The organism is Comamonas sp. DB36, assembly GCF_057914905.1.
Window position 1 is genome coordinate 112,017 of sequence record NZ_CP196631.1, and the last position, 111,419, is coordinate 223,435.

102 protein-coding genes and 1 riboswitch (2 of these 103 cut by a window edge) are annotated in these 111,419 nt (G+C 67.7%); of the genes, 57 read left to right on the plus strand and 45 right to left on the minus strand.

Annotated elements, in window-relative coordinates:
• Window positions 1–166 carry the 5' end (the start) of an acyl-CoA dehydrogenase family protein gene (locus ACSVDO_RS00515; RefSeq protein WP_489594562.1) on the minus strand. The gene continues 1,409 nt to the left of window position 1, outside the view, so the window shows 166 of its 1,575 coding nt (coding positions 1–166); it begins with the start codon at window positions 164–166; its stop codon lies off the left edge, out of view.
• Window positions 167–463: 297 nt separating this feature from the next.
• Entirely contained in the window at window positions 464–2,323 is a 1,860-nt protein-coding gene (recQ, locus tag ACSVDO_RS00520) for a DNA helicase RecQ (protein ID WP_332537893.1), read from the minus strand.
• A gap of 210 nt (window positions 2,324–2,533) precedes the next feature.
• On the opposite strand from recQ, the gene alkB reads away from it, so the two are divergent.
• From alkB to ACSVDO_RS00540, 4 genes are all read left to right on the plus strand, one after another.
• On the plus strand, window positions 2,534–3,256 hold the full coding sequence (alkB, locus tag ACSVDO_RS00525; RefSeq protein WP_489594563.1) for a DNA oxidative demethylase AlkB: 723 nt from the start codon (window positions 2,534–2,536) through the stop codon (window positions 3,254–3,256).
• 88 nt (window positions 3,257–3,344) lie between these two features.
• Entirely contained in the window at window positions 3,345–4,409 is a 1,065-nt protein-coding gene (locus ACSVDO_RS00530) for a homocysteine S-methyltransferase family protein (RefSeq protein WP_332537892.1), read from the plus strand.
• A 21-nt stretch (window positions 4,410–4,430) separates the two neighbouring features.
• Window positions 4,431–5,789: a Fe-S oxidoreductase gene (locus ACSVDO_RS00535; protein WP_489594564.1), complete on the plus strand. Its 1,359-nt coding sequence runs from the start codon at window positions 4,431–4,433 to the stop codon at window positions 5,787–5,789.
• Between the two features lie 186 nt (window positions 5,790–5,975).
• Window positions 5,976–7,370, plus strand: coding sequence for a ShlB/FhaC/HecB family hemolysin secretion/activation protein (locus ACSVDO_RS00540; protein WP_489594565.1), 1,395 nt, complete (start codon window positions 5,976–5,978; stop codon window positions 7,368–7,370).
• 22 nt (window positions 7,371–7,392) lie between these two features.
• Here the strand turns inward: ACSVDO_RS00540 and ACSVDO_RS00545 are convergent, their stop codons facing one another.
• The gene (locus ACSVDO_RS00545) at window positions 7,393–8,709 is read right to left on the minus strand and encodes a Glu/Leu/Phe/Val family dehydrogenase (RefSeq protein ID WP_332537889.1); all 1,317 of its coding nucleotides are present in this window, start codon (window positions 8,707–8,709) and stop codon (window positions 7,393–7,395) included.
• A gap of 238 nt (window positions 8,710–8,947) precedes the next feature.
• Between ACSVDO_RS00545 and ACSVDO_RS00550 the strand changes: the two genes are divergently transcribed.
• The gene (locus ACSVDO_RS00550) at window positions 8,948–9,721 is read left to right on the plus strand and encodes a fumarylacetoacetate hydrolase family protein (RefSeq protein WP_489594566.1); all 774 of its coding nucleotides are present in this window, start codon (window positions 8,948–8,950) and stop codon (window positions 9,719–9,721) included.
• Between the two features lie 19 nt (window positions 9,722–9,740).
• Here the strand turns inward: ACSVDO_RS00550 and ACSVDO_RS00555 are convergent, their stop codons facing one another.
• Window positions 9,741–10,667 carry a LysR family transcriptional regulator gene (locus tag ACSVDO_RS00555; RefSeq protein ID WP_332537887.1) on the minus strand — a complete coding sequence of 309 codons (927 nt, stop codon included), beginning with the start codon at window positions 10,665–10,667 and terminating at the stop codon, window positions 9,741–9,743.
• A 104-nt stretch (window positions 10,668–10,771) separates the two neighbouring features.
• Between ACSVDO_RS00555 and ACSVDO_RS00560 the strand changes: the two genes are divergently transcribed.
• Window positions 10,772–11,230 carry a PACE efflux transporter gene (locus ACSVDO_RS00560; protein ID WP_489596462.1) on the plus strand — a complete coding sequence of 153 codons (459 nt, stop codon included), beginning with the start codon at window positions 10,772–10,774 and terminating at the stop codon, window positions 11,228–11,230.
• Here ACSVDO_RS00560 and ACSVDO_RS00565 read toward each other — a convergent pair.
• On the minus strand, window positions 11,203–12,105 hold the full coding sequence (locus ACSVDO_RS00565) for a MurR/RpiR family transcriptional regulator (RefSeq protein ID WP_332537886.1): 903 nt from the start codon (window positions 12,103–12,105) through the stop codon (window positions 11,203–11,205). The genes ACSVDO_RS00560 and ACSVDO_RS00565 overlap by 28 nt on opposite strands.
• 95 nt (window positions 12,106–12,200) lie before the next feature.
• Between ACSVDO_RS00565 and ACSVDO_RS00570 the strand changes: the two genes are divergently transcribed.
• Genes ACSVDO_RS00570 through ACSVDO_RS00585 form a run of 4 tightly spaced genes read left to right on the plus strand, consistent with a single transcriptional unit; the run spans window position 12,201 to window position 17,020 of the window.
• Window positions 12,201–14,180 (plus strand): bifunctional 5-dehydro-2-deoxygluconokinase/5-dehydro-2-deoxyphosphogluconate aldolase, encoded by a 1,980-nt coding sequence (locus tag ACSVDO_RS00570; RefSeq protein ID WP_489594567.1) that lies wholly within the window; start codon window positions 12,201–12,203, stop codon window positions 14,178–14,180.
• Entirely contained in the window at window positions 14,177–14,980 is an 804-nt protein-coding gene (gene iolB / locus ACSVDO_RS00575; RefSeq protein ID WP_489594568.1) for a 5-deoxy-glucuronate isomerase, read from the plus strand. Before ACSVDO_RS00570 ends, iolB begins: the two co-directional genes overlap by 4 nt.
• Window positions 14,981–15,039: 59 nt before the next feature.
• Complete coding sequence (locus ACSVDO_RS00580; RefSeq protein ID WP_489594569.1) at window positions 15,040–16,011, plus strand: Bug family tripartite tricarboxylate transporter substrate binding protein; 972 nt, start codon at window positions 15,040–15,042, stop codon at window positions 16,009–16,011.
• Window positions 16,012–16,045: 34 nt separating this feature from the next.
• Entirely contained in the window at window positions 16,046–17,020 is a 975-nt protein-coding gene (locus ACSVDO_RS00585; RefSeq protein WP_489594570.1) for a tripartite tricarboxylate transporter substrate binding protein, read from the plus strand.
• 162 nt (window positions 17,021–17,182) lie between these two features.
• Here ACSVDO_RS00585 and ACSVDO_RS00590 read toward each other — a convergent pair whose 3' ends face one another.
• Window positions 17,183–18,133 (minus strand): LysR family transcriptional regulator, encoded by a 951-nt coding sequence (locus ACSVDO_RS00590; protein ID WP_489594571.1) that lies wholly within the window; start codon window positions 18,131–18,133, stop codon window positions 17,183–17,185.
• A gap of 111 nt (window positions 18,134–18,244) precedes the next feature.
• Here ACSVDO_RS00590 and ACSVDO_RS00595 point away from each other — a divergent pair, with 111 nt between their 5' ends.
• The 4 genes from ACSVDO_RS00595 to ACSVDO_RS00610 all read left to right on the plus strand — a co-directional run bounded on the left by ACSVDO_RS00595 (window position 18,245) and on the right by ACSVDO_RS00610 (window position 24,246).
• Window positions 18,245–19,768, plus strand: a complete 1,524-nt coding sequence (locus ACSVDO_RS00595; RefSeq protein ID WP_489594572.1) for a CoA-acylating methylmalonate-semialdehyde dehydrogenase — start codon at window positions 18,245–18,247, stop codon at window positions 19,766–19,768.
• 150 nt (window positions 19,769–19,918) lie between these two features.
• Window positions 19,919–20,012, plus strand: a riboswitch (S-adenosyl-L-homocysteine riboswitch).
• 27 nt (window positions 20,013–20,039) lie between these two features.
• Entirely contained in the window at window positions 20,040–22,778 is a 2,739-nt protein-coding gene (metH, locus tag ACSVDO_RS00600; protein ID WP_489594573.1) for a methionine synthase, read from the plus strand.
• Window positions 22,779–22,877: 99 nt separating this feature from the next.
• Window positions 22,878–23,873, plus strand: coding sequence for a 2-hydroxyacid dehydrogenase (locus ACSVDO_RS00605; protein WP_489594574.1), 996 nt, complete (start codon window positions 22,878–22,880; stop codon window positions 23,871–23,873).
• A 46-nt stretch (window positions 23,874–23,919) separates the two neighbouring features.
• Window positions 23,920–24,246 carry a hypothetical protein gene (locus ACSVDO_RS00610; RefSeq protein WP_489594575.1) on the plus strand — a complete coding sequence of 109 codons (327 nt, stop codon included), beginning with the start codon at window positions 23,920–23,922 and terminating at the stop codon, window positions 24,244–24,246.
• Between the two features lie 16 nt (window positions 24,247–24,262).
• Here ACSVDO_RS00610 and ACSVDO_RS00615 read toward each other — a convergent pair whose 3' ends face one another.
• Window positions 24,263–25,237 carry a 2-hydroxyacid dehydrogenase gene (locus ACSVDO_RS00615; RefSeq protein ID WP_489594576.1) on the minus strand — a complete coding sequence of 325 codons (975 nt, stop codon included), beginning with the start codon at window positions 25,235–25,237 and terminating at the stop codon, window positions 24,263–24,265.
• Between the two features lie 667 nt (window positions 25,238–25,904).
• On the opposite strand from ACSVDO_RS00615, the gene ACSVDO_RS00620 reads away from it, so the two are divergent.
• Window positions 25,905–26,870, plus strand: a complete 966-nt coding sequence (locus ACSVDO_RS00620) for a YihY/virulence factor BrkB family protein (RefSeq protein ID WP_332549896.1) — start codon at window positions 25,905–25,907, stop codon at window positions 26,868–26,870.
• A gap of 25 nt (window positions 26,871–26,895) precedes the next feature.
• Here the strand turns inward: ACSVDO_RS00620 and ACSVDO_RS00625 are convergent, their stop codons facing one another.
• Window positions 26,896–27,669, minus strand: a complete 774-nt coding sequence (locus tag ACSVDO_RS00625; protein ID WP_332549897.1) for a ferredoxin--NADP reductase — start codon at window positions 27,667–27,669, stop codon at window positions 26,896–26,898.
• Between the two features lie 193 nt (window positions 27,670–27,862).
• Here ACSVDO_RS00625 and ACSVDO_RS00630 point away from each other — a divergent pair, with 193 nt between their 5' ends.
• Genes ACSVDO_RS00630 through ACSVDO_RS00645 form a run of 4 tightly spaced genes read left to right on the plus strand, consistent with a single transcriptional unit; the run spans window position 27,863 to window position 32,471 of the window.
• A complete protein-coding gene (locus tag ACSVDO_RS00630) occupies window positions 27,863–29,071 on the plus strand; it encodes an ABC transporter substrate-binding protein (protein WP_489594577.1) in 1,209 nt (402 codons plus the stop codon).
• An 18-nt stretch (window positions 29,072–29,089) separates the two neighbouring features.
• Window positions 29,090–30,985 carry an ABC transporter permease gene (locus ACSVDO_RS00635; protein WP_489594578.1) on the plus strand — a complete coding sequence of 632 codons (1,896 nt, stop codon included), beginning with the start codon at window positions 29,090–29,092 and terminating at the stop codon, window positions 30,983–30,985.
• Complete coding sequence (locus tag ACSVDO_RS00640; protein ID WP_489594579.1) at window positions 30,982–31,746, plus strand: ABC transporter ATP-binding protein; 765 nt, start codon at window positions 30,982–30,984, stop codon at window positions 31,744–31,746. Before ACSVDO_RS00635 ends, ACSVDO_RS00640 begins: the two co-directional genes overlap by 4 nt.
• Window positions 31,743–32,471, plus strand: coding sequence for an ABC transporter ATP-binding protein (locus ACSVDO_RS00645; protein WP_332537781.1), 729 nt, complete (start codon window positions 31,743–31,745; stop codon window positions 32,469–32,471). The genes ACSVDO_RS00640 and ACSVDO_RS00645 overlap by 4 nt, the downstream gene beginning before the upstream one ends.
• Here the strand turns inward: ACSVDO_RS00645 and ACSVDO_RS00650 are convergent.
• The 7 genes from ACSVDO_RS00650 to ACSVDO_RS00680 all read right to left on the minus strand — a co-directional run bounded on the left by ACSVDO_RS00650 (window position 32,468) and on the right by ACSVDO_RS00680 (window position 40,695).
• Window positions 32,468–33,688: a YbfB/YjiJ family MFS transporter gene (locus ACSVDO_RS00650; protein ID WP_489594580.1), complete on the minus strand. Its 1,221-nt coding sequence runs from the start codon at window positions 33,686–33,688 to the stop codon at window positions 32,468–32,470. The genes ACSVDO_RS00645 and ACSVDO_RS00650 overlap by 4 nt on opposite strands.
• Window positions 33,689–33,793: 105 nt before the next feature.
• Window positions 33,794–35,521 (minus strand): acyl-CoA dehydrogenase family protein, encoded by a 1,728-nt coding sequence (locus ACSVDO_RS00655; protein WP_489594581.1) that lies wholly within the window; start codon window positions 35,519–35,521, stop codon window positions 33,794–33,796.
• A gap of 67 nt (window positions 35,522–35,588) precedes the next feature.
• Complete coding sequence (locus tag ACSVDO_RS00660; protein ID WP_332537784.1) at window positions 35,589–36,590, minus strand: Bug family tripartite tricarboxylate transporter substrate binding protein; 1,002 nt, start codon at window positions 36,588–36,590, stop codon at window positions 35,589–35,591.
• Between the two features lie 53 nt (window positions 36,591–36,643).
• Window positions 36,644–37,429, minus strand: a complete 786-nt coding sequence (locus ACSVDO_RS00665; protein WP_332537785.1) for an SDR family NAD(P)-dependent oxidoreductase — start codon at window positions 37,427–37,429, stop codon at window positions 36,644–36,646.
• Between the two features lie 10 nt (window positions 37,430–37,439).
• Window positions 37,440–39,335 (minus strand): feruloyl-CoA synthase, encoded by a 1,896-nt coding sequence (locus ACSVDO_RS00670; RefSeq protein ID WP_489594582.1) that lies wholly within the window; start codon window positions 39,333–39,335, stop codon window positions 37,440–37,442.
• Window positions 39,336–39,347: 12 nt separating this feature from the next.
• Complete coding sequence (locus ACSVDO_RS00675; RefSeq protein ID WP_489594583.1) at window positions 39,348–40,130, minus strand: crotonase/enoyl-CoA hydratase family protein; 783 nt, start codon at window positions 40,128–40,130, stop codon at window positions 39,348–39,350.
• A 91-nt stretch (window positions 40,131–40,221) separates the two neighbouring features.
• Window positions 40,222–40,695, minus strand: coding sequence for a MarR family winged helix-turn-helix transcriptional regulator (locus tag ACSVDO_RS00680; RefSeq protein WP_332537788.1), 474 nt, complete (start codon window positions 40,693–40,695; stop codon window positions 40,222–40,224).
• Between the two features lie 141 nt (window positions 40,696–40,836).
• Here ACSVDO_RS00680 and ACSVDO_RS00685 point away from each other — a divergent pair, with 141 nt between their 5' ends.
• Window positions 40,837–42,021 (plus strand): ATP-binding protein, encoded by a 1,185-nt coding sequence (locus tag ACSVDO_RS00685; protein WP_332537789.1) that lies wholly within the window; start codon window positions 40,837–40,839, stop codon window positions 42,019–42,021.
• Between the two features lie 16 nt (window positions 42,022–42,037).
• Here ACSVDO_RS00685 and ACSVDO_RS00690 read toward each other — a convergent pair whose 3' ends face one another.
• Both ACSVDO_RS00690 and ACSVDO_RS00695 read right to left on the minus strand, forming a co-directional pair.
• Window positions 42,038–43,576, minus strand: coding sequence for a YifB family Mg chelatase-like AAA ATPase (locus ACSVDO_RS00690; RefSeq protein ID WP_489594584.1), 1,539 nt, complete (start codon window positions 43,574–43,576; stop codon window positions 42,038–42,040).
• Window positions 43,577–43,676: 100 nt separating this feature from the next.
• Window positions 43,677–44,729 carry a LacI family DNA-binding transcriptional regulator gene (locus ACSVDO_RS00695; protein WP_489594585.1) on the minus strand — a complete coding sequence of 351 codons (1,053 nt, stop codon included), beginning with the start codon at window positions 44,727–44,729 and terminating at the stop codon, window positions 43,677–43,679.
• Window positions 44,730–44,876: 147 nt separating this feature from the next.
• On the opposite strand from ACSVDO_RS00695, the gene ACSVDO_RS00700 reads away from it, so the two are divergent.
• From ACSVDO_RS00700 to ACSVDO_RS00715, 4 genes are all read left to right on the plus strand, one after another.
• Complete coding sequence (locus ACSVDO_RS00700) at window positions 44,877–45,776, plus strand: dihydrodipicolinate synthase family protein (protein ID WP_489594586.1); 900 nt, start codon at window positions 44,877–44,879, stop codon at window positions 45,774–45,776.
• A 228-nt stretch (window positions 45,777–46,004) separates the two neighbouring features.
• Window positions 46,005–46,661 carry an RNA polymerase sigma factor gene (locus ACSVDO_RS00705; protein WP_489594587.1) on the plus strand — a complete coding sequence of 219 codons (657 nt, stop codon included), beginning with the start codon at window positions 46,005–46,007 and terminating at the stop codon, window positions 46,659–46,661.
• Complete coding sequence (locus ACSVDO_RS00710; protein ID WP_489594588.1) at window positions 46,658–47,668, plus strand: FecR family protein; 1,011 nt, start codon at window positions 46,658–46,660, stop codon at window positions 47,666–47,668. Before ACSVDO_RS00705 ends, ACSVDO_RS00710 begins: the two co-directional genes overlap by 4 nt.
• 170 nt (window positions 47,669–47,838) lie before the next feature.
• A complete protein-coding gene (locus tag ACSVDO_RS00715) occupies window positions 47,839–50,256 on the plus strand; it encodes a TonB-dependent siderophore receptor (RefSeq protein ID WP_489594589.1) in 2,418 nt (805 codons plus the stop codon).
• 13 nt (window positions 50,257–50,269) lie between these two features.
• Here the strand turns inward: ACSVDO_RS00715 and ACSVDO_RS00720 are convergent, their stop codons facing one another.
• Window positions 50,270–51,196, minus strand: a complete 927-nt coding sequence (locus ACSVDO_RS00720; RefSeq protein ID WP_489594590.1) for a LysR family transcriptional regulator — start codon at window positions 51,194–51,196, stop codon at window positions 50,270–50,272.
• Window positions 51,197–51,317: 121 nt separating this feature from the next.
• Between ACSVDO_RS00720 and ACSVDO_RS00725 the strand changes: the two genes are divergently transcribed.
• Window positions 51,318–51,722, plus strand: coding sequence for a Rid family hydrolase (locus ACSVDO_RS00725; protein ID WP_489594591.1), 405 nt, complete (start codon window positions 51,318–51,320; stop codon window positions 51,720–51,722).
• On the opposite strand, the gene ACSVDO_RS00730 is transcribed toward ACSVDO_RS00725, so the two are convergent.
• The 7 genes from ACSVDO_RS00730 to ACSVDO_RS00760 all read right to left on the minus strand — a co-directional run bounded on the left by ACSVDO_RS00730 (window position 51,719) and on the right by ACSVDO_RS00760 (window position 58,413).
• Window positions 51,719–52,642, minus strand: a complete 924-nt coding sequence (locus ACSVDO_RS00730; RefSeq protein WP_489594592.1) for an SMP-30/gluconolactonase/LRE family protein — start codon at window positions 52,640–52,642, stop codon at window positions 51,719–51,721. The two genes, ACSVDO_RS00725 and ACSVDO_RS00730, sit on opposite strands and share 4 nt — an antisense overlap.
• Window positions 52,643–52,665: 23 nt before the next feature.
• Window positions 52,666–53,553, minus strand: a complete 888-nt coding sequence (locus tag ACSVDO_RS00735) for an amidohydrolase family protein (protein ID WP_489594593.1) — start codon at window positions 53,551–53,553, stop codon at window positions 52,666–52,668.
• Between the two features lie 2 nt (window positions 53,554–53,555).
• Window positions 53,556–54,512 (minus strand): tripartite tricarboxylate transporter substrate binding protein, encoded by a 957-nt coding sequence (locus ACSVDO_RS00740; protein ID WP_489594594.1) that lies wholly within the window; start codon window positions 54,510–54,512, stop codon window positions 53,556–53,558.
• Window positions 54,513–54,557: 45 nt separating this feature from the next.
• Window positions 54,558–55,547 (minus strand): Bug family tripartite tricarboxylate transporter substrate binding protein, encoded by a 990-nt coding sequence (locus tag ACSVDO_RS00745; protein WP_489594595.1) that lies wholly within the window; start codon window positions 55,545–55,547, stop codon window positions 54,558–54,560.
• Window positions 55,548–55,615: 68 nt separating this feature from the next.
• Window positions 55,616–56,545 (minus strand): NAD(P)-dependent oxidoreductase, encoded by a 930-nt coding sequence (locus ACSVDO_RS00750; protein ID WP_489594596.1) that lies wholly within the window; start codon window positions 56,543–56,545, stop codon window positions 55,616–55,618.
• A complete protein-coding gene (locus ACSVDO_RS00755; protein ID WP_489594597.1) occupies window positions 56,542–57,228 on the minus strand; it encodes an RraA family protein in 687 nt (228 codons plus the stop codon). The genes ACSVDO_RS00750 and ACSVDO_RS00755 overlap by 4 nt, the downstream gene beginning before the upstream one ends.
• A 180-nt stretch (window positions 57,229–57,408) precedes the next feature.
• Entirely contained in the window at window positions 57,409–58,413 is a 1,005-nt protein-coding gene (locus tag ACSVDO_RS00760) for a tripartite tricarboxylate transporter substrate binding protein (RefSeq protein WP_332537804.1), read from the minus strand.
• A gap of 204 nt (window positions 58,414–58,617) precedes the next feature.
• Here ACSVDO_RS00760 and ACSVDO_RS00765 point away from each other — a divergent pair, with 204 nt between their 5' ends.
• From ACSVDO_RS00765 to ACSVDO_RS00795, 7 genes are all read left to right on the plus strand, one after another.
• On the plus strand, window positions 58,618–59,367 hold the full coding sequence (locus ACSVDO_RS00765; protein ID WP_332537808.1) for an IclR family transcriptional regulator: 750 nt from the start codon (window positions 58,618–58,620) through the stop codon (window positions 59,365–59,367).
• A gap of 226 nt (window positions 59,368–59,593) precedes the next feature.
• Window positions 59,594–60,295, plus strand: coding sequence for a TorF family putative porin (locus tag ACSVDO_RS00770; protein WP_332537805.1), 702 nt, complete (start codon window positions 59,594–59,596; stop codon window positions 60,293–60,295).
• 43 nt (window positions 60,296–60,338) lie between these two features.
• Window positions 60,339–60,677 (plus strand): P-II family nitrogen regulator, encoded by a 339-nt coding sequence (glnK, locus tag ACSVDO_RS00775; RefSeq protein WP_175505503.1) that lies wholly within the window; start codon window positions 60,339–60,341, stop codon window positions 60,675–60,677.
• A 32-nt stretch (window positions 60,678–60,709) separates the two neighbouring features.
• Window positions 60,710–62,158 carry an ammonium transporter gene (locus ACSVDO_RS00780; RefSeq protein WP_332537806.1) on the plus strand — a complete coding sequence of 483 codons (1,449 nt, stop codon included), beginning with the start codon at window positions 60,710–60,712 and terminating at the stop codon, window positions 62,156–62,158.
• Window positions 62,159–62,384: 226 nt separating this feature from the next.
• Window positions 62,385–63,500: a glycolate oxidase subunit GlcE gene (glcE, locus tag ACSVDO_RS00785; protein WP_489594598.1), complete on the plus strand. Its 1,116-nt coding sequence runs from the start codon at window positions 62,385–62,387 to the stop codon at window positions 63,498–63,500.
• Between the two features lie 25 nt (window positions 63,501–63,525).
• On the plus strand, window positions 63,526–64,779 hold the full coding sequence (gene glcF / locus ACSVDO_RS00790) for a glycolate oxidase subunit GlcF (RefSeq protein ID WP_332548172.1): 1,254 nt from the start codon (window positions 63,526–63,528) through the stop codon (window positions 64,777–64,779).
• A gap of 115 nt (window positions 64,780–64,894) precedes the next feature.
• Window positions 64,895–65,866: a ProQ/FINO family protein gene (locus ACSVDO_RS00795; RefSeq protein ID WP_489594599.1), complete on the plus strand. Its 972-nt coding sequence runs from the start codon at window positions 64,895–64,897 to the stop codon at window positions 65,864–65,866.
• Between the two features lie 64 nt (window positions 65,867–65,930).
• Here ACSVDO_RS00795 and ACSVDO_RS00800 read toward each other — a convergent pair whose 3' ends face one another.
• From ACSVDO_RS00800 to lplT, 3 genes are all read right to left on the minus strand, one after another.
• Window positions 65,931–66,434 carry a glutathione peroxidase gene (locus ACSVDO_RS00800; RefSeq protein WP_332681363.1) on the minus strand — a complete coding sequence of 168 codons (504 nt, stop codon included), beginning with the start codon at window positions 66,432–66,434 and terminating at the stop codon, window positions 65,931–65,933.
• Window positions 66,435–66,469: 35 nt separating this feature from the next.
• Complete coding sequence (locus tag ACSVDO_RS00805) at window positions 66,470–67,396, minus strand: DMT family transporter (RefSeq protein ID WP_489594600.1); 927 nt, start codon at window positions 67,394–67,396, stop codon at window positions 66,470–66,472.
• A gap of 65 nt (window positions 67,397–67,461) precedes the next feature.
• On the minus strand, window positions 67,462–68,754 hold the full coding sequence (gene lplT / locus ACSVDO_RS00810) for a lysophospholipid transporter LplT (protein WP_332548175.1): 1,293 nt from the start codon (window positions 68,752–68,754) through the stop codon (window positions 67,462–67,464).
• 133 nt (window positions 68,755–68,887) lie between these two features.
• Here lplT and alr point away from each other — a divergent pair, with 133 nt between their 5' ends.
• Window positions 68,888–69,982 carry an alanine racemase gene (gene alr / locus ACSVDO_RS00815; RefSeq protein WP_489594601.1) on the plus strand — a complete coding sequence of 365 codons (1,095 nt, stop codon included), beginning with the start codon at window positions 68,888–68,890 and terminating at the stop codon, window positions 69,980–69,982.
• A 187-nt stretch (window positions 69,983–70,169) separates the two neighbouring features.
• Here the strand turns inward: alr and ACSVDO_RS00820 are convergent, their stop codons facing one another.
• Window positions 70,170–70,601, minus strand: coding sequence for a MarR family winged helix-turn-helix transcriptional regulator (locus ACSVDO_RS00820; protein ID WP_489594602.1), 432 nt, complete (start codon window positions 70,599–70,601; stop codon window positions 70,170–70,172).
• Between the two features lie 79 nt (window positions 70,602–70,680).
• Between ACSVDO_RS00820 and ACSVDO_RS00825 the strand changes: the two genes are divergently transcribed.
• From ACSVDO_RS00825 to ACSVDO_RS00850, 6 genes are all read left to right on the plus strand, one after another.
• Entirely contained in the window at window positions 70,681–71,475 is a 795-nt protein-coding gene (locus ACSVDO_RS00825; RefSeq protein ID WP_489594603.1) for a siderophore-interacting protein, read from the plus strand.
• Between the two features lie 30 nt (window positions 71,476–71,505).
• Entirely contained in the window at window positions 71,506–72,891 is a 1,386-nt protein-coding gene (gene radA, locus ACSVDO_RS00830; protein WP_489594604.1) for a DNA repair protein RadA, read from the plus strand.
• A gap of 70 nt (window positions 72,892–72,961) precedes the next feature.
• On the plus strand, window positions 72,962–73,396 hold the full coding sequence (locus ACSVDO_RS00835; protein ID WP_332536954.1) for a glycerate kinase: 435 nt from the start codon (window positions 72,962–72,964) through the stop codon (window positions 73,394–73,396).
• 35 nt (window positions 73,397–73,431) lie between these two features.
• On the plus strand, window positions 73,432–74,370 hold the full coding sequence (locus ACSVDO_RS00840; protein WP_332536956.1) for a branched-chain amino acid transaminase: 939 nt from the start codon (window positions 73,432–73,434) through the stop codon (window positions 74,368–74,370).
• A gap of 40 nt (window positions 74,371–74,410) precedes the next feature.
• Window positions 74,411–74,617, plus strand: coding sequence for a zinc-finger domain-containing protein (locus ACSVDO_RS00845; protein WP_332536957.1), 207 nt, complete (start codon window positions 74,411–74,413; stop codon window positions 74,615–74,617).
• A 76-nt stretch (window positions 74,618–74,693) separates the two neighbouring features.
• Window positions 74,694–75,824 carry a glycosyltransferase gene (locus tag ACSVDO_RS00850; RefSeq protein WP_489594605.1) on the plus strand — a complete coding sequence of 377 codons (1,131 nt, stop codon included), beginning with the start codon at window positions 74,694–74,696 and terminating at the stop codon, window positions 75,822–75,824.
• Between the two features lie 28 nt (window positions 75,825–75,852).
• Here ACSVDO_RS00850 and ACSVDO_RS00855 read toward each other — a convergent pair whose 3' ends face one another.
• Both ACSVDO_RS00855 and ACSVDO_RS00860 read right to left on the minus strand, forming a co-directional pair.
• The gene (locus tag ACSVDO_RS00855; protein WP_489594606.1) at window positions 75,853–76,605 is read right to left on the minus strand and encodes a glycosyltransferase family 25 protein; all 753 of its coding nucleotides are present in this window, start codon (window positions 76,603–76,605) and stop codon (window positions 75,853–75,855) included.
• A 5-nt stretch (window positions 76,606–76,610) separates the two neighbouring features.
• On the minus strand, window positions 76,611–77,330 hold the full coding sequence (locus tag ACSVDO_RS00860; RefSeq protein WP_332536961.1) for a hypothetical protein: 720 nt from the start codon (window positions 77,328–77,330) through the stop codon (window positions 76,611–76,613).
• A gap of 137 nt (window positions 77,331–77,467) precedes the next feature.
• Between ACSVDO_RS00860 and ACSVDO_RS00865 the strand changes: the two genes are divergently transcribed.
• Window positions 77,468–78,721 (plus strand): O-antigen ligase family protein, encoded by a 1,254-nt coding sequence (locus ACSVDO_RS00865; RefSeq protein ID WP_489594607.1) that lies wholly within the window; start codon window positions 77,468–77,470, stop codon window positions 78,719–78,721.
• Window positions 78,722–78,723: 2 nt separating this feature from the next.
• Here ACSVDO_RS00865 and ACSVDO_RS00870 read toward each other — a convergent pair whose 3' ends face one another.
• The 3 genes from ACSVDO_RS00870 to ACSVDO_RS00880 form a co-directional block, all read right to left on the minus strand.
• Window positions 78,724–79,938, minus strand: a complete 1,215-nt coding sequence (locus ACSVDO_RS00870; protein ID WP_489594608.1) for an ATP-binding protein — start codon at window positions 79,936–79,938, stop codon at window positions 78,724–78,726.
• Window positions 79,939–79,942: 4 nt separating this feature from the next.
• Window positions 79,943–80,665: a response regulator transcription factor gene (locus ACSVDO_RS00875; protein WP_332536967.1), complete on the minus strand. Its 723-nt coding sequence runs from the start codon at window positions 80,663–80,665 to the stop codon at window positions 79,943–79,945.
• 123 nt (window positions 80,666–80,788) lie between these two features.
• Window positions 80,789–82,132 (minus strand): AmpG family muropeptide MFS transporter, encoded by a 1,344-nt coding sequence (locus tag ACSVDO_RS00880; protein ID WP_332548561.1) that lies wholly within the window; start codon window positions 82,130–82,132, stop codon window positions 80,789–80,791.
• 119 nt (window positions 82,133–82,251) lie between these two features.
• On the opposite strand from ACSVDO_RS00880, the gene ACSVDO_RS00885 reads away from it, so the two are divergent.
• Window positions 82,252–83,145, plus strand: coding sequence for a M48 family metallopeptidase (locus ACSVDO_RS00885; RefSeq protein ID WP_332548562.1), 894 nt, complete (start codon window positions 82,252–82,254; stop codon window positions 83,143–83,145).
• A 165-nt stretch (window positions 83,146–83,310) separates the two neighbouring features.
• Here ACSVDO_RS00885 and ACSVDO_RS00890 read toward each other — a convergent pair whose 3' ends face one another.
• The 5 genes from ACSVDO_RS00890 to ACSVDO_RS00910 all read right to left on the minus strand — a co-directional run bounded on the left by ACSVDO_RS00890 (window position 83,311) and on the right by ACSVDO_RS00910 (window position 85,552).
• Complete coding sequence (locus tag ACSVDO_RS00890; RefSeq protein WP_489594609.1) at window positions 83,311–83,571, minus strand: hypothetical protein; 261 nt, start codon at window positions 83,569–83,571, stop codon at window positions 83,311–83,313.
• A gap of 58 nt (window positions 83,572–83,629) precedes the next feature.
• Window positions 83,630–84,025 carry a hypothetical protein gene (locus ACSVDO_RS00895; protein WP_489594610.1) on the minus strand — a complete coding sequence of 132 codons (396 nt, stop codon included), beginning with the start codon at window positions 84,023–84,025 and terminating at the stop codon, window positions 83,630–83,632.
• Window positions 84,025–84,249 (minus strand): hypothetical protein, encoded by a 225-nt coding sequence (locus ACSVDO_RS00900; RefSeq protein ID WP_489594611.1) that lies wholly within the window; start codon window positions 84,247–84,249, stop codon window positions 84,025–84,027. Before ACSVDO_RS00900 ends, ACSVDO_RS00895 begins: the two co-directional genes overlap by 1 nt.
• A 115-nt stretch (window positions 84,250–84,364) precedes the next feature.
• Window positions 84,365–84,496: a hypothetical protein gene (locus ACSVDO_RS00905; RefSeq protein WP_489594612.1), complete on the minus strand. Its 132-nt coding sequence runs from the start codon at window positions 84,494–84,496 to the stop codon at window positions 84,365–84,367.
• Between the two features lie 417 nt (window positions 84,497–84,913).
• Window positions 84,914–85,552, minus strand: a complete 639-nt coding sequence (locus ACSVDO_RS00910) for an MBL fold metallo-hydrolase (RefSeq protein ID WP_332536973.1) — start codon at window positions 85,550–85,552, stop codon at window positions 84,914–84,916.
• Window positions 85,553–85,788: 236 nt separating this feature from the next.
• Here ACSVDO_RS00910 and ACSVDO_RS00915 point away from each other — a divergent pair, with 236 nt between their 5' ends.
• Complete coding sequence (locus ACSVDO_RS00915; RefSeq protein WP_489594613.1) at window positions 85,789–87,450, plus strand: EAL domain-containing protein; 1,662 nt, start codon at window positions 85,789–85,791, stop codon at window positions 87,448–87,450.
• On the opposite strand, the gene ACSVDO_RS00920 is transcribed toward ACSVDO_RS00915, so the two are convergent.
• On the minus strand, window positions 87,447–88,355 hold the full coding sequence (locus tag ACSVDO_RS00920) for a LysR family transcriptional regulator (RefSeq protein ID WP_332536976.1): 909 nt from the start codon (window positions 88,353–88,355) through the stop codon (window positions 87,447–87,449). The genes ACSVDO_RS00915 and ACSVDO_RS00920 overlap by 4 nt on opposite strands.
• Before the next feature lie 197 nt (window positions 88,356–88,552).
• On the opposite strand from ACSVDO_RS00920, the gene ACSVDO_RS00925 reads away from it, so the two are divergent.
• From ACSVDO_RS00925 to ACSVDO_RS00935, 3 genes are read left to right on the plus strand one after another with little or no spacing between them, the layout of a single operon-like run.
• Window positions 88,553–89,551: a Bug family tripartite tricarboxylate transporter substrate binding protein gene (locus ACSVDO_RS00925; RefSeq protein ID WP_332548567.1), complete on the plus strand. Its 999-nt coding sequence runs from the start codon at window positions 88,553–88,555 to the stop codon at window positions 89,549–89,551.
• Between the two features lie 13 nt (window positions 89,552–89,564).
• Entirely contained in the window at window positions 89,565–90,374 is an 810-nt protein-coding gene (locus ACSVDO_RS00930; protein WP_489594614.1) for a cyclase family protein, read from the plus strand.
• A complete protein-coding gene (locus ACSVDO_RS00935) occupies window positions 90,371–90,940 on the plus strand; it encodes a cupin domain-containing protein (protein WP_489594615.1) in 570 nt (189 codons plus the stop codon). Before ACSVDO_RS00930 ends, ACSVDO_RS00935 begins: the two co-directional genes overlap by 4 nt.
• A 26-nt stretch (window positions 90,941–90,966) precedes the next feature.
• Here ACSVDO_RS00935 and ACSVDO_RS00940 read toward each other — a convergent pair whose 3' ends face one another.
• Window positions 90,967–91,179, minus strand: a complete 213-nt coding sequence (locus tag ACSVDO_RS00940) for a hypothetical protein (protein ID WP_489594616.1) — start codon at window positions 91,177–91,179, stop codon at window positions 90,967–90,969.
• A 319-nt stretch (window positions 91,180–91,498) separates the two neighbouring features.
• Here ACSVDO_RS00940 and ACSVDO_RS00945 point away from each other — a divergent pair, with 319 nt between their 5' ends.
• On the plus strand, window positions 91,499–93,865 hold the full coding sequence (locus tag ACSVDO_RS00945; protein WP_489594617.1) for a membrane-bound PQQ-dependent dehydrogenase, glucose/quinate/shikimate family: 2,367 nt from the start codon (window positions 91,499–91,501) through the stop codon (window positions 93,863–93,865).
• Window positions 93,866–93,929: 64 nt separating this feature from the next.
• On the opposite strand, the gene ACSVDO_RS00950 is transcribed toward ACSVDO_RS00945, so the two are convergent.
• Together ACSVDO_RS00950 and ACSVDO_RS00955 are read right to left on the minus strand one after the other, a co-directional pair.
• Entirely contained in the window at window positions 93,930–95,135 is a 1,206-nt protein-coding gene (locus ACSVDO_RS00950) for an MFS transporter (protein ID WP_489594618.1), read from the minus strand.
• Window positions 95,136–95,186: 51 nt separating this feature from the next.
• Window positions 95,187–96,116 carry a LysR family transcriptional regulator gene (locus ACSVDO_RS00955; protein WP_332548572.1) on the minus strand — a complete coding sequence of 310 codons (930 nt, stop codon included), beginning with the start codon at window positions 96,114–96,116 and terminating at the stop codon, window positions 95,187–95,189.
• A gap of 160 nt (window positions 96,117–96,276) precedes the next feature.
• On the opposite strand from ACSVDO_RS00955, the gene ACSVDO_RS00960 reads away from it, so the two are divergent.
• The 6 genes from ACSVDO_RS00960 (at window position 96,277) to ACSVDO_RS00985 (ending at window position 103,503) form a co-directional block, all read left to right on the plus strand.
• Window positions 96,277–96,780 carry a TRAP transporter small permease gene (locus ACSVDO_RS00960; RefSeq protein ID WP_489594619.1) on the plus strand — a complete coding sequence of 168 codons (504 nt, stop codon included), beginning with the start codon at window positions 96,277–96,279 and terminating at the stop codon, window positions 96,778–96,780.
• Window positions 96,777–98,099 carry a TRAP transporter large permease gene (locus ACSVDO_RS00965; RefSeq protein WP_332536990.1) on the plus strand — a complete coding sequence of 441 codons (1,323 nt, stop codon included), beginning with the start codon at window positions 96,777–96,779 and terminating at the stop codon, window positions 98,097–98,099. Before ACSVDO_RS00960 ends, ACSVDO_RS00965 begins: the two co-directional genes overlap by 4 nt.
• Before the next feature lie 111 nt (window positions 98,100–98,210).
• On the plus strand, window positions 98,211–99,242 hold the full coding sequence (locus ACSVDO_RS00970) for a TRAP transporter substrate-binding protein (RefSeq protein ID WP_489594620.1): 1,032 nt from the start codon (window positions 98,211–98,213) through the stop codon (window positions 99,240–99,242).
• A gap of 49 nt (window positions 99,243–99,291) precedes the next feature.
• Complete coding sequence (locus ACSVDO_RS00975; RefSeq protein ID WP_489594621.1) at window positions 99,292–100,980, plus strand: subtype B tannase; 1,689 nt, start codon at window positions 99,292–99,294, stop codon at window positions 100,978–100,980.
• A 72-nt stretch (window positions 100,981–101,052) separates the two neighbouring features.
• A complete protein-coding gene (locus tag ACSVDO_RS00980) occupies window positions 101,053–102,354 on the plus strand; it encodes a gallate dioxygenase (RefSeq protein ID WP_489594622.1) in 1,302 nt (433 codons plus the stop codon).
• A gap of 51 nt (window positions 102,355–102,405) precedes the next feature.
• Entirely contained in the window at window positions 102,406–103,503 is a 1,098-nt protein-coding gene (locus ACSVDO_RS00985; RefSeq protein WP_332536998.1) for a porin, read from the plus strand.
• Between the two features lie 139 nt (window positions 103,504–103,642).
• Here ACSVDO_RS00985 and azu read toward each other — a convergent pair whose 3' ends face one another.
• Complete coding sequence (gene azu / locus ACSVDO_RS00990) at window positions 103,643–104,092, minus strand: azurin (RefSeq protein WP_489594623.1); 450 nt, start codon at window positions 104,090–104,092, stop codon at window positions 103,643–103,645.
• Window positions 104,093–104,366: 274 nt separating this feature from the next.
• On the opposite strand from azu, the gene acuI reads away from it, so the two are divergent.
• Window positions 104,367–105,353, plus strand: a complete 987-nt coding sequence (acuI, locus tag ACSVDO_RS00995) for an acrylyl-CoA reductase (NADPH) (RefSeq protein ID WP_489594624.1) — start codon at window positions 104,367–104,369, stop codon at window positions 105,351–105,353.
• Here the strand turns inward: acuI and ACSVDO_RS01000 are convergent.
• Complete coding sequence (locus ACSVDO_RS01000) at window positions 105,343–106,194, minus strand: PepSY domain-containing protein (RefSeq protein WP_489594625.1); 852 nt, start codon at window positions 106,192–106,194, stop codon at window positions 105,343–105,345. The two genes, acuI and ACSVDO_RS01000, sit on opposite strands and share 11 nt — an antisense overlap.
• 128 nt (window positions 106,195–106,322) lie before the next feature.
• Between ACSVDO_RS01000 and ACSVDO_RS01005 the strand changes: the two genes are divergently transcribed.
• The 4 genes in view from ACSVDO_RS01005 to ACSVDO_RS01020 are tightly spaced (at most 18 nt apart) and all read left to right on the plus strand, a layout consistent with a single transcriptional unit that may run on beyond the window.
• A complete protein-coding gene (locus tag ACSVDO_RS01005) occupies window positions 106,323–106,808 on the plus strand; it encodes a DUF2165 family protein (protein ID WP_489594626.1) in 486 nt (161 codons plus the stop codon).
• 18 nt (window positions 106,809–106,826) lie between these two features.
• Entirely contained in the window at window positions 106,827–107,909 is a 1,083-nt protein-coding gene (locus tag ACSVDO_RS01010; protein WP_489594627.1) for an efflux RND transporter periplasmic adaptor subunit, read from the plus strand.
• Window positions 107,906–110,998 carry a MexW/MexI family multidrug efflux RND transporter permease subunit gene (locus tag ACSVDO_RS01015; protein ID WP_489594628.1) on the plus strand — a complete coding sequence of 1,031 codons (3,093 nt, stop codon included), beginning with the start codon at window positions 107,906–107,908 and terminating at the stop codon, window positions 110,996–110,998. The genes ACSVDO_RS01010 and ACSVDO_RS01015 overlap by 4 nt, the downstream gene beginning before the upstream one ends.
• A 10-nt stretch (window positions 110,999–111,008) precedes the next feature.
• Window positions 111,009–111,419, plus strand: partial view of an efflux transporter outer membrane subunit gene (locus ACSVDO_RS01020; protein ID WP_489594629.1) — the beginning only. It continues 1,005 nt past the right edge of the window; 411 of the gene's 1,416 nt are visible here — the first part of the coding sequence; the start codon lies at window positions 111,009–111,011; its stop codon lies off the right edge, out of view.

Below are 111,419 nucleotides of genomic sequence, written 5' to 3' on the forward strand. Positions count from 1 at the left end.
CGGGGTTGTTCTGCAGCGCGTCCGAGGCCTGCTCCGACTCGGTCAGCTGCTGCACATAGGCGTCGAGTCCGGCCCGCGCCGGCCCTGCGTCGGCGCGTTGCAGCGCTTCATCCAGGGGCGCGTCGTGGGCGATCAACGGCGGCGCTGGTGGCGGGACGGTGGACATGGCGGTCTCCTGTGCGCTTGTAGGACGCGAGCAGCGTAGAACGCTTGCCCGCAGACCCGCAGTATCGGCAACTCGCGCGTCGCGCGCTGTCGGAGAGGTTCGCCTGTCGTCGGGGTCTTGCGCCCGGAAAATCCCTTAGAGCACCGAACAAAACCCTTGAGACGTCGTTGCCTTGCCGTGCTACTCGCACTGTCTGCGGCACCGCGCCTTGCCGGCCGCGCCTGGCCGGCCGCACCTAGCCGGCCGCGCCTAGTCCCCACCGCAAATCTTCGACTTGCGGGGTTCTGTCAGGCGCTCTTATTGCGCCATCTGGCACACGCGCAGCACTTCGGCGCCATAGGCGTCGAACTTCTTGGCGCCCATGCCGGGAATGCCGTTGAGGTCGTCGAGGCTCGCGGGGTCGCGCTCGGCAATGGCCGCCAGCGTGGCGTCGTGGAAGATCACATAGGCCGGCAGGTTGTGCTCGCGCGCGACCTCGGCGCGCCAGGCCTTGAGGTTGATGAAGCGCACCTGGGCATCGGGGCCGAGGTTGAGCGCCGCGACGTTGGCCTGCGGCGTCTTGCGCGTGCGCTTGGCGGCGCTGGCCGTGGCCTCGCGCAGCATCACCTGGGCGTCGCCGCGCAGCACGGCGCGCGAGCCCGGCGTCAGCGCCAGGGTGTCGAAGCTGTGGCCGCTGTCGCTCGTGACCTTGTGCAGGCCTAAAGCGCCCGTGGCCAGCAGCTGGCGCAGCACGCCGCGCAGCTGGGCTTCGGAGTATTGCGCGCCCAGGCCGAAGGTCGACAGGCTCTGGTGGCCGTACTGGCGCACCTTCTCGGTGTCCTTGCCGCGCAGCACGTCCATGATGTGGCCGGTGCCGAAGGTCAGCTGGCAGGCCTCGTGCACGCGGTAGATGGTCGACAGCAGCTTGCGCGCGGCGTCGGTGCCGTCCCAGACCGCGGGCGGGTTCAGGCAGTTGTCGCAGTTGCCGCAGGGCGTGGAGTCCTCGCCGAAATAGCCCAGCAGGCGCTGGCGCCGGCAGTCGGTGGCCTCGGCCAGCGCGAGCAGCGCATCGAGCTTGCCGCGCATCACCTGCTTGAAGGTTTCCTCGGCCGGGCTTTCGTCGATCATGCGCCGCTGGTTGACGACGTCGTTGAGCCCGTAGGCCATCCAGGCGTGGGCCGGCAGGCCGTCGCGGCCCGCGCGCCCGGTCTCCTGGTAGTAGCCTTCGATGTTCTTGGGCATGTCGACATGGGCGACAAAGCGCACGTCGGGCTTGTCTATGCCCATGCCGAAAGCGATGGTGGCGCACATCACGATGCCTTCTTCGCGCAGGAAGCGGTCCTGGTGGCGCTGGCGCATGTCAGCCGGCAGGCCCGCGTGGTAGGGCAGGGCCGAGAGGCCGGCGTTCTGCAGCGTCTGCGCCAACTCTTCCACGCGCTTGCGCGACTGGCAATAGACCACGCCCGCGTCGCCCTGGTGCTCGGTCTGGATGAAGCGCTGCAGCTGGGCCGTCGCGTCCTTCTTCTCGACGATGGTGTAGCGGATGTTGGGGCGGTCGAAGCTGCTGACGAACTGGCCCGCCTGTTCGAGCTGCAGGCGCTCGACGATGTCGGCGCGCGTGAGCGAATCGGCGGTGGCCGTGAGAGCGATGCGCGGCACGCCCGCATAGCGTTCGTGCAGCACCGTGAGCGCGCGGTATTCGGGGCGGAAATCGTGGCCCCACTGGCTCACGCAATGCGCTTCGTCGATCGCGAACAGCGACAGCTGGCCGGCTTCATAGAGGCTGTCGAGCAGGCCCAGGAAGCGCGGCGTGTTGAGCCGCTCGGGCGCGGCGTAAAGCAGCGTGATGTCGCCGGTCTGCAGCCGCAGCTCGACTTCCTGCGTCTGCTCGTACGACAGCGTGGAGTTGAGGAATGCGGCGTCCACCCCGGCTTCGTGCAGCGCACCCACCTGATCGTGCATCAGCGCGATCAGCGGCGAGACCACGATGGTCACGCCATGGCCCTGCTGCTGGCGCACGATGGCCGGCACCTGGTAGCACAGGCTCTTGCCCCCGCCCGTGGGCATCAGCACCAGCGCGTCGCCGCCGGCAATCACATGGCTGACGATCGCCGCCTGCGGGCCACGGAACTGGTCGTAGCCAAAAACTTCTTGCAATACGGACTGCGCGGTGGACAAGCGGATTCTCTCGAAAAAAAGCGGGAAGCGACGAGCCCTGCAAAGCTCCGCAGGCATGCGCGCTGCGGGCCCTTGCAGGGGCCGGACAAACGCATATTGTGCGCCCGGGGCGCATTTCCGTGGTCCTGGGGCGGCACAGCCCCCCGCAGCGCAAGGGCCAGCCCGGCCTTCCTACAATGCAGCCAACGCCTTGTTTCTGCTGCAACTTTCATGCTCCGCTCTTCCCATTCCGGCTCCATGGCCCTGGCCGACAGCGACCGGCTGTTCGGGCCGGCCGACGACGCGCCGATCGCGCTGGACCCCGGTGCCTGGCTGCTGCCCGGCTGGGCCGCGGGCCAGGCGCAGCGCTGGGTGGACAGCGTGCGGCAGGTGCTGGAGCAGGCGCCGTGGCGCACCATGCGCACGCCCGGCGGCCTGCCTATGTCGGTGTCCATGAGCCATTGCGGCAGCTGGGGCTGGATCTCGGACGCCAGCGGCTATGCCTACAGCGCCACCGATCCGCGCAGCGGACTGCCCTGGCCCGCCATGCCCGAGTGGCTATGGCAGCAGGCGCGCGCGGCAGCGGCCGCAGCCGGCTACCCGCATTTCGCGCCCGACTCCTGCCTGATCAACCGCTATGTCGCGGGCGCGAAGATGTCGCTGCACCGCGACGCCGACGAGAGCGATACGCGCGCGCCGATTGTCTCGATCTCGCTGGGCCTGCCCGCGACCTTCCTCTGGGGCGGCCTGGCGCGCGCCGACCGCGTGCGCCGCATGCAGCTCGAGCATGGCGACGTGCTGGTCTGGGGCGGGGCGACGCGCCTGGCGTACCACGGCATCAGCCCGCTCAAGGATGGAGTGCACCCGCTGCTGGGAAGCGAGCGCTGGAACCTGACGTTCCGCATGGCCAAAGCGGGGTATCTCGCCCCCACGCTTGCTCGGCTGACGCCGTAGCCGCGCTGGGGGGGCGCTGCCCCCCCAAGCCGGCGGGCAAGATGGCTGACCCGCGACGGGGCCACGCCCAACTTCCTACAATCGGGGGATGAGCCTGCCCCAATACACCCGCGCCAAAGAACTGCCCGCCACCCTTGCCCGCCGCATCGCCATCCTCGATGGCGCGATGGGCACCATGATCCAGCGCTTCAAGCTGGGTGAAGAGCAGTACCGCGGCGCAGGCTATACCGGCGCCGATGCCGTCGGCGAGCGCTTCCAGGACCTGCCGCGCGACGTCAAGGGCAACAACGAGCTGCTGAGCCTCACGCGCCCCGACGTGATCCGCGACATCCACGAACGCTACCTGGCCGCGGGCGCCGACCTGATAGAGACCAACACCTTCGGCGCGACCACGGTCGCCCAGGACGATTACCTGCTGGGCCATCTGGCGCGGGAAATGAACCTGCGCTCGGCCCAGCTGGCGCGCGCCGCCTGCGACAAGTACAGCACGCCCGACCATCCGCGCTATGTGGCCGGCGCCCTGGGCCCCACGCCCAAGACCGCGAGCATCAGCCCCGACGTCAACGATCCGGGCGCGCGCAACGTCGATTTCGAGACATTGCGCCAGGCCTATCTCGAGCAGACGCTGGCGCTGATCGAAGGCGGCGCCGACGTGATCCTGGTCGAGACCATCTTCGACACGCTCAACGCCAAGGCCGCGCTGTTTGCCGTCGACGAAGCCTTCGAGCAGAGCGGTGAATGCCTGCCCATCCTGATCAGCGGCACCGTGACCGACGCTTCGGGCCGCATTCTCAGCGGCCAGACCGTGACCGCCTTCTGGCACAGCGTGCGCCATGCGAATCCGCTGGCCATAGGCCTGAACTGCGCGCTAGGCGCGGCGCTGATGCGCCCCTATGTGCAGGAGCTGCACAAGGCCGCGCCCGATACCTTCATCAGCTGCTACCCGAATGCCGGCCTGCCCAACCCGATGAGCGACACCGGCTTCGACGAGACGCCCGAAGTCACGAGCCGGCTGGTGCACGAGTTCGCTGCCGAAGGCCTGGTCAACATCGTGGGCGGCTGCTGCGGCACGACGCCCGAACACATAGGCGCGATTGCCCAGGCGGTGCGCGCCACCGCCACGCGGCCGCTGTTCTACCCGGCCCAGGCCTGAGCGCCGCGCACGGTTCCCGCGATGAACCTGCCGCTGCCGCCCGCCACCAGTCCGACAACCCCGGCGTCCGTGTCGCCCGTGACGTCGGTGCCTGCGACCACGGCCGTGGCGGGGGCGGCGCCCGTGGCCCCCACCGCGCCCGTGGCCCCCGCGGCGCCCGTCGCTCCCGCGCTAAGCCTTTCGGCCCAGGCGCAGCAGGCGCTGCGCCTGCAGGTGTTCCAGACGCTGATCGCCCAGCTTGTGACCCAGGTGCAGTCGGGCGCGCAGGCCGGTGCGCCGCAATGGCCCGCGGCGGGCACATCGCCCGAACTGCGTGAACTGCTCTCGGCCTTGGTGGCCCAGGCCACGGCGGGACTGGCCCAGCCGCAGCAGCTGGTCGCGGCCCAGCCCTGGCCCCAGGCCTGGCTCAATACGGTGCTCGCTCCCGCAGCGCCTGCAGCGACGCCGCCACCCGCGAGCGCGGGCAGCCCGGCCGCGCCAGGCAATGCGGCCGCAACCGGCAATGCGCCTGCAAGCGGCAATGTCGCTATCCCTGGCCCGGTGACGGACCTGCCTGGCGGCAAGTCCATGGTTGCCTTGGCCACTGCGTTCCCCTCCACCACTGCCACGCCGGCGCTCGCGACGTCGGCCCCCTCAACCAATACTGCTGCGGTCGCTACCCCGGCGATGGCAAACGCTGCCCCCCCGGCAGCGGCAATGCCTGCCATGGCTCTGGCGGCACCAGCGCTTGCCGGCACGGCCGTGGCTGATGCTGCCCCGCGCCTGCCGCCCATGCTGACCTGGCTGGTGCAGCAAGGCGTGGTGCAGACGCCCGAAGGCGAGCGCGGCTTTGCGCTGACGCTGCAGGTGCCGCAGGCTTGGGCGCAGATGCAGGCCGCGGCCGCATTGCCCGCAGGCGCGGCAGCACCGGCCATGGCGTCCCTGCCCGCGGCGGGAACGGCGCAACTGACGCTGCCGTTTGCCGCGCCCGCGCAGCAGCTCGAGTCGGGTGCGTTGGCCTTGGTGCTGCAGGGTGCGGCCCCCGGAGCGGACAAGCTGCGCACCAGCGCGCTGCTGTGGCTGGATTTCCAGCCGCTGGCGCCCACGGCGCAAGGCGCGCAGTCGGCGGCGAGCGCGCTTGCCGGCCTGCTGCCGTCCACGCAGGCCGCGCAGCAGGCCATGGTGGCGCTGCAGGCCAAGAACGACCCGTGGCTGCAGATGGCGGCCCTTCAGGCCAGCGGCCAGCAGCCGCGCGACGACCAGCGGCTGCAGGAGCGGCGCACGGGCCTGTGCACCGAGCTGGGCTGTCCCTACCGCGGCAAGGCCAGCTGCGCCCAGCCGTTCTGCGCCGAAATGAACCGCGTCTGGGCGTCGGTGCGCATAGGCCCGACCGGGAGCTGAGCCGCCTGTCATGCGCGTGCGTGCCGGCACAGCATGCCAGACGGCAGCGCAAGCAAGGCCGGCGACGGCATCTCTTTGATTCGTGCCGATAGTTTCATCCTATCCATTGGTGCGTCTGCTGGTTACTGTCTGTGTCAAGGCCGGGTCTGAGTGGATCAGATGCCTGGCTTGCCAAGGAGAACCGCCATGCATTCCATCGCCATCGCTTCCCGCAGGGCCTGGCTGGCCCTGTGTCCCGTTGTGCTGTGCCTCGAATCCGCACTCGCGCAGACGCAGGAGCCGCCTGGGGACGGGCCTGCGGCCCAGGCCCTGCCCGCGCCTGCTGCGGTGCCGGATGATGGCCTGCGCGGCGGGCGCTTTGGCGCGGTGCGCATCGAGACCGACGATGCCGCGCTGCAGCCTGCCGCCACGCGCTGGATACGCGATCTGCAGCCTGGCGAACCGATAGACGAACAGGCGCTGCAGCGCCGGCTGCAGCTGCTTGAGGAACTGCCGGGCGTGAGCAGCAAGTCAGTGCTCGGCGCCGCGGAAGACGGGGCGCGTGATCTGAGCGTGACGCTGACGCGCAAGCCGCGCTACAGCGGCCTGGTGGGCCTGGACAACCACGGCAGCCGCTTCACGGGAGACCAGCGCCTGCGCTTTGCCCTTGACTTTCCCAGCCTGTGGACGCTGGGCGACGCGCTGAGCCTGCAAGGCCATCGCCGCTGGCACGGCACCTGGAACCTCGTTGTCGGCTATTCGTTGCCGCTGGGCATCAACGGCTGGAGCCTGCGTGCGGAGCTGGACCACACCGACTACCAGTTGCACCGCGAACGGCGTGGCTTGAATGCGCGCGGGACCTCGGACATCCTGTTGCTGGAGCTGTCGTACCCGCTATGGCTGGACAAGGCCGGCAACCTCCAGGCGAGCGTGGGCCTGGAGCGCACGCATTCCGATGACACGGCCAGTCCGCGCGGCAAGGCGCCGGTGCAGGAGCATCGCACGCTGAACATGCTGCCGTTGAAGCTCAGTGGCCAATATGCGAACGACAAAGGCAAGACGTCGGGCGAACTGATGCTGGGCCTGGGGCGGCTCAAGCTCGACCATGGGCTGCGCAACGAGGACCGCACCAGTGCGCACACCGAGGGGCACTATCGGCTGCTCAGCGCCGATCTGCGCCACGAACAGATGCTGCGCAAGGACTGGGTGCTCTGGGGTCGCTTTGCGGGCCAGAAAGCCAGCCGCAACCTCGACAGCGAAAAGTGGTTTGCGGCATCCGGGCCGCAACGCATACGCGCCTGGACCAGTGCCGAAGGCCAGGGCGATGAAGGCTGGCTGCTGCAGATGGAACTGCGCCACCCCATGGGCCGCGCCGAGCCTTTTGTGTTTGCCGACACAGGACAGGTGAAGCTGCGGCGCCGCCCCTGGCGGCGCGAAGACAACTGGCGTTCGCTGTCGGGCGCGGGCCTGGGTCTGCGCTGGACCGAAAAATCCTGGAGCGCGCAGGCCGTGGTGGCCTGGCGCACGGGCGGGCACCGGCCCGGTTCCCGCCTGGGTTACAAGAACCCGCGTATCTGGCTGGCCGCGACCTACCGTTTCTGACGGCCGCGGCCTGGCCAGGGCTTCAGGGGTACAGGCCGCGCATTTCACGCGCATGCAGGATGCGCTGGCAGGCGATGATGAAGGTCGCGGTGCGCAGGCTGACCTTGTGGTCCTGGGCCACCTGCCAGACGCCTGCAAAGGCGTCCTGCATGATGCGCACCAGACGGGCGTTGATCTCGTCCTCGCTCCAGAAGAAGCTGGAGAAATCCTGCACCCATTCGAAGTAGCTCACGGTGACGCCGCCGGCGTTGGCGATCACGTCGGGCAGCACCAGCACGCCGTTGTTGTGCAGGATGTCGTCGGCTTCCGGTGTGGTCGGGCCGTTCGCGCCTTCGATCACCAGCTTGGCCTTGATCTGGCCGGCGTTGGCCAGGTGGATCTGGCCTTCGAGTGCGGCCGGAATCAGGATGTCGCAGTTGACGCCCCAGAACTCTTCCTTGGCCAGCACGTCGGCGCCGGCGAAGCCGCCCACGCCGCCCGTGTGCTGCACATGGCGCAGCAGCGCGGGCACGTCGATGCCCAGATCGTTGTAGATGCTGCCGCTGTGGTCCTGCACCGCGACCAGCTTGGCGCCGGCTTCGACAAACAGCTTGGCGGCCGTGCCGCCCACATTGCCGAAGCCCTGCACGGCGACGCGCGCGCCTTCGATGCGCATGTCGGTGCGGCGCATGGCTTCGACGCCCACGGTGAACACGCCGCGGCCCGTGGCTTCGCGCCGGCCCAGCGAACCGCCCAGGTCGACGGGCTTGCCCGTGACCACGCCCGTCGCCGTGGAGCCGGTGTTCATCGAATACGTGTCCATCATCCACGCCATGATCTGCTCATTGGTGTTGACGTCGGGCGCGGGGATGTCCTTGTTGGGGCCGATGATGATGCCGATCTCGCTGGTGTAGCGGCGCGTGAGGCGCTCGAGTTCGCCATTCGACAGCTTCTTGGGGTCGACGCGGATGCCACCCTTGGCACCGCCGTAGGGCACGTTGACGGCCGCGTTCTTGATCGACATCCAGGCCGACAGGGCCATCACTTCGGACAGCGTCACGTCCTGGTGGAAGCGCACGCCGCCCTTGCCCGGGCCGCGGCTGGTGTTGTGCTGCACGCGATAGCCCTCGAAGTGGGCAATGGTGCCGTTGTCGAGTTCGATCGGCACGTCGACGATCAGCGCGCGCTTGGGGCGCTTGAGCGTTTCGACCCAGCGTGCCAGGTGGCCGAGATAGGGCGTTACACGATCGATCTGCTGCAGGTAGATGCCCCAGGGGCCGAGCTTGTCGGCTTGCAGATAGGAGGGCAGGGGGTGGGCCGGCAGAGAGCTGGTCGACGGGGAGGCAGGGGTGTTTTGCATGGAATATTCCAAAGCGTTTGAAGCAGTGGTCACAAAATGGATGACCTGTTTTTCAGCTTATTCCTGTGGCTGCGGCTTGTCCAACGCCGCTTGTTTTGGTTGTTATGCATTTCATGCATAACCATGGAGTTCCTCTCTGAAACAAGCGTCCGAAAGCGCGGTTTTTGCGGAAGAATGCAGGCTAGGCCGGGGCGTTTTTGCGACCCTTTTTCTGTCACTGTCTTTGCCCAGGAGTTCCATGTCCGTTGAAGCCGTTTCCCAGGCCTTGCTGCAGGCGCGTGCGCGCGCCGAACTGGCCGATGCGCTGCCACTCGCGGCCAGCCTGGCCGAACCGGAGCAGGCCTATGCCGTGCAGCAGGCCGTGGCCCGGGAGTTGGGCTGGTTTGCCCAGGGCGCGCCGCGCGCCTGGAAGTCGGGCGGCGCGGCGCGCGGCGCCCCGCTGACGCATGCGCCGCTGCCGCCGGCCGGCGTCTGGTCCAGCCCCGCGCGCGCCGGTGACTGGCCGCTGCACACGCGCGGCATAGAGGCCGAGATCGCGCTGCGCCTGGGCCAGGACGTTTCTGTGGCCCAGGCCTGGCAGCTGAAGGCCGGCGAATGCGCGGGCCTGGTCGATGCCATGGCGGTGAGCATTGAGGTGGTCGAGTCGCGCTGGCAGCAGCAGTTTGCCGCGCCGCCGCCGCTGCTCATGGCCGACCAGCTGTGCCATGGCGCGCTGGTCATCGGCGAGTGGCAGGCCTGCGACCTGGTGCGCGCCGCGCCCGACTGGTCGCGCCAGGTCTGCCGGCTGCGCCTGGGCGGCGGCGAAACCAGCGTGCACACCGGCACCCATTCGCTCAATGATCCCGCCTGGCTGCTCGCCGACTGGCTGCGCCATGCGACCATGGCCTACGGCACGCTTGCCGCGGGCACGGTGGTCACCACGGGCAGCTGGGTGGGTCTGGCGCGCGCCCGGGCCGGCGACGGCGTGCAGGTGCAGTTCGACGGCATAGGAGAAGCTTTTCTGCAGCTGTGATCGGGCCGCGGGGGCGGCTTCAGTCCCCGGCCATCTGCTTGCCCATGGCCTGCACGAACAGCTGTGCGCCCAGGCCCATGGGACGCTGCTTGGACCAGACCACGTCGACCCACAGGCGCAGGCCGTTGCTCAGATTGGAAAACGGCATTTCGACGAGCCGGCCGGCCTCGATGCGCGGCGCGACCAGCGAGCGCGGCTGCCAGCCCCAGCCCAGGCCGGCCTCGATCAGGCCCAGCGCGGCAAGGTGATTGTCGGTGCGCCAGATGTGGCGCGCATAGACGAAGCGCGCGTCGGTCTGGCCCAGGTCGCGGCTCGCGACCACGATCTGGCGCGTGGTCTTCAGATGCTCTTCGCTGAGTGACGCCGCGGGCATGCCTTCGCGTCCCGCGGCCTCGCGGCGCGCGGCCTCGAGCACCGGATGGTCGGGCGCCATGACCGCGATCAGCGTGTCGCTGCCCACTTCCTGGAAACCCTCGCGCCCGTCGAGGCTGGGACGCTCGAAGACCAGCGCGAGCTGCGCGCGGCCGGTGTGCAGCAGCGCCAGCGCGTCTTCCTGCGGCGCGGCCAGCACTTCGACTTCGAGCAAGGGGTGGGCCTGGGCGAGTTCGGCCAGCGCCGCGGTCCAGCGCGAGGCCAGCAGCTCGGGCGCGATGGCGATGCTCAGCCGCTGCTCGAGTCCCTGGGTCAGCGCCAGCGCCTGGCCGTTGAGCTGCTGCAGCTGCGCGGCCAGCAGGCGCGCCTGGGGCTCGAGCGCGCGCGCGCTTTCGGTAGGCCGGGGCTCGCGCCCGCTGCGGTCGAACAGATTGAGCTGCAGTTCTGCTTCGAGGTGGGCGATGGCCATGCTAACGGCCGAAGGCACGCGCGATAGCGCGCGCGCGGCGGCGGAAAACGAGCCGTGGTCGAGCACGGCCAAGAACACCAGAACGTTATCGGAGGAAAAGGCCATCGCCGCAATCTATCAGTAAATCTGAAAGATGCTGACTTTTGTTATCAGTGGAAACCCTATACATTGAGCCCATGTCTTTGAATATTTCTTCTCCGAAACGCCAGCTGCAGGGCCCGTGGCGGCGCGTCGTATATGTCACCCTGTTTGAGTTGTTTGCGATTGCCGCAACCTCCTACGGCCTCTCCGCCCTGACCGGCGAAAGCGCGGCGCACTCGAGCATTGTTGCGGTCATCACTTCGGCCATCGCCGTGGCCTGGAATGTGGTCTGGAACGGCCTGTTCGAGCGCTGGGAAGCGCGCCAGGCACGGCGCGGGCGCGGCTTTGCGCGCCGCGCCGCGCATGCGCTGGGCATGGAGGGCGGCCTGGTCGTGATGCTGGTGCCGCTGTTTGCCTGGTGGTTCAAGGTGAGCCTGTGGCAGGCCTTTCTGATGGACCTGGGCCTGCTGCTGTTCTTCCTGGTCTATACCTTTGCGTTCAACTGGGCGTTTGACCGGGTGTTCGGCCTGCCGTCTTCGGCCCAGCCCCAGGACTTGCCTCAGTCCGTGGCCACCGGCGCCTCATAAGCCAGCTCCAGCCTGTAGGCCAGGCCCAGAAACAACGACTGCGCCAGCGCCAGCGTGCTCGTCAGCGAGCGGAAACCAAAGGTCGCGCCGTCCTGGGCGATCAGCACCACGCTGGCCTGGGCGGCCAGCGGGCTCAGCTGGCTGTCGGTGATGGCGATCAGCTGCGCGCCGCGGGCCACGGCCGCCTGGGCCATCTCCAGCGTCTCCTGCGCATAGGGCGCAAACGACACCGCAAGCATCACATCGCCGGGGCGCAGCGCGCGCAGCTCGAGCTGCTGCATCGCGCCCAGGCCGTTGAGCCAGTGCACGGCCTTGCCCGTGTGCTGCAGCGCATAGGCCAGATAGGCGCCCACCGGGAACGCACGGCGTGAGGCCGCCAGCCAGATGGCCGGCGCCTGCACCATCAGATCGACGCCGGCCTCGAAGCGGTCGTCGGGCAGCTGGCGCTGCAGCGCCTGCAGGCTGTCGACGCTGCGCTCTATGACTTCGCGCGCCAGCTGGCCCACGGCCAGCGTCTGCGCGCCCGGAACGATCAGCCCGCGAATGCGCTCCTGGTAGCCGCGGTTGGGCGCGAGCTGGCGCTCGGCGTCGGCGCGAAACAGCGCCTGCAGCTCGGAATAGCCGCTGAAGCCGAAGTGCTTGGCAAAGCGCACCACGGCGGACGGCTGCACGCCGCAGGCCTCGGCCGTGGCCTGAACGCCGTCGAGCACCAGCCGGTCGCGGTGCATCTCGACATGGCGGGCAATGGCCTTGAGCTGGCGGCTCAGGCTGTCGAACTGCGCCTGCACCACCGCCAGGAAAGCCTGGGTATCCGCAAAGCCCGCAGGGGATTGTGAGGACGGCGGCGTTTCCTGGGAGGTTGTTCTATTTTTCATAAATTTAGAAAATATTTTCTATATCGGATTATCATCCGCTGGCGAAGATTATCCGGCGGGGCCTGCGCGCTGCCGATGTGACCAACAAGGAAACCATGAGCACGCTGCCTTTTCCCGCCGACCGCCCCTTTGACGTCGCCTGCCTTGGGCGCCTGGCCGTCGATCTCTATGCCCAGCAGATCGGCTGCAGCCTCGAGGCGGCGAGCAGCTTTTCCAAATACCTGGGCGGTTCCTCCGCGAACATCGCCTTCGGCACGGCCCGCCTGGGAATGCGCTCGGCAATGATCTCGCGCGTGGGCAATGAGCAAAACGGCCGCTTCCTGTGCGCCACGCTGCAGCGCGAAGGCTGCGACGTGAGCCAGGTGAAGGTCGACGCCGAACGCCTCACGGCCATGGTGCTGCTGGGCATCAAGGACCAGGATACGTTCCCGCTGCTGTTTGCGCGCGAGAACTGCGCCGACATGGCCTTGTCGACAGACGATATCCACGAAGACTTCCTGGCCCAGTGTCGCAGCCTGGTGATCACCGGCACCCACCTGAGCACGCCCGGCGTGCTGGCCGCGAGCCGCAAGGCGCTGGAGATCGGCGGGCGCCACGGCCTGGTGCGCGTGCTCGACATCGACTACCGCCCCGTGCTGTGGGGCCTCACGGGCAAGGGCGACGGCGAGACCCGCTACATAGGCAACGACCAGGTCAGCGCGCATCTGCAGCAGCAGCTCGGCCTGTTCGAGCTGATCATAGGCACCGAAGAGGAATGGATGATTGCCGGCGGCGCCGAAGGCGACCTGATGGCCAGCCTGCGGCGCGCGCGCGAATGCACGGCGGCGGTGTTTGTCGTCAAGCGCGGCCCGCTGGGCTGCTCGATCATCGACGGCGCGATTCCCGCGGCCATCGACGACGCGCTCACGGTGCTCGGCGAGCGCATCGAAGTGCTCAATGTGCTGGGTGCGGGCGACGCTTTTGCCTCGGGCCTGCTCGCCGGCCTGCTGCGCGGCAAGTCGTTTGCCGCGGCTGCGGCCATGGCCAATGCCTGCGGCGCAATCGTGGTCTCGCGCCACGGCTGCGCGCCCGCCATGCCGACGCCGGCCGAGCTGGCGCACTGGTTTTCCGGCCAGCGCCAGGCGCGCCCCGACCAGGACCCGCAGCTGGCCCATCTGCACCGCGTGACGGCCGCGCGCCCGGCCTGGCCCGAGCTGTGCGTGCTGGCCTATGACCACCGCTCGCAGTTCGAGGAACTGGCCGACCAGGCGGGCGCAGACCGCGCGCGCCTGCCGCAGCTCAAGCGCCTGATCAACAGCGTGGTCGAAGATGTCGAGAACGACCCGGGCTGCAAGGGCCGCATGGGCGTGCTGATCGACGGCCGCATAGGCGAAGCCGCGCTGCACGACGCCACCGGCCGCGGCTGGTGGGTGGGCCGCCCCATAGAGCGCCCGGGCTCGCGCCCGCTGCGTTTCGACGGCACGCATTCGCTGGCCTCGCAGCTGCAGCACTGGCCGCGCGAGCAGACCGTCAAATGCCTGGTGTTCTACCACCCCCAGGACGCGGCCGCGCTGCGCGCCGAGCAGGAGGAATGGTTGCAGCAGGTCTGGGAAGCGACGCGCGCCAGCGGCCATGAATTGCTGCTCGAAGTGATTCCGCCCAAGGAGCAGATCGCGCCCGGCGACAGCGGCGAATGCGTGGTGCAGACCATTGAACGTTTCTACGACCTGGGCTTCAAGCCCGAGTGGTGGAAGGTGGGCGCGATGTCGCGCGCCCAGTGGCTGGCGCTCGAAGCGCTGGTGCAGGAACGCGACCCCTACTGCCGCGGCGCGGTGATCCTGGGGCTGTCCCAGCCCGTGGAGCAGCTGATCGCGGCGTTTGCCCAGGCACCGGCCTCGCTGGTCAAGGGCTTCATGATTGGCCGCAGCGTCTGGTCGGCGCCGGCCCTGGCCTGGCTGCGCGGCGAGATCGACGACGCCGGCCTGCATGCCCAGGTCGCGGCCAACTTCCGGCAACTGATTGCCGGCTGGCGCGCCAGCCGCGCCGCGGCCGGCATGGAACCACAAGGCGCGCTGCGCGCAGGAGCAACCGCATGAGTCTTCTCGTCAAGGCCCAGCCGGGCCGCATCGTCACCGACATCACGCCCGCGTCGGCGGGCTGGCGCCACATCACGTTCAAGGTGCTGCGTCTGCAGCCGGGCGAGGAGGAAGCGCTGCAGACCGGCGCGCTCGAGCTGTGCCTCACGGTGCTGTCGGGCAGCGTCGACGTGCGCGTGGGCGGCGTGCTGTACAGCGCGCTGGGCAACCGCGCCTCGGTGTTCGAGGAACGCGCGCCCGCGGCGCTGTATGTGCCGCCCGGGCGCGGCGTGCACATCAGCGCCTCGGCCGCGGCCGAAGTCGCGCTGAGCCTGGCGCCGGCCAAGGGCCTGCACCCCGAGCGCGTGATCGCGCCCGCGCAGATGAAGCGCAGCGTGCGCGGCAAGGGTAGCAACACGCGCTTTGTCTGCGACATCCTGCCCGAGTCCGAGCCGGCCGAAAGCCTGCTGGTGGTCGAGGTGATCACGCCCGCGGGCAACTCGTCGAGCTATCCGCCGCACAAGCACGACAGCAGCGATCCGGCCCAGCCGAACGCCGAGACCGTGCTCGAGGAAACCTACTACCACCAGATCAACCCGCAGCAGGGCTTCGCCTTCCAGCGCGTCTACACCGACGACCGCTCGCTCGACGAGACCATGGCCGTGGAGCACCGCGACACGGTGATGGTGCCGCGCGGCTACCACCCCTGCGTCGCGCCGCATGGCTACGACCTGTACTACCTCAACACCATGGCCGGACCGGAACGCCGCTGGGCATTTCGCAACGATCCAGCGCATGAATGGATGCTTGCGGCGACCTGAGTCGCCGCAGTGTGAGAGCGCCCCGCTGGGGCAAAAAACATAAAACCAGGAGACAAGACATGAAGAAACGGCAATTGATTGCGGTGCTGGGCGCGGCCCTGCTCGGCACGGGTCTGGCACAGGCCCAGGCGGCTTTTCCGGCCCAGCCCGTCAAATGGGTCGTGCCCTATGCACCGGGAGGCACCACCGACGTGATTGCGCGCAATCTCGCCATCGGCATGTCCAAGGAGCTGGGCCAGACCGTGGTGGTGGAGAACAAGCCCGGCGCGGCAACCATCATCGGCGCCACGCAGATCGTGCGCTCGCCCGCCGACGGCTATACCGTGGGCACGGCCGATTCGGGCACGCTGGCGTTCAACCCGGCGATGTACCGCAGCCTGAGCTACGACGCGCAAAAGGACTTCAGCTTCATCGGCGGCCTGGGCCGCATGCCGCTGGTGCTGGCCGTGCACCCCGATTTCCCCGCAAAGAACATGCGCGAGTTCCTGGCCCATGTGCGCAGCCATCCGGGCGAGGTGACTTCGGGCTCGTCGGGCCCGGGCTCGCCGCTGCATGTGGCGCTGGAGCTGTTCAAGCAGCGCACCGGCAGCAACCTGCTGCATGTCCCCTACAAGGGCTCGGCGCCCGCGCTGCAGGACCTGATGGCCGGCCAGGTGCAGACCATGTTTGTCGATCTGCCGCCCAGCCTGTCGATGATCAAGGGCGGCAAGCTGCGCGTGCTGGCCGTGGCCACGCCGCAGCGCATGGCCATCCTGCCCGATGTGCCCACCATGGCCGAGGCCGGCGTGCCCGGCTTCGAGGCCTATGCCTGGCAAGGCTTTGTCGGCCCGGCCAAGCTGCCCGCGCCCGTGGTGCAGCGGCTCAACAAGGACTTGAACGCGGCCCTGGCCCAGCCCGCGCTGCGCGCCAAGTTCGAGGAAATCGGCATCCAGCCCATGGCGATGACGCCTGGCGAGTTCGGCGACTTCGTGCGCAGCGAACAGAAGCTCTGGAGCGAAGTGATCCGCTCGGCAAAGATCCAGCTGGATTGAAGCGCGCGCGGCTGAGAAAAAAGAGGAGACAGACATGCATGCATCCCTGAATCGCCGCGGCTTCGGCCGTGGCCTGGCCGCGATCGCGGCCGCCGCCAGCCTGCCCGCCTGGGCCCAGCCCGGCTACCCGCAGCGCCCGGTCGAGCTGATCGTGCCGTTTGCCGCCGGCGGCGGCACCGACGTGCTGGCGCGCGCCATGGCCGAGACCATGCGCCGGCATTTCCCGCAGAACGTGATTGTCATGAACCGCGCGGGCGCCAGCGGCGCCGTGGGCTGGTCCGAACTCGCGGCCGCCAAGCCCGACGGCTACAAGCTGGCAATCATCACCGTCGAGATGACGATGATTCCGCACATGGGCCTGACCAAGATCACGTCCGACGACGTGGTGCCCATCGCGCGCCTCAACGCCGACCCGGCAACGATTGCCGTGCGCGCCGATTCGCCGTTCAAGACCCTGGAAGAGTTTCTTGCCGCGGCAAAGAAGAATGTCGGCGGCGTGCGCATAGGCAATGCGGGCCCGGGCTCGCTGGGCCATCTGGCGGCGGCGGCGCTCGAGGACAAGGTGGGCGTGCAGTTCAACCACCTGCCTTACCGCGGCGCCAATCCCGCAGTTCTTGACCTTCTGGGCGGCCATATCGAAGCCGTGGCGGTGACTCCGGTCGAAGTCGCCACCTATGTGGCCGCGGGCAAGATACGGCCGCTGGCCATCATGGGCGACAAGCGCATCCAGGCCGGCTGGGAGCAGGTGCCCACGCTCAAGGAGCGCGGCATCGACCTGGTGATAGGCGGCTGGCGCGGCCTGGCGGCGCCAAAGGGCACGCCGCCCGAAATCATCCAGCAGCTGCGCACGGTGATGGCGCGAACGCTGCAGGAACCCGATCTGCGCGCCACCATGGCCAAGCAGAACATGGGTGAAGGCTATCTCGACCAGCCGGCGTTTCTCGAAGTGATTGCGCGCGACAACGCAACGTTCAGGCAGCTGGTGAACAAGCTGGGAATCAAGGCCTGAGCTTCTGGCTGATCTCTGCATAGCCCGGCGCCCGGATGGATGCCGGGCTGTTTTTTTGAGGACAGGTCGTTCACCCTTCGACGGGCTCAGGGCGAACGGTAAAACCGTTCGTGGTGAGCTTGTCGAACCATGAACGACCCGTCCTCATGCCCCTGCCGCCTCTCAACTCGGCGCAAATCCCCTGGCAAACACCTCCCGAACCCACTCGACAAACACCGCCACCGCGCGCGGCACATGGGCTGAATAAGGGCGCATCGCGTAGATGGTGTCGCTGAACGCGCCCATGGGCCGCCACTGCGGCAGCACCTGCACCAGCTGGCCCGCGGCCAGCGCGGCCTGGGCGCTGAAGTCGGGCACCAGCGCAATGCCCAGGCCGGCAATGGCCGCGTCGCGCAGCGCCTCGCTGTTGTTGGCGACCAGCGGCCCGCTCACGGGCACGGTGGCGCGCGCGCCGCCGCCGCGGCCCTGGCGCTGCAGCGTCCAGGCCGCGGCTTCGTGGCCGCGCGGGTAGTGCAGGCAGCGGTGCTGGCGCAGGTCGTCGGGCGCCGCGGGCATCGGGCCGTGGCGCTCGAGATAGGCCTGGCTTGCCACCAGCACCGAATGCGTGCTGCACAGCGCCCAGGCCACATGGTTGTCGGGCGGGGTGCCGATATGTCGTATGGCCAGGTCCAGGCCGTCCTGCGACAGCGCGCGCAGCTGGTCGGACAGATCGAGCTCCAGCTGGATGTCGGGATAGCGATCGAGAAATTCGGGCAGGCGCGGCACCAGATGCTGGCGCGCCAGCGCCACGGGCGCGGTCACGCGCAGGCTGCCGCGCGGCGCGTCGGCCAGGTCGCGCACCTGGGCAAAGCTGCCCGCAATGCGGGCAAAGGCTTCGCGCGTGTCCTGCACCAGGTGGCGGCCCGCGTCGGTCAGCAGCATGGAGCGCGTGGTGCGCCGCACCAGCGGCACGCCGGCCGCGCGCTCCAGGCCCGCGATGTGCTGGCTCACCGCCGCCTTGCTCACGCCCAGGCGCGCGGCCGCGGCCGTGAAGCTGCCCTGCTGCTCCAGCACCACCAGCCACCAGAGGTGCGACCAGAGCTGTTCGGTTTTCAGTGCATCGTTGGAATTCATTGCGCCATTGTTCACCAAACTAAACAATCATTTCACGCCACAGGGCTGGGCAGGGCGCCGGTGCCTGCCTACACTTTGGCCATTGTTCACGCCGACCCCAAGGACTTTTCCATGAACGCAGCCATCTCCACGGCCTCCATTGCCCACTTCATTCACGGCCAGCGCGTGGCCGGCAACAGCCTGCGCAGCCAGCCCGTGACCAACCCCGCAACCGGTGCCGTGACCGGCGCCGTGGCGCTGGCCAACCGCGCCGATGTCGATGCCGCCGTGGCCTCGGCCGCCGCCGCCTTTCCGGCCTGGGCCGACACGCCGCCTATCCGCCGCGCGCGCGTGATGTTCAAGTTCCTCGAGCTGGTCAACCAGCACAAGGATGAACTCGCGCATGCGATCACCGCCGAACACGGCAAGGTGTTCACCGACGCCCAGGGCGAAGTCGCGCGCGGCATCGACATCATCGAGTTTGCCTGCGGCATTCCGCAGTTGCTCAAGGGCGACTTCACCGAACAGGTGTCGACCGGCATGGACAACTGGACGCTGCGCCAGCCGCTGGGCGTGGTCGCGGGCATCACGCCGTTCAACTTCCCCGTCATGGTGCCGATGTGGATGTTCCCGGTGGCGATTGCCGCGGGCAATACCTTCGTGCTTAAGCCCAGCCCTACCGATCCCACGGCCTCGCTGATGATGGCCGAGCTGCTGCAAAAGGCCGGCCTGCCCGACGGCGTGTTCAACGTGGTCCAGGGCGACAAGGAAGCCGTGGACGCGCTGATCGAGCACCCCGACGTCAAGGCCGTGAGCTTTGTCGGCTCCACGCCCATCGCCAACTACATCTATGAAACCGGCGCGCGCCTGGGCAAGCGCGTGCAGGCGCTGGGCGGCGCCAAGAACCACATGGTGGTCATGCCCGACGCCGACATCGACCAGGTGGTCGACGCGCTGATAGGCGCGGGCTACGGCTCGGCCGGCGAGCGCTGCATGGCGATCAGCGTCGCGGTGCTGGTCGGCGACGTGGCCGACAAGGTGGTGGAAAAGCTGGTCGAGCGCACCAAGACGCTCAAGGTGCTCGACGGCGAGAACCTGGCCGCCGAGATGGGCCCCATCGTCACCCAGGCCGCGCGCGCGCGCATCGAAGGCTACATCGCGCTGGGCGAGCAGGAAGGCGCGCAGCTGCTGGTCGACGGCCGCGGCTTTGACGGCGCGCAGGCCGGCGCGGGCTGCGACAACGGCTTCTGGCTCGGCGGCACGCTGTTCGACCATGTGACGCCTGAAATGCGCATCTACAAGGAAGAGATCTTCGGCCCGGTGCTGGCCTGCGTGCGCGTTCCCGACTTCGCCCAGGCGGTCGATCTGGTCAACGCCCATGAGTTCGGCAACGGCGTGGCCTGCTTCACGCGCGACGGCAACGTGGCGCGCGAGTTCGGCCGCCGCATCCAGGTGGGCATGGTCGGCATCAACGTGCCGATTCCCGTGCCCATGGCCTGGCAGGGTTTCGGCGGCTGGAAGAAGAGCCTGTTCGGCGACATGCATGCCTACGGCGAGGAAGGCGTGCGCTTCTACACCAAGCAAAAGAGCATCATGCAGCGCTGGCCCGAGAGCATTGGCAAGGGCGCGGAATTCGTGATGCCTACGGCGAAGTAAGGGCTGTTGGTTCGTAGTTAAGACACCCTTCGACAAGCTCAGGGTGAACGGTTGTTTACGTTCGTCCTGAGCCTGTCGAAGGATGAACGCCCACCCTCCAGAACCCCAGCAGCGGCAACCCCCGCGCATCCCCGCTAAAATCCCGGGCTAACCCCCAAGGAGCGTTGCAGCGGTTGGTCCTATCCATCATCGGACCCACTGTCAGGCTTGGGGTTTCAGTCTCCCGCAACGACGCTCACCTGTTGGCCCTTGTTTTGTGCAGGTGAGTTGTATGCCGTCTGAAGTTTCCATTCCTCCGATGCGTCTGTCGGGCCTAGAGCCCGTGTTTGTGGGCGAGGACACGCTGTTCGTCAACATTGGCGAGCGCACCAATGTCACGGGCTCCAAGGCCTTTGCGCGCCTGATCCTCAACGGCCAGTTCGAGGATGCGCTGGCCGTCGCGCGCCAGCAGGTGGAAAACGGCGCCCAGGTGATCGACGTCAACATGGACGAAGCCATGCTCGACAGCGAGGCCGCGATGGTGCGCTTCCTGAACCTGATCGCCTCCGAGCCCGACATCGCCCGCGTGCCCATCATGGTCGACTCGTCGAAGTGGGCGGTGATCGAGGCCGGGCTGCGCTGCATCCAGGGCAAGGGCATCGTCAATTCGATTTCCATGAAGGAAGGCCTCGAGCCTTTCAAGCACCAGGCCAAGCTGGTCAAGCGCTACGGCGCCGCGGCCGTGGTGATGGCGTTCGACGAAAAAGGCCAGGCCGACACGTTTGCGCGCAAGATCGAGATCTGCGAGCGCGCCTATCGCATCCTGGTCGACGAAGTCGGCTTCCCGCCCGAGGACATCATCTTCGATCCCAACATCTTCGCCGTGGCCACCGGCATCGAAGAGCACAACAACTACGCGGTCGACTTCATCGAGGCCGTGCGCTGGATCAAGCAGAACCTGCCCGGCGCCAAGGTCTCGGGCGGCGTGTCGAACGTGTCGTTCTCGTTCCGCGGCAACGACCCGGTGCGCGAAGCCATCCACACCGTGTTCCTGTACCACGCGATCCAGGCGGGCATGGACATGGGCATCGTCAACGCCGGCATGGTCGGCGTCTATGACGACATCGAGCCCGTGCTGCGCGAGCGCGTCGAGGACGTGGTGCTCAATCGCCGGCCCGACGCCGGCGAGCGCCTGGTCGAGATCGCCGAGACCGCGCGCAGCGGCGCCAAGGACGAAAGCAAGCGCCTCGAATGGCGCGGCACGCCCGAGGCGCCCGTCACCGTCGCCCAGCGCCTGGCGCATGCGCTGGTGCATGGCATCACCGACTTCATCACCGAGGACACCGAAGAGGCCTACCAGGAAGTGCTGGCGCGCGGCGGCCGTCCGCTGCACGTGATCGAAGGCCCGCTGATGGCCGGCATGAACGTCGTCGGCGACCTGTTCGGCGCGGGCAAGATGTTTCTGCCCCAGGTGGTGAAGTCGGCGCGCGTGATGAAGCAGGCCGTGGCGCATCTCGTGCCCTACATCGAGGAAGAAAAGCGCCAGCAGCAGGCAGCGGGCCAGGACGTGCGCTCCAAGGGCAAGATCGTGATTGCCACCGTCAAGGGCGACGTGCACGACATCGGCAAGAACATCGTCACCGTGGTCCTGCAGTGCAACAACTTCGAAGTCGTCAACATGGGCGTGATGGTGCCCTGCCACGAGATCCTGGCCAAGGCCAAGGAGGAGGGCGCGGACATCATCGGCCTGTCGGGCCTGATCACGCCCAGTCTGGAAGAGATGCAGTACGTGGCCGGTGAAATGCAGAAGGACCCGTACTTCCGTGACCGCCAGATGCCGCTGCTGATCGGCGGCGCCACCTGCTCGCGCGTGCACACGGCCGTGAAGATCGCGCCCAAGTACGACGGCCCGGTGATCTACGTGCCCGATGCCTCGCGCAGCGTGGGCGTGGCGCAGAGCCTGCTCGGCGAAGGCCTGGAGGAGTATCTGCAGACGCTGGAAGCCGACTACGACAAGGTGCGCCAGCAGCATGCCAACCGCAAGCAGGTGCCTATGTGGCCGCTGGCCAAGGTGCGCGCGAACGCCACGCCGGTCGACTTCACGCGCGTGCCGCCTGCGCCGCGCGCGCTGGGCCGGCGCGTGTTCAAGAACTTCGATCTCAACGAGATCGCGCGCTTCATCGACTGGGGCCCGTTCTTCCAGACCTGGGACCTGGCCGGCCCCTATCCCGCGATTCTCGACGACGCCATCGTCGGCGAGGAGGCGCGCAAGGTCATGGCCGACGGCCAGGCGATGCTGCAGAAGATCATCAGCGGCCGCTGGCTCTCGGCCAACGGCGTGATCGGCCTGTACCCGGCCAACAGCGTGGGCGACGACATCGAGTTCTATACCGACGACAGCCGCACGCAGGTGCTGCTGACCTGGTACGGCATGCGCCAGCAGACCGAGAAGCAGGCCGTGGACGGCGTGATGCGCCCCAGCCGCTGCCTGGCGGACTTCGTCGCGCCCAAGGACAGCGGCATCAAGGATTACGCCGGCCTGTTTGCCGTCACGGCCGGCCTGGGCATGGAGAAGAAGGAGCAGGAGTTCGTCGACCAGCTCGACGACTACTCGGGCATCCTGTTCAAGTCGCTGGCCGACCGCCTGGCCGAAGCCTTTGCCGAATGCCTGCACCAGCGCGTGCGCACCGACCTGTGGGGCTATGCGCCCGATGAACAGCTCAGCAACGCCGAGCTGATCAAGGAAAAGTACCAGGGCATTCGCCCCGCGCCCGGCTATCCGGCCTGCCCCGACCATACCGCCAAGATCGCGCTGTTCGAGACGCTGCAATGCCCCGACATCGGCATGACGCTGACCGAAAGCCTGGCAATGATGCCCGCGTCCAGCGTCAGTGGCTTCTACCTGGGCCACCCCGATTCGACCTACTTCAACGTGGGCCAGATCGGCGACGACCAGCTGATCGACATGGCCAAGCGCCGCGGCATGGACGAGGCCGAACTGCGCAGCCTGCTGGCGCCCAACCTGGCCTGATCCCGGCGCCGGCGCGGCGGCGCGCCGAGCGCGCCAGTGGGACATTGATACCGGTTACCGTAGCTCTGCCGACGCCACTCCAGGAAAAGAAACGCAGCCATGAAAACCGCCGTCTTCAGCACCCGCCGCTACGACAAGTCCCTGCTCACGCAGGCCAACAGCGAGGCCGGCCATGAGCTGGTCTTCCTGCAGGACCGGCTGACGCGCGACACCGCGGCGCTGGCCGCCGGTTGCGCCGCGGTCTGCGTGTTCGTCAATGACAACGTCGACGCCGAAGTGCTGGCCCTGCTGGCCGCGCAGGGCACGCGCCTGGTCGCGACGCGCTCCACGGGCTACAACCATGTCGATGCCGCGGCCGCGGCGCGCCTGGGCATGGAGGTGGTGCGCGTGACCGACTACTCGCCGCATTCGGTGGCGGAGTTCGCCGTGGGCCTGCTGCTGGCCGTCAACCGCAAGATCGCCCGCGCCAGCGTGCGCACGCGCGATGGCAATTTCGAGCTCGACGGCCTGATGGGCTTCGACCTGCATGGCAAGACGGTGGGCGTGGTCGGCACCGGCAAGATAGGCACCATCTTCGCGCGCATCATGCGCGGCTTCGGCTGCACGGTGCTGGGCCATGATCTGCAGCCCAACCCGGTGTTCACCGCCATTGGCGGGCGCTATGTGGCGGTGCAGGAACTGATGGCCCAGAGCGACGTGGTCTCGCTGCACTGCCCGCTGACCGAGCACACGCGCCACATCGTCAACGCGCAGACCCTGGCGGGCGCCAAGCGCGGCGCCATCCTGGTCAACACCAGCCGCGGCGCACTGGTCGATACCGAGGCCGCGATCGAGGCGCTGAAGACGGGCCAGCTCGGCGGCCTGGCCATCGATGTCTACGAGCAGGAGGCCAGCCTGTTCTTCCAGGATCTGTCCTCGACCATCATCACGGACGATGTGATACAGCGCCTGGTGTCGTTCCCGAACGTGATCGTCACCGGCCATCAGGCTTTCTTCACGCAGGAAGCCATAGGCCAGATCATGCAGACCACCATTGCCAGCATCAGCGCCTTCGAGCGCGGCGCGGCGCTGGTCAACCGCATCCCCGAGGCCTAGCCCACGCGCGGCGAATGGCGCGGAAATTCCAACCTGGACATGAAATATGACCGTCGAACCATCGAGTCCCCGGCACTGGGAGACGATACTGGAAAGCATCGATCTCGAAATCGCCCAGCTGGCAATCATCTGCCGCATACGCCTGCTCGACCCCGGCGTGATCGAGCGGGTGATAGATCGCAATGACATCGTCTGCGGGCACAAGAACCCGCAGGCGTTCGAGAAGCTGCGCGCGCTGCTGATCATGCACTTCACGGCGCGCGAGAGCGCCGCCCACGAACTGGGCGACGAACAGGCCAGCGCCATCACCGCCCACATTCGCGCCCACCTGGGCGCGCGGGTGGGCGATCAGCTCGGCACGCCGCGGCCCTGAAGCCCGGGCGCGGCGCTCAGAGCGCTGCCGACCAGGGCACCTCAGCCTTGGGCCGTCCCGTGGCAAAGAAGTGGTGCAGGTTCTCCAGCACCAGATCGGCCATGGCGCGGCGGGTCTCGTGCGTGCCGCTGGCCATGTGCGGTGCCAGCACCACGTTGTCGAGTTCCAGCAGCGCGGGCAGCGGCCGGGGCTCGTCCTCGAAAACATCGAGGCCCGCGCCTGCAATGCGGCCCTGCTGCAGCGCCTGCACCAGCGCTTCTTCGTCGACCACGCTGCCGCGCGCGACGTTGACCAGAAAGCCCTGGGGGCCAAGTGCGTCCAGCACTTGGGCATTGACCAGATGGCGCGTCGCGGCGCCGCCCGCGGCCACCACCACCAGGTAGTCGGCCCATGCGGCCAGCTCCAGCAGCGAGTCCTTGTAGGCATGCGGCGAGCCTTCGACGGGGCGGCGGTTGTGGTAGCCGACCTCCATGTCGAAGCCCGAAGCGCGGCGCGCGATGGTCGAGCCTATGCGGCCCATGCCGAAGATGCCCAGGCGCTTGCCCGAGGCCCGGGTCTGCAGCGCAAAGCGGCCCTTGGCCCACTCGCCGCGGCGCACGAAGCGGTCGGCTGCGCTGACGCCGCGCGAGACGTCGAGCAGCAGCGCGAACGCCAGATCGGCAACGCAATCGTTGAGTACGTCGGGCGTGTAGCCGACACGCACCTTCTGTGCGACCAGCGCGGCTTCGTCAAGCGCGTCGTAGCCCACGCCAAAGCTGCTCACGACCTGCAGATTGGGCAGGGCACGCACCAGCTCGGCCTTGGCGCCCGTGCCGGCGCCCGTGCCGGCGCCCGTGACCAGGCCAACAAACTCGGCGCCATGCGCGGCGAGAAAGCCCGCGCGGTCGGCTTCCTGGTCGAGGCGGTGGATATCGAACTGTTCGGCGAGATCGCGGTCAAGAGAGGCCAGCGGCATGGGGCCGTTTTGCAGGAGACGGGGACGCAGAGACATGGGAGGACTTTCGATGCGCAAGCGCGGGTGCAGATACCTGTCGTTGAAAGAAAAGCGGACCGGGCTATTTTGATCGCGTTTGCGCGCGAAAAAATGCAGCGCCGCCCTACGGCTGCTCTTCCTGGGAATAGGCCAGCAGGCGCAGGCCGCTGCGCAGCGCCCAGCAGGGCCTCGTATTCCTGCTCTATGGATTTGATCGCCGCATGGATCTGCAGCAGGTAGTTCACGCCGTCTTCCGTGAAGCGCACCAGCTGCGCGCGGCCTCGGTGAAGATGGAGCGCTTCGTCAACCTGGGGTTCGATACCGATCGAAGGCGGCGTCGCGGCCGCCTACCGCCAGGAACTCGCCCAGGCCGAGGACCCCGAGGCGCTGCGCCTGGAGCTGGAGTCGCAGTACCACCGCATAGGCTCGCCGTTTCGCACCGCCGAGAAGTTCGGCGTGGTCGACATCATCGCGCCCAGCGCGACGCGCGCGCTGCTGTGCGACTGGGTCGAGGATGCCTACCAGCGCTGCGCCCTGAGCTTGGGCCCCAAGGGGCGGACCATGCGCTGAGCCCGCGTCGCAGAAGCGCCCCGGCTTGTCAGGTTTTTTCGCAGGTTGAGGCGCAATGGCTCGTGGAAGCGCATTTTTGATAGCGCGATGGTGCTTCATGGGTCAAGATAAGCCCATGCCACCTTTGCTTGATTCCCTTTTGCGCCGCGGGCGCGTGCTGATACGCCCCATCCAACCGCTGATCGATGCCTTCCAGCTCTGGCTTGCAGCCGACGGGCTGCGCATGAGCGCCGCGATGTCGTTCTACGGCATTCTGAGCCTCGCGCCCTTGCTGCTGCTGCTCGTGGGCCTGCTGGGCTGGTGGGTGGACCGCTCCTATGTCGAGACCAACCTGCTGGGCCAGGTGCAGGCGGTGATCGGCGAGCGCGGCGCCCAGGTGGTCAAGGCGGCGCTGGAAAGTGCGCAGAAGCCGTCCGAAGGCAGCCTGGCGTCGCTGGTCGGCTTCGTGCTGCTGCTCTCGGGCGCGACCGGAGTCTTCGTCGAGCTGCAGTCGGCGCTGGAAAAGCTCTGGCAGATGGGCATGAAGGACCTGCCCGTGCAGCGCGCCGCCTGGTGGCGCATGGCGACCCTGCGCCTGCGCGGCCTGGCCTATGTGCTGGCGCTGGGCTTCTTGCTGCTGGTGTCGATGGTGTTGTCGACCGCTGTGCACATGCTCACCACCTGGGCCGGCAGCCGGCTGCCCATCGTGCCGCTGGCGCCGTTGATCGGCGTGATCAACGAAGGCGTGGCCTTTGCGGTGGCAGTGGCGCTGTTTGTCGGCCTGATGCGCATAGGCACGGGACCCAAGCCCGCGCTGCGCTTTCTGCTGTTCGGTGCCGTGGTCGGCGCCACGCTGTTCACGCTGGGCAAGCAGGGCCTGGCGTTCTATCTGTCGACGGCCGCCGTGGTCTCGGCCTATGGCGCGGCCGGCTCCATCGTCGTGCTGCTGATGTGGATCTACTTCTCGTCGGCCATCTTGCTGTTCGCCGCGGCGACGGCCAAGGCCGTCTGCGATGCGCGCGCCAAGGAGACCGGCCGGCTGGGCCGCGTCGCGCAGCACCCGGACAGCAAGCTGCCCGCCCATGCCGGCGAAAACATCTGAGCGCGCCGCGCCCAGATAGCCCGGCTTACTTCTCGACGAAAGCGCGCTCGACGACGAAGTCGCCGGGTGTGGTGGTGTTGCCTTCCTTGAAGCCACGCTCTTCGAGCATGTGCTTGAGGTCGGCGAGCATGGCCGGGCTGCCGCACAGCATGATGCGGTCGGTCTCGGGGTTGAGTTCGGGCAGGCCGATGTCGGCCGCGAACTTGCCGCTCTGGATCAGGTCGGTGATGCGACCCTGATTGCGGAAGGGCTCGCGCGTCACGGTGGGGTAGTAGATCAGCTTGTCGCGCACGATCTCGCCGAGGAACTCGTGCTCGTGCAGGTCTTTCTCGAACAGCTGCTGGTAGGCGAGTTCCTCGACCTGGCGCACGCCGTGCACCACGACGGCCTTCTCGAACTTCTCATAGGTCTCGGGGTCGCGCGCGACCGACAGCCAGGGCGCAAGGCCGGTGCCGGTGCCGATCATGTAGAGGTTCTTGCCGGGCAGCAGATAGTCGATCAGCAGCGTGCCCGTGGGCTTCTTGCCCACAATGATGGTGTCGCCGACCTTGATGTGCTGCAGCTTGGAGGTCAGCGGGCCGTTGTCGACCTTGATCGACAGGAACTCGAGGTGTTCCTCGTAGTTCGGGCTGGCAATCGAATAGGCGCGCAGCAGGTTCTTGCCGTCCACCTTCAGGCCGATCATCGTGAAGTGGCCGTTGGAGAACCGCAGCGATGTGTCGCGCGTGGTGGTAAAGGAAAAAAGGCGGTCGGTCCAGTGATGGACGGACAGCACGCGTTCTTCGTTGAAAGCACTCATGGCGTGAAAGAGATGTAGTGAAGCGGGAACCCGGCGTCAGACAGGTCAGGAGCTGGCTGGCGAAGCGCGGCGCAGGGCTGCGGGGCGTTCACGGGGCGGGCATCTGTCAAGCGGGCAAACCTGGACATTGTCGGGCATAAGGGGCTGTAAGGGTACATTTCATTCCAGTCCGTATTCAACCTAAGGAAATCGCATGACAAGACAAGCGTGGACGGTGGCCGCGGTGCTGGCTCTGACAGTGGGTCAGGCAGGCGCGCAGGGCGTGATCAAGATCGGCGAAATCAACAGCTACAAGGCCATGCCGGCCTTTCTCGAGCCCTACAAGAAGGGCATGGAGCTGGCGGTGGAGCAGATCAATGCGGGCGGCGGCATTGCGGGCAAGAAGCTCGAGCTGGTCACCCGCGACGACAACGGCAATCCGGGCGACGCGGTGCGCGCCGCCGAGGAGCTCTATGCGCGCGAGAAGATCGACGTGCTCACGGGCAGCTTCCTGTCGCATGTGGGCCTGGCGCTGACCGATTACGCGCAGCAGAAGAAGCGCTTCTTCCTCGCCTCGGAAACCCTTACCGACAAGGTGGTCTGGGCCCAGGGCAACCGCTACACCTACCGTCTGCGCGGCTCGACCTACATGCAGGTCGCGATGCTGGTGCCCGAGGCCGCCAAGCTGAAGAAAAAGCGCTGGGCGATCGTCTATCCCAACTACGAATACGGCCAGTCGGCGGTGGCGACGTTCAAGAAGCTGCTCAAGGAAGCCCAGCCCGACGTCGAGTTCGTCGCCGAGCAGGCGCCGGCCCTTGGCAAGATCGACGCCGGCAGCGTGGTGCAGGCGCTGGCCGACGCCAAGCCCGACGCCATCTTCAACGTGCTGTTCTCCGCCGACCTGGGCAAGTTCGTGCGCGAAGGCAATACGCGCGGCCTGTTCAAGGGCCGCGAAGTCGTGGGCCTGCTGACCGGCGAGCCCGAGTACCTCGAACCGCTGAAGAAGGAAGCGCCGCTGGGCTGGATCGTCACCGGCTACCCCTGGTATGCGATCAAGACGCCCGAGCACCAGGCGTTCATCAAGGCCTACCAGGACAAGTACAAGGAGCATCCGCGCCTGGGCACCATCGTCGGCTACGGCGCGATCAAGTCGCTGGAAGCCGGCCTGCGCAAGACCGGCGGCAGCGCCGACACCGAGAAGCTGATTGCCGCGTTCAAGGGCCTGGAAGTGGACATTCCGTTCGGCCGCATCACCTACCGGGCCCAGGACAACCAGTCGACCATGGGCGCCTATGTGGGCAAGACCGCGTATGACGAGCGGCTGCAGCATGGCGTGATGGTCGACTTCCACTATGCCGACGGCAAGGACTACCAGCCCTCCAACGAAGCCGTGCGCGCAATGCGCCCGGTCTCGGCCAACTGAGCCACGGCGGGAAGCGCAATGAGCCTGTCCGGACTGCTGGTGCAACTGCTCAACGGCCTGGCCAGCGCGTCGTCGCTGTTCCTGGTCTCGGTGGGGCTGTCGCTGATCTTCGGCGTCACGCGCACCATCAACTTCGCGCATGGCTCGTTCTACATGCTGGGCCTGTATGTCGCCTACTCGCTGGTCGGCCTGCTGGGCCAGCACATAGGCTTCTGGCCCGCGCTGCTGCTCGCGCCGCTGGCCACGGCGGCGCTGGGCGCGCTGGTCGAGATCGTGCTGCTGCGGCGCATCTACAAGGCGCCCGAACTGTTCCAGCTGCTGGCCACCTTTGCATTGGTGCTGGTCATCAAGGACGCGGCGCTGTGGCTGTGGGGACCCGAGGAGCTGTTCGGCCCGCGCGCGCCCGGGCTCGAGGGCGCGGTCGACATCCTGGGCCGGCAGTTTCCGGTCTATGACCTGCTGCTGATCGCGGTCGGCCCCGTGGTGCTGGGGCTGCTGACGCTGCTGCTCACGCGCACGCGCTGGGGCACGCTGGTGCGCGCCGCGACGCAGGACCGCGAAATGGTCGGCGCCCTGGGCGTGAACCAGGCCTGGCTGTTCACCGCGGTGTTCGCGCTGGGCACGCTGCTCGCGGGCCTGGGCGGGGCGCTGCAGCTGCCGCGCGAGCCCGCGCATCTGGACATGGACCTGCTGACCATAGGCGCGGCATTTGTCGTCGTCGTGGTCGGCGGCATGGGCTCGATTCCCGGCGCGTTTGTCGCCGCGCTGCTGATCGCCGAGCTCAAGGCCATCTGCATCTGGCTGGGCCTGGTGGAAATCGGCGGCGTGGAAATCTCGTTTTCCAAGCTGACGCTGGTGGTTGAATTCCTCGTCATGGCCGTGGTGCTGGTCTGGCGGCCCTGGGGGCTGATGGGCCGGCCGCAGGCAACGGCGCGCGCGCTGGGCGAAGCCGAGGCGCCGCTCGCTGCGGCGGGCGCACGCGGCCGCGCCGCGACCTGGGCCGGGCTGGCGCTGCTGGCCGCGCTGCCGCTGCTCGCGGGCGAGAGCAGCTATGCGCTGGTGCTGCTGACCGACATCTTCATCATGGCGCTGTTTGCCGCGAGCCTGCATGCGCTGCTCGGGCCCGGCGGCATGCATTCGTTCGGCCATGCGGCCTACTTCGGCCTGGGCGCCTATGCCGCGGCGCTGCTGGTGCGCTCCAGCGGCCTGCCGATGGAAGCCGCGCTGCTGCTTTCACCGTTGTGCGCAGCCTGCGGAGCTTTGTTGTTCGGCTGGTTCTGCGTGCGGCTGTCGGGTGTGTACCTGACCATGCTGACGCTGGCATTCGCGCAGATCACCTGGGCCATCTGCTTCCAGTGGGACGCGGTCACGGGCGGCAGCAACGGCCTCACGGGCGTCTGGCCCAGCGAATGGGCAGCGCAGGGCGCGGCCTTCTACTGGCTCACGCTGGCCGTGGTCGCAGCGGCCGTCTATCTGCTGCGGCGCATGCTGTTTGCGCCGCTGGGCTATGCCTTGCGCGCGGCGCGCGACTCGGCGCTGCGCGCCGAGGCAATTGGCATCGATGTGCGCCGCGTGCAGTGGGCCGGCTTTGTGATTGCCGGACTGTGGGCCGGGCTCGCGGGCGCGCTGTTCGTTTTCTCCAAGGGCAGCATCTCGCCCGACAGCCTGTCGGTCACCAAGTCGGTCGATGGCCTGGTGATGGTGCTGCTGGGCGGCGTGCAGACGCTGGCCGGGCCGCTGGTGGGCGCGGGCGTGTTCACCTGGCTGCACGACACCATTGCGCGCCAGACCGATTACTGGCGCGCGCTGCTGGGCGGCGTGATGCTGCTGCTGGTGCTGATCTTTCCGCAGGGCATAGCGGGCTTTGCGCAGCAGCTGCAGGCAGCCTGGCAACGGCGGGAGGGGCGCGCATGAGCCTGCTCGAAGTGCATGGCCTGGGCAAGGCATTTGGCGGCGTCAAGGCCGTTGACGGCGTGGGCTTCTCGCTGGAAAAAGGCGAGCTGCTGGCGCTGATAGGCCCCAACGGCGCGGGCAAGTCCACGACCTTCAATCTGGTCGGCGGCCAGCTCGCGCTCGACAGCGGCTCCGTGCGGCTCGCGGGCCACGATATCGCGGGGCTGTCGCCGCGCGCGGTCTGGCGCCGCGGCGTGGGCCGAACCTTTCAGATTGCCGCGACCTTCGCTTCGCTGAGCGTGGTCGAGAACGTGCAGATGGCGCTGCTGTCGGCCGATAGCAAGGTGTTTGCATTCTGGCGCCGCGCGGCCGGCCACCGGCGCGGCGATGCGCTGGCCCTGCTCGAACGCGTGGGCATGGGCGCCCAGGCCGACCGGCCCTGCAGCGCGCTGGCCTATGGCGACGTCAAGCGCGTGGAACTCGCGATGGCGCTGGCGCACGCGCCGCAGCTGCTGCTGATGGACGAGCCCACGGCCGGCATGGCGCCGGCCGAGCGGCTGGCGCTGATGGCGCTGACGCGCGCGCTGGCCAAGGAGCGGCAGATGGGCGTGCTGTTCACCGAGCACAGCATGGACGTGGTGTTCGGCCAGGCCGACCGCGTGCTGGTGCTGGTGCGCGGCAAGCTGCTGGCCGAAGGCCGGCCCGAAGCGATACAGCGCGATGCGCGCGTGCAGCAGGCCTATCTGGGCCACGGGCAGATTCTTGGAAAGCGCAGAACATGACCGCACCCCTTCTCGAAGTCCGCGGCCTCAACGGCTGGTACGGCGCCGCGCATATCCTGCGCGACATCGCGCTGAGCGTCGGGCCGGGCGAAGTCGTGGCGCTGATGGGCCGCAACGGCGCGGGCAAGTCGACCACGCTCAAGGCGATTGCGGGCCTGCTGGCGCGCAGCAGCGGCGAAGTCCGCTGCATGGGCCAGTCGATCGCGGGCTGGCCCGCCTACCGCATTGCGCGCCTGGGCCTGGGCTATGTGCCCGAAGACCGGCGCATCTTCACCGATCTCACGGTGCGCGAAAACCTCGAAGTCGGCCGCCAGGCGGCGCGGCGCTGGCCCGACGGCAGCGCCGCGCCGCACTGGACCCCCGAGCAGCTGTACGCGCTGTTTCCCAATCTCGGCGAAATGCCCGATCGGCTGGGTGCACGCATGAGCGGCGGCGAGCAGCAGATGCTGTCGGTGGCGCGCACGCTCATGGGCCAGCCGCTGCTGGTGCTGCTCGACGAGCCATCCGAAGGCGTGGCGCCGCTGATCGTCGAGCAGATGGCGCAGACCATACTCACGCTCAAGGACCAGGGAATCGGCATTCTGCTGTCCGAGCAGAACCTGCCGTTCTGCGAAGCCGTCGCCGACCGCGCCTATGTGCTTGAAAAAGGCCAGATCTGCTACGCGAGCAGCATGGAAGAGCTGCAGGACAACCTGGCCGTGCGCCAGGCCTATCTGGGAATCTAACGCGTACGGCTGGCCCAGGCCAGCAGCGTGCCCAGCGCGAGCACGCCCGCGGCCAGCGCAAACAGCGGCTGGTACAGATGCGACTGCGCGTAGAGCCAGGCCATGCCCGTGCCCGACAGCGCCTGGGCCAGCGCGAACACCGCCGTCGCATAGCCCCAGATGCGCTTGTGCGCCAGCGGCCCGACCAACTGCAGCAGCCGGCCCGAAGTCAAGGCCGCCATGCCCGGCGACAGCGCGCCGACGACAAACGACGACACGCCATAGGCCACGAGCTGCAGCGTGGGAGCCGGCCCCGACAGCAGCAGCCAGGGCAGGGCCACGGGAATGCACACTGCCGTGGTCTTGAGCGCCATGCCGCCGACCACGGCGCGGTGCCAGTCCCAGCGCGCCGCGCAGGCCGCGGTGACGATGGGCCCGATCAGCGCGCCCAGGCCGAACAGCCCCCACTGCAGCGCGCCAAAGGCCGTGCCGAGTTCGCGCTCGCGCGCGAGGTAGTCGACCCAGAACACCGTGTGCGGCACAAAGCCCGCGGCGTCGCAGGCATAGGCGGCCAGCAGCCACAGCACGGGCAGCAGCCATAGCCTCCCTGTGGTCGGCGCGGGCTGAGGCGCGGCGGGCGCCGCAGGCTGCAGGCGTGCAAGCTGCGCCGCGGCCGCGGGAATCCTGCGGCTGCTGCGCCAGCCCCACCAGCCGCACAGCGCCGACACCAGCGCCAGCGCCACCCAGGTCCAGAACAGGTCCAGCCGCACCAGCGCTGGTATCAGCGTGGCCGACAGCAGCGCGCCCACGCCCACGCCCGCAAACAGCACCGGGCCGAGCACCGCGCGCCGCGCCGTGGGCAGGGCCGCCATCGCGGCCGAGGGGCCGACGACCATCAGCACCGCGGCGGCGATGCCGGCCAGGCAGCGCCAGGCAAAGAAGGTGACGAACGGCTGGGGCAGGGCCGACAGCGCAAAGCTCAGCGTCACGGCGACGAAGCTGCCCAGCAGCACGCGCGGCACGCTCCAGCGCTCGGTGAGCCAATGCGCGCCCAGCGCACCCAGCAGATAGCCCAGCAGCGTCGCCGCGCCCAGATAGGCCGCCTGGTCGGCGCTGAACCAATGCGCCTGCACCAGCGCCGGCATCAGCGCGGTAAAGGCCATGCGGCTCAGGCCCACGCCGCACAGCGTGCTCAGCAGTCCGGTCAGCAGCAGCGGGAGTTCGTGGCGGTGGATCAAGGCAGGCCCGGGAAGTGGCGCGGCACGGCGCCGCCGGCAGGAGCTTGCGCGCTGCCGGCCGGTCTGGCAAGCCGCAGCTGTCGCCTGCGTGCGACGCTTCGCGTCTCAGCCCCGCGGCAACTGCCGGCGCACGAGATCGAGGCGCAGCGCCAGCCCCGGCAGCACGCGCGTGCGCAGCGCCGCGAGCGGCTGCTGCCAGCGCGCCGCATCGGCGCCGGGCGTGCGCGCGATGCGGCTCCAGGCCCAGCCCAGCAGCAGCAGGGCCAGCGCCTGCAGGTAGTCGTCGGCCACCGCATAGGGCAGCTGCGCATCGGTCTGTGCGGCATCGATCACCTCGGCCGTGAGCGTGTCGAAGCCGGCCAGCGCGGCGCGCAGTTCGGCGTCCAGCGGCCGGGCCGGATCGAGTTCGGCGTGCAGCGAACGCAGCAGCTGCGCCAGCCCCTGGCCCTGGTCCGGCAGCACCTTGCGCACCAGCAGGTCTATGGCCTGGATCTCATTGGTGCCTTCGTAGATCATCGCCACGCGCGCGTCGCGCACATGCTGTTCCACGCCCCACTCGCGCACATAGCCGTGGCCGCCGAACACCTGCAGGCAGTCGCTCGCGCCCTCGAAGCCCTGGCGCGTCCAGGCGGCCTTGAGCACGGGCGTCACCAGGCTGCACCAGCGCTGGGCCTGGGCGCGCTGCGCGGCGTCGGGGTGCGCGCGCGCAGCGTCGAGCTGCAGCGCCGTGTGGTAGGCCAGCACCCGGCCGCCGTCTATCCAGCAGCGCTGCACATCGAGAATGCGGCGCATTGCCGGGTGTTCTATCAGCAGGTCGGCGCGGTCGTTGTCGCCGCGGCTCGCGGGGCGCGCGCCGGGGGCGCGCATCTGCCGGCGTTCATGCGCATAGGCATGGGCTTTCTGCCAGGCGGCGTCGAGCAGCCCCATGCCCTGGCCCGCGACCATGAGGCGCGCGGCGTTCATCATCAGGAACATCGCCGCCAGGCCCGCACCGCGCTCGCCCACCAGCCAGCCCGTGGCGTCGTCGAAGCGCATCTGGCAGGTGGCGCTGCCGTGCAGGCCCATCTTTTCCTCTATGCGTTCGCAGTGCACGGCATTGCGCGCGCCGTCCGGCAGCCGCTTGGGAACGAGAAACAGCGACAGGCCCTTGGGCCCGGGCGCGGCGCCGGGCAGGCGTGCGAGCACCAGGTGCAGGATGTTGTCGCTGAGGTCGTGCTCGGCGTTGGACGCAAAGATCTTGCTGCCGCGGATGCGGTGTTCATCGGGAATCGCGCCCGCGCCCTCCACCGGCCTGGCCTGGGTCTGCACCAGTCCCAGGTCGCTGCCGGCCTGGGCTTCGGTCAGGCACATCGTGGGCAGCCATTCGCCCGAGGCCAGCGGCGCGAGGTAGCTGGCCTGCAGCGCGGCGCTGCCATGCTGCTTGAGGCATTCGTAGGCGCCATGGATCAGGCCCGGCGCCATGGTCCAGGCATGGTTGGCCGCATGCAGCCATTCGTAGAGCACGATCTCCAGCAGCCGCGGCAGGCCCTGGCCGCCGTCTTCGGGCGCGGCCGCGAGCGCGGGCCAGCCGGCCTGCCAGAACGCGCGGTAGGCCGCGGCAAAGCCCGGCGGTGTGGTGACTTCGCCCTGTGCCCAGCGGCAGCCCGCGGCGTCGCCGCCGGCGTTGAGCGGAGCGACGACCTCGCCGGCGAATTCCGCGGCCGCGTCGAGAATCTGCGCCATCAGCGGCGCGTCGATCTCGCTGTGGCCGGGCAGCGCCTGCAGCAGCGCGGGCGACTGCAGCACATCGAAGACCAGGAAGGCGATGTCGTCGGGGCGGGGTTGGTAATGCATGGGATGGAAAAGAAAGCGCGCTGCGGATGCAGCGCGGATGGCGGGAGAAGAAGGGGCGGCGCGGGCTTCAGGAGTCGGCCGTGAAGCCGATCTTCTTGATGATCGGACCCCAGTGCGCGTATTCGGCCTTCTGCCAGCGCTCCATTTCCGCCTGGGTCGTGCCGTGCGGAATCAGGCCCATGATGGCCAGGCTGTCGGTGACGCTCTTTTCCTTGAGCGCGGCATTGATCGCGGCATTGGCCTGGGCCTGCACCTTGGCCGGCGTCTTGGCGGGCGCGTAGAAGCCGAACCACTCCTCGGTCGTGAGTTCGGGAAAGCCGGCTTCGGCAAACGTCGGCACTTCCGGCAGCGAGGGGAAGCGCTGCGGGCCCGAGGTGGCGAGAATGCGCAGCTTGCCGGCCTTGTAGTTCGCGAGGTAGTCGCCGCAGGGCGACATCACCGAAGCGATCTGGCCGGCCACGGTATCGGTGACGGCCGGCACGACGCCGCGGTAGGGCACATGCTTGAGTTCGACACCGCTGTTGATGCCCAGCAGCGCGCCCAGGAAGTGGGGCGTGGAGCCCGCGCCCGGCGAGCCGTAGTTGGCCAGATCGGGATGGGCCTTGGCCCAGGCAAGGTAGTCCTTGACGGTCTTGACGCTGGCCGGAACCATGGGGCCGACGGCCAGGCCATGGTGCATGATCGCGCCTATCGATATCGGCGCGAAGTCCTGCGCCGTGTAGTTCAGCTTGCTGTAGATGTGCGGATAGTTGGCGATTGCCGAGACCTGGGCCAGCGCCAGCACCGAGCCGTCGATGGGTGCGGTCTTGAGCGTTTCCAGCGCAATGCGCCCGCCCGCCCCGGGCTTGTTCTCGACGATGCCGGAGAGGCGCGAATAGGCCGAGCCGGCGAGCTTCTCACCGACGCGGCGCGCGACGTTGTCGCCCGAGCTGCCCGCGGGAAAGCCGTAGTAGATCTTGACCTGCTCGACGGTGTGGGCCGGGGTCTGGGCCCGTGCCGCAAGCGGGTGCAGCGCGGTGAGCGCGGCGCCGGCGCCGAGGGTGTGGATGAAGTCGCGTCGTGTCGTCATTTTTGTCTCCATTGTGGTTATCGTTGACGGGGGCGGGAACGGGGGGGGCAGGGTCAGCGCGGCGCCATGCGCAGCGCGCCGTCCAGCCGTATGACTTCGCCATTGAGGTGGCCGTTGGTCACCACCTGGCTGGCGAGCTGGGCGAACTCCTCTGGCTTGCCCAGGCGCGAGGGAAACGGAATGCTTGCGGCCAGCGACTGCTGCACGGCCTCGGGCAACTCCTGCATCAGCGGCGTGGCGAACAGTCCGGGGGCGATGGTGCACACGCGTATGCCGTGCTGTGCGAGATCGCGCGCCATCGGCAGCGTCATGCCCACGAGGCCGCCCTTGGACGCGCTGTAGGCCTGCTGGCCCACCTGGCCGTCGAAGGCCGCGACCGAGGCCGTGAACAGCATCACGCCGCGCTCGCCGTCTTCCAGCGGCGCGAGCTTGGCGCAGGCCGCGGCAAACAGCCGGCTGACGTTGTAGGCGCCGATCAGATTCACGCTGACCACGCGCGTGAAGTCCTCCAGCGGCGCGGCGCTGCCGTCGCGCTGCACGATGCGCTTGGCGCTGCCTATGCCGGCTACATTCATCAGGATGCGTGCCTCGCCCAGGCCGGCCCTGGCCTGCTCCAGCGCGGCGGTGACGCTCGCGGTGTCGGTGATGTCGCAGGCGCAGGCCAGCGCGCGGCCCGCGCCATGCTCGGCGTTGATTGCCGCGGCAACGCGTTCGGCCTGCTGCAGATTGCGGTCGAGAATCGCGACCTTGGCACCCAGGCGGGCGAGTTCGCGCGCCGTGGCCTCACCCAGGCCCGAAGCGGCGCCGGTGACAAGTGCTGTATGTCCTTGGATTTGCATGGTGGTCTTCTCAGGCTTGGGGATAAAGAATGCCGGGCGCGCTGCCGTCATGCAGTGCATCGACCAGCGCCGCGCGGTGGGTCAGCACCGCGCGCTGGTTGACCGAGCCCTTGTCGGTGATTTCGCCGCGGTCCAGCGACGGCGGCTCGGCCAGCAGCAGCGCGCGCGCCACGCGGCTGGCGCTGCCCGTGGCCTGGCTGGCGAGTTGGGCCAGCAGGCCCTCGATCTGCGCGCGCACGCCGGCGCTGGCCAGCACCTCAGTCCAGGGGGCGTCGGCGCTCAATCCGCTGATCTCGCGGCAGCGCTGCGAAGGGAACATCAGCAGGCCGACTTCCTTGTGGTTCAGTCCGGTGACGACCACGTCCTGCAGATAGGGCGCAGCCGCGGCCAGCACCTTGGTGCGCAGCGGGCCGACGCTCACGAAGGTGCCCGTGGCCAGCTTGAAGTCCTCGGCGATGCGGCCGTCGAAGCGCAGGCCGCGGTGCACGTTGTCGGGGTCTATCCAGCGCACGGCGTCGCCGGTGCACAGGAAGCCTTCGTCGTCAAACGCTTCGCGCGTCGCCTCTGCATTGCGCCAGTAGCCGGGCGTGATGTTCGGGCCGCGGTAGCGGACTTCGGTCTTGCCGTCGACCTCGACCAGCTTGACGGTGGTGCCGGGCACGGGGCTGCCGATGTCGCCGGCCGTCACATCGGGGCTGTTGACGAACAGCGCCGAGGGCGCGGACTCGGTCATTCCCAGGCCCGTGGCCATGATGATGCGCTGGCCCAGCGCCGCTTCCTGCGTCGCGTGCAGGCTGTCCCATACCGGCTGCGACAGGCCCGCGCCCGAGTAGAAGAAGAAGCGCACGCGCGACAGCAGCGTGGCGCGCAATTGCGCATCGGTCTGCATCGCCTGGGCGATCATCTCGAAGCCCGTGGGCACGTTGAAGTAGACCGTGGGCGCGATCTCGCGCAGGTTGCGCAGCGTTTCTCCCATCAGCGCCGGCGTGGGCTTGCCGTCGTCGATGTAGAGCGTGCCGCCATGCTGCAGCGTGATGCCCACGTTGTGGTTGCCGCCGAACGTGTGGTTCCAGGGCAGCCAGTCGACCAGCACCGGCGGCGCTTCGGCCAGCGCGGGCAGCGACAGCGTGATCTGCTGCAGGTTCGCGCACCACATGCGCTGGGTGTTGATCACCGGCTTGGGCAGCTTGGTCGAGCCCGAGGTGAACAGGAACTTGACGATGGTGTCGGGGCCGGTCGCATGCATGGCCGCATCGATCGCCGCCGTGGCTTCGGTGGCCAGCAGCTGGGCGAAATCGGTGCTGGCGCGCCCGGCAAGCCGGCCTTCGACCAGCACCACTTCGACGTAGTGCGGCACGGTCGCGGCAATTGCCGGGCCGAAGCGCGTGCCATCGGCGGCCAGCACCAGGCCGGGCGTCAGCGTCTCGACCACATGGCGCAGCTTGGCGTAATCCTGGCTCACGGTCGCATAGGCCGTGGACACGGGGCAGTAGGGCACGCCCGCGTACATGCAGCCCAGCGCCATCAGCGCGTGCTCCAGGCTGTTTTCGGTGAGCAGCAGCACCGGGCGCTCGCGGCTCAGGCCGCGCTCCAGCAGCGCCTGACCTATGCGCCGCGCGGCGTCGAGCGCCTGGCCGTAGCGCAGGTGCTGCCAGTCGCCGGTCGAGCCATCGGGCAGGCGCGCGCGGCGCGCAAGAAAGCTGTTGTCCGGCGTGGCTTCGGCCCAGTGCAGCAGGTAGTCGGTCACGCGGCGCGCATAGGCGCCCAGCGGCAGGTCGGCGTCGAGGTAGCGCACGCCCGCGGCGCCGTCGCGCACGTTCACGCGCGTGACGCCGAAATTCATGGGACGGTAGGGCGCGCCAGCGGCAGGCGCGGCGCTGGCGGGAGACAGGGCAACTGAAGACATGGTGGCTGCTCCTTATTGCTTGCTGACCTTGGCCGCGCGGCCTTCGAGAAAGTCGGCCAGCCGCTGCTTGGCCTCGGGCGCGCTCTGGGCAATCGCGGCCATCATGGCTTCGGTGAAGTAGCCCTGGTCGGCCGGCTGCTCGGCAATGCGCGGCAGCGCATGGATCAGCGCGTAGTTGGTCAGCGGCGCGTTCTGCGCCACGCGCAGCGCCAGCGCGCAGGCCTTGTCGAAGGCCTGGCCTTCGGGCACGAGGTATTGCGCCAGGCCTATGCGCTCGCCGTCCTGCGCGTCGTAGACGCGGCCCGTGAGCATCATGTCGGCCATGCGCGCCGCGCCAATCAATTTGGGGATGCGCACCGAGCCGCCGCCGCCGACGAAGATGCCGCGCGAGCCTTCGGGCAACGCATAGAAAGTCGAGGCATCGGCGACGCGGATATGGCAGGCGCTGGCGAGTTCGAGCCCGCCGCCGACCACGGCGCCATGCAGCGCGGCAATCACCGGCACCGGGCCGAACTGCACGCGCTCGAGCGCCGCATGCCACATGCGCGAATGGTGCAGGCCCTGGCCGGCGTCGCGCTCCTGGAGTTCGCTCAGGTCCAGGCCGGCGCAGAAATGCGGGCCTTCGCCGTCTATGACCGCGGCGCGCACGCTCTTGGGCAGGGTCTCGAAGATCTCGCGCAGGGCGAGGATCAGGCTGTCGCTGAGCGCATTGCGCTTGGCGCTGCGCGCCAGGCGGATGACGGCAACTTCTTGTTCGTCGCCGCGCAGTTCGAAATGGATGTCGGGGTGGGTCATGGTGCTCTCCGTATGCCTTGATTTTGGTTATTATTTATAACCATATCAAGGCACAAAAGCGCCTTTGGACCTGGGACTTACCCGCGGGATTTCAGTCGTAGACTTTTTGCAGCAGCCGGATCAGCGTCTTGCGTTCGGCCGCCGTGAGGCGCTCGGTGGCCTCGAGTTCGAGTTCGGTGACGGTCTGCTCGGCCTGGGCGTTGAGCGCCTGGCCGGCGTCGGTCAGGTACAGGCCCACGGCGCGGCCGTCGAGCGGGTGCGGCAGGCGCACGATCAGCCCGCGCTTGTCGAGGCTGCCGACCAGGCTCACCAGATTGGGCGGAAGAATGTTGAGGCTGGCACAGACCTGGCGCGAAGTGATGCCGGGGTTGTGCGCTATCAGGTTGAGAAGCGAGAAGTCGACCACCTTGAGGTCGTACTGCGCCATGCGTTCGACGAACAGGCCGATCACGGACAGCGCGGCGCGGCGCGCGTTGTAGCCCACATGCGTGCGCAGGAAGTCGGTATTGACGGTGTCGACCATGTCGACGGTCACGGCAGAGGAAAGGGATTTGGCGCGGGGCATGCAGCAATTGTGCCGCGGGCGTAAAGCTATCGTTTCGGCAATGCACACAGACGTTGGCTGCTGCGCACGGCCATCTGAAATATCTGAAATTATCTAAAAAAAGATAAAATATCTAGATCAAGATAATTGCAGATAATCACCATGATTGCCTTTCAACGTACGCTGCTGGCGCAAGAGCTGGTCGCAGCTTTGCAGGGCAAGGCTCTGCTTGGCGATGCCCACAATGGACTGTTTCTGGCGGCGCCGCGGCGTACCGGAAAATCGACCTTTCTTCAAGGAGATCTACGGCCGGCGCTGGAAGCGGCTGGCGTGGTGGTGGTCTATGTCGATCTGTGGGCGGATGCACGGCGCGATCCGGGCGTGCTAATCGCGGAGTCCATCGCGCGCGCACTGGAGGCACAACTTGGCGTGGTCGCGCGTACGGCCAAAAAGGCCGGTCTCGACAAGGTAAAAGTGGGCGGGTTGGAGGTCGATACCAGCAGGATCGGCAAGGTGGATGGTCTGACATTGACGGATGCGCTGCGCCTGTTGCATGCCAACGCGGCCAAACCCGTGGCGCTGATCGTTGACGAAGCGCAGCATGCGCTGACCAGCGAAGCCGGAGAGGCCGCAATGACGGCGCTGAAATCGGCGCGCGATCAGCTCAATCAGCCTGGCGCGGTGAAGCTGATGCTCGTGATGTCGGGTTCCGACCGCGACAAGTTGCTGCGACTGGTCCATACCGCTGCTGCGCCTTTCTATGGATCGCAGATCCAGCGCATGCCGCCGTTGGGGCCGGATTTCATCGCGTATGTTGCTGCCTTGATAGAAGCACAGCGTCCGGATCTGAGGCCGGTGGATCAGGGACTGCTGCAGCAGTCGTTTGCAGTATTTGGCTATCGCCCGCAGTTCTTCATGGCTGCGCTGGGACAGATGCTGAGCCCCTTGGCGGCCTTGACGGGGCGTTTCGAGCCGGCCCTGCTGGAGGCCGCGATGCAGCAGCAGGCGCAGGACGAAGCACAAATGGAGTCAGACTACCTGGGCCTCAAGCCAGCGGAGCAGGCCGTGCTGTGGCGCATGTTGGAGCAAGGCCCGCGCTATCGTCCATACGATGCCGAAGCCTTGCGCTTTTACCGTGACAAGACGGGCCATCCGGTAAGCGTGGCGCAGGTGCAGAAAGCGCTGGAGGCGCTGCGCCAGCGCATGCCCGCGCTGGTGTGGAAGTCGGCACGCGGCGAGTACGCGTTGGAAGACGCCGCCATGCATCGCTGGTTCGAGGCCTTGGTGCAGGCCGGCCGCTGGCCGCCACGTCCGGGCCAGGAGCAGCTGCCTTTCGACGAGGAGTGAAGCGCCGTACCCGCTGCTAGTGCGCGCCCAGCAGCGCGCGCCGATACTGCACGGCCTCGGCCACATGCGCGGTCTCGATGTGCGCGCTGCCCGCCAGATCGGCAATCGTGCGCGCAATCCTCAGCACGCGGTGCAGGCTGCGGCCCGACCAGCCCAGGCGCGCGGCCGCCGATTGCACAAAGCTGTTGGCCGCGGGCGCGAGCTGCAGATGCCGGTCCATTGCCGGCCCCTGCAGTGCCTCGTTGGCCAGGCCCTGGCGTTCGAGCGCCAGCGCATGGGCGCGCACCACGCGTGCGCGGATCTGCGCCGTGGTCTCGCCGGCGGCGGCCTGCAGCAATTGCGCGGGCGGCAATGCGGGCACTTCGACATGCAGGTCGATGCGGTCGAGCAGCGGCCCGCTGAGCTTGCCCTGGTAGCGCGCGACCTGGTCGGGCGTGCAGCGGCAGCGCCGCAGCGCCGAGCCCCAGAAACCGCAGGGGCAGGGGTTCATGGCCGCGATCAGCTGGAAGCGCGCGGGAAACTCGGCGCGCTGCGCGGCGCGCGCAATCGTGATGCGGCCGGTCTCCATGGGCTCGCGCAGCGCTTCGAGCGCGGCGCGGCTGAACTCGGGAAACTCGTCGAGAAACAGCACGCCGTGGTGGGCCAGGGAAATCTCGCCGGGGCGCGGCGGCGAGCCGCCGCCGACCAGGGCCACGGCGCTGGCCGTGTGGTGCGGGCTCACCGTGGGGCGCTGCGCCCAGCGCTGGGCGCAAAAGCGCCCGCTCAGGCTGGCCAGCGCCGCGGTCTGCAGCGCTTCGTCGACCGACATCGGCGGCAGCAGGTCGGCAAAGCGCTGGGCCAGCATGGACTTGCCCGCGCCCGGCGGGCCTATGAGCAGCAGGCTGTGGCCGCCCGCGGCGGCGATCTCCAGCGCGCGCTTGGCCTGGGCCTGGCCCTTGACATCGGCCATCTCCGCGCCGCTGGCGCAGGCGGGCAGGGGCGCGGCCTCGACCCGCTGCCAGCCCGGCGTGGAAGCGGGCCCGGCCGCGCCATCGGGACGGTGCATGAAGGCCTGGACCACGTCAAGCAGATGCCGGGCGCGGAACACGCGCGACTGCGGCACCCAGGCGGCTTCCTCGGCGCTGCCCGGCGGCAGCACCTGCTGCAGGCTCTCGCGCTGCTGGCGCAGCGCCAGGCTGGTGGCCAGCGCGCCGCGCACCGGGCGCAGCTCGCCCGACAGCGACAGCTCGCCGGCAAACGTCCAGCCATCGAGCCGGCGCGCGTCGATCTGGCCGCTGGCGGCAAGAATGCCCAGCGCAATGGGCAGATCGAAGCGGCCTGAATCCTTGGGCAGGTCGGCGGGAGCGAGGTTGACCGTGATGCGCTTGTTGCCGGGAAATTCCAGCCCCGCATTGACCAGCGCGCTGCGCACGCGCTCGCGCGCCTCCTTGACTTCGACATCGGCCAGGCCGACCAGCGAAAAGCTGGGCAGGCCGTTGGCCAGGTGCACTTCCACCGTGACTTCGGCGGCATGCAGCCCGAGCAGGGCGCGGCTTTGAACAAGGGCGAGGCTCATGGTGGCGGGTGATCCAGGCGCGCAATAGTTTGCCACGCAGCTGCGCGCCCGACCGGGGCGGCATGACCTTGGCGCGGTCATGGCGGCCAGGCGAGCCGCTTCAGGTGCTGTCGCGCTGCACCAGCGTGAAGCCGATGTCGAGCCGCCGCGCCGCGGGCGCCAGGCCTTCGGCGCGGTCCATGATCCATTGCGCCGCCTGCTCGCCCATGGCCGTGCCGTTGATGCGCACCGTGGTCAGCGAAGGCAGCAGATCCTTGGCAAAGCTCAGATCGCCAAAGCCGATGACGGCCAGGTCCTGCGGGATCTTCAGCCCGCGCGATTGCGCTTCGGTCACCACGCCCCAGGCCGCGACATCCGTGCTGCAGAACACCGCGTCGATGTCGGGATGGTCATCCAGCAGGGCGGCAAACGCGGCGCGTGCGGCGCCTAGCGTCAGCGGCGCCTTGGCGCTGGCCGTCGGCAGCTGTCCTTTGACCAGCCCCAACGCAGCAAGTCTGGTGGCAAACGCAGCGCGCCGCAGGCCCGCGCGCGGGTCGTCGCCGGTGACCATGGCCGGCCGGCGCCGGCCCAGCCGTGCGATGAATTCGGCGACCTCGTGGCCCACCGCCTGGTGCGAGAAGCCAATCAGCATGTCGACCGGATTGGCGCACAGATCCCAGGTCTCGACCACGGGAACTCCGGTGGCTTTGAGCCGCTCACGCGCGGCGGCCGATTGCACGATGCGGGTCAGCACGATGCCGTCCGGGCGGCGGCTGAGCAGGTTCTCCAGCAGCTGTTCCTCGTCGGCGTCGTCATAGCCGCTTTCGCCCAGCATCAGCTGATACCCGCGCCCGGCCAGCGCCTGGCTCAGCGCCTGCAGCGTCTCCTGGAACACCGGGCCGCTGATGGTGGGCACCAGGGCCGCGACCAGCCGGCTGCGGCCCGAGGCCAGCGCGCCCGCCAGGCGGTCGGGAACATAGCCGCAGTCCCGTATCGCCTGGCGCACCCGGGCCAGCGTTGCCGGGGGCACGGATTGCGGGGTGTTGAGCACCCGCGAGACCGTCTGCGTCGAGACCTCGGCCCGCTTTGCGACGTCCGCCAGAGTGACGCGGCCGGTGCCGCGGCGCGCCTTGCGGGTGGGCGGCGGGGTGGGCGTTGTAGATGGGGAAGGCATGGGCGGGGCGGAAAAATCGTAACCATACCCTCTCAAGCCGCAGTCTTCGGTGAATCCAGCGTTCATTCGGGTTTGCATGGACATGGAGCTGATATGTTAGCGCTAATAATTAGCGCTAACAATCGCTGTTTCACCAAGGAAAATTGCATGCTGACCGATACCCAGGGCGTCTATATCGTTGCCCAGACTCCCTTCCAGGCCGATGGCGCCATCGACCTTCCGAGCATAGACACGCTGGTGGATTTCTACAGCCGCCACGGGGCCGACGGCTTCACGGTGCTGGGCGTGGCCGGAGAAGCCGCCAAGCTCACGGCCGAGGAGGCGCTGGCCGTCGCCCAGCGCTTCATGCGGCGCGCCGGCGGCAAGCCGGTGATAGTCGGCGTGAGCAATTCCAGCATCGCCCAACTGGCGGAACTTACCGCGCAGGTCATGGATGCGGGCGCCAGCGGCGTGATGATCGCGCCGCCCACGGGGCTCAGGTCCGAGGAGGAGGTCTTCAGCTACTTTGCCGGCGTCTTCGCGCGCATCGGCAATGTGCCCACCGTGCTGCAGGACTTTCCGTTCTCCACCGGCGTGTGGATGTCCGTGCCCACCATCTGCCGGCTGGTGAACGAGTTTCCGCAGATCCAGGTGCTCAAGGAAGAGGACCTGCCGAGCATCACCAAGATCACGCGGCTGCGCGAAAGCCTGGAGCGGCGCATTGCCATCCTGACCGGCAACAACGCCATGTTCCTGCCGCTGGAGATGGGCCGCGGCGTCGACGGGCCGATGGCGGGCTTCTCGCACCCGGAAATGCTGTCGGGCGTCTACCGGCTTCTCAAGCAAGGCCAGGTCGAGGCAGCGCATGACCTGTTTGACATCTACCTGCCGCTGCTCAGCCACGAGAACCAGAGCCAGTGGGGCGTCGCGGTGCGCAAGGAAGTGCTGCGCCGCCGCGGCGCGATCGCCTGCGCGGCCATGCGCCAGCCCGGCCCCCGGCTGGCAGCGGTCGACATGGCGGAAATCGATCTGCTGCTGAACCGGCTGCAGCGGCGCCTGGGCGCCTGAAGGCGCGCGCCGCGGCCGGCAGGGCGGCGCCCAAATGCGGCAATGAGAATAACTCTCAGTACAATCGGGGCTGTTTTCATTCCGCCCGGCAATCTGCGCGCCCGGTCCGCCGCGTTGCCGGCCCTCCGGGGCGCTGGCGAACTTCCTGCGTTTCATGCTGTCTTCCTGCCATCTGTATGCCGATCTGCGTGCACCAGGCGCCGCTGGGCGCACCGGGAGAGGCGCGCCTTGAATCCGCGCGCGCCCGAAGATGCCGCAGAGGACGACCCGCTGCGCTCCCTGCTGGCGCGCGCCTATGCGCGCTGGCGCCAGCCGCTGCAGCGCCTGCTGGGCCGGCGCCTGCACCGCAAGGAGGACGCCGAAGATGCGCTGCAGGATGTCTTTGCACGCTATGCGGCGGCCGGCAAGGCGCTGCCCGCGGACCAGCAGGAGGCCTACCTGCGCGTCGTGGCGCGCAATGTCGCGAATGACGCCTGGCAGAGATCCACACGGCGCGAACAGGTCGAAGCGGTATCGCTGGACGAACACGCGGAACTGGCCGAACAGGTCGCGGCCGACGCGGCAGCGGATCCGCTGCGCCGCCTCGATCAACGCCAGCGCCTGCAGCGTCTCGAGCAGGCGCTGGCCGAGCTGCCCGAGCGCCGGCGCGAGGCCTTCGTGCTGCACAGCATCGACGGCCTGACACAGACCGAAGTCGCGCAGCGCATGGGCATCTCGCGCCGCATGGTCCACAATCATGTGACCCTGGCCCTGGCGTATTGCCAGTTGCGCGTGCAGTACCGCAGCCCCGAAGAAATGAAGATCGCCCAGGCACTGATGGCGCGGGCCGCGCTGCCCGAAAACGATCCCTCCAGCGAAGCGGCCGACGCCGATGACCGCCCATGACACTCACCCCTGAACTGGCGCTGCGCCACCAGCGGGCCGCGGACTTCTTCGTGCGGCGCGGCGCTGCGGGCTGGACCGGGGCCGACGAGCGCGAACTCGATGCCTGGCTGGCCGATGCCAGCAACCGCGCCATCTACGACGGCCTGGCCGTGACCGCGCTGGACCTGCAACAGGTCCGGCGCCCGCGGCTGGCGTCCGATGCCGCGCCTGCCGCGGGCCGACGCCAGGCCGCGCCTGCGGCCGCGCAGGGTCGCCCGGCCCACGTGACAGCCCGCCGCTGGCGCAAGGCCTGGGCGCCGGCCCTGCTCAGCGCGCTGCTGCTCGTGGGTGGCGGCTGGTACTGGTGGGACCACCACCCCAGCTACACCCTCGACGTGGCGACCGGGCCGGGCGAAATGCGCGCCGTCGCCCTGCCCGACGGCACGCGCGTCACGCTCAACTTCGACAGCCGCCTGAAGGTGCGCTACTACCCGCGCCGGCGCAATGCCGAGCTCGCGGGCGGCGAAGCATTCTTCCAGGTCGCGCCCGATGCGCAGCAGCCGTTCAGCGTCGACAGCGGCATCAGCCAGGTGCGCGTCGTGGGCACGGCGTTCAACCTGCGTTCCGGGCCGCCGCAATTCGTCGTCAAGGTGCTCGAAGGCCGGGTCGAGGTGCGCCCCGATCGCCGCCGCGCCGACGCGCCCGTGCTGCTGGGCGCGGGGGCGGGCGTGAGCGTCGATGCGGCTTCGGGCCGGCACATGGCCGTGCCGGTCGCGGCCGACTCCGTGGGCGACTGGCGCCATGGCCAGCTGGTGTTCGCGCAGACGCCGCTGGCCGAAGTCGCCGCGGAACTGGCACGCTACCTGGGCAGGCCGGTGCGCGTGGAGGGCGCAAAACTCGCCGCTCTGCCGGTCTCGGGCCTGGCCATCACCGAGGCGCCCGCGGGTTTCCTGCGCTCGCTGCCCATGCTGCTGCCGGTGCGCGTGCAGGACCTGGGCGTTGACGGCTGGCGCATCAGCGCGCGTTGACGCGCCAGGCCGCGAAAAAATTTCGCGCACCACGTTCCCACTTTGCGCGCGCCCCCCGTTTATCTCTGCAAGGGCCTGAATTTTTCGCGCCCTCCGGTTGCCAGCCAGTACCTGCCTGCGTGCAGATCAGCCACAGCCTGAAAAACCAACGCAGATCCGCAGGACAGCAAATGAAAACAAGACAGTTGAGGGGCGCCTTCGCGGGCGCGGCATTGCAGCGCAACATCCGGGCCTGGCAGCCCGCGGGCACGGCGCTAGTCGTCGCCGCCGCGCTGGCACTGATGGCGGCGCCCGCGCAGGCGCAGCAGGCGCTGGCATTCGACATTCCCGCCCAACCGCTGGCGGGCGCCTTGCGCGCGTTCTCGCAGCAGGCCAGGCACCAGGTGCTGTTCGACCAGCAGGTCGTGGCCGGCCGTTCGGCGCCTGCCGTGCAGGGCCGCCAGACGCCGCGCCAGGCGCTCGATCGCCTGCTCACGGGAACCGACGTGCAAGTCATCGATTCGGAACCCGGAGCGTTCACGCTCAGGGCCGTTCCCAAGGAGCCATCGGCGTCGGCCGAGCATGCGCTGGCCGTGGTGTCGGTCTCGGGCAAGGCCCCGGGCTCGACCACCGAGGGCACGGGCTCGTACACCACCTTTTCGACCAGCAGCTCGACGCGGCTGAACCTCACGCCGCAGGAGACGCCGCAGTCGGTCACGGTGATCACGCGCCAGCGCATGGACGACCAGCGGCTCTACAGCCTCGGCGATGTGCTGGAATCCGCCGTGGGCATCACGATGAAGCCCTTCAGCCTGGGCTCGGACAGCCCGCAGATGTGGGCCCGTGGCTCGAGCATCACCAACTTCCAGGTCGACGGCGTGCCCACCGCCGCGGCGATGAGCAACTACCTGCAGAGCACGGCGATCTACGACCGCGTGGAAGTCGTCAAGGGCGCCACCGGCATCATGAGCGGCGTGGGCACGCCCGCCGCCACGATCAACATGATCCGCAAGCGGCCGACCAAGGAAGCGCAGACCCAGATCAGCGCCGATGCCGGTTCCTGGTCGCGCCGTGGCGCCGGCGTGGATATCTCGCGCCCGCTCAACGAAGACGCTTCGGTGCGCGCGCGTCTGGTGGCCGACTACAAGCGCGACGGCGCCTGGGTGGACAACTACCAGCAGGACTACGCCACGCTGTACGGCATCGCCGAGGTCGATCTGGGCCCGCGCACGCTGCTGACCGCGGGCTTGAGCCACATCACGCGCAACACCAACTCCCCCATACGCGCGTTCTGGGAGGTCTACACCAACGGCCAGCCCACGGGCGCGTCGCTGGCGAACGGCGCGTCGCCGGACTGGGCCTTTTACGATCACAAGGTCGACAACGTCTTTGGCTCGGTCGAGCACCGATTCGATTCGGGCTGGAGCGCCAAGGCCGAGCTGACCCATGGCCGCTACAGCTATGAGTCGTTCATGGCTTCGCCCGTCAATGCGGTGAACCAGGCGACCGGCCTGGGCGGCAGCACGCAGATGATCCACTGGGCCAGCGCCGTCGAGCAGACCAGCCTGGATGCCTATGCCACGGGCCCGTTCACGCTGTTCGGGCGGCGCCATGAGCTGATAGGCGGCGTCACGCTGTCGCGCCTCGAGCAGGAAAGTCCGGGCTATGCGTCGCCGCGCCAGGCCATCAACGACATCTTCAACTGGACCAACGAGGTCGCCAAGCCCACGTCCGCCTCGACCGGTCGCTCGACGTCTCAGGAACACCAGTACAGCGCCTACCTCAATTCGCGGCTGCAACTGAGCGATGCCACCAGCCTGCTGCTGGGCAGCCGCTTCACCAACTGGAAGCAGGAACGTGACTCGCTGAGCTACGCCAGCGGCAATGTGACTGCGGTGCGCCTGCGCGAAGACGGCATCTTCGTTCCCTATGTGGGCCTGGTGCATGCGCTCAACGACACCTATTCGCTCTACTCCAGCTACACCAAGATCTTCAATCCCCAGCCCGACTATGTGATCGACCTCAACGGCGACCGGCTGGCGCCCGAAGAGGGCATCAGCTACGAAGTCGGCCTCAAGGGCAGCTTCTACGAGGGCGCGCTGAACTCCAGCCTGTCGCTGTTCCGCACCCAGCAGGACACGTTCCCGGTGTGGGACGCGGCAACGCGCACCTATACCGCGATAGACGACACCATCACGCAGGGCGTGGAAGTCGAACTGGCCGGCGAGATCGCTCGCGGCTGGCAGATGGCCACCGGCTACACCTTCAGCAAGACGCGCGACAAGGACGGCCAGCGGCTGATGACGCGCATTCCGCTGCACACCTTCAAGCTGTCCACGACCTACCGCCTGCCCGGCGACTGGAACCGGCTGACGCTGGGCGGCGGCGTGCATTGGGAAAGCAAGACCGGCGACCCGCTGGCCACCTATACCCAGCAAGGCTATGCGCTGCTCAATCTGATGGCGCGCTATGAGGTCAGCAAGCAGCTGACGGTGGCGGCGCATCTCAACAACGCCTTCGACAAGCGCTACCTCTCGGGCGTGTCGGATACGCGCGGGCTTTATGGCCCGCCGCGCAACTTCATGGTGTCGATGAAATACCGCTTCTGAGCGGACTGGCGTTCTACCCGACAGGGCGGCGCATGACCGGCGCGTGCCGCTCCAGCAGCGCCGCGACCCAGGTGATGAACGCGCGCAGCTTGGCGCTCACATGGCGCTGCGGCGCATAGGCCAGATAGAGCGGCATGGGCGCCATCTGCCAGTCTTCGAACAGCGGCACGAGTTCGCCGCTGTCCCTGTGGGCCCTGGCCATGTATTCGGGCAGCCACAGCACGCCCATGCCGGCCACGCCGGCGGCGATATAGGCGTTGCCGTCGTCCACCGACAAGGCGTGGCGCCCGCGCACTTCGAGGCGTTCGTCGCCGCGCTGCATGGCATAGGACGCGGCCCTGCCGTGGCGCGCCCAGTGAAAGCCGACGATGCGCTGGTGCGTGCCTTCGAGTTCGCGCGGGTGGGTGGGCACGCCGGCCAGCGCGAGATAGCGCGGCGCGGCGTAGACGCCCAGCGGCAGGTCGGCGACATGGCGCTGGATCAGCGACTGGTCTATCAGCTCCCCGCCGCGCAGCACGCAGTCGACGTTCTCGCCAATGATGTCGACCATGCGGTCGCTCACGCCCAGGTCGAGCTGGATCTCGGGGTGGCGCGCATGGAAGTCGGGCAGGGCCGGCACCAGGATCAGCCGCGCCAGCGGGCTGGGCACATCGACGCGCAGCCGGCCGCGCGGCGATTGCGCGCCGCCCGACAGGCTGGTCTCGGCGTCGTCGACATCGGCCAGCACGCGCCGCACGCGCTCGTAATACGCGGCGCCGTCGGCCGTGACGTTGACCTGGCGCGTGGTGCGATGCAGCAGCTTCACGCGCAGCCGGGCTTCAAGCTGCTGCACCAGCTGCGTGACGCTGGTCTTGCTCATGTGCAGCGTCATTGCGGCCTTGGTGAAACTGCCGGTTTCCACGACGCGCGCAAAGGCCTGCATGGCGTCAAAGCGGTCCATTCGTAATCCAGATTCCGTGATGATTGTTTGGATTTTACAAACAGTGATGCACAGGCTTGCTGGTTTATCGACGCGGTCGCGGCCCCTAAAGTGGGCGCATATCCACTGAAGAAAGAACCCCATGACGCAACGCGATGTGGTCTTCCCGCCGGGCCGCCAGGCGCTTTATGAACGCAACCGCTATTCGCCCGCGGTGCGCGCCAACGGCATGCTGTTCGTCTCGGGCCAGGTCGGCAGCCGCGAGGACGGCTCGCCCGAGCCCGGACTCGAGGCCCAGGTGCGGCGCGCGTTCGCCAACCTCAATGCGGTGCTGGGCGCGGCCGGCTGCACGTTTGACGATGTGGTCGATGTCACGGTGTTCGTCGTCGACCCCGAAGCGAACTTCGAAACCATCTGGAAGATCGTTCCCGAGTTCTGGGGCCAGGCGCCTTATCCCACGCTCACCGGCGTGGGCGTGACCTGGCTTTACGGCTTCCAGTTCGAGATCAAGGTGATTGCCAAGCTGCCCGAGGCCGCAGCGGTCTAGCTGGCGCGGCCCGCATGCAGCGCCAGCCCCGGCGTCGCCAGCGTGGCGCGCAGGATGCGGCCGTGCGTGGAATCGGTCACATAAAGCGTGCGCCGGTCCGCGCCGCCGAACGCCAGATTGGTGGTTGAACTGCCGGCCACCCCGCGCAGCACTTCGACCGGTTCGGCGCGTGCGTTGAGTACCCAGACATAGCCCAGGCCGGGGTTGGCGATCAGCAGCTTGCCTTCCTCATCAAGGGCCAGGCCGTCGGGGCCGCTGGGGCCGTACGAGGTGAAGAACTGGCTGACCTTGGCGACGCTGCCGTCGGGCAGCAGCGGCACGCGCCAGACGCAGTTGCCGCGCGTGACCGCGAGGTACAGCACGCGGCCGTCGGGCGACAGCGCGACGCCGTTGGGGCTGGGCACATTGTTCAGCAGCAGATCGAGCTGACCGTTCGGGCGCAGCCGGTAGAGCCGGCCGCTGGGGTCGTGCAGGCCGCTCTGGCCCTGGTCGGTGAAATACAGATTGCCTTCGGCGTCGAAGACCAGGTCGTTGACGCCCTTGAAGCGCTCGCTGTTGCGGCGCTCGAGAAACGGCGTGACCTGGCCGCTGGCGACATCGAGGCGCATCAGCCCGTTCTTGTAGTCGGTGATCAGCAGCGTATCGGCATCGAGGAACTTCATGCCGTTGGGTTCGCCGTCGTACTCGGCCACCAGGCTCCATGCGCCTTGCGCGTCTATGCGGAAAATGCGGCCCCAGGGGATGTCGCTTACATAGAGGTTGCCGGCCGCGTCGAACACCGGGCCTTCGAGAAACGAATCGGTGACCGCGCCGCCGCGGTTGGCGTCGGCCCAGGCGCTGCGCTCGCTGCGCCGCAACGCCTGCGGCATGGACGTGAACAGCTCCAGCTCACGGACTTGGGGGGATTGCAGCAGGAACATGGGAAGCACTTTCTTGGCAGGAGTCAGGCGGCATCGAAGCCATAGAGCCGCGCGGGGTTGTCCACCAGGATACGGTCCATGGCGGCATCGGAGCCGGTCCAATGCTGGAGCAGATCGACGAGATCGGCGTCGTTGACCGTGCCCGCAACTTCGGTGGTGTGCGGCCAGTCGCTGCCCCAGACCAGGCGCTCGGGCGCGGCCTGGACCAGCGCGCGGCCCAGCGGCAGCGTGTCGGCATAGGTCGGGCCGTGCACGGCCGACCGCATGTACGCGCCCGAGAGCTTGACCCAGGTGTGGCCGCCGTCGAGCAGCGCGCGCAGCGCGCGATAGGCCGGCGCCGACGGCCCCTCGGCCGGGTCTATGCGGCCCATGTGGTCTATCACCAGCGGCACGGGCAAGGCCTGCAGCACGGGCGCAAGCGCGACGATCTGGTCGGGGTGGGCGAACAGCTGGAGATGCCAGGCCGATCCCGCGAGCTTGTGCGCCAGCGTGACCAGCATCTGCTGCGTGGTCGTGCCCCAGGACTGGGGCGAGACGAAGTTCACGCGCAGGCCGCGCACGCGCTGGGCGTCGAGGCTGGCCAGTTGCGCGTCGCTCACGTCCTGGTCCACCACGGCCACGCCGCGCGCGCCGTCGCCGAGTTCGCGCAGCGCGTCCAACGTGCAGGCGTTGTCGGTGCCGTAGGTCGACGGCGTGACCACCACGGTACGTGACGTGCCCAGCCGCTGCTGCAGCTGGCGATAGTCATCGACGCGCGCCACGGGCGGCGTGCGCTTCCAGTGCGCCGAAGGCGCGAACGCGGGCGCGAAGATATGCATGTGGGCATCGCAGGCCTGCGCGGGCAGCGGGCGCGCGGGGCGGTTGATGCCCGCCGAATGCGGCACGGGTTGGAGCAACTCGGGCAAGGCCATTTTCAGTCCTGCTTGATGTCGCCCTTGCGCACGACTTCGCCCCACTTGGCATCTTCCTTGCCGAGGAAGGTGGCGAACTCCGCCGGGGTGGAGCCCACGGGCTTCGCGCCCAGCTCGTCGAGACGCTGCTTGACCACGTCTTCCTTGAGCACTTCGACCAGCGTCTGCTGCAGCTTGCCGGCGATGGCCGCGGGCGTGCCCGCAGGCAGGAACACGCCGTTCCATTCGTAGACTTCATAGCCGGGAATCACGGTTTCAGCCACGGTGGGCACATCGGGCAGGCGCTTGCTGCGCTCGGGCGACGAGACCGCGAGCGCGCGCAGCTTGCCACCTGTCACCAGTGACTGCGACGCGGCGACGGTGCTGAACATGAAGTCGACCTGGCCGCCGATCACGTCGGCAATTGCCGGGCCGCCGCTCTTGTAGGGCACATGCACCATGTCGAGCTTGAGCTGCTGGCGGAACAGTTCCGACGCCAGGCGCTGCACCGTGCCGCTGCCGCCCGATGCGAAGTTGATCTTGCCCGGCTGGGCCTTGGCCTTGGCAATCAGGTCGCCCACGTTCTTGAACGGCGAGTTGGCGGGCACGATCATCACGTTGGGCGCGAGCAGCACCAGCGACAGCGGCTGCAGCGCATTCGCGGCATAAGGCATCTTGGGGAACAGGTGCGGATTGATCGAATAGGGGGTCGCGTCGTAGAGCATGGTGTAGCCGTCGGCCGGCACCTTGGCCACGTAGCTTGCGCCAATCGTGCCGCTCGCGCCCGCGCGGTTCTCCACGATCACGCTGGTGCCCAGCTTGGTTCCCATGTGCGATGCCAGCAGGCGCGCGACCGCGTCGGCCGCGCCGCCGGGTGCATAAGGCACGACGATGGTGATGGGACGGTCGGGAAAGGCCGCATGCACGGTGGCGGCGGCGAGGGCGCAGGCGGCTATAAGGGTCTTGGCGAAAGCATGCATTTTTGTCTCCTCACTGGATAGGGGCGCGCGGCGGGCAGCCGCGCGTCAGTTGGTCTGCAGGTTCAGATCCTTGGCGATCTGCGAATAGGTCGTGATTTCACGGCTGATCTGCACGGCAAACGTATTGCCGCAGGTCGATGCGGCGTCCAGTCCCAGGTTGCGCAGCTTCTGCACCGCGGCTTCGCTTTTGGCGAACTCGGTGGCCAGGCGCTCGAGCGCCTGGGCGATGGGCGCGGAGATGCCCGCCGGGGCCAGCACGCCATACCAGGCATCGGCCGAATAGTTGCCGCCGCCGGCTTCGGCAAACGTAGGCACATCGGGCAGCAGCGTGGAGCGCTGGGGCGAGGCCACGGCCAGCGCCGACAGCTTGTCGCTGCGGATCTGTGGCAGCACCGAGCCCAGCGTCGCGAACGAGCTGTCGATCTGCCCGCCCATCAGGTCGGTGATCACGGGCGCCGCACCTTTGTAGGGCACATGGTTCAGGTCTATGCGCTGGGCGCGCGCGAAGATTTCGGTCGCGAAATGGCCCGAGCTGCCCGCGCCCGCGCTGCCGGCCGTGAGGCGGCCCGGCTCCTTCTTCGCCTTGTCGATGTACTGGCCCAGCGTCTTGATGGGCAGCGACTTGCCCACGACCAGCACCGTGGGGCTGGTGGCGACGGTGCAGATGGGGCGGAACGAACGCTGGGGGTCGAACTTCACCTGGCTGCTGTACAGCGCGGGAATCATCGAATGGTTGGTTGCGGCGAACAGCAGCGTATAGCCGTCGGCGGACGCGCTGGCGACGGCCTGGGCGGCGAGAATGGTGTTGGCGCCGGGCTTGTTTTCGACCAGGAAAGGCTGGCCCAGCGCGCGGCTGGCGTGGTCGGCGAAGGCGCGCGCGACGACATCGGTGGGGCCGCCGGCGGCAAAGCCCACGACCAGCTTGACGGGCTTGGCGGGAAAGGCCTGGGCCTGGGCGACCGCGGGCAGGCCGGCCGCCGTCAGCGCTGCCGCGGCAAGCGCCCGGACGGCCTGGGTCTTGTATTGCTTGAACATTTCTTGTCTCCTGGTTTCAACCGACGGCGCCGCGGGCCCGTCACACGCCCGCGGCGATGGAGGCGGCGTCAGTGCGCGGCCGCGCTGGCGCGCGCCAGCACCTGCAGCAGGTTCTTTGCCGCGCCCACGCCCATGTTGACGTAGGCATCGCTGGTCACGCCGCCGATGTGCGGGCTCAGCACGAAGTTCGGCTCATGCTGGAACGGATGGCCCGCGGTCATGGGCTCCACCGCAAAGCTGTCCAGGCCCGCGGCCAGCACCTCGCCCGAACGCACGCTTTCCAGCAGCGCGGCTTCGTCGATCAGGCCGCCGCGCGCGGTGTTGACCACGATCACGCCGCGCTTGCATTGCGCCAGCGTGGCGGCGTTGAGCAGGCCGCGGTTGTCGTCGGTGAGCGGGCAGTGCAGCGAGATCGCGTCGGCCTCGCGCCAGATGGTTTCGAGGTCCACGCTGTGGATGTAATCGGGCAGGTTGCGCGCATAGGGATCGAAGCCGATCACGCGCATTCCCAGCGCATCGGCCATGCGCGCGAAGCGCAGACCTATCGCCCCCAGGCCCACCAGGCCTATGGTGCGGCCGCCCAGTTCCAGGCTCTTGTGCGTGGCCTTGTCCCAGTGGCCGCCATGCATGCGCGCATTGAGTTCGACCACCGACTTGGCGCAGGCCAGCAGCAGCGCCAGCGCCTGCTCGGCGACGGCCGCGGCGTTGGCGCCGACGGCGGCGACGACTTCGATGCCGCGCGCCTGGGCCGCGACCTTGTCTATGGTGTCCGTGCCGCTGCCGTGCTTGGAGATCACCTTGAGCGCAGGCGCGGCGTCCATCACGGCCGCGCCGACCTTGCCGTAGCGCACGATGATGGCCACGGGGTCGTGCGCGCGGCACAGTGCGACCAGGCTTTCCTCGGTGGGCGTCTTGCCCGCATAGACGAGCTCGTGGCCGGCCAGCAGTGCCTGCGCCTGCGGTGCGAGATCGGCACCGGTGATGAGGATGGTGCTCACAGCGACTCTCCGTCCTTGAGCACGCCGGCGGCGCGCAGCGCGGCGGGCAGCCACTTGGAGGCGGTGTCGCCGCGCGCGATGGCCTCGATGCGTGCGGCTTCGTCGGCGACCTTCTTGTCGGCCAGGGCCAGCATGGCCTGCGCCTTGGCGCGCTCGATCACGACCACGCCGTCGGCGTCGCCCACGACCAGGTCACCGGGGTGGACGCTGGCGCCGCCGGCGGAGATGGGGTGATTGATGCGGCCGGGCACGTACTTGGTCGGGCCAGCCGGGTTGAAGCCCGCGCTGAACACCGGGAAGTCGAGGTCGAGGATTTCCAGTTTGTCGCGGATCGCGGCGTCGACGATCACGCCGGCCAGGCCCAGCTTCTTGCAGGCGCTGAGCATCAGCGTGCCCATCAGCGCGGCCGTGAGGTCGCCCTTGCCGTCGATCACCAGCACGTCGCCGGGCTGGGCCAGCGCGATCGCGGCATGGATCATCAGGTTGTCGCCGGGGCGCACTTCGACGGTGAACGCCGGGCCCGCGACTTTCATGTCCTGGTGCACGGGCGCGACGCGGCCGTGCATGGTGCCGCGGCGACCGGCGACATCGGCCAGGATCGCGGCCTGGAAGCTCGCGGCTTTTTGCACGACGTCGGCGCCCACGCGTTCGATGTCACGGATGATTTCTGGAAGTTGGTTCATGCTGCGGTCCGTTGGAAAGGAAGAGATGCGGGAAGCGCCAGGCAGGTTTTGCGGACGTGGCTATCCCTTGGGCGGGCGCGCCGTCTGGCACGCGTCGCCTGGGTCGGTGAATCAGTGAGGGGGCGGGAAACGGCGCCCTGGCCGTTGCCGCGGCAGCGCCCGGAACCGGGCGCCGGGGTATCAGTCCAGGCCCGCGCCCGAGTCCTTGACGATCTTGGCCCAGCGCGGGATTTCCGTCTTGAGCAGCTGCTGGAAGGTCTCGACCGAGCCGCCCAGCACATCGCCGCCCTCGAAGCGCAGGCGCTCGGCGGTATCGGCCTGGGCCAGCGCCTGGTTGATCGCCTTGTTGAGCTGCTGCACGATGGCCGGCGGCGTGCCTGCGGGCGCGAGCACGCCGAACCAGGTGATGGCCTCGAAGTCCTTGTAGCCCGACTCGGCCAGCGTGGGCGTCTGGGCCAGCTGTGTCGAACGCTTCTTGGAGGTGACCGCGACGGCGTGCATCTTGCCGTTGCGCACCTGGCCGATCAGCGTGGGAATCGCCGACATGTAGAGATCGATGTTGCCGCTGACCACATCGGTCAGCGCCTGGGCCGCGCCCTTGTAGGGCACATGGCGCAGCTTGATGCCGGCCGCATCCTGGGCCAGCTCGCCCGCGAGGTGGGCCACGGTGCCGTTGCCCGAGTAGCCCAGCGTGATGCCGTCGGGCTTGGCCTTGGCCGCGGCGACGACATCGGCAATGGTCTTGTAGGGCGAGGTGGCGGCCGTGACCATCACGATGGGCGAGGACGAGACCAGCGCCACGGGCGTCAGGTCCTTGAGCGGGTTGTAGGGCAGCTTGGCGTAGAGCGCGGGGTTGATCGCGAGGTTGCTGGTCTGGCCCATGACCAGCGTATAGCCATCGGGCGCGGCCTTGGCCGCGGCATCGACGCCCAGGTTGCCGCCCGCGCCGGGACGGTTGTCGATCACCACCGTCCACTTGTTCATGTCGGTGAGCTTTTGCGCGACGGTGCGCGCAATCATGTCCGTGCCGCCGCCCGGAGGAAAGGGCACGATCAGGCGGATGGGCTTGCTGGGGTAGGCGGCTTGCGCCTGCGCGCTGGCGAAAGGCACGGCGGCGGCGGCCAGGCCCAGGGTGGCGGCGCAAAGAGGCGCGAACAGCGCGCGAAGGCGAGGTGTCGATGTCATGTCTTGTCTCCGTTGATTTATTTATCCGGCTAGCGCAGCGGTGCCGCGGTAGTTGGACGCAGTTTAAAAAAACGTTTCAAGGCATACAATGGCGTTTCGTACAATGAAACGCATTGCACCATGAAGCCTGATTCCAACCCTCTGAAAGCGCCTGCCGTGCGCCAGCCGCGCGCCACCGCGCCGGCCCCGCAAACTCCGCCGGAAATGGCTGCGGCGGTGGAAGATCCCGCGGCTTCGAACGGTTTCGTCACCGCGGTCTCGCGCGCGCTGCAGCTGCTCGAGGCCTATGCGCTGGGCGAGTCCAATCTGTCGCTGGCCGAACTCAGTCGCCGCTGCAACCTGCACAAGACCACGGTGCTGCGGCTGGCGCGCACGCTGGCCCACCATGGCTACATGGTGCAGCGCGAAGACGGCGACTGGCGCCTGGGCCCGGCCGCGGGCTGGCTGGGCGCGCGCTACAAGGCCGGCTTCGACGTGCAGAACGTGCTTGAGCCCGCGTTGCGCGCGCTGACGCTGGCCTGCGGCGAAAGCACGGCGTTCTATGTGCGCGAAGGCAATGCGCGCATCTGCATCATGCGGGTCGAAGGCCCGCAAGCGCTGCGCCACCATGTGCGCATGGGCGAGGAGCTGCCGCTCGACAAGGGCTCGCCGGGGCGCGTGATCCTGGCGTTCTCGGGCGAGCCCGGCCAGCCCTACGAGCAGATCCGCGAGCGCGGCTTCCACCATTCCATAGGCGAGCGCGAGCAGGGCGTGGCGACGGTCTCGGCGCCGGTGTTCGGCATGCACTGGCGGCTGTTCGGCTCGGTCTGCATCTCCGGGCCCGCGTCGCGCCTGCCCGAGTCCAAGCTTGAAACCATGGCGCAGATGCTGCTCAAGACCGCGAACCAGCTGTCGTATGCGCTTGCGGGCACGACGGGCACCTCGGCGGTGCGCACTTCGCACTGGCACCCGTGAGCGGGTGGCCGCGCCGCGGGCCTGGGCGGCCCCGTGCGGCCTTGCCGTCCATTTTGGTGCATCCCCGCCATGGCGCGGCGCCCGGTTTCTGCACCAATACGGTGCGATCGCCTGGTCCGGCTGCGCCGCGTCCCGGCCCATGCACCGTGGCGACGTAGATCAAGCCCGGTTGGCACAGTTCATGCTTTTCACCGTTTGTCGAAAATTTTTACAACTGGAGAGCCTCATGTCCCGTGCTTGGATGAAGACCGTCGGTGTTGCTTTTGTCGCCGCTCTGCCCATGTTGGCCAGCGCCCAGCTGACCGCCAATGTCAGCCTGACCAGCAATTACAAGTTCCGTGGGCAGGACCAGGATGCCAGCCGCACCAAGGCGGTCAAGCCTGCGCTGCAAGGCGGCTTCGACTACAGCTTCGGCGAGTCCGGCTGGTACGTGGGCAACTGGAACTCCAGCGTCGACTGGGTGCCGGGCAACTCGCTTGAAAGCGACTTCTACGGCGGCTACAAGTTCGAAGCCGGCGGCGTGGCCTGGGATCTGGGTGCGTTGAGCTACGTGTACTCGGGCGGCAGCGTCGCCAACACGACCGAGCTGTACGCGGGCGCCGGCTTCGGCCCGCTGACCGCCAAGTATTCGCACACCGTGTCGAAGAAGTACTTCGGCTTCGAAGGCGGGCGCAACACCGGCTACTTCAACCTGGCGTTTGCCCAGGAAGTCGCCCCCAAGGTGACGTTCAAGGCGGCCGTGGGTTACACCCGCTTCGCCAGCGACGTCCAGGGCGTGCCCAACTATGTCGACTACAGCGTGGGCGCGGCCTACGACTTCGGCGACGGCCTGTCGCTCGGCGGTGCACTGGTTGGTGCCAACAAGAAAAACTTCTTTGGCGATGTGAACAAGAACCGCTTTATTGTCACACTGACCAAGGCCCTGTAACCGCGAGGGCGCCCGGCGCGCCCTCCCCCCGGAGGAATGAATCATGAAAATGGTGACCGCCATCATCAAACCCTTCAAGCTCGATGAAGTGCGCGAAGCACTTTCCGACATCGGCGTGCAGGGCATTACCGTGACCGAAGTCAAAGGCTTTGGTCGGCAAAAAGGCCATACTGAGCTGTACCGCGGCGCGGAATACGTGGTCGACTTTCTGCCCAAGCTGAAGATCGAAGCCGCGATCGCCGACGACATGGTCGACCGCGCGCTCGAAGCGATTGAAGCCGCAGCCCGCACCGGCAAGATCGGCGACGGCAAGATCTTTGTCTCCCACCTCGAGCAGGTGGTGCGCATCCGTACCGGCGAGACCGGCCAGGAAGCCCTTTAAGGCCTGCGTTCGTACCGATCAGAAAGATTGACATGAAAAAACTGCTTGCTTCCCTTTGCCTGGGCCTGAGCCTGCTGTCGGGCGGTGTCGCCCTGGCGCAGACTCCGGCTGCCGAGGCTCCGGGCGTCGCCACGCCCGCGGTGACCGCCGCTGCCGAACCCGCTGCCGCGGCTCCCGCGCCCGAAGCTGCGGCTGCCCCGGCTGCGGCTGCTGCGCCGGAAGCCGCTGCGGTGGCGGCCCCGGCTGCCGCCGAGGAAACTCCCGTGCTCAACTCCGGCGATACCGCCTGGATGCTGACTTCGACCGTGCTCGTGATCCTGATGATCATCCCCGGCCTGGCGCTGTTCTACGGCGGCCTGGGCCGCTCCAAGAACATGCTGTCGGTGCTGATGCAGGTCTTCGTGATCTTCTCGCTGATCACCGTGCTGTGGGTGGTCTACGGCTACACGCTGGCTTTCGGCGGCGAAGGCAAGTTCTTCGGCGGCTTCGACAAGCTGTTCCTCAAGGGCATCACGGCCGACACGCTGTCGAGCGCGCTCAAGACCATTCCCGAATATGTGTTCGTGTCCTTCCAGGCCACGTTCGCGGCCATCACCGTGGCGTTGATCGTCGGCTCGTTCGCCGAGCGCATCAAGTTCGCCGCCGTGCTGATCTTCGCCGTGCTGTGGTTCACGTTCAGCTACATCCCCATGGCCCACATGGTCTGGGGCGGTGGTCTGCTGGCGGCTGACGGCGCGCTGGACTTCGCTGGCGGCACCGTGGTGCACATCAACGCCGGTATCGCCGGTCTGGTCGGTGCCTACGTTCTGGGCAAGCGCCTGGGCTTCGGCAAGGAATCGATGGCCCCGCACAGCCTGACGCTGAGCATGGTCGGTGCCTCCTTGCTGTGGGTGGGCTGGTTCGGCTTCAACGCCGGCTCGGCAGGCGCCGCCAACGGCATCGCCGGTCTGGCCTTCGTCAACACCATCGTCGCCACCGGCGCCGCCACCCTGTCGTGGCTCGCTGCCGAAGCGCTGCACAAGGGCAAGGCGTCGATGCTGGGTGCGATCTCGGGTGCGGTCGCCGGCCTGGTGGCCATCACTCCCGCCGCCGGTTTTGTCGGTCCCATGGGCGCCATCGTGATGGGCCTGATCGTCGGCCCTCTGTGCGTCTGGGGCGTCGGTGGTCTCAAGCGCATGCTGGGTGCTGACGATGCGTTCGACGTGTTCGGCGTGCACGGTGTCGGCGGCATCGTCGGCGCGATCCTGACCGGCGTGTTCTGCGCAGCCAGCCTGGGCGGCATCGAGCCAGCGAACTACTCCATGGGCCACCAGGTCTGGGTCCAGGTCAAGAGCGTGCTCGTGACCCTGGTCTGGTCCGGTGTCGTGGCCTTCGTGTCCTACAAGGTGGCGGATCTTCTGGTGGGCCTGCGGGTCAGCGAAGAAGAAGAGCGCCAAGGTCTGGACATCAGCTCGCACGGCGAAACCGCCTACGTGCGCTAAAGCCCGGGCTGCGGCCCGGCACAGACGGCCATGTCTGGTGGCATGGCCGTCCTACCTCTCTCATTGCGAATACCAGGTTCTCCTCGGACACTGGAACTTCGGCCCACCCTCCGGTGGGCTTTTTTTTTGCCGCCCGCGCGCCAGCGTGCAACGTTCACAACGGGCGTGCAAAAAATTCACGCAGGCGCGCTGGTCGTTGCACGGCCCCTGACGCTACGATGGCGGCATGGATTCAGCCCTCAGCCAGATCACCGCGCGCGTGCGCGCCGCCGTTGCCGACCAGACCCCGTTGCGCCTGCGCGGCGGCGGCAGCAAGGACTTTCATGCGCACGCGCTGACCGGGGAGGTCGTCGACACCCGCGAACTGCAGGGCGTGGTCAGCTACGAGCCCAGCGAGCTGGTCGTGACCGCGCGTGCGGGCACTTCGCTGGCCGAGCTGCAGTCGTTGCTCGCCGACCACGGTCAATGCCTGGCGTTCGACCCGCCGCATTTCTCCCAGGGCGCGACCGTCGGCGGCATGGTTGCCGCAGGCCTGAGCGGCCCGGCGCGCGCCAGCGTGGGCGCGGTGCGCGACTATGTGCTGGGCGTGGAGATACTCAACGGCCGCGCCGAGCTGCTGCGCTTTGGCGGCCAGGTGATGAAGAACGTCGCCGGCTATGACGTGTCGCGGCTGATGGCCGGCTCCTGGGGCACGTTGGGCCTGATCACCGAAGTCAGCCTCAAGGTGCTGCCGCAGGCGCGGGGCGAGGCCACGCTGCGCTTCGAGTGCAGCCAGGCGCAGGCGCTGCAATGGCTCAACAACTGGGGCGGACAGCCGCTGCCGCTCAATGCGAGCTGCTGGGTCGAGGATGCGGGCAAGGGCACTTTGTTCCTGCGTCTGCGCGGCGCCCAGGCCGCGGTGCAGTCGGCCTGCCAGACGCTGGGCGGCGAGCGCCAGGACAATGCCCAGGTGGCCGCGGATTGGGATGCGTGCCGCGATCACCGTCTGCCCTGGTTCAACGACCGGCTGGCCCGGCCCGAGCTTGCGCTGTGGCGCCTGTCGGTGCCGGCCCAGGCGCCCGTGCTGGCGCTGCCCGAAGGGGCGATCGGCCCGCTGGTCGAATGGCATGGCGCGCTGCGCTGGGTGCAGGCGCCGCGCAGTCTCGGTCCCGCGCTGCAGGCGCTCGCGGCCCGGGTCGGCGGCACGGCGCAGATGTTCCACGCCGAAGCCACTCCCGTGGCCGCGGCACATGCCGCGCCAGCGCCCATGCAGCCCGCGCTCGCGGCGCTGCAGGCGCGTCTGCAGCAGGCCTTTGATCCGGCCGGCATTTTCAACCCCGGGCGGCTGCTGCCGCTCGCCTGAGCCAGGTCTTCAGAAGACATTAGCCATGCAAACCCAACTCGCCCCCGCCTACCGCGGCACGCCCGATGGCGCCGAGGCCGAAGCCATTCTGCGCAAATGCGTGCACTGTGGCTTCTGCACCGCGACCTGCCCGACCTATCAATTGCTGGGCGATGAACTCGACGGCCCGCGCGGCCGCATCTACCTGATCAAGCAGGTGCTCGAAGGCCAGACGCCGACGCGCGCCACGCAGCTGCACCTGGACCGCTGCCTGACTTGCCGCAACTGCGAAAGCACCTGCCCCAGCGGCGTGCAGTATGGCCATCTCGTCGACATCGGCCGCAAGGTGGTCGATGCCCAGGTCGAGCGTCCCGTGGGCGAACGCCTCACGCGCTGGGCGCTCAAGGAAGGCCTGTCCTCGCCGCTGTTCGGCCCGGCCATGAAGCTGGGCCAGGCCGTGCGCCCGCTGTTGCCCAAGGCACTGCAGGCCAAGGTCACGGCGCCGCTGGCGGCCGGTGCCTGGCCCACGCGCGAGCATGCGCGCAAGGTGCTGCTGCTGGCCGGCTGCGTGCAGCCCGCGATGCTGCCGCGCATCAACTTTGCAACGGCGCGCGTGCTCGACGCGGCCGGCATCCAGACGGTGATTGCCCCCAAGGCCGGCTGCTGCGGCGCGGTGAAGTTCCACCTCAACGACCAGGACGGCGCAAAGGTGCAGATGCGCGCCAACATCGACGCCTGGTGGCCCCAGGTCGAAAGCGGCGCGGTCGAAGCCATCGTGATGAATGCCTCGGGCTGCGGCGCGACCGTGAAGGATTACGGCCATGTATTGCGCGACGATCCCGCCTATGCGGACAAGGCCGCGCGCATCAGCGCGCTCACGCGCGACCTGAGCGAGCTGCTGCCCGAACTGCTGCCCGAGCTGGCCCAGCGCCTGCAGGGCCGGATCGAAGCGCCCGCGGGCGTGATGGCGTATCACCCGCCCTGCACGCTGCAGCACGGCCAGAAGCTGCGCGGCGGCGTGGAAACCTACCTCGGGCAGCTGGGCTTCCAGCTGCGCGTGGCGCGCACCGAGTCGCATCTGTGCTGCGGCTCGGCCGGCACCTACTCGGTGCTGCAGTCCGAAATCTCCGGCCAGCTGCGCGAACGCAAGCTCGGAGCGCTGGGCGAAGCCTGCGGCGAGGCGCCGCCCGTGGCCATCCTCTCGGCCAACATCGGCTGCATCACCCATCTGCAAAGCGGCACCGAAGTGCCCGTGCGCCACTGGATCGAAGTGCTGGACGAAGCACTTCCCGCGCATTGATTGTGTGGCCTGCGGGCCGCATTGCGGCCGCGGCAGAGACAACGCCACTGTGCGGCGATTGCCAATGCTGGCATGATGCGAGGTTGTCTTTTATTTCACTGAGCTGCGCTACGCCATGACTGATCCCGTGTCTGAACCACAAGAACAGAATGCTGCGACCCCGGCCACCGGGGACGTCCCCGTTGCCGCCGCCTCGCAGGCTGACACCGGCGCTGATGCTTCCGCGGCCGGCACCCCGGCGGCCGGCGCCCCGGCCGCTGATTCTTCCCGTCCCCCTCGCAGCCGCGGCGGCCGTAGCCGTGGTGGCCGCGGCCGTGGCGGCAACGCCGGCGCGCAGGCGCCCGTGGCCGACCGTGCGGCCCAGCGCCCTGCGCAGCGTCCCGCTCAGGAAGAGCGCACGCCCCGCAGCCAGCATCCGCTGCTGCTGAAACTGGCCACGCTCTACCCCCAGCTGTTCGGCGAAACGCCCCAGCCCATGAAGCGCGGCATTTTCCAGGACCTGCTGGATGCCCAGCCCGAAGCTTTCGACCGCGATGGTCTCAAGGTCGCGCTGTCCATCCACACGCGTTCGTCGCGCTACCTCACGGCCGTGGCCGCGGGCCAGCCGCGCCATGACCTGCAGGGCCAGGCCGTCGAGGCGATGGCGCCCGAGCATGTGCACCACGCGCTGCTCGAAGTGTTCCGCCGCCGCCAGCAGCGTTCCAACGAGGACCTGCGTCCCAAGCTGGTCAACCGCATCATCCAGGCATTCGAAGCCTCGGGCCTGAGCCGTGAAGCCTATGCCGAGCGCGTGCAGACGCGCGACGACGCAACCAACGCCCTGGTCGATGAAGCGCTGGCGCAGGCCGCCGAGCGCGCGGCCAAGGACGAAGCCCTGCTGCGCGCCTTCGAGGCCAGCGGCCAGGACATCGCCGCCTTTGCCGACATGTACGGCATGGTCGCGCGCACGGTCGCCCAGACCGTCGAGCGCGCGCGCCGCCGCAAGGCGCTGGTGGCGGAGACTGCTGCGGCAGCCGATGCTGCGGCGGCCGATGCTGCGGCGGCCGAAGCCGCTGCTGCCGAGGCACCTGCGGCCGACGCTGCCTGATCTGCCGCGGCCGCAAGGCCTGCGCGCCATCAAGCCCTGTGCGCGCCAGCGTCCAGGGCTTTTTTCATGCGGCGTTCAATGCCGCTTCGATGTCCTTGGCGAGCTTGGCCGGTGCATCCTGGGGCGCATAGCGCTGCAGCACCTGGCCGTCGCGGCCCACCAGGAACTTGGTGAAATTCCATTTGATGGCCTTGCTGCCCAGCAGCCCCGGCGCCTGGGCTTCGAGCCAGCGGTACAGCGGGTGGGCGCCGGCGCCGTTGACCTCGATCTTCTGCATCAGCGGAAACTGCACGCCGAAATTGCGTTCGCAGAAAGTCGCGATCTCGTCGGCGCTGCCCGGCTCCTGGTGGCCGAACTGGTTGCAGGGAAAGCCCAGCACCGTGAGGCCCTGACCGGCGTACTGCGCATGCAGCGCCTGCAGCCCCGCGTACTGGGGCGTGAAGCCGCAGGCGCTGGCGGTATTGACGATCAGCAGCACGCGGCCCTGGTAGCGCGACAGCGGCACTTCGTTGCCCTGGATGTCGGTGGCGGTGAAGTCGTTGATCGAAGTGGCTTGGGTGTAGCCCATGGAATGTCCTTTGCAGTGCAGCACGGGCTGCAAGCTTAACCCTGGTGGCCGGCGAGCGGTTGTGCGCCTATGCGCTGGCCCGGTGCGCGCGCGCGCGCCGTGGCCGCCAGCAGCGCGGCCAGCAGGATCAGCGCGCCGCCGGCGAGCGTGCGCGCGGGCAGCTCGGCCGAAGCCAGCCAGACCGCGGAGACGCTGGCGAACAGCACTTCGGACAGCATGACCACCGAAGTGACGCTGGCCGGCAGCCGCGTCGCGCCATATTGCAGCGCCCAGTTGCTCAGCAGCATCAGCAGCGCCATGGCGCCGGCGATCAGCAGCCAGGGTGCGTGCGGCGCGGGCAGGCCGGGCGCCAGGCCCAGCGTCCAGGCCAGCGCCGCGGCCGCGGCGCCCATGAGCGTGCAGCCGGCAAACATCGCCAGCATCCGCGCCTGCCCGGGCAGCGCATGCATGCGGCGCAGGTTGACGTTGGTCAGCGCGAACATGAAGCCGCCGAGCACGGCCAGCCCGTCGGCCAGCGACAGGCCGGTGAACAGGCCCTGGCGCGCGCCGTCGGCCGGCAGCAGCACCAGCACCACGCCGGAAAAGGCCAGCACCAGCCGCACCAGGGCCATCGGCGTGGGGCGTTCACCCAGCAGCTTCCAGGCCAGCAGCACGGCCCAGGCGGGCATCAGATAGAACAGCAGGATCACGCGCACCACGTCGCCCACGGTCACGGCCCAGTTGAATGCGACATTGGTCAGCCCCGAACTCAGCGCCAGCAGCAGCAGCACCGGGTGGGCCAGCGCGCTGCGCCAGCTGCCCGGGCGCAGCAGCAGCAGACCGACCAGCGCCGCCCCATACATCAGCGCCGTGGCCCAGAGCGGGTGCAGGCCGGCCGCGTGCAGCTGGCGCAGCGGCCACCAGGAAAGGCCCCAGATCAGGGCGTTGAGCAGCAGGGCCAGTATGGGCAGGGGAGAGCGCATGGGAAGCAGACGTGGAAACGGCCAGCGCCTGCCTTGGCAGGCAGGCGCTGGCCGTTGGGGAAAAATCAGTGGTTGTCGTCCTGGCGGGCGATCTTGCGCAGGCGCACGACTTCGCGCGGGTAGCGGCGGCAGTTGTAGGCATGCCAGCGGCCAATGCACCACATGATGCCGGCGACGGCCACGCCAAACAGCGTGATCGCGCCGAACGCCGACAGTCCGAGCTTGGTCGACAGGCTGTAGAACGCGCCCAGCAGCAGGATGCAGGCCTGTTCGTTGAAGTTCTGCACGGCGATGGAGCGGCCCGCGCCCATCAGGTTGTGGCCGCGGTGCTGCAGCAGCGCGTTCATGGGCACGACCAGGAAGCCGCCCAGCCCGCCCAGCAGGATCAGGAACGGCACGGCGATCCAGATGGTGTCGATGAAGTTCATGCAGATCACCAGCACGCCCATGGCAATGCCCAGCGGGATCACGCGGGTGGCGGTCTCGAGCTTCATGTAGGTGGAGGCGGCAACCGCGCCCACGGCCGTGCCTATGGCGACCACGCCGACCAGCGATGACGCCTGCGTGGTGCTGTAGCCCAGCGCCGCGGCGCTCCAGGCGAGCACGATGTAGCGCAGATTACCCGAGACGCCCCAGAACAGCGTGGTGGTCGACAGCGAGATCTGGCCCAGCTTGTCGGTCCACAGGCGCTGGCTGCAGTTCCAGAAATCGGGCAGCAGCGCCAGCGCATTGCTCAGCAGGCTTTTGCTCGGGTCCTGGCGCAGCGGGCGCATGGCGACGCCGGTCAGCGGAATGCGGGTGTTGATCCAGGCGGCAAGCACGTAGACCAGCACCAGCGCGGCAATCGACGCTTCGGCGGCGTTCTGCACGCCGGGCAGGTTCAGCGACAGCAGATAGCCCGACAGCACCGGCCCGACCAGCTGGCCGCCGAGCAGCACGCCCAGGATGATCGAGGTGATGGTCAGGCCTTCGATCCAGCCGTTGGCCTTGACCAGCTGCGACGCGGGCAGCAGTTCGGTCAGGATGCCGTACTTGGCGGGCGAATAAGCGGCCGCGCCCAGGCCGACGACGGCATAGGCCATCAGCGGATGGTGGCCGAACAGCATCATCAGACAGCCCACGACCTTGATCGCGTTGCTGAAGAACATGACGCGGCCCTTGGGCAGGGCGTCGGCGAATGCACCGACAAACGGCGCGAGTATCACGTAGAACAACGCGAACATGGGCACCAGCGCGGCACGTTGCCACTCGGGTGCGCCGCCGGTGCGCAACAGCTCCACGGCGGCCACGAACAAGGCATTGTCGGCCAGCGAGCTGAAAAACTGCGCCGACATGATGGTGTAAAAACCGCGCTTCATTGAATGGCTGGAACGGACATCAGCAAAGCCTTTGCCGGGATATTGTTGGACTCAAACGCAGTAACGGTTGGTTATAACACGCAGCTTTCGCTCAGCAATGCCAGAATTCCCTCTCTCTGATTGCTTCTGAACCATGCCGCGTCCTATCCTTGCCACCATCCATTCCGGCGCCTTGCGCCACAATCTCGAGCGCGTGCGCCAGGCCGTGCCGGATGCCAAACTGTGGGCGGTCATCAAAGCCAATGCCTACGGGCACGGTATAGAGCGCGTTTTTGACGCGCTGCGCGGCGCCGACGGCTTTGCCTTGCTGGACCTTTCCGAGGCCGAACGCGTGCGCCAGCTGGGCTGGCGCGGACCCATCCTGCTGATCGAAGGCGTGTTCGAGCCGCGCGATCTGGAGCTGTGCTCGCGCCTGGGCCTGTGGCATGTCGTGCATTGCGACGAGCAGATCGACTGGCTGGCCGCGCACAAGACCCAGGTCGGCCACCGCGTGTTCCTCAAGATGAACTCGGGCATGAACCGGCTGGGCTTTCCTGCCGCGCGCTACCGCTCGGCCTGGGCAAGGCTCAATGCGCTGACACAGGTCGATGAAATTTCGTTCATCAGCCATTTCAGCGACGCCGACGGCCCGCGCGGCGTGGGCCACCAGCTCGCGGTCTTCCACGAGGCCACGCGCGACCTGCCCGGCGAGCGCAGCCTGTGCAACAGCGCCGCCACGCTGGCGCTGGCGGCGGACGCACAGGTGCGCTGCGACTGGGTGCGCCCGGGCATCGTGCTCTACGGCAGCGCGCCCGACTACCCGCTGCACAGCGACCAGGACTGGGCATTGGAGCCCGCAATGACGCTGACCACGCGCGTGATCGGCGTGCAGCAGCTGCAGGCCGGCGATACGTTGGGCTATGGCTCGACCTTCACCGCCGAAGGACCGATGACGGTGGGCGTGGTCGCCTGCGGTTATGCCGACGGCTACCCGCGCTCCTGCGGCACGGACACGCCGGTGCTGGTCAACGGCCAGCGCACGCGCGTGCTCGGGCGCGTCAGCATGGACATGCTCAATGTCGACCTGACGCCGGTCGAAGGCGCGGGCATGGGCAGCGAAGTCACGCTGTGGGGCAAGGCGTCGACGGGCGAGCGCCTGTCGATAGACGAAGTCGCGCGCGCTGGCGGCACGCTGGGCTATGAGCTGATGTGCGCGGTGGCGCCGAGGGTGACGGTGATTGTTGATTGAGAGAGGGCCGTTCAACCTTCGACGCGGCCGGCGAGGCAGGCTCAGCGCGAACGGGGTTTCGAAGCCCGCTCGGTTCGGCCTCTGCCGTTCGCCCTGAGCCTGCCGAAGGGCGTTTCAGGGCGTGGCGCAAATTGCCCTGCTGAAGAACCTGCTCCCCTGTGTTGCTCTGGGCCAGCCGCAAAAGCCCTTACTCCGACGCGTGGAGATTCGCCAGCATGCGCGCCAGCAAGCCCTGCAGCACCTGCTGCTCGGCGGGCGAGAAGCCGTCCAGCATCTGGGCGGTGATGCCGCGCCGGCGCGCGCCCATGCCCTCGAACACCGCCTGGCCCGCGGGGCTCAGCTTGAGACAGCGGCTGCGCGCGTCCTGGGCGTGGGGCACGCGTTCAAGCCAGCCTTTTTCCTCGAGCATGCCCAGCAGGCGCGCGATCTGCGCCTTGTCGCTGCCGCTGTGCTCGACCAGATCCTTTTGCGTGCGCATGGGATGGCGGCCGACAAACAGCAGCGCGCGCATCTCGTTGGGCGTGAGTTCGGCCTGCATGGCGGCGCGCATGCGATGGCGGTAGGCATGCATCAGGTCATGCATGGCGTCGAACACATCGGCAGGGTTTTGGGTATTCATCGTGTATTTATAGTTGACAAAATCAACGAGATCGCGGATATTTCGTTGACTAAATCAACATTTTACGCCAGAGGCCTGAATGACTACTCCTTCTTCCGAGACACTGCTGCGCGTCGAGCGCCAGCGCCATCCGTTTGCCGCGCGCCACCTGCAGTTGCTGGCGCGCGAACAAGTCAGCCCCGGCTTCGTGCGCGTGACGCTGGGCGGCCCCGAGCTGGCCGGCTTCGCCAGCACCGGCTTTGACGACCACCTCAAGTTCATCCTGCCCCAGCAAGGTCTGGAGCGCCCCAATCTGCCAGCCATCGTCGACGGCCGCCCCAGCTTCGAAGGCGAGCGCCCGACCACGCGCGACTACACGCCCGTGAGCTGGGACGCGCAGCGCAATGAACTGGTGCTCGAGTTCGCGCTGCACAACACCGGCCCGGCGGCCGACTGGGCGCTCAACGCGCCGCTGGGCCAGTGGGTAGGCGTCGCCGGCCCGCGCGGCAGCCTGCTGATTCCCAAGGAGTTCGAATGGCACTGGCTGCTGGGCGACGAAAGCGCGCTGCCGGCCATCGAGCGCCGTCTGGCCGAGCTGCCGCCCACGGCCCAGGTCACGGTGCGCATCTGCGTGGCCGATGCGCGCGACCAGCGGCCGCTGGCCAGCAACGCCCGCATCGACCTGCAGTGGGTGGATTCGCTGACGGCCGCGGCCGAGCAGCTGGCGCTGCCCGCGGGCGCGGGCTTCATCTGGGCCGCAGGCGAGCACAACGACATGGCGGCGCTGCGCCGCATCGTGCTGGCCAAGCCCGGCGTGGATGCCAAGCGCATGCGCATTGCCGCCTATTGGAAGCGCGGCGAGATCGCCCACCACGCAGAACTCAACGAAGGCTAAGGGCCGGCCCCGGGGCGATATGCTCGCCCCATGGCCAAAGAGAAAACCCAATATGTCTGCAATGCCTGCGGCGCGACCAGCCCGCGCTGGCTGGGCAAGTGTCCGTCCTGCGGGGCCTGGAATTCGCTGATCGAGTCGGTCGCCGAGTCGGCCAGCGGCGGCAAGAACCGCCTGAGCGCACCCCAGGGCTATGCGGGCCTGGCCAATGCCCAGCCGGTCACGCCGCTGTCGGCGATCGAAGCCACCGATGTGGCGCGCACGCCCAGCGGCATCGATGAGCTCGACCGCGTGCTCGGCGGCGGCATCGTCGAAGGCGGCGTGGTGCTGATAGGCGGCGATCCGGGAATCGGCAAGTCGACATTGCTGTTGCAGGCGCTCGATGCGCTGCACCGCAAGGGCCTGCCCACGCTGTATGTCACCGGCGAGGAAAGCGGCGCGCAGATCGCGCTGCGCTCGCGCCGCCTGGGCCTGGACAACAGCCAGGTGCAGGTGCTGGCCGAGATTCAGCTCGAGAAGATTCTCGCCACGCTTGAAGCCAACCAGCCCGCGGTGGTGGTGATCGACTCCATTCAGACCGTCTATTCCGACCAGCTGTCTTCGGCGCCGGGCTCGGTGGCCCAGGTGCGCGAATGCGCGGCGCATCTGACGCGCGCCGCCAAGACCACGGGCATCTGCGTGGTGCTGATCGGCCATGTGACCAAGGAAGGCGCGCTCGCCGGCCCGCGCGTGCTCGAGCATATGGTCGACACCGTGCTGTACTTCGAGGGCGACACGCACAGCAACTTCCGCCTGGTGCGCGCGATCAAGAACCGTTTTGGCGCCGTCAACGAGATCGGCGTGTTCGCGATGACGGAGAAAGGCCTCAAGGGCGTGACCAACCCCAGCGCGATCTTCCTGAGCCAGCATTCCGAGCCCGTGCCGGGCAGCTGCGTGCTGGTCACGCTCGAAGGCACGCGGCCCATGCTGGTCGAGATCCAGGCGCTGGTCGACCAGGGCGGGCCCAGCCCGCGCCGGCTCTCGGTGGGCCTGGACAAGGACCGCATGGCGATGCTGCTGGCGGTGCTCAACCGCCATGCGGGCGTGGCCTGCGCCGACCAGGATGTGTTCGTCAACGCGGTCGGCGGGGTGCGCATCAACGAGCCTGCAGCTGACCTGGCAGTGATGTTGGCGATCACTTCGAGTCTGCGCGGCAAGGCGTTGCCGCGCGGCTTCTTCGCGTTTGGCGAAGTCGGGCTGGCCGGCGAGGTGCGGCCCGCGCCGCGCGGCCAGGAACGGCTCAAGGAAGCCGCGAAGCTGGGCTTCACCCTGGCCGTCGTGCCCAAGGCGAATGCGCCGAAAAAGGCGATTCCCGGGCTGACGATTCACGCCGTGGAGCGCGTCGACGAGGCCATGAACATCGTGCGTGGAATCAGCTGACGCGCGGTTTTCAGGGGTATACGCACTCACCACAACCCCAAAGTCCAGCGTCCATAAGACAATTGCGGCCATGAATTTGCGCAAAATCTGGGTCCCGGTGGGACTGGCAGTGCTGTTGATCGCTGCCCATCAAACTTACGGCTGGCTGGGCGTTGCCGCGGCCGGCGGCGGCATCGTCATGTGGCTGCTGCTGCACTTCAACCGGCTGATGTCGGTGGTGCGCAAGGCGTCGCAGCAGCCCATAGGCTATGTCGCCAGCGCCGTGATGCTCAACGCCAAGCTGCGTCCGGGCGTGAACATGATGCATGTGGTGGCGATGACGCGTTCGCTGGGCAAGCAGCAGACGCCGCAGGGCGAGCAGCCCGAAATCTTCCGCTGGACCGACGGCTCGCATTCGCATGTGGACTGCACGTTCGACCACGGCCGCCTCGTGTCCTGGCAGATGTACCGTCCCCCGCAGGACGATGCCCCCACCCCCGCGATAGAACACACGCCCACGCCGTAGAATCTCCTTTTTGCGATCTTGCACAAAGGATTTCCATGAGCTCCGCAGTTCCCTCGATGGCCGACCGTGACGGCAAAATCTGGATGGACGGCCAATTGGTCGAATGGCGTGACGCCAAGGTCCATGTGCTCACGCATACGCTGCATTACGGTTGCGGCGCCTTCGAGGGCGTGCGCGCCTATGAGACCGACAAGGGCACGGCCATCTTCCGGCTCGAAGACCATACCAAGCGGCTGTTCAACAGCGCCAAGATCCTGCGCATGAACATTCCGTTCACCCAGGAGCAGGTCAACGCGGCCCAGGTCGAAGTCGTGCGCGCCAATAAGCTCGCCTCGTGCTACCTGCGTCCGCTGACCTGGATTGGCGACAAGAAGCTGGGCGTCTCGCCCAAGGGCAACGACATCCACCTGATGGTCGCTGCCTGGGCCTGGGGCGCCTACCTCGGCGAGGAAGGCATGGCGCGCGGCATACGCGTCAAGACCAGCAGCTACACGCGCCACCATGTGAACATCACCATGAGCCAGGCCAAGGCGGTGAGCAACTACACCAATTCCATCCTGGCCAACACCGAAGCCCTGGACGACGGCTACGACGAAGCGCTGCTGCTCGACGCGGCCGGCTTCGTGTCCGAAGGTTCGGGCGAGAACATCTTCATCGTCAAGGACGGCGTGGTCGTCACGCCCGACCTGTCGGCCGGCGCGCTCAACGGCATCACGCGCAACACCGTGTTCGCGATCTGCAAGGACCTGGGCCTTGAAGTGCAGCAGCGCCGCATCACGCGCGACGAGGTCTACATCAGCGACGAGGCCTTCTTCACCGGCACGGCCGCCGAAGTCACGCCTATCCGCGAACTCGACCGCATCGCGATCGGCGCGGGCAGCCGCGGCCCGATCACGCAGAAAATCCAGGCGGCCTTCTTTGACATCGTCAACGGCCGCAACCCCAAGTACGCACACTGGCTCACGCTGGTGTAAGCGGTTTTTTTCCCCAGCCCCCCGAGACAAGAGACTCCCCATGACCCAAGCCGTCGTAGAACTGGCCGCCAAAGAACTCAACAGTTATGGCGGCGTGTACTGCCCCAGCCCGCGCGCTGACATGAAGCTGTGGAACAGCCACCCCAAGGTCTACCTGGATATCGCCCATACGGGTGAAGCCAAGTGCCCCTACTGCGGCACCGTGTACCGCCTCAAGGAAGGCGAAGTCGTGGGCCACGGCCACTGACTTTCGCTGTTGAACGGTAGCAAAAGGGGCCTTGGGCCCCTTTTTGTCACCCCGGCTTTTTTTGAAGGACCACGCCGTGCGCGTACTGCATTTTGTGACCGGAGGCTTCTCCGGCGCGACCCAGGTCGCGGTCGACCTGTGTCTGGCCGCGCAGCGCAGCCAGTCCATGCCGGTGCTGCTGGTGCTGCGCCGCAAGCGCAACACCGACGCGGCGCGCGTGCAGGCGCTGCGCGACCAGGGCCTCGACGTGCGCGTCGTGCCCGGCTGGTCGCATGCGGCCACCATCTGGGCGCTGCGCAAGATTGCGCTCGAATGGAAGCCCGACATCCTCGTCGCCCATGGCTTCAGCGACCACCTGTGGGGCCGCTATGCGGGCCTGCTGGCCGGCGTGCCCAAGCTGGTGCATGTGGAGCACAACTCGCGCGAGCGCTACACCAGGTGGCGCCTCAAGCAGGCGCTGTGGCTCGATGCGCGCAGCGCGGCCAGCGTGGGCGTGTCGCGCGGCGTGCGCGACCGGCTGCTCGAGCTGGGCTTTGCGCGCGAGCGCTGCGTCGCCATTCCGAACGGCATAGATCTGGCGCGCTTTCCCGTGGACCAGCTCCAGCCCTGGGCGCAGCGCGCGCCGGCCATCGTCATGGCCTCGCGCTTCGCGCGCCAGAAGGACCATGCGACGCTGATCGAGGCGCTGGCGCTGCTGGCCGAGCAGGGCCTGCGCCCGCGACTGCACCTGGCCGGCGGCGGCAAGCCGCGGCTGCGCGACCAGGCCCAGGCATTGGTCGACAAGCTGGGGCTGGGCGACCAGGTCGAGTTCATGGGCCAGGTCGCGCAGCTGCCGCAGTTCCTCATGCGCCAGCAGATATTCGTGCTGTCGACCCACTACGAAGGCATGCCGCTGGCGCTGACCGAAGCCATGGCCGCGGGCTGTGCCTGCATAGGCAGCGACGTGGTCGGGGTGCGCGAAGTGATCGATCCGGGCCGCACCGGGCTGCTGGTGGCCGAAGGCGACGCCGCGGCGCTGGCCCAGGCGCTCAGGACGCTGCTCGAACAACCTGAATACGCCCGGGCGCTGGCCCGGGCCGCGCGCGCCGAGGCCGAAGTGGCGTTCGATGTGTCGGTGATGCAGGCCGGCTACGAGGCGCTGCTGCGGCGCGTGCATGCGGGGGCAGGGGTCGGGGCTTCGACAGGCTCAGCCCGAACGGTCTTATAGGGGCCGGTTCAGCCCGAATGCAGCCCTGCTACAGACGGGACTGCGTGCGCCTATGGCGCGCATTGCCCAGGCTAAGCCCCAGTTTCATCGCGAACTTGCGTAATTTCTGGCGCAGCGCCACACGCGGCTTCTCGCTCCAGATCGAGCTCACGAAGCTGGTCTCGTCGAGTATCAGCAGCGAAGGCACGGTGCCCAGGATGCGCAAGTCGTTTTCCCACCAGAACCGCAGGTCCACGTCTATGGGCCGGCCGAACGGCACGCGCGTGGCCAGCAGCTTGGCCGCGCCCGCGCGGCTGATCACATAGCCGGCCGTCATGCTGGGAACGCGCTGGTATTCGACCAGCGCGACATCGGACAGCAGCGGGCGCTGGCTGCGCACTTTCTCCTGCACCCGGCCCAGCAGCTTGACCATGTCCCAGGGAATGTCGAGCGCGGCAATGGCGGCGATGCCGTCGGCCAGCCTGTCGTCCAGGCGCACGTCGTCCTCGAGCACCACCATGGCCGGCGCATCGCTGGCCAGCAGCTGGCGCCAAGCCTGGATATGGCTTGCATAGCAGCCTTTCTCGCCGTTCACCAGCGGCTTGTAGTACTGGGCGCGGTTGAGTTGCGCGCTGTAGAGCGCATCCTGCTCGGCGGCGGGCAGGTCAGTCCACCAGACAGCGTGCAGGCGTTCGCCCTGCAGGTTCAGGCGTGCCAGTTCGGCTTCGAGCCGTGCGCGCCGTTCGGCATCGCGCTCGAGGTTGACGAAGACCAGCGGCAGTGAGGAAGCTTTGTCGGCCATGGGTTTCACTTCCACAGGCGCTTCCACCACGGGCGACGGCGCGGCGGCTGGCCGCTTTCCGCGGCCTGCAACTGCTCGACGATTTCGAGGTAGTGGCGGAAGTTCAGCGGCCGGTCTGCAAGCACGTCGTCAGCAACCGCATGGAAAATGGCTTCGTACGCGGGCTTGCGCGATTCGAACAGATGGAAGAAGTCGCGCTCGCCGTAGAAAGTGCCTATGCCGAACACGCCTTCGTTGCCCAGCGACCATTTGGGAAGCAGGCAGGCGCTCACGGCCGGCATGACCACGGGAATGCCGGCTTCGCGCGCCAGCACCGACATCACTTCGGCCGCGTCGTGGAGCTTGCTCGAGCGCATCGTGGGCCGGCCCAGTTGCATCCACATACTCTTGCGGAATGCCATGAACATCGGCCCCGCATACACTTGCGTGCCTTGCTTGTGGTTGGAGAACTGTGCAAGCCCGAAAAGCGCACCGTTTTCAGCGTGCTGGACGGCCGCGAGGTACGCCGCCCGATTCAGCGCGAACGCGTCGATGTCGCAGAACACCACGATGTCCTCGGGTGCGAGCCGCTCGATGACTTCGTTCATCCACAGGCCATGGGGCTGCTGGTCGGCACGCTCCTGCTGCAGCGGTATGTCCAGGTGCGCGAAGACTTCGCGCTGCTTGGACAGGATGCTGGCGGGAATGTTGTCCCAGTACATGGCATGGACGGTAGGAAATTTCATAGTCAAATTGTTACTCAATACAGCCGCTGAAAGGCGCGCAGCCCGGTGCATGTCGACTTGGGGCTTTCCTGAGCGAGCAGGGCCGGCGGCAATGCCGCCATTAAAAACCGTTTTCTATTCCCCCCGGTATTTTCTCTATGACCTTTGATACCCGCCGCATGCAGGCGCTTTCCGAATCTGCCGCCCTGGTCTGCCTGGTCGTGGTCTTCCTGTCGTTTCCCGTGGCGATGGCGCTTGCATATATCGCGATGGCACTGGCACTGTTGTTCGGGCTGCTCAGCGGCCGGATCTGGCAGCGCTGGCCCACGGTGCGCCGCGCCCCCGTGGTCTGGGCGGCGCTGGGGCTGTACGCGCTGATGCTGCTGGGCATCCTGTACACGCCCGCAAGCCACGACGACATCGTGCTGCACCTGTCCAAGTACAGCAAGCTGCTGCTGGTGCCGGTGTGCATTGCGCTGCTGGCCGAGAGCGTCTGGCGCCGGCGCTGCGTCGATGCCTTTGTGCTGGCCATGCTGTTCATCCTGGGCTCGGTCTACGCCAACATCTTCTGGGACCTGCCCTGGTCGCGCACCCACAACCTCGGCTGGGGCCAGGACCATACGGTGATTGGCGACTACATCACGCAGAACGTGATGATGACGTTCTTCGTCGTGCTGGCGCTGGACCGGGGCCTGCGCGCCGGCGCGGCCTGGTGGCGGCGCGGCGCCTGGTGGTTTGCGGCCCTGCTGGGTGCGCTGAGCATCACCCATCTGTCGAGCGGGCGCACCGGCTACCTGCTGCTGATGGTGGCGCTGTTTGCCTTCCTGCTGCTGGCTGCCCAGGGCTGGAAGCGCTGGCTCGCGCTGGGCGTTCTGGCGCTGGGCCTGGTGACGGTGGTGGCGACCTCCACCGAAGTGCAGGAGCGCGTGAAGCTGGGCATCACCGAAGCGCGCAACAGCAAGAGCATGGAAATCACCAGCATCGGCGGGCGCATCAACTTCTGGAAGAACACCTGGTCGCTGGTCGAGCAAAAGCCCATCACCGGCTGGGGCACGGGCAGCTACCACGACACCTGGTGCGAGGAAGTCACGGCCGAAGGCTGGTGCGCGTTCGGCCGCTGGCATCCGCACAACCAGTACCTGTTTCTCTGGATGGAGAACGGCATTCTGGGTCTGCTCGCTTTCCTGGCGCTGATCGGCGCGCCGGTCTGGGCCGCGCGCCGCGCCCAGCCGCATCAGCGCCGCCTGCTGCTGAGCTTTGCGGTGATGCTGGCCGTCAACAGCCTGATCAATGCCTCGCTGTGGAGCTCGCGTGAAAGCCATTTCTTCGTGATGCTGCTGATCGTGCTGTGCGCCGATGCCTTGTACGGCGCCACGCCGCGGCCCGCGCAGGCGCGGCGCGCCGCGGACTGAGTTCAGGCCAGCGGCAGGCGCAGCACGAAACGCGCGCCGCCGCCTTCGCGCGCCTCGCAGCGCACGCTGCCGCCGTGGCGCTCGGCAATCGAGCGCACCAGCGCCAGTCCCAGGCCCACGCCGCCCGAACGCTCGCTTGCGCCGGGCAGGCGGTAGAACTTCTCGAAGATGCGCTCGCGCTGATCGGCCGGAACGCCCGGGCCGCGGTCGTCGACGCGGATTTCGGCCTGGCCGTCGATGCGCGCCAGCTCGAGCGTGATTTCGCCGTGGCTGTAGCGGCGCGCGTTCTCCAGCAGGTTGCGCACCGCGCGGCGCAGCAGCTTGGCGACGCCGGGCACTTCCAGCGCCGCCAGGTCCTGCAGCTGCAATTCTGCGTCGACGCGCGCGCATTCCTCGGCGCTCAGACCTATCAGGTCGACCGACTCCTCGGTGCCCACATCGACTTCGCGCGAGTCGAGCCGGCTCGCGAGCAGGATTTCGTCGACCAGCTGGTCGAGTTCGTTGACGTTGCGCAGGATTTCGGCGCGCGATGCCGGCGAAGGCTGGTTGCCCGACATCAGCTCCATGCCCATGCGTATGCGTGTGAGCGGCGAGCGCAGCTCGTGCGAGGCATTGGCCAGCAGCGATTTCTGCGAGGCCATCAGCGCCTCGATGCGCTCGGCCGAGGCGTTGAACTGGCGCGACAGGTCGGCCAGCTCGTCATTGCCCTGCACCGGCACGCGCGTCGCGAGGTCGCCTTCGCCAAAGCGCTGCACGCTGCGCTGCAGGTTTTCAAGCCGCTTGAGCAGCCGGCGGATGATGGGAAACACGCCCAGCGCCACGGCGACGCCGACCAGCGCCAGCATCCACAGGAAACCAAACGGGCGCAGCCAGAACGCTGCCGGGCCATGCGGCGGCGGGCGCTCGCCGCGCTGGGTGCGCGGCGCCATCTGCAGACTGAAGTTCTGGCCGTCGGCACCGGCGATATCGAAGCGCAGCCCTTCGGACGGATCGCCCGGACGGCGTATGCCCAGACCCTGGGCCAGCACCTGGCCGTCGGCGTCGCGCAGCACGATCTCGCGCGCCGGCGCTGCGCTGGCGCTGTTTTGCTGCGCATTGAATTCCGTCGCGGTCTGCCAGGCCCAGGCGACCAGCAGCGTCAGCACTGCCACGCCGCCGACCACGGCCAGCCAGATGCGCAGATACAGGCGGCGGGAAAAGAGGCGCAGCAGCGACATGGCTTCAGTCCTGCTGTTTGGCGAACACATAGCCCACGCCGCGCACCGTCAGGATGCGCTTGGGAGCCTTGGGGTCGACTTCGATGGCCGCGCGTATGCGGCCCATGTGCACGTCGATCGAGCGATCGAACGCCTCGAGCTCGCGCCCGCGCACGGCTTCCATGATCTGTTCGCGCGAGAGCACGCGCCCGGCGCGTTCGGCCAGCGCGACCAGCAGGTCGAATTGATAGGAAGTCAGCTCGCAGAGCTGGCCGCCCACGGTCACGGTGCGCGCATCGCGGTCGATCTCCAGCGTGCCGAAGCGCAGCGCCTGGCTGGGAGCTTCGACCGCGCCATGGCCCTGGCGGCGCAGGATGGCGCGTATGCGCGCCAGCAGCTCGCGCGGCTCGAACGGCTTGGGCAGGTAGTCGTCGGCGCCGATTTCCAGGCCTATCACGCGGTCCATGGGGTCGCCCTTGGCAGTGAGCATCAGCACCGGCGTCTGCGCCGCTGGCCCGGGCAGGGCGCGGATGCGGCGGCAGACTTCGAGGCCGTCTATGTCGGGCAGCATCAGGTCCAGGATCACGAGGTCGGGCAGGGCCTGCGGGTCGGTGACCTGCAGCGCGGCCAGGCCGCTGAGGCCATCGCCGCAGTGGTTGAGTTTCAGGCCGTTCTGGCCCAGATACTCGCCGACCATCTGCGCGAGCCGGGCGTCGTCTTCAATCATCAGCAGGTGGTGAACGCTCATGGGATCCGTCGAAGTGGGGGAGTAGGAGGGCAGGGCCATGCCTGCAATGGTGGCGCCAGGCTGTCACAGCGGCTTGTCGCCTGCGTAAAGATGGGGTAAATCTGCTGCGCGCGGCAACTCCCGTCAATCATGTGTCAGCGGCACGCGCGACGCGGCCCAGACCAGCAGCAGCACGGGCAGGCCCAGCAGCGCCGTGGCGGTGAAGAACGTCGCATAGCCGTGGGCATCGACAAAGACGCCCGAAAAGCCCGCAATCCACTTGGGCGCCAGCAGCATCATCGAGCTGAACAGCGCGTACTGGGTGGCCGAGTACTGCACATTGGTCAATGCCGAAAGATAGGCGATGAACGCCGCCGAGGCAATGCCGCCGGCCAGGTTGTCGGCCGAGACCACGAACACCAGGCCCGTGAGGTCGTGGCCGCGCGTGGCCAGCAGCGCGAACAGCAAGTTGGTGACGGCCGATAGCAGCGCGCCGAGCATCAGCACGCGCATCACGCCCCAGCGCATGGCCATGGCGCCGCCGAGAAACGCGCCGGCCAGCGTCATGATCACGCCGAAGACCTTGGTCACGGCCGCGACCTCGTCCTTGGTGAAGCCCATGTCCACATAGAAAGGGTTGGCCATGATGCCCATCACCACGTCGCTGATGCGGTAGACGGCAATCAGCGCCAGGATCAGCGCGGCCTGCCAGCGGTAGCGGCGGATGAAGTCGGCAAACGGCTCGACCAGCGCGCCGCGCAGCCATTCGGCCGCATTGCGCGCGCGCGGCAGCGCGCGTGGCGCGGGCTCGCGCGACAGCAGCACCGTGACCACGCCCAGCAGCATGCTCGCGGCCATCGCGCAGTAGGCGACCTGCCAGGCGTTGTGCATATAGCCCGTGGCATCGCCCTGGGTGCGCGCCGCGATCCACAGCACGCCCGCACCGGCCCAGATCATCGCCAGCCGGTAGCCGGTCTGGTAGGTCGCGGCGAGCGCGGCCTGGCGGTCGGTATCGGCCGATTCGATACGAAAGGCGTCGAGCGCGATGTCCTGCGTCGCCGAGCCGAAGGCCACGGCCAGCGCGCACCAGACCACGGGCTGCAGGCTGGTCAGCGGGTCGTTGAACGCCATGCCGATCAGGCCGGCCATGACCATCAGCTGCGACAGCAGCAGCCAGCTGCGCCGGCGCCCCAGCCGGCGCGTGAGCAGCGGCAGCGGCAGATGGTCGACCAGCGGCGACCACAGCCATTTGAATGCATAGACCAGGCCCACCCAGCTCAGATAGCCTATGGTCGCGCGGTCCACGCCGGCCTCGCGCAGCCAGAACGACAGCGTGCCCAGCACCAGCAGCAGCGGCAGGCCCGCCGAAAAGCCCAGCGCCAGCATGCGCCAACTCGCGGGCTCGCGGTAGACCCGCCAGGTATCGCGCCAGCTGCGGGTGGGAACGGGGCCGGAAGTCGGCACGGCTTGGGAGGTGGATTGGGTCATGTCGGTAAGAGCAGGCTGCGGGCCCATTATCGGCATGCTTTGCCGCCGCGTTCGCGCAAGCGCCGCGGTTGCGCCCTTGTCTGACGAGCGGCGGCGGCAGAACCGCTAGACTTTTGCGCATGCAGCACCACGACTTCCCCTCTCTCCCCCACGAAAGCGCGGCCCCGTGCCTGCGCTGTTGCGCTCCCGGCGCGAGCCTGTGGCAGGCGCGGCGCGCTTTCCTGCGTCTGGGCGGCGCGGCGGCGCTCGCGGGCGCGGGTGGGGCGGCGCTGGCCCAGGTCGACGTGGGCAGCGGCTCGCGCCTGCGCCAGCTCGTGCCTGCGCAGACGCTCGAAGAGGCGGCTGCCGAGCAGTACCAGCAGCTGCTTGCCAAGGCCAAGTCCCAGGGCGCGCTCGCGCCCGCGGGCAATCCCCAGCTCCAGCGCCTGCACGTGATCGCGCAGCGCCTGATTCCCTACGCCCAATCATGGAACGAGCGCGCGCGCTCCTGGCGCTGGGAAGTGAACCTGATAGGCAGCAAGGAAATCAACGCCTTCTGCATGCCCGGCGGCAAGATCGCGTTCTATACCGGCATTCTCGACAAGCTCGCGCTGACCGACGACGAGACCGCGATGATCATGGGCCACGAAATGGCGCATGCGCTGCGCGAACATTCGCGCGAGCAGCTCGCCAAGAGCCAGGCGACCAACATCGGCCTGTCGCTGGGCGCGCAGCTGCTGGGTCTGGGCGATCTGGGCAATGCGGCCGCCAAGGTGGGCGCGCAGCTGCTGAGCCTGCAGTTCAGCCGCTCGGATGAAAGCGACGCCGACCTCGTGGGCCTGGAAATGGCCGCGCGCGCGGGCTACAACCCGCAGGCGGCGGTCACGCTGTGGCAGAAGATGGGCAAGGAGACGGGCGGCAGCGGCGGCGGCCTGGCGTTTCTTTCGACCCATCCCAGCGGCCCGGACCGTATCCGCGAGCTGCAGCGCAATGTGCCCAAGGTGGATGGCCTGTATCGCCAGGCGAGGAAATAAGGCCCCCACGCTCCCTCACTGCGTGTGGTCGCTGCCCTCCGAGGGGGCCCTCGCCGCCTTGGGGCGGCCCGGCGGCAAAATAGCCGTACAAGCTGGCGTTGCCTTCGATCCCTTTAAAGACGTCATGGTCCAAACCGCCGCCGATGAAATAGGCACCCAAATGGTTCAGACTAGGAGGTCATTTCCTGCACTGCCTGCCGTCGCGGAGCCAGCCATGACGTTATATCCCCGATCCATAAACGCCTGCGCCACGGCCGGTTCTGCCACCGATTGCTGCGCCAGTGCCGCCAGGTGGGCCGCGCCATCCAAGCCGATAATCATGGGGTAACGTAAATGATTTTTTTGACTAGAGGATCGGGGGGTGCCGATAATGAGAGAGATAACCGGCAGGTGGATGTGGTCAGCCGCTCGGGAGTCCAGGAGCAAGGTGCAAATCTGGATTAAAAGCTATTGGCGATATAGATGCTTCGTCATCGGCGTGTATCTATTCGATGAAGTCAAATAATGGCGACCAGTCTTGCTGGCTCGACCAGTTTGAAGCGGTGTCATATGAGGTGCTGAATGCCTCGGACATAAGAGTGTCGGCAGCGGCAGCAGGGCCTCCTCCAATTGACGCGGTGGCAGCCATCATGCCCAGTACCGATGCAAAGGGCTCTTTTACATTCTCATTCAGATCACCAGAAACCGCATTGGAGACCACCTTATGAAGGTCATGAATATTCTTTGCTATCTCGATCGCCGGCATTATGTTGTTTGCTGACTTTGTGAAAAAAACGACCGACTGCCCGCTAATTTCGGAGGCGGCAAGGTTGGCTGTAGCAATGGCGCCATCTGCTACGACAATGTCGCTTCTGGTAAAGGCAACGACTTGATGTCTCATCATTTACACCTGAGAAAAATTCCGAAAATAATAAGTAAAAAACCAATAGCAATAAACGCCGCTGCTGGTCCGGCTGGTCCGAATGAATCGAATAGCGGGCCGAATATAATTGACCAACGACCCGTAGGCCGGATTGAAGGTGGTTCAAACAATTTCACCAAGCCGAGCACCAACCCGACGAAGCCGATTCCGATATTTGCGTTCCCCTTGTCTTTATTGTTCATTCCGTATTTCTCCAAATAACTGCATTGGCTACATTCAACTGAGTAATAGTGTTGTAGGGCTGCACAATGAGCGCGCTGTTGTCTCCCAATCCATAGCTCTATGTTTTGTGCCATGTCACCGCTGTGGTCTTGTACTGCGCTCGCCTCTGGCCTGATTCAGCAACTCAATCAGCACCGGCCTTTGCGTGGCGGTCTGTTGCAAGCCCTGTCCCCAGCCGCTGCCGCCCACCTTCGTCTTTTCGCTCACGGTGATGGGTGTGAAGGCGTGGATGAAGTTGCTCGTCTGATGGGTGCTGCCGTCGGCTCAGCTAGCGCCATCACTGGCATCGTGCTCACTACGATTTCACTTGATCGCTGGTTTCCAGTTGGTTGTTCCGGCTGTGAGCTTGGCAAGTGGACTTGTCATGGTGGCATGTGTTTGATGGAGACCAAACCATACAAGCCTGTTGAAGGGTGAACGCAGGACTTACATATAGCCGCCATGGTTTTTTGCGGCACGCGCCAAAACGCCCTTCGACAAGCGCAGGGCGACCGGTGTTCATCTGCTGGACGCCGCTGTTGCCAGAATTCATCCCTTACTGATTGACTCATTTATCTCGAGGAAAAAGCGGTTTCTTGAGATCTCGTCAAAGGATGAACGCCCTGTCCTGAAACTCAGCCTGACTCAGGTCCCGCCCACATAAGGATTGCTCAGCCGCTCGCGTCCCAGCGTGCTTTCGGGGCCATGGCCGGGAATGAACACCGTGGCGCCGCCCATGGGCCACAGGCGCTCGGTGATGCTCGCGATCAGCTGCTCGTGGTTGCCCTGGGGAAAGTCGGTGCGGCCTATGCTGCCCGCGAACAGCACATCGCCGACAAACACACGCTCGATCTGCGGCGCATGGAACACCACATGGCCGGGCGTATGGCCCGGGCAGTGGCGCACGGCCAGCGTTTCCCGGCCTATCTGCACGCTGTCGCCATCATGCAGCCAGCGCGTGGGCGTGAAGCTCTGCGCGGGCGGAAAGCCGAACATCGCGCTTTGCTGGGGCAGGCCGTCGATCCAGAACTGATCGCCTTCATGCGGGCCGATGATGGGCAGGGCATGCGACTGCGCAAGCTCGCCCGCGCCGCCCGCATGGTCGATATGCGCATGCGTGAGCCAGATCGCGCGCAGCGTCAGGCCCAGGCGCTCGACTTCGGCCAGGATGACGGGCAGGTCGCCGCCCGGGTCGATGACGGCCGCGTCGCGGCTTTCGCTGCACCAGACCAGCGAGCAGTTCTGCTGGAAGGCGGTGACGGGAATGGTGAGGTATTCAAGCATGGGGTGTGAAGGCGCAAAGCATGTTCTTGCCGGCCATTGTCCGCGAAGTGCCGCGGCGCGCGCTGCGGGCGCAAGCCGCGGTACATTGCGGGCGGGCTGCTGTCGACCGCGTATAGTTTGCGCACTCCGGCAATCTGGCTGGAGGAATGGGTCCGCCTGTGCGCAGGAACGCGGTGCGCCGCCTGCGGCGCAAGCGCATGCGGGCCAAACCGGCGGCTCAGCAGCGCCTTGAATCCATGGACCAATATCTATCGTGGCCAGGCGCGGACGCCGGGCTGGGACAACTCGTCGACTCCGCACCAGCCGTTCTTCCCCCTCTGTGGCAGCTGGCGGCATTCTGGCTGGCTGCCTCGATGACGGTCTATGCCGCGCAGCGCCTGTGCGAGTATGTGTCGCTGTCCGTGGACCAGGCCAGCCGCAGGGTGTTCGAGTCGTTCGCGTCTTTGGGCATGGGCTGCATCTTCTGGGCTTTGGTCATGGCCATCGTCTATCTGCGTGTCGACATCCAGCTGCATGAATGGACGCTGCTGCCCGCGCTGTCGGCGCTGGTCGTGATGGTGCTCAGTTGCCGGCTCACCTTGCCCACCTTGCTCTCGCGCCGCAGCTGGTCGTGGCGCATGCTGGCGAGCGCGGGAATGTCGGCCGGACTGCTGCTGGGCTACACGATCCTGGTGACGAACTGCTTTTCCCGCGCCGCTGGCATCCATGTCCTGCCTTTCGCGCTGGCCTGCGTCGTGCTTGCCGCCCTGGTGATGTTTCGGGCATGGCGCCTCCAGGGGCTGCGCCTGCGGGGCGCGGCCTCGCCGCATGCGGACACCTGGACCGAGTGGGTCGTCTGCGGCGGCGTGGTCGTGGCGCTGCAATGGCTGCTGTCGATTTCGTTCGAGTACCACCAGGATTTCAATGCCCTCGGGGCCACCTCGCTCGATGAGTCCGCGGCCCTGATCGTGGTGGGCATCTTCGCCGGCGCGATCTCGCTGGAGCAGCTGACGAACATCCGCGCCGACCGCGGGCGCCAGCAACTGGTGCATCGCGGCCTGTCGATGATTCGCTCCAGCGCGGACTCGGCGGTGGTGCAATCCGATGCGCGGCTGGCGCTGATCGCCGACTATCTGCACGAGCTGCTGCTGCCCGAAAGGCTGGCGCTGCATTTCCAGCCCATCGTCAACCTGCGCAGCCAGTCGGTGCATCTCGAAGCCCTGCTGCGGCTGGAGCATCCGCGCCTGGGCCGCATCAACCCCGAGAAATTCTTCCTGGTATGCGAGCTGCGCGGCCAGACGCAGCAGGCGGACCGGCTCATCGTGCTCAACGCGCTCGGCCATGCCCGGCAGTGGCACGAGAGCGGACATGCGCTGGCAATCCATGTGAACATCGCTCCCGTGACGCTGATGGCCAGCGGTTTCTGCGACTGGCTGCTGGCCGAGATCGCCCAGCGTGGGCTCAGTCCGCAGCATGTCAGGCTGGAGCTGACCGAACATGCGATCACGGCCAACGGCCGCAGCATTTACCTCAGCGTGAGCGAACTGCATGCGCGCGGCATCCAGGTGATCATGGACGACTTCGGTGCCGGGTTTTCCTCGCTGGGCCTGCTGGCGAACCTGCCGCTGACCAGCATCAAATGCGACCGGCTGTTCCTGCGGGACGTGGAGAATGACGTCAAGCGCCAGATCCTGCTGCGCCATGTCGCGGCGATGGCGCACGACCTGGGCCTGCTGGCCACGGTCGAAGGCGTGGAGACCGAAGCCGAACTGCGCAGCGTCGTGCGCTGCGGTATCGAGAGCATCCAGGGCTATCTGTTCGCGCGGCCGCTGGCGGCCGCGCAGATCCCGCACTGGCTGCAGCATGCATGCCCCGAACGCCTGGACGCCATGCGCGCCATCCTGGCCGGCGAAGGCTAGATCGCGCGCCCCACGCGCAGCGCGAGTTCGCGCATCCACTGCAGCGCGGGATCGGCATCGCGGTGGCGGTGCCACTGCAGGGTCTGCTCCAGCGTGGGCACTTCCAGCGGCGGCGGCCACAGCCTGATGGGCAACACTTTTTCCGCCTGCAGCGCCACGCGCCTGTGCACCGTCGCAATGCGGTCGGTGCCGACCACCATCTGGGGCAGGGCCGCCATGCTGGGCGCGGACACCTCGACCTGGCGCTGGATGCCGAAGCGGTCGAGAAACCAGCTGTCGAACGCCGCGCGCTGCTGGCCGGTCGCGTAGTTCGCGACCACATGGCCGCATTCGAGATAGTCGTTGAACGTCAGCGCGTGCTGGATGCGGCTATGGCCGGCCCAGGTCACGCACAGATACTGCTCCTCGAACAGCGGCGCCGAGGGATGGTTGGCGGCGGTGAACTGCGCGGGAATGATCAGCAGGTCGGCGTCGCCTTGCTCGAGCTGCTCGGCGGGCTTGTCGTTGAGCGCGCGCAGCTCCAGGCGGATTCCGCGCGCCTGCTGGTAGAGCGCCTCGAGCAGCGGCGGAATGAACACCGCGGTGGTGAAATCCGACAGCAGCAGCACAAAAGTGCGCGTGGACTGCGCGGGGTCGAACAGCGGCGGCGTGGTGATCGTGCTGTCGATGCGCATCAGCACGTCGCGCACCGGCTCGATCAGGCCCAGCGCGCGTGGCGTGAGCACCATCTGCCGGCCCTGCGCGGCCAGCAGTTCGTCGCCAAAGAAACTGCGCAGGCGGGCGAGCGCATTGCTCATTGCCGGCTGGCTCAGATGCAGGCGCTCGCCCGCACGGCTGATGTTGCGTTCGGCCAGCAGCGCGTCCAGCGCCACCAGCAGGTTCAGATCGAGTTTGTTGAAGCGCATGTCTCCGGCTGCGGGTTCTTCCGAGCGACCGGCAGCTCTGGACCTGCATTTCTGTTCTCGGGTTTGTATTGATATTCATGGTGTCGATTCCTGGAATCTAAAGAATCCATTTCAGGAATACAAGCGGTTTGTCTAGAGTGCAGTTCTGGCGCAGGGGTGGAAAGCGCCGCGAAACAACAAGAACGACAGGAGCAAACATGAATGAACAACCAGGTTTCCGGGGACGCCGCACGCTGCTGGCCACGCTGGCCGTCGGCGGCTTCGCGCCGCTGGCGCTGGCGCAGGGCGGGCGCCATGTGACCATCATCGTGCCCCAGCCTGCGGGCAATCCCGGCGACGTGTTCGCGCGCCGGCTCCAGCAACAGATGCAGCGCGAACTCGGGCAGACGGTGATCGTCGAGAACCAGCCCGGTGCAGGCGGCGCTATCGGTGTGCAGCGCATGCTCAATGCGCCTGCCGACGGCCTGACCGCGGTGATGGTCTCGCAGACCGAGCCCATTCTGACGCCCGCGGCGCTGCTCAGCGTGCGCTACAAACCCGGCCAGATGCGGCCCGTGGGCTTGCTCGGCCGCGCCTGCTATGTGCTCGCCGGCCGGCCCGATCTGCCCGCGCAAAAGTACTCGGAGCTGCTGGCGCTGGCGCGCGCGGCCGACAAGGCGGGCAAGCCGCTGAGCTTCGGCCATATCGGCCAGGGCTCGATGATCCATCTGATGGGCGCACAGTGGGCGCAGCTGTCGGGCGTGCAGCTGTCGCACATTCCCTACCGCGGCGTGCCGCCCGCGGTGCAGGACCTCGCGGGCGGGCAGATCGATCTGTCGTTCGTGCCGCTGGGCGGCCTTGGGCTCGACCTGATCACGACCGGCAAGCTGCGCGCTTTCGGCAGCACGGCCGAGCAGGCGCCCGCGCTGCTGCCTAATGCGGCGCCGCTCAGGAACCAGGATACGGCGCTGCGCAATTTCGTGCACACCGCCTGGGGCGCGCTGCTGGTGCCGCGCGGCGTGCCCGATGCCGCGGCCAAGCGCCTGCATGCGGCGTTCGACGCCGCGATGCGCGACCCCGAAGTCCAGGCCTTTTTGCGCAGCCAGGGCACGGACCCGCAAAGCCCGCTGACGCTGGCCGAACTCGACCGTTTCTACCAGACCGAAATCCAGACCCACCAGGCCCTGGCACGCGCCGTTGGCTTGGTCGCCGAATGAAAGCCTCCGCCTTATGAACGCCAAGCCCCAGCGCAGGTTCGTCGACCTGTCGATCTATCTCGAAAACGATGTGCTCTCGGACCCGCCGCCGCTCGCGCCCCGGATCACCTACCAGAAGCATGCGGACACGCTGCCCGAGTTCATGGCGATGATTCCGGGCACCACGGCCGAGGACTATCCCGATGGCGAGGCGGCCGCGGCCGAGTGGGTCACGCTCACAACGCACAACGGCACGCATCTGGACGCGCCCTGGCATTTCCACTCGACCCAGGACGCCAAGCTCGGCGGCGCGCGGCCGTCGATCACGATTGACGAAGTGCCGCTCGAATGGTGCTTCCAGCCCGGCGTGAAGCTGGACTTCCGCCACTTTCCCGACGGCTATGTCGCCACCGCCGCCGATGTCGAGGCCGAGCTGCAGCGCATTGGCTATGAACTCCAGCCGCTGGACATCGTGGTCGTCAACACGCGCGCCGGCAGCCGCTACGGCCATCCCGACTTCCTGGGCGCGGGCTGCGGCATGGGCTACGAGGCGACGATGTACCTGCTCGAGCGCGGCGTGCGCCTCACCGGCACCGACGCCTGGAGCTGGGACGCGCCGTTCTCGTACACCGCCGCCAAGGTGGCCGCGACCGGCAACAAGGCGCTGATCTGGGAAGGCCACAAGGCGGGCCGCGACATAGGCTACTGCCATCTGGAAAAACTGCACAACCTCGAAGCCCTTCCCGCGACCGGCTTCACCATCAGCTGCTTTCCGCACAAGATCCGCGGCGCCTCGGCGGGCTGGACGCGCGCCGTGGCGATCTTCGACGAGGATCGGCCATGAGCCTGCCGGCCATCCACCGCGTGGTCACCGGCCACGACGCGCGCGGCCGGGCGGTGGTCGCCAGCAGCGGCCCCCTGCCCACGGTGGTCGAAGTCGCGGCGATTCCCGGCACGGTGTTTCACGAGGTCTGGAGCACCGCGCAGAGTCCGGCGCCGATCTCCAATGCTGCCGATCCGACGCTGGGGCCGCTGGTGCTGCCCCCGCCAGCCGGGGGCACGCGCATCCGCTTTGTCGACATTCCGCCCGATACCGCGGACTTCCTGGCCCATGGCGCCGATCGCATGCAGGCCGCGTTTGCGCAGATCGGCGACGCCCGGGCCTCGACCGTGGACGCGCATTCGCCCCATCCCCTGATGCACCGCACCGAGTCCATTGACTACGGCGTGGTGATCGAAGGTGAGCTGACGCTGGTACTCGATGAAGGCGAAGTGCTGCTGCAGGCCGGCAGCGTGGTGGTGCAGCGCGGCACCAACCATGCCTGGGCCAACCGCTCGGGGCGTAGCTGCCGCATGCTGTTCGTGCTGATTGCGGGGCAGTACGAGGAAGGCCTGCAGGGGCTGTCGTAGCCGCGGCCTTGCCGATTCACGCGAGCTCAGGGCGGGATAATCCCGCCCGATTTTTTTGTGCCATTTTTCCGGCCCACCACGAACGGATATTCAATGCTGGCCGTTTGGTCCTTGCAGCGGGTTTTCATAATCGGCACACCGGCAATCCATTCGCGCCAATGATTATCGGGTAACACGCATTCGGATTTGAATCGTCGGTTTGCGTTCAAACCAATGTCGGCGAAGTGGTCGTATCCCAAGTTATTTGTAAGCCATGGCCTACAAGGCCCGGCCTGCCTTGCCGGGCTGTGAGGATTTGAATCGACGCAGAATCGGGGTCTTGGGCATGGTGATTTCGGACCCGGTGTTCTATATGACTGAGTAGTAACGCTGGCAACAAGCTCTTTCTGCGGGAATATGATGGCGGCCCGGACGACATGCGGCGAATAAAACGGCCTGGCATTGCCTAGCGCGTTCGAAATTCGCTGCGTCAGCGTCGCTATTCAACCCAACCATGCAAAAAAACCATATTCCAATCATGGCATTATCCATTCTCTCCCCGCAGAAGAAAGGCACGCCATGCATGCATTAACCATACTGCTTCTGGCCTTGCTGGGCCTGCCGCTGACCATTGGCGGCGGCTGGCTGCTGTCGCTCGGCGGCAGCCCGTTCTATCTGTTCAGCGGCCTGGTCGTGCTGGCCGTCGCCGTGGGCATGCTCGCGCGCAAGCGCTGGGCGACGCCGCTGTACGCGGTCTGGCTGCTGGTACTGCTGGCCTGGTCGCTGTGGGAAGCCGGTCTCTACTGGTGGCCGCTGGCCACGCGCCTGGGCCTGCCGGTGATCATCGGCGTGCTGATGGCCGTTCCGGCCGCGCGCCGGGGCGCGACTGGCGAAGGCCGTTTCGGCGCGGGCTGGCCCGTTCTCGCGGCATCGCTGCTGACGGCCGTGGTGGCGCTGGTGGGCATTCCGCGCCATCTGCATGAAATCGAAGGCACGCTGCCCATGGACGTCGTCAATGCCGACCCCAAGCTGGGCGACGGCGCGCTGGCCGAAGGCGACTGGAACGCCTACGGCCGCACCGGCCATGGCCAGCGTTTCTCGCCGCTCAAGCAGATCACGCCCGACAACGTCGCCAACCTCGATGTCGCCTGGCAGATCCAGACCGGCGACGTGCGCGGCCCCCAGGACGTGACCGAAACCACCTACCAGGCGACGCCGCTGAAGATCAACGACACGCTGTACCTGTGCACGCCGCACAGCCTGGCGATCGCGCTGGACGCCGATACCGGCAAGGAGCGTTGGCGCTTCGATCCCAAGGCCGGCATGGAATCGCAACGCCAGCACCAGACCTGCCGCGGCGTGTCCTTCCACGCCAGCGCGGCGCCGACGGCGACGGCCGCCGCTGCTCCCGCACAGGCTGCGGCCGGCACGGCAACCTGTTCCAACCGCATCTTCCTGCCCAGTGCCGATGCCAAGCTGCATGCGCTGGACGCCGCCACCGGCAAGCCCTGCGCCGACTTCGGCAGCAACGGCGCCATCGACCTGACGCACAACATGCCGTTCAAGCAGGGCGGCTATTACTACGCCACCTCGCCACCGCTGGTCGCGGGCGACACGGTGATCATTGCCGGCGCGGTCAACGACAACTACGCTGTCAACTCGCCATCGGGCGTGATCCGCGCCTATGACGTGCGCAGCGGCAAGCTGCTGTGGAACTGGGACTCGGGCAATGCGGCCAAGACCGCGCCGTTCGACCCCAACGATCCCACCCAGGTCTATGCGGCCAGCTCGCCCAACAGCTGGTCGGTGGCCAGCGCCGACCTGGAACTGGGCCTGGCCTATTTCCCCATGGGCAACCGCACGCCCGACCAGCTGGGCATGTTCCGCAACGCCGACGAGGAGAAGTACGCGACTTCGGTCGTCGCGCTCGACCTCGCGACCGGCCAGGTGCGCTGGGTGCGCCAGTTCGTGCACCACGATCTGTGGGACATGGACTCGCCCGCGCAGCCCGTGCTGCTGGACCTCGACCTGGCCAAGGGCCGAACGCCCGCGCTGGTCGTGCCGACCAAGCAGGGTGACGTCTATGTGCTCGACCGCCGCGACGGCACGCCGCTGCAGCAGGTCAGCGAACGCGCCGCGCCGCAGGGCACGGACATTCCCGGCCAGACCGTGGCCGCGACCCAGCCGGTGTCGGCGCTGAGCTTCGAGCCGCCCGCGCTGCGCGAGTCCGACATGTGGGGTGCGAGCCTGATAGATCAGATGATGTGCCGCATCGCGTTCAAGAAGCTGCGCTACGAAGGCCGCTACACGCCGCCGTCGCTGCAGGGTTCGCTGATCTATCCGGGCAACTTCGGCGTCTTCAACTGGGGCAGCGTCGCGGTCGATCCGCAGCGCCAGGTGATGTTCGGCATGCCAACCTATCTGGCCTTTGTCTCTACGCTGGTGCCCAAGGCAGACATCGCGGGGCAGCAGACCAATACCGGCGAGCAGGGCCTGAATGAAAATGCCGGCGCCGACTATGCGGTTGCGATGCATCCCTTCCTGTCGCCGATTGGCGTGCCCTGCCAGGTGCCGCCATGGGGCACGGTGGCCGCGGCCGATCTGCGCACCGGCAAGATCGCCTACCAGTACCGCAACGGCACCATCCGGGACCTGTCGCCCGTGCCGCTGCCCATCCGTGTCGGCGTTCCCGGCATCGGTGGCCCGCTGCTGACCGCCAGCGGCGTCGCCTTCCTGGGCGCTGCCGTCGACAACAACTTCCGCGCCTATGACGTGGCCAGCGGCAAGATCCTCTGGGATGTGCGCATTCCGGCCGGCGGCCAGGCCACGCCCATGAGCTACCTCAACAGCCAGGGCGAGCAGATGGTCGTGCTGGTGGCCGGGGGCCACGGCTCGATCGGCACCAAGGCCGGCGATTACGTCGTGGCGTACAAGCTCAAGAAGTAGCCGCGTCCCGCCTGCAAAACGCCCTGTTCACAGGGCGTTTTTTTTGCCTGCACGGCGTCGGCCGTCAGCGCGCCCGGTGCGGCGGAATCCAGCGCGCCATCATGGCTGCGGCGGTGAAGGCAAACGCGCCGGTGGCCGCCACGCCCACGGCCAGCGACACCGCGGCGGCCAGCAGCGCGACCAGGGCCGGACCGGCCGTCGAGCCGACATCGGCCATGAAGCGCCAGGCGCCGAGAAAGTAGGCGCGGCCATGGGGCGGCGCATGGTCGGCGCCCAGCGTCATGATCAGGCCCGAGCCTATGCCGTTGGCAAAGCCTATGGCCATGGCGGCGATCAGCAGGCTCACAAAGCCCGTGGTGAACGGCACCAGCATCAATGCCACGCCGATGATGATCATTGAGGGCAGCGCGACCCAGCGCCGGCCCTTGACATCCATGACCTTGCCCGCGGGGTAGAACAGCAGCATCTCTATGCCGCCGGCCAGGCCGTAGATCAGCGAGGCCGCGGCGGGGGCGAGCAGCAGGTGGTCGGCCCACAGCGGCAGCACGGCCTGGCGCGAGGCGCGCACCGCGCTCACCAGCAGGATGGCAAAACCCAGCGTCAGGAACACGCGGCGGTGGTCCTTGAGAATCGACAGCCAGGTGGTGTTTACCGGTGCCTGGCCCGCGGGCAGCGCGGGCTCGGGCAGATCGGGCACGCGCATGCCGATCAGCGAGGCGCAGGTCACGCCCGCGATGCCTATCCAGAACGCCGCGCCCATGCCATAGGCATGCACCACCGTTGCCGCGAGAAACGGCCCGACAAACAGGCCTATGCGCATCACCCCGCCCAGCGTCGACAGCGCGCGCGCGCGATAACCGGGCGGAACGGCGGCCGTGAGATAGCTCTGGCGCGCGATGTTGTAGACCGACTGCGACATGCCGACCATGAAGCAGCCCAGCGCAAACAGTTCGAGCCGCTGGGTCTGCAGGCACAGCAGCATGCCGGCCGCGCTCCAGAAGCCCGCGGCAATGATCGCGCCGCGCTCGCCCCAGCGCATGGTGATGAACGAGGCGGGAAGGTTGTTGAGCAGCGAGCCCAGTCCCAGCAGCGTGATCATCAGCGCAGCCATGGCGATGCTTGCGCCGAGTTCGCGCGCCATCAGCGGAATCATGGGCAGGATCGCGCCTTCGCCTATGCCGAACATCAGCGAGGGGCCAAACGCGGGCAGCGCAATCGCGCGCAGCGAGAAGGGGGCGGAGGAGCCAGGGAGGTCGTCGGTGGGCGGCATGCGGCGGTGCGAAGGGAGCGGCGGGCCGGTCGCTCGCCTAAGCCCTGGATACTACCTTTTTGCCGCGCCGCCGGCCGGGCCGGCCTCCTGCGTCAGATGGTGGGCCGCGCGGTGCAGGTGGGCCATGAACTGGCGCACGCTGGGCTTGAGGTGCACGTCCGAGCGCGTGAGCGCGCACAGCGTCAGCTGCAGCGGGCCTTCGGCAAGCTGGATGGTGTCGAGGTATTGCGTGGCGATGGGGTGGGCCGCGATCTGCTGCGGCAAAAGGCCTATGCACTTGCCGCTGGCGACGATGGACAGCAGGCCCAGCGTCGAGTTCACCAGCGCGCCCGCGGGCGGCGCGGGCAGGCCGTGCAGCTCGAAGAAGGTCCTGGCGTAGCCCGAGTCCGACGAGGCGCCGGTGTAGACCCAGGGCGCGCTGACCAGCTCGCGCAGGCTGCTGGCGCGGGCCAGCGGGTCGCCCTTGCGCACCACCGGCACCATGGTGATGGGCATCAGCGTCTCGACGACGAATTCCCCGGGCGGCAGCTCGGGCGGCAGCGGCCCGAGCGCGATATCGACTTCGCCCTTGCGCAGCCGCGTGAGCTGGGCGATGTAGAGCTCCTCGGAGATGCGCAGCTGTATCCCGGGAAACGCGCTGCCGAAGGTGCGCAGGGTTTCGGGCACCAGCAGCATCACCGCCAGCGGCACCGCGCCTATGGTCAGCGCACCCGTCATGTGGCCGTCGAGCTGGCGTATCTGCTCCACGGCCTGCAGCAGTTCGCGCTCGGCGGCAACCGCGCGCTCGTACATCACCATGCCCTGGGCCGTCGCCACCACGCCCGTGGTCGAGCGCACCAGCAGGGTGGTTGCCAGCTCGCGTTCGAGCTCGCGTATCAGCTTGGTCAGCGCGGGCTGCGACACCCCCAATCGCTTGCCCGCGGCGCGCAGGCTGCCTTCCTCGATGGCCGCGACCAGCGCGCGCAGGTTGGTGAGTTTCATGCGTTGATGATATCTCCAGGTTATCGCGCTGGCTTGCACAGCATCTTCCTGCACCTCAGTCTAATTTTTAGACTTCGCTTGCGCTTTGAGCCACATCAAGGCACGGCGACGGCGGCGAAAGCCGCGTCTGCCCATACCAAGAAGCAGGAGACAAGAACCAATGGATTCCCCGACACAGTCACCCACGATGCGCGGGCTGGAGCGCCTGTGCGACGCCAGCGCCGCGGTAGGCGCCTGCGTGCTCATGGCCGTGGCGCTGATGACCACCACCAGCGTGATAGGGCGCGCTTTCTTCGCCCACCCGATTCTCGGTGACGTCGAGCTGGTGCAGCTCGGCGGCGCCATCGTCGTCGCCTCGTTCCTGCCCTATACGCAGTTCCGCCGCGCCAACATCGTCGTCGACTTCTTCACCACCGGCGCGAGCGCCGCGGCGCAGCGGCGCATGGACGCCTTTGGCATCCTGCTCTACACGCTCACATTGGCGCTGGTCACCTGGCGCGTCGCCGTCGGCGGCATCGACATTTACGCGGCGCAGGAGCGCTCCATGCTGATGGACCTGCCGCTGTGGATTCCCTACCTGCTGATGCTGCCCGGGCTGACGCTGTGCGTGCTGATCGGTATTGCGCAGTTCATCGCCTGCATTGTGCCCAGGGAGGCTGCATGAGCACGATGTCCATAGGGCTCACGATGTTTGCCGCGATGCTGGTGCTGATGGCGGTGCGCGTGCCGATCGCGATTGCGATGTTCATTCCCGGCGCGTTCGGCTACGTTGCGCTGTCGGGCTGGCTGCCGCTGCTGGCCCACCTCAAGGGCGCGGTCTACGGCCGGGTCTCGGTCTATGACCTGTCGGTGATTCCGCTGTTCATGCTGATGGGCGCGATTGCCGTGCAGGGCGGGCTGGCCAAGGCCTTGTTCGACTTCGCCAATGCGCTCCTGGGCCGGTTTCGCGGCGGCATGGCGATGGCCGGCGTGCTGGCCTGCGCGGCCTTTGGCTCGATTTCCGGCTCGACGGTCGCGACCACGGCAACGATTGCCCAGGTGGCCTATCCGCAGATGCGCCGCATTGGCTACTCGGGGCGGCTGGCCACGGCCGCCCTGGCCACGGGCGGCACCATGGGCGTGCTGCTGCCGCCTTCGGTGACGCTGATGGTCTATGCCATCCTGACCGAGCAGAACATCACCAAGATGTTTCTCGCGGCCTATGTGCCGGCGCTGATCGCGGCCCTGGGCTACATCCTGGCAATCGCCGTGATCGTGCGCATCAACCCGCAGCATGCGCCCGCCGCGCAGCGCGTGCCGCATGCCGAACTGCTGTCGACGGCATTGAAGGTCTGGCCGATTCTCGCGATCTTTGTCGTGGTGTTCGGCGGCATCTACGGCGGCCTGTTCACGGCCACCGAAGGCGCGGCCATCGGCAATGTGCTGACCTGCGTGATCACGCTGGCGCGCCGCGAAATGGACCGTGGCAAGTTCGCGGCCGCGGTGCGCACCACGGCCCAGACCAGCGGCATGATCTTCCTGATCTTCATCGGCGCCGACATGATCAATGCCTCGCTGGCGCTGTCGCAGCTGCCCACGCAGCTCGCCGATCTGGTCGGTCATCTGCAGATCTCGCCCATGCTGGTGATGGTCGGCGTGATGCTGTTCTACGTGGCGCTGGGCTGCGTGATGGACGAGATGAGCATGATCCTGCTCACGGTGCCCACGCTGTTTCCCGTGATCATGGGCATGGACTTCTTCGGCCTCGGTCCCACCGACAAGGCGCTGTGGTTCGGCATCCTGATCCTGACCGTCTGCGAGATCGGCATGATCTTCCCGCCCGTGGGACTCAACGTCTACATCATGAACGGCCTGGCGCGCGACGTGCCCATGGTCGAGACCTACAAGGGCGTCGTTCCCTTCCTGATCACCGACGGCCTGCGGCTTGCGCTGCTGATTGCCTTCCCCGCCACCGCGCTGTGGCTGGTGCACTGGCTGACCTGACTTCCCGTACCTGACTGCCCCGGAACTGCGCTGTGCCGCAGGCCGGGCAGCGCGCCGCCCGTTTTTTGCGCATGACCCGCCCCAGAGGCTCAACAACGAAGGAGACAACCCATGAAACTGCGCCACCTGCTTGCCCTTTGCGGCCTGCTTGCCGCCGCCGCGCTTCCCGCTGCGGCGCAGGAAGTCACGCTCAAGGTCCACTACCACCTGCCGCCGACATCGTTCGCGGGCACGCTGTTCATCCAGCCCTGGTGCGAGCGCATCGCCAAGGAGTCGGCCAACCGCATGAAGTGCCAGATCTACCCGTCGATGCAGCTGGGCGGCACGCCGCCCCAGCTGTTCGACCAGGTGCGCGACGGCGTGGCCGACGTGGTCTGGACGCTGCCCGGCTATACCGCGGGGCGTTTTCCGTCGATGGAGGCTTTCGAGCTGCCCTTCATGATGCGCGACCCCGAGGCCACGAGCCGCGCGCTGTGGGACTACGCGCAGATCCACAGCCTGGCGGAGTTCAAGGACGTCAAGCCGCTGGCCTTCCACGTGCACGGACCGGGCGTGTTCCACATGGCGGGCAAGCCGGTGCGCACCATGGCCGATCTGCGCGGCCTCAAGCTGCGCGCGCCCACGCGCCTGACCAACAAGTTCATCGCCATGCTGGGCGCCACGCCCGTGAGCATGCCGGTGCCGCAGGTGGGCGATGCGCTGGCCAAGGGCGTGATCGACGGCGCCGTCGTGCCCTACGAAGTCGTGCCCTCGGTGAAGCTCGAGGAGCTTGCCAAGTACCACTCGGAAACCGACCCGCGCGAGGCCGCGTTCTACACCTCGACATTCATCTTCGCGATGACCAAGGCCAAGTATGAAGCCCTGCCCGCCGACCTGAAAAAGGTGATCGACAACAACGCGGGCCAGGCGTTTTCCGGGCAGATCGGCAAGGCGTTCATCCAGGCCGATGCCCAGGGCAAGCAGCTCACGGCGAAGAACGCCACCAACGTCATTCCCGCAAGCGAGCTGGTGGCCTGGAAGAAGCTGGGCGACAAGCTCTCGGCCGACTGGGTCAAGGACATGAACGCCAAGGGGCTGAACGGCAGCCGGATGCTGGAAGACGCCCGCAGCCTGATTGCCAAACAGCAGGCCGCGCGCCCCTGATCTTTCCCTCATTCATAACAAAAGCCTCGAACGGGGCAAGGAGACAAGCATGCAACTGAATTTCAAACGCCGCACCCTGGCCAGCGCGCTGGCGCTCATTTCCTCGGCCGGACTGCTGGCTGCCTGTGGCGGCGATGGCGGCAGCGTCGTCGAGACGCCGCCCGCGGTCGTCGACGCCGAGGATGCGGCGCTCAAGTTCGACGCCGGCAAATACACGACCGTCACGGTCACCGTGGACGGCGCGCCGATGAAGCTGCGCCAGTACCGCGTGGTCTATGTGGCCAAGCCGATCAAGATGGCGGCCACGCAGGCGACGCTGGGCGGCGGCACGACCACCATGGCCGATCCCTATGCCTACCAGTCGATGATCGTTTCTGTGCCCGAAGCCTCGGTGGACGACCAGAAGACCGCGCTGTACATGGCCGTGAACAACAGCGGCTGGTGGACCAGCGCCGTCGCCACCACCATCACCGAAGGCAAGGCCTTTGTGAGCACCAGCGACACCGACAACATAGGCGCGGCGCTCAAGGCCGGCTACGTGGTGGTGAACGTGGGCACGCGCAGCCGCGGCGCGCGCGCCGAGGACGGCAGCTGGGCCGGCAAGGCGCCTTCGCCCGTGGTCGACACCAAGGCGGCAATACGCTACATGCGGCTCAACGACAGCCTCATGCCGGGCTCGGCCGAACGCATCGTGCTCAACGGCACCAGCGGCGGCGGCGGACTGACCTCGGCCGTCGCGGCCAGCGGCAACAGTGCGGACTATCTGCCCTATCTCGCTGACATCGGCGCCGCCGGCATCACGGGCACGGGGGATGCGGCGGCAAGCACGCTCAAGGACGATGTGTACATGGCCGTCGCCTACTGCCCGATCAACAACCTGGGCAATGCCGACGCCGGCTACGAGTGGCAGTACAGCGCGGTGCGCAGCGATGCCAACACGGGCGCGCTGGGCGGCGTGGCATTCAGCGCCGGCGCGCAGCGCGCGGCTTCGAGCGCCCTGGCCGCGAGCTTTCCGGCCTACCTCGACGGCTTGAATCTCGGCGTGACGGCGGCAAGCATGGCCGACACCATCAAGACGCGCCTGACCGAGGAGATAGAGCGCCAGATCGCCAAGGGCACGGCCGTGCCGCAGCTCGGCGGGAACTTCGTCACGGCGCGCAAGACGTTGGTCAACGACTGGCTGACCCTGACCGGCACGGGCACCAGCGCCAAGGTGGCCCACATCGACTACGCCAAGTTCGTCGACTTCGTCGCCGCCAACCAGGCGCTCAAGACCGTGGTCGCATTCGATGCGGCGGGCGTGACCGGCAACCCGAACATCAGCGGGGAAACCAATCTCTTCGGCTCGGCCAACTACGAGTATGCGAACTTCACCGAATGGTCCTGGAACAACAACCAGAAGGTCGGTGACGGCTCGGGCAAGGACGACACCGGACTCGACTGGGCGGCCTACACCGCGAGCAGCGGCAACACGCTGGCCAAACAGATCAAGCTGATCAACCCGATCGCCTATCTGAACACCGCGGCCGACAGCGCCCCCTACTGGTATGTGCGCCACGGCATGGTCGATCGCGACACCGGTTTTGCCATGCAGGAGCTGCTGCACCAGGCGATCAAGAAGGACGCGTCGGTCAAGGAAGTCAGCTTCAAGCTGCCCTACCTGGTGGGCCACAGCGGCAACTACGACGTGCAGGAAGCCTTTGCCTGGATCAAGTCCAAGCTCAACGCCACCCCCTGAACCGCTGCGGGTGCCGCGCACCCGCATTTTTCCCAACCCCCGACAACGGGGCCTGCAAAGGCACCCCATTCCATGGCCAAGATCATCGGCGGCATCGCCGCCTCGCACACCCCGACCATAGGCTTTGCGTTCGACCGCGACAAGCGCTCGGACCCGGTCTGGCAACCCATCTTCGAGGCCTTCGCGCCGGTGCAGGACTGGATTGCCGAACAGAAGCCCGACGTGCTGCTGTTCATCTACAACGACCACGTCACGTCCTTCTTCTTCGACCACTACAGCGCGTTCTCGCTGGGCGTGGGCGAGCGCTGGGCGGTGGCCGACGAAGGCGGCGGCGCGCGCGATTTGCCGGCGATCGCGGGCCATCCGGGCCTGGCGGCCCACATCGGCCAGTCGCTGATGGCCGACGAGTTCGACATGTCGTTCTTCCAGGACAAGGGCCTGGACCATGGCTGCTTCTCGCCGCTGTCGGTGATGTGCCCGCACGCCCCGCAGTGGCCGGTGCGGCTGGTGCCGCTGCAGATGGGCGTGCTGCAGTTTCCCATTCCCAGCGCGCGCCGCTGCTACAAGCTGGGCCAGGCGCTGCGCCGCGCGATTGAAAGCTATCCCGAGGACCTGCGCGTGGCCATCGTCGCCACCGGCGGACTGTCGCACCAGGTGCATGGCGAGCGTGCGGGCTTCAACAACCCCGAATGGGACGCGCGCTTTCTCGATCTGTTCGAGCGCGATCCCGAGCAGCTTGCCGAGATGACCCATGCCGAGTACGCGGCGCTGGGCGGATTCGAAGGCGCGGAAGTCATCATGTGGCTGGTGATGCGCGGCGCGCTTGCGTCCCAGGTGCGCTGCCTGCACCGCAGCTACTACCTGCCGTCGATGACCGGCATTGCCGCCGCGATCTACGCGCCCGCCGACAGCGGCCTGTCCGCGCCCGTGCTGCAGCGCCACCGCGCCCACATGCAGCTGCAGCTTGCGGGCGCCGAGGCGCTCGAAGGCACGCATCCATTCACGCTGGAGCGCAGCGTCAAGGCCTACCGGCTCAACCGCTTCCTGCACGCGCTGATCGAGCCCGGCGCGCGCGCCGAATTCATCGCCGATGAGGAAGCGGCCTATGCGCGCGCGCAGCTCACTCCCGAGGAAAGCCAACTGGTGCGCGCGCGCGACTGGCGCGGGCTGATCCATTACGGCGTCATCTTCTTCCTGCTCGAGAAGCTGGGCGCCGTGATCGGCGTGTCCAACCTGCACATCTACGCCGCGATGCGCGGCGAGTCGCTTGAAGTGTTCCAGCAGACCCGCAACACCAAGGCGCTGTATTCGGTTGCCGGCAAGGACGCGGGCGCGCTGGGCTGGGACACGCCTGCCGCGTCCACCGGCAGCTGAATTTCCGTTGACTGTTACCACCACCCTGAAGACAAGAGAGGAGACCTCAAGATGAAACGTTCCCTGTTGACCCTTGGCCTGCTGGCCGCCGCCTGCGGCGCTGCCCAGGCGCAAACCAGCGTCACGATCTACGGCCTGCTGGACGCCTCGGTCGAGCATCTGACCGATGCAACGCCCGGCGGCGGTGGCCTCACGCGCATGCCCGGCCTCACGGGCAGCGCGCCCTCGCGCCTGGGATTTCGCGGCACCGAGGATCTGGGCGCAGGCCTGAAGGCCGTGTTCACGCTCGAGTCCGGCCTGGGCGTGGACAGCGGCACGTTCAACCAGGGCGGCCGGGCCTTCGGCCGCCAGGCCTATGTGGGCCTGACGGGCGGCTGGGGCAGCCTGACGCTGGGCCGCCAGTACTCGATGCTGTTCTGGTCGCAGCTCGATGCCGACATCCTGGGCCCCAGCGCCTTCGGCTCGGGCTCGCTGGACAGCTACCTGCCCAACGCGCGCGTGGACAATGCCATCGCCTACCGCGGCACTTTCAACGGCTTCACGGCCGGCGCGACATACAGCTTCGGGCGTGACACCGTCAACGCCGGCCCCAGCCCATCGGGCGCGAACTGCGCGGGCGAGAACGCCGCCGACAGCAAGGCCTGCCGCCAATGGTCGCTGCTGGCCAAGTACGATGCCGCGAACTGGGGCCTGGCCCTGGCCGTGGATGAGATCCGCGGCGGCGCGGGCGCGTTTGCGGGCCTGACCGGCAGCAGCATGAAGGACCGCCGCTCCACCGTTGCCGGCTGGACGAAGTTCAATGGCCTGAAGCTGGGCGCGGGACTGATTGCGCGCGACAACGACGCCACGCCCGCGGCGCGGCGCAGCAACCTCTGGTACGTAGGCGCGGCCTACAACGTCACGCCCGCAATGGTGGTCGACGGCCAGGTGTTCAAGCTCGACTACAAGAACAGCGCCAACCAGGCCACGCTGTTCGCGCTGCGCGCGACCTACAACCTCTCCAAGCGCACGGCGGTCTATGCGACTGCCGGCCATATCTCCAACGATGGCGCGCTCGCGCTGTCGGTCAGCAATGCAGCCGCGGGCGGCGCGCCCGTGGCCGGCGGCTCGCAAAGCGGCTTTGCCGCAGGCATACGCCACGCCTTCTGACCGCGAAGATTCCAAGGTTTGCGCCGGGCCATGCCCGGCGTTTTTTTATGCGCCGCCGCCGATCCAGACATGAAAAAGCCTCCGCTGCTTGCGCAGAGGAGGCTTCGGGCTACGCAGTGCGCGAGCGTGGGGGCCAGGTTTACGCGCCCAGCTTCAGCGCACCCTTCATCATGCCGGCGTGGCCGGGGAACGAGCAGAAGAAGCTGTAGTCGGTGCCGGCCTTGATCTTGGCGACGGGGAATTCGATGGTGGTGCTTTCACCGCCGCCGACGACCTTGGTGTGGGCGATCACGCGGGTGTCGTCCTTCTTGATGTAGTCGGATGCAGCGCCGGCCTTCATGCCGTCGGCGTTGACGGCCGTCAGGTCGGCAGCGGTGGTCACGACCAGGTTGTGGCCCATGGCGGTCTTGGGCATCTTGCCCACGTGCTTCAGGGTCAGGGAAAAGTTCTTGCATTCCTTGGGCACGGTGATGCTCTTGGTGTTGAACTGCATCATGTCGTTGGCTTCGACCGTCAGGGCGCAGTCAGCGGCAAAAGCGGGAGCAGCAGCGCAAGCGCTCAGAGCCAGGGCAGCGAGAATTTTCTTCATGATCAGATTCCTATAGGGTGTATGGATGTCCAAGTACCGAACCACGGTGCGCATGGGGCCCAACCAGACATGTTGACCGCAAGCCGCCCATTGGTATTAGGTAATAACCCTAGTGTAGATAGAAGCGTCTGTGCTTCTCTTGAGATTGCGCAAAAGGCCTGTTGCAAGTGACGGCTTTGGCGGGCATTCCGGCGCGGCGCCGCGCCTTGCAACTTTGCGGTGGCGCGCCGATCATTCCAGTCACTGCGTTTTTGCATGACATGGAGTGCACCGAATGACTTTCAATGCCTTGTGGGCCAGCCGGGAAGACGGCGCGATCAGTGTCGAACTGCGCCGTATCGACGACGCCCAGCTGATGGACGGCGACGTGACCGTGGATGTCGAATACTCGACGGTCAATTACAAGGACGGGCTGGCGATCACCGGCGCATCGCCCGTGATCCGCACCTTTCCCATGATTCCGGGCATAGATTTCGCGGGCGTCGTGGCCGCGACGCGCCATCCCGATTTCGCCCCCGGCGAGCGCGTGCTGCTCAACGGCTGGGAACTGAGCCAGACGCATTTCGGCGGCTACGCCCAGCGCGCGCGCGTGCGCGGCGAATGGCTGGTCAAGGTGCCGGCGGCGTTCTCCACGCGCGATGCCATGGCGATTGGCACGGCCGGCTACACGGCCATGCTCAGCGTGCTGGCGCTGGAAAAGGGCGGGCTCACGCCCGAGCGCGGACCCATCCTGGTCACGGGCGCGAGCGGCGGCGTGGGCTCGGTGGCCGTGGCGCTGCTGTCGCAGCTGGGCTATCGCGTGATTGCTTCGACGGGCCGCTCCGAGGAAACCTCCTACCTGCAGCGCCTGGGCGCCAGCGAAGTGATTGACCGGCGCACGCTGTCGGAGCCGGGCAAGCCCGTTGCCGCGCCGAAATGGGCCGGGGCCGTGGATTCGGTGGGCGGCCACACGCTGGTCAACGTGCTGGCGCAGACCGATTACCGCGGCGTGGTGACGAGCTGCGGCCTGGCGCAAAGCACCGACCTGCCGGGCTCGGTCCTGCCTTTCATCCTGCGCCACATCACGCTGGCCGGCATCGACTCGGTCAATGCGCCGCAGTGGGCGCGCACCGAGGCCTGGCAGCGGCTGGCGCGCGACCTCGACCTGGCCAAGCTGGGCCAGGCCGAAACACTGATCGGCCTGGCCGATGTGCCCGAGATCGCGCGCCGCATCCTGCACGGTCAGGTGCGCGGGCGCACGGTGGTAGACGTCAACCGCTGAGTGCCTGGCGCCGCGCCAGCGCCCGGGCCATGCCGGCAAACAGCGCGCCTGCGGCCAGCGCCGCCAGATCGAAGCCGGCCATTGCCAGGTCCTGTTGCGCCAGCGCCCGGCCCAGATGCTGCGCGCCGGTCAGCGCATTGAGCAGCGGCAGGGCGGCGCACAGCGCCGCGGCCAGCAGCGCCTGCTCGCGCCACGCGCGCCGCGCCGGGCGCAGCGCGGCCCAGGCAAACATCAGCAGCCAGGCCAGGAACAGCGCGTGCACTTCCCAGTCGGCGCGCCGCTCCAGGCCCAGCGGCAGCAGCCGGTTGGCCCAGAAATAGGCGGCAATCGCCACCGGCAGCCCCATGATGATGGCGACATTGAGCCGCTCCACCAGGGCCAGCCCCGCATGGCGATCGCCGCGCTGGCGGCGCTTGACCGTCCACAGCACCATGCCGGTGGCAATCATTGCCGCGCCCAGCAGGCCCAGCAGGCCCGACAGCACATACAGCGCGCGCAGCACGGGCGGCGCGAACAGGCCTTCGTGCAATCCCAGCAGCAGGTCGCGCAGCGCCTTGGGCGCCGATTGCCAGGCCGGGCGCCGCGCCAGGCGCGCGCCGCTGACGCCGTCATAGGCCAGGATATGGGCGGCACGCAGCGGGCCGGCGGCAAAGTCGCCGACAACCAGGATGCGCGCCCTGGCGTCGTGCGGATCCTGGATGTCGATGCTGGCCACGGGCGCCGCGCCCCACTGGGCGCGCACGTCCGGCAGCAACTGCTCCAGCGGCGGGAACACCGCGTTGAGAAAGGCTTTCTTGCCGCGCGACGGCCCGACCATGTTGGGAATTGTTCTTATTATCATCCAGGCCACCAAAGACCGGGCTTTTCCGCGGGCGCGTGCCGCCATTCGATTAACCAAGTTATCTCTTGCTTAATTGGCTGCTCAAACCTATTATCCAAGCAATTGCTTTGATTTTTAGGTGCGTCGACATGGATCTGGATTTCTCCCTCTGGCTTTTTCAGGCGCTGCACGCGCTGGGGCTTGCCGTCTGGCTGTCGCTGAGCGTCGCCAACAACGTCCAGGGTTTCACGGGTTCGGCGGCCGCCGTTGGCGCGACCATGAACATGGCGCCGCTCAAGCTCGCACCCATCGTCGACACGCCGCTGCTGGCGCGCGCCCTGCGTTCGCCGGCCCTGCACCGCGCAGCGCTGCTGGTGGTGCTGGCGCTGCAGGTCGTTGCCGCCGGCGCTTTCTGGGCCGGCGCCTGGCCGCTGCTGTTTTCCGCTGACCTGGCCGCCGCCCGGCCCTGGCTCAACCTGGGGCTGAGCGCCTTTTCCGCCTTCCTGTTCGCCATGCACCTGGGCGGACTGTGGTTTGGCTACTGGATTCGCCAGGAGGGCCTGCAGCAGGCCCACATCAGCCTGCTGCTCTGGACCGTCGCCGCCTTCTTTCTCTTCAACCTGTCCTGGGCCTGAGCGGCCCGGGCTTTCATCATGCGCAAGAAAACCCTGTACCTCTTCACGATCGTCCTGTCGGCGCTCGTATTCACCACCATCGTCTACAGCACCGCGCCCCAGGCCAAGCCCGCGGCCGCGGCGCCGCCCGCCACCAAGGTGGCGCTGGCCACGGTGCGCAGCGACAGCGTCGCGCAGGTGTTCTCGGGCGTGGGCGAGCTTGCCTCGGCGCGCCAGGTGCAGGTCGCGGCCGAAGTCGGCGGGCGGGTGACGAAGATCGCGTTTGCGTCCGGCCAGGCCGTCAAGGCCGGCCAGTTGCTGGTGCAGCTCAACGACGCGCCCGAGCAGGCCGAGCGCCAGCGCCTGCTGGCCCAGTCGCGCAACGCCCGGACGCTGCATGCGCGCGCGCTCGGGCTGCTGGCCGACAACGCGGCGACGCAGGAGCAGGTCGACAACGCGGCCATGGAGCGCGACATGGCGCTGGCCGCGCTGCGCCACACCGAGGCGGTGATTGCGCAGAAAGCAATACGCGCGCCGTTCGCGGGCGTGCTGGGCATACGCCGGGTGCATGAAGGCCAGTATCTGAACCCGGCCGAGGCCGTCGTCAGCCTGGTCGACGCGCGCACGCTGCATGTCGATTTCGCGCTGGACGAACAGGCCAGCCCGCAGCTGAAGGTCGGACAGGCGGTGGCGCTGCGCATCGATGCCTATCCCGAGCGCCGCTTCAGCGCGCGCATCACGGCCGTCGATCCGCTGATCGCGCGCTCGCGCACGGTGCAGCTGCAGGCCACGCTCACCAATGCCGACGGCGCGCTGCGCCCCGGCATGTTTGCCCAGGTCGAGGTCGCGCGGCCCGACGCCGTGCAGGCGCTGACGGTGCCCGAGACCGCGGTCACCTACACCGCGTATGGCGAAACGGTGTTCATCGCCCAGGCCGGCGCAGGCCAGGCGTTGGCGGTCAAGCGGGTGGCCGTCACCACCGGCGCGCGGCGCGACGGCCGGGTGGAGATTGCCTCGGGCCTGAGCGCCGGCGACCGGGTCGTGACTTCGGGCCAGCTCAAGCTGGTGGACGGCATGGCCGTGCAGGCCGTTGCCGCCGACACGCTCGAGGAGCGCACATGAAGTTCACCGATCTTTTCGTGCGCCGGCCCGTGCTGGCGCTGGTGGTGAGCACCCTGATCCTGCTGCTGGGCCTGCTGGCGCTCGAACGCCTGCCGATACGCCAGTACCCCATGCTCGAGAGCTCGACCATCACCGTCTCCACGGAGTACCCGGGCGCGTCGTCGGAGCTGATGCAGGGCTTTGTCACCCAGCCGATTGCCCAGGCCATCTCGTCGGTCGAAGGCATTGATTACCTGTCGTCCTCGTCGGTGCAGGGCCGCAGCGTGGTCACGGCGCGCATGGAGCTCAACCGCGACTCGACCCAGGCGCTGACCGAAGTCATGGCCAAGGTGAACCAGGTGCGCTACAAGCTGCCCGAGCAGGCCTACGACCCGGTGATAGAGCGCTCGTCGGGCGAATCGACGGCCGTCGCCTATGTCGGTTTTTCCAGCGACACGCTGTCCACGCCGGCGCTGACCGACTACCTGGCGCGCGTGGTCGAGCCCATGTTCGCGACCATTGACGGCGTGGCCAAGGTCGAGGTTTTTGGCGGCCAGCGGCTGGCAATGCGGCTGTGGCTGGACGCCGACCGGCTTGCGGGGCGCGGGCTCACGGCGGCCGATGTCGCCGAAGCCGTGCGGCGCAACAACTACCAGGCCGCGCCGGGCAAGGTCAAGGGACAGTACGTGGTGTCCAACGTGCGCGTCGATACCGACCTGAACAGCGTCGAAGGCTTTCGCGAGCTGGTGGTGCGCAACGACGGCGCGGGCCTGGTGCGGCTCAAGGACGTGGGCACGGTGGAGCTTGGCGCGGCGAGCTCGGAGAGCAGCGCGCAGATGGACGGCGTGCCCGCCGTGCACCTGGGCCTGCAGCCCACGCCCGCGGGCAATCCGCTGGTGATCGTCGCCGGAATCAAGCAGCTGCTGCCCGAGATCCGCAAGACGCTGCCGCCGGGCGTGAAGGTCGATCTGGCCTTCGAGACCGCGCGCTTCATCGAGGCCTCGATCACCGAGGTGATGCACACGCTGCTCGAAGCGCTGCTGATTGTCGTGGTGGTGATCTATCTGTGCCTGGGCTCGCTGCGCGCGGTGCTGATTCCGGTGGCGACGATTCCGCTGTCGATGCTGGGCGCGGCCGGCCTGATGCTGGCCTTCGGCTTCAGCGTCAATCTGCTGACGCTGCTGGCCATGGTGCTGGCCATAGGCCTGGTGGTCGATGACGCCATCGTGGTGGTGGAGAACGTGCACCGGCATATCGAGGCCGGGCGCTCGCCCGTCGCCGCGGCGCTGATAGGCGCGCGCGAAGTCGCCGGTCCGGTGATTGCCATGACCATCACGCTGGCCGCGGTCTACGCGCCCATAGGCCTGATGGGCGGGCTCACGGGCGCGCTGTTCAAGGAGTTCGCGCTGACGCTGGCCGGCGCCGTGGTGGTCTCGGGCGTGGTCGCGCTCACGCTGTCGCCGGTGATGAGCTCGTTCCTGCTGCCGCCCGCGCAGCAGGAGGGGCGCATGGCGCATGCGGCCGAGCGCTTCTTTGGCGGCCTGACGCGGCGCTACGGCGCGGCGCTGGGCTTTTCGCTGCGCCACCGCTGGCTCACGGGCGCGGTCGCGCTGCTGGTGTTCGCCAGCCTGCCCTTTCTCTATCAACTGCCGCAGCGCGAACTTGCTCCGGCCGAGGACCAGGCCAGCGTGCTGACCGCGATCAAGGCGCCCGAGCATGCCAACCTCGACTATGTCGAGCGCTTTGCGCAGCAGCTGGACGCGGTCTACACGCGCATGCCCGAGACCGTGGGCCGCTGGATCATCAACGGCAGCGACGGGCCGGCTTCCAGCATAGGCGGCATCAACCTGTCGGGCTGGGGCGAGCGCGAGCGCTCCGCGGTCGAAGTGCAGGCCGATCTGCAGGCCGCGGTGGGTGACGTCGAAGGCACGAGCATCTTCGTGTTCCAGCTTGCCGCGCTGCCGGGCTCGACCGGCGGACTGCCGGTGCAGATGGTGCTGCGCAGCGCCCAGGGCTACGCCGCGCTGTTCCAGACTATGGAGGACATCAAGCGGCGCGCGCGCGAAAGCGGGCTGTTTGTCGTCGTCGACAGCGACCTCGACTACAACAAGCCCGTGGTGCAGGTGCGCATAGACCGCTCCAAGGCCAGCAGCCTGGGCATACGCATGCAGGACATAGGAGAGTCGCTGGCGGTGCTGGTCGGCGAGAACTACCTCAACCGCTTTGCCATGGACGGCCGTTCCTACGACGTGATTCCGCAAAGCCTGCGCGAGCAGCGCCTGACGCCGCAGGCGCTGGCGCGCCAGTTCGTGCGCACCCAGGACCAGACGCTGGTGCCGCTGTCCACCGTGGTGCAGGTTTCCATGCAGGTCGAGCCCAACCGGCTGACGCAGTTCAACCAGCAGAATGCCGCGACCTTCCAGGCGATTCCCGCGCCCGGCGTGTCGCTGGGCCAGGCCGTGGCGTTTCTCGAGACCGTCGCCGGCGAGCTGCCCGCGGGCTTCAGCCACGACTGGCAGTCCGATGCGCGCCAGTACACGCAGGAAGGCAATGCGCTGGTGTTCGCGTTTCTCGCGGCGCTGGTCATCATCTATCTGGTGCTGGCCGCGCAATACGAAAGCCTGGTCGATCCGCTGATCATCCTGATCACCGTGCCGCTGTCGATCTGCGGCGCGCTGATTCCGCTGGCCCTGGGGCTGGCAACGCTCAACATCTACACCCAGATCGGGCTGGTGACGCTGATCGGCCTGATCAGCAAGCACGGCATCCTGATGGTCGAGTTCGCCAACGAACTGCAGGCCGGCGAGGGGCTGGACCGCAATGCGGCGATACGCCGCGCGGCGCAGATCCGGCTGCGGCCCATTCTGATGACCACCGCGGCCATGGTGTTCGGCCTGGTGCCGCTGCTGTTTGCCTCGGGCGCGGGCGCCAGCAGCCGCTTCGGCCTGGGCGTGGTGATTGTCTGCGGCATGCTGGTGGGCACCGCGTTCACGCTGTTTGTGCTGCCCACCGTCTATTCGCTGCTGGCGCGCAACCATGCGGCCAGCGCCGCCACGCCGCGCAGCCGGCAACTGGCGGATGCCGACCAGCCGCTGTCCCATGCATCCTGAGAGCCCCGCCATGAAAAACAACATCCGACGCGCCAGCCTGGCCACCGCTGCGCTCTGCGCCCTGCTCGCGGGCTGCGCCGTAGGGCCCCGCTATGCCACGCCCGAGGTGCCGGCCATCACGCTGGCCAGCGGGGAAAAAGGCCAGTTCAGCGACGCTGCACCGGTGCCCGCGCCCTGGTGGAGCTTTCTCGACGACGCCGCGCTGGCCGATGCGATAGAGCGCGCGCTGGCGCACAACCACGACATCCGCCAGGCCCAGGCCAATTTGCGCGTCTCGCGCGCGCTGTTCGACGAGCAGCAGCTCGAGCGCACTCCCGCGGTCACGGCCCAGGGCGGCTACCAGCGCGGCAGCGAGCAGCGCGCGGGCGCCGGCGGCGCGCCGCAGCGCAGCCTGTACGCAAGCTGGCGCGCGGGCTTCGAT

Coding starts and splice junctions, on each gene's coding strand:
- ACSVDO_RS00880 (WP_332548561.1), bottom strand. CDS start 82,132: ATGACCCAATCCACCTCCCAAGCCGTGCCGACTTCCGGCCCCGTTCCC.
- ACSVDO_RS00630 (WP_489594577.1), top strand. CDS start 27,863: ATGACAAGACAAGCGTGGACGGTGGCCGCGGTGCTGGCTCTGACAGTG.
- ACSVDO_RS00580 (WP_489594569.1), top strand. CDS start 15,040: ATGAAGAAACGGCAATTGATTGCGGTGCTGGGCGCGGCCCTGCTCGGC.
- ACSVDO_RS00805 (WP_489594600.1), bottom strand. CDS start 67,396: ATGCGCTCTCCCCTGCCCATACTGGCCCTGCTGCTCAACGCCCTGATC.
- ACSVDO_RS00660 (WP_332537784.1), bottom strand. CDS start 36,590: ATGACGACACGACGCGACTTCATCCACACCCTCGGCGCCGGCGCCGCG.
- ACSVDO_RS00530 (WP_332537892.1), top strand. CDS start 3,345: ATGAGCCTGCCCCAATACACCCGCGCCAAAGAACTGCCCGCCACCCTT.
- glnK (WP_175505503.1), top strand. CDS start 60,339: ATGAAAATGGTGACCGCCATCATCAAACCCTTCAAGCTCGATGAAGTG.
- ACSVDO_RS00585 (WP_489594570.1), top strand. CDS start 16,046: ATGCATGCATCCCTGAATCGCCGCGGCTTCGGCCGTGGCCTGGCCGCG.
- ACSVDO_RS00645 (WP_332537781.1), top strand. CDS start 31,743: ATGACCGCACCCCTTCTCGAAGTCCGCGGCCTCAACGGCTGGTACGGC.
- ACSVDO_RS00895 (WP_489594610.1), bottom strand. CDS start 84,025: ATGAGACATCAAGTCGTTGCCTTTACCAGAAGCGACATTGTCGTAGCA.
- ACSVDO_RS01010 (WP_489594627.1), top strand. CDS start 106,827: ATGCGCAAGAAAACCCTGTACCTCTTCACGATCGTCCTGTCGGCGCTC.
- ACSVDO_RS00930 (WP_489594614.1), top strand. CDS start 89,565: ATGAACGCCAAGCCCCAGCGCAGGTTCGTCGACCTGTCGATCTATCTC.
- ACSVDO_RS00635 (WP_489594578.1), top strand. CDS start 29,090: ATGAGCCTGTCCGGACTGCTGGTGCAACTGCTCAACGGCCTGGCCAGC.
- ACSVDO_RS00845 (WP_332536957.1), top strand. CDS start 74,411: ATGACCCAAGCCGTCGTAGAACTGGCCGCCAAAGAACTCAACAGTTAT.
- ACSVDO_RS00710 (WP_489594588.1), top strand. CDS start 46,658: ATGACACTCACCCCTGAACTGGCGCTGCGCCACCAGCGGGCCGCGGAC.
- acuI (WP_489594624.1), top strand. CDS start 104,367: ATGACTTTCAATGCCTTGTGGGCCAGCCGGGAAGACGGCGCGATCAGT.
- ACSVDO_RS00675 (WP_489594583.1), bottom strand. CDS start 40,130: ATGACCCACCCCGACATCCATTTCGAACTGCGCGGCGACGAACAAGAA.
- ACSVDO_RS00840 (WP_332536956.1), top strand. CDS start 73,432: ATGAGCTCCGCAGTTCCCTCGATGGCCGACCGTGACGGCAAAATCTGG.
- glcE (WP_489594598.1), top strand. CDS start 62,385: ATGGATTCAGCCCTCAGCCAGATCACCGCGCGCGTGCGCGCCGCCGTT.
- ACSVDO_RS00870 (WP_489594608.1), bottom strand. CDS start 79,938: ATGTCGCTGCTGCGCCTCTTTTCCCGCCGCCTGTATCTGCGCATCTGG.
- ACSVDO_RS01015 (WP_489594628.1), top strand. CDS start 107,906: ATGAAGTTCACCGATCTTTTCGTGCGCCGGCCCGTGCTGGCGCTGGTG.
- ACSVDO_RS01000 (WP_489594625.1), bottom strand. CDS start 106,194: ATGATAATAAGAACAATTCCCAACATGGTCGGGCCGTCGCGCGGCAAG.
- glcF (WP_332548172.1), top strand. CDS start 63,526: ATGCAAACCCAACTCGCCCCCGCCTACCGCGGCACGCCCGATGGCGCC.
- azu (WP_489594623.1), bottom strand. CDS start 104,092: ATGAAGAAAATTCTCGCTGCCCTGGCTCTGAGCGCTTGCGCTGCTGCT.
- ACSVDO_RS00620 (WP_332549896.1), top strand. CDS start 25,905: ATGCCACCTTTGCTTGATTCCCTTTTGCGCCGCGGGCGCGTGCTGATA.
- alkB (WP_489594563.1), top strand. CDS start 2,534: ATGCTCCGCTCTTCCCATTCCGGCTCCATGGCCCTGGCCGACAGCGAC.
- ACSVDO_RS00860 (WP_332536961.1), bottom strand. CDS start 77,330: ATGAAATTTCCTACCGTCCATGCCATGTACTGGGACAACATTCCCGCC.
- ACSVDO_RS00715 (WP_489594589.1), top strand. CDS start 47,839: ATGAAAACAAGACAGTTGAGGGGCGCCTTCGCGGGCGCGGCATTGCAG.
- ACSVDO_RS00625 (WP_332549897.1), bottom strand. CDS start 27,669: ATGAGTGCTTTCAACGAAGAACGCGTGCTGTCCGTCCATCACTGGACC.
- ACSVDO_RS00765 (WP_332537808.1), top strand. CDS start 58,618: ATGGCTGCGGCGGTGGAAGATCCCGCGGCTTCGAACGGTTTCGTCACC.
- lplT (WP_332548175.1), bottom strand. CDS start 68,754: ATGAAGCGCGGTTTTTACACCATCATGTCGGCGCAGTTTTTCAGCTCG.
- ACSVDO_RS00545 (WP_332537889.1), bottom strand. CDS start 8,709: ATGCAAAACACCCCTGCCTCCCCGTCGACCAGCTCTCTGCCGGCCCAC.
- ACSVDO_RS00855 (WP_489594606.1), bottom strand. CDS start 76,605: ATGGCCGACAAAGCTTCCTCACTGCCGCTGGTCTTCGTCAACCTCGAG.
- ACSVDO_RS00965 (WP_332536990.1), top strand. CDS start 96,777: ATGAGCACGATGTCCATAGGGCTCACGATGTTTGCCGCGATGCTGGTG.
- ACSVDO_RS00980 (WP_489594622.1), top strand. CDS start 101,053: ATGGCCAAGATCATCGGCGGCATCGCCGCCTCGCACACCCCGACCATA.
- ACSVDO_RS01005 (WP_489594626.1), top strand. CDS start 106,323: ATGGATCTGGATTTCTCCCTCTGGCTTTTTCAGGCGCTGCACGCGCTG.
- metH (WP_489594573.1), top strand. CDS start 20,040: ATGCCGTCTGAAGTTTCCATTCCTCCGATGCGTCTGTCGGGCCTAGAG.
- ACSVDO_RS00700 (WP_489594586.1), top strand. CDS start 44,877: ATGCTGACCGATACCCAGGGCGTCTATATCGTTGCCCAGACTCCCTTC.
- ACSVDO_RS00875 (WP_332536967.1), bottom strand. CDS start 80,665: ATGAGCGTTCACCACCTGCTGATGATTGAAGACGACGCCCGGCTCGCG.
- ACSVDO_RS00955 (WP_332548572.1), bottom strand. CDS start 96,116: ATGAAACTCACCAACCTGCGCGCGCTGGTCGCGGCCATCGAGGAAGGC.
- ACSVDO_RS00745 (WP_489594595.1), bottom strand. CDS start 55,547: ATGTTCAAGCAATACAAGACCCAGGCCGTCCGGGCGCTTGCCGCGGCA.
- ACSVDO_RS00910 (WP_332536973.1), bottom strand. CDS start 85,552: ATGCTTGAATACCTCACCATTCCCGTCACCGCCTTCCAGCAGAACTGC.
- ACSVDO_RS00670 (WP_489594582.1), bottom strand. CDS start 39,335: ATGTCTTCAGTTGCCCTGTCTCCCGCCAGCGCCGCGCCTGCCGCTGGC.
- ACSVDO_RS00780 (WP_332537806.1), top strand. CDS start 60,710: ATGAAAAAACTGCTTGCTTCCCTTTGCCTGGGCCTGAGCCTGCTGTCG.
- ACSVDO_RS00725 (WP_489594591.1), top strand. CDS start 51,318: ATGACGCAACGCGATGTGGTCTTCCCGCCGGGCCGCCAGGCGCTTTAT.
- ACSVDO_RS00615 (WP_489594576.1), bottom strand. CDS start 25,237: ATGTCTCTGCGTCCCCGTCTCCTGCAAAACGGCCCCATGCCGCTGGCC.
- ACSVDO_RS00885 (WP_332548562.1), top strand. CDS start 82,252: ATGCAGCACCACGACTTCCCCTCTCTCCCCCACGAAAGCGCGGCCCCG.
- ACSVDO_RS00610 (WP_489594575.1), top strand. CDS start 23,920: ATGACCGTCGAACCATCGAGTCCCCGGCACTGGGAGACGATACTGGAA.
- ACSVDO_RS00970 (WP_489594620.1), top strand. CDS start 98,211: ATGAAACTGCGCCACCTGCTTGCCCTTTGCGGCCTGCTTGCCGCCGCC.
- ACSVDO_RS00590 (WP_489594571.1), bottom strand. CDS start 18,133: ATGAATTCCAACGATGCACTGAAAACCGAACAGCTCTGGTCGCACCTC.
- ACSVDO_RS00835 (WP_332536954.1), top strand. CDS start 72,962: ATGAATTTGCGCAAAATCTGGGTCCCGGTGGGACTGGCAGTGCTGTTG.
- ACSVDO_RS00915 (WP_489594613.1), top strand. CDS start 85,789: ATGGACCAATATCTATCGTGGCCAGGCGCGGACGCCGGGCTGGGACAA.
- ACSVDO_RS00535 (WP_489594564.1), top strand. CDS start 4,431: ATGAACCTGCCGCTGCCGCCCGCCACCAGTCCGACAACCCCGGCGTCC.
- ACSVDO_RS00800 (WP_332681363.1), bottom strand. CDS start 66,434: ATGGGCTACACCCAAGCCACTTCGATCAACGACTTCACCGCCACCGAC.
- ACSVDO_RS00960 (WP_489594619.1), top strand. CDS start 96,277: ATGGATTCCCCGACACAGTCACCCACGATGCGCGGGCTGGAGCGCCTG.
- ACSVDO_RS00985 (WP_332536998.1), top strand. CDS start 102,406: ATGAAACGTTCCCTGTTGACCCTTGGCCTGCTGGCCGCCGCCTGCGGC.
- ACSVDO_RS00740 (WP_489594594.1), bottom strand. CDS start 54,512: ATGCATGCTTTCGCCAAGACCCTTATAGCCGCCTGCGCCCTCGCCGCC.
- ACSVDO_RS00950 (WP_489594618.1), bottom strand. CDS start 95,135: ATGCCGCCCACCGACGACCTCCCTGGCTCCTCCGCCCCCTTCTCGCTG.
- ACSVDO_RS00925 (WP_332548567.1), top strand. CDS start 88,553: ATGAATGAACAACCAGGTTTCCGGGGACGCCGCACGCTGCTGGCCACG.
- ACSVDO_RS00975 (WP_489594621.1), top strand. CDS start 99,292: ATGCAACTGAATTTCAAACGCCGCACCCTGGCCAGCGCGCTGGCGCTC.
- ACSVDO_RS00865 (WP_489594607.1), top strand. CDS start 77,468: ATGACCTTTGATACCCGCCGCATGCAGGCGCTTTCCGAATCTGCCGCC.
- ACSVDO_RS00690 (WP_489594584.1), bottom strand. CDS start 43,576: ATGAGCCTCGCCCTTGTTCAAAGCCGCGCCCTGCTCGGGCTGCATGCC.
- iolB (WP_489594568.1), top strand. CDS start 14,177: ATGAGTCTTCTCGTCAAGGCCCAGCCGGGCCGCATCGTCACCGACATC.
- ACSVDO_RS00945 (WP_489594617.1), top strand. CDS start 91,499: ATGCATGCATTAACCATACTGCTTCTGGCCTTGCTGGGCCTGCCGCTG.
- ACSVDO_RS00595 (WP_489594572.1), top strand. CDS start 18,245: ATGAACGCAGCCATCTCCACGGCCTCCATTGCCCACTTCATTCACGGC.
- ACSVDO_RS00900 (WP_489594611.1), bottom strand. CDS start 84,249: ATGAACAATAAAGACAAGGGGAACGCAAATATCGGAATCGGCTTCGTC.
- ACSVDO_RS00565 (WP_332537886.1), bottom strand. CDS start 12,105: ATGAAAAATAGAACAACCTCCCAGGAAACGCCGCCGTCCTCACAATCC.
- ACSVDO_RS00795 (WP_489594599.1), top strand. CDS start 64,895: ATGACTGATCCCGTGTCTGAACCACAAGAACAGAATGCTGCGACCCCG.
- alr (WP_489594601.1), top strand. CDS start 68,888: ATGCCGCGTCCTATCCTTGCCACCATCCATTCCGGCGCCTTGCGCCAC.
- ACSVDO_RS00605 (WP_489594574.1), top strand. CDS start 22,878: ATGAAAACCGCCGTCTTCAGCACCCGCCGCTACGACAAGTCCCTGCTC.
- ACSVDO_RS00770 (WP_332537805.1), top strand. CDS start 59,594: ATGTCCCGTGCTTGGATGAAGACCGTCGGTGTTGCTTTTGTCGCCGCT.
- ACSVDO_RS00550 (WP_489594566.1), top strand. CDS start 8,948: ATGTCCGTTGAAGCCGTTTCCCAGGCCTTGCTGCAGGCGCGTGCGCGC.
- ACSVDO_RS00680 (WP_332537788.1), bottom strand. CDS start 40,695: ATGCCCCGCGCCAAATCCCTTTCCTCTGCCGTGACCGTCGACATGGTC.
- ACSVDO_RS00695 (WP_489594585.1), bottom strand. CDS start 44,729: ATGCCTTCCCCATCTACAACGCCCACCCCGCCGCCCACCCGCAAGGCG.
- ACSVDO_RS00540 (WP_489594565.1), top strand. CDS start 5,976: ATGCATTCCATCGCCATCGCTTCCCGCAGGGCCTGGCTGGCCCTGTGT.
- ACSVDO_RS00820 (WP_489594602.1), bottom strand. CDS start 70,601: ATGAATACCCAAAACCCTGCCGATGTGTTCGACGCCATGCATGACCTG.
- ACSVDO_RS00730 (WP_489594592.1), bottom strand. CDS start 52,642: ATGTTCCTGCTGCAATCCCCCCAAGTCCGTGAGCTGGAGCTGTTCACG.
- ACSVDO_RS00935 (WP_489594615.1), top strand. CDS start 90,371: ATGAGCCTGCCGGCCATCCACCGCGTGGTCACCGGCCACGACGCGCGC.
- ACSVDO_RS00920 (WP_332536976.1), bottom strand. CDS start 88,355: ATGCGCTTCAACAAACTCGATCTGAACCTGCTGGTGGCGCTGGACGCG.
- ACSVDO_RS00655 (WP_489594581.1), bottom strand. CDS start 35,521: ATGCATTACCAACCCCGCCCCGACGACATCGCCTTCCTGGTCTTCGAT.
- ACSVDO_RS00735 (WP_489594593.1), bottom strand. CDS start 53,553: ATGGCCTTGCCCGAGTTGCTCCAACCCGTGCCGCATTCGGCGGGCATC.
- ACSVDO_RS00685 (WP_332537789.1), top strand. CDS start 40,837: ATGATTGCCTTTCAACGTACGCTGCTGGCGCAAGAGCTGGTCGCAGCT.
- radA (WP_489594604.1), top strand. CDS start 71,506: ATGGCCAAAGAGAAAACCCAATATGTCTGCAATGCCTGCGGCGCGACC.
- ACSVDO_RS00555 (WP_332537887.1), bottom strand. CDS start 10,667: ATGGCCTTTTCCTCCGATAACGTTCTGGTGTTCTTGGCCGTGCTCGAC.
- ACSVDO_RS00665 (WP_332537785.1), bottom strand. CDS start 37,429: ATGCAAATCCAAGGACATACAGCACTTGTCACCGGCGCCGCTTCGGGC.
- ACSVDO_RS00720 (WP_489594590.1), bottom strand. CDS start 51,196: ATGGACCGCTTTGACGCCATGCAGGCCTTTGCGCGCGTCGTGGAAACC.
- ACSVDO_RS00640 (WP_489594579.1), top strand. CDS start 30,982: ATGAGCCTGCTCGAAGTGCATGGCCTGGGCAAGGCATTTGGCGGCGTC.
- ACSVDO_RS00760 (WP_332537804.1), bottom strand. CDS start 58,413: ATGACATCGACACCTCGCCTTCGCGCGCTGTTCGCGCCTCTTTGCGCC.
- ACSVDO_RS00570 (WP_489594567.1), top strand. CDS start 12,201: ATGAGCACGCTGCCTTTTCCCGCCGACCGCCCCTTTGACGTCGCCTGC.
- ACSVDO_RS00825 (WP_489594603.1), top strand. CDS start 70,681: ATGACTACTCCTTCTTCCGAGACACTGCTGCGCGTCGAGCGCCAGCGC.
- ACSVDO_RS00755 (WP_489594597.1), bottom strand. CDS start 57,228: ATGAACCAACTTCCAGAAATCATCCGTGACATCGAACGCGTGGGCGCC.